General features: G+C 47.8%; 75 protein-coding genes, 2 tRNA genes and 1 pseudogene (1 of these 78 only partly in view). 32 read left to right on the top strand and 46 right to left on the bottom strand.

All coding sequences use genetic code 11. The features are described 5' to 3' along the window. The first annotated feature begins 429 nt into the window (after window positions 1–429). Window positions 430–2,823, top strand: a complete 2,394-nt coding sequence (locus tag HB364_RS31145) for an ABC transporter permease (RefSeq protein ID WP_167292355.1) — start codon at window positions 430–432, stop codon at window positions 2,821–2,823. A 171-nt stretch (window positions 2,824–2,994) separates the two neighbouring features. Here the strand turns inward: HB364_RS31145 and HB364_RS31140 are convergent. The 4 genes from HB364_RS31140 to HB364_RS31125 form a co-directional block, all read right to left on the bottom strand. Further along, window positions 2,995–3,078 (bottom strand) — tRNA-Leu (locus HB364_RS31140). Between the two features lie 804 nt (window positions 3,079–3,882). After that, complete coding sequence (locus HB364_RS31135; protein WP_167292354.1) at window positions 3,883–4,650, bottom strand: LytR/AlgR family response regulator transcription factor; 768 nt, start codon at window positions 4,648–4,650, stop codon at window positions 3,883–3,885. A gap of 30 nt (window positions 4,651–4,680) precedes the next feature. Then, the gene (locus HB364_RS31130) at window positions 4,681–7,683 is read right to left on the bottom strand and encodes a sensor histidine kinase (RefSeq protein ID WP_167292353.1); all 3,003 of its coding nucleotides are present in this window, start codon (window positions 7,681–7,683) and stop codon (window positions 4,681–4,683) included. 63 nt (window positions 7,684–7,746) lie between these two features. After that, a complete protein-coding gene (locus HB364_RS31125) occupies window positions 7,747–8,169 on the bottom strand; it encodes a globin domain-containing protein (protein WP_208420161.1) in 423 nt (140 codons plus the stop codon). Window positions 8,170–8,409: 240 nt separating this feature from the next. On the opposite strand from HB364_RS31125, the gene HB364_RS31120 reads away from it, so the two are divergent. After that, entirely contained in the window at window positions 8,410–9,612 is a 1,203-nt protein-coding gene (locus HB364_RS31120) for an NAD(P)-dependent oxidoreductase (RefSeq protein ID WP_167292352.1), read from the top strand. A gap of 21 nt (window positions 9,613–9,633) precedes the next feature. Here HB364_RS31120 and HB364_RS31115 read toward each other — a convergent pair whose 3' ends face one another. The 3 genes from HB364_RS31115 to HB364_RS31105 form a co-directional block, all read right to left on the bottom strand. Continuing rightward, on the bottom strand, window positions 9,634–10,347 hold the full coding sequence (locus HB364_RS31115) for a tRNA1(Val) (adenine(37)-N6)-methyltransferase (protein WP_167292351.1): 714 nt from the start codon (window positions 10,345–10,347) through the stop codon (window positions 9,634–9,636). Window positions 10,348–10,453: 106 nt separating this feature from the next. After that, entirely contained in the window at window positions 10,454–11,482 is a 1,029-nt protein-coding gene (tsaD, locus tag HB364_RS31110) for a tRNA (adenosine(37)-N6)-threonylcarbamoyltransferase complex transferase subunit TsaD (protein WP_167292350.1), read from the bottom strand. A 28-nt stretch (window positions 11,483–11,510) separates the two neighbouring features. Continuing rightward, a complete protein-coding gene (locus tag HB364_RS31105; protein WP_167292349.1) occupies window positions 11,511–12,761 on the bottom strand; it encodes an ABC transporter permease in 1,251 nt (416 codons plus the stop codon). Between the two features lie 283 nt (window positions 12,762–13,044). Here HB364_RS31105 and HB364_RS31100 point away from each other — a divergent pair, with 283 nt between their 5' ends. Then, window positions 13,045–13,914: an aldose 1-epimerase family protein gene (locus tag HB364_RS31100; protein ID WP_167292348.1), complete on the top strand. Its 870-nt coding sequence runs from the start codon at window positions 13,045–13,047 to the stop codon at window positions 13,912–13,914. Between the two features lie 17 nt (window positions 13,915–13,931). Here the strand turns inward: HB364_RS31100 and HB364_RS31095 are convergent, their stop codons facing one another. Continuing rightward, window positions 13,932–15,836, bottom strand: coding sequence for a hypothetical protein (locus HB364_RS31095; protein ID WP_167292347.1), 1,905 nt, complete (start codon window positions 15,834–15,836; stop codon window positions 13,932–13,934). Window positions 15,837–16,059: 223 nt separating this feature from the next. Here HB364_RS31095 and HB364_RS31090 point away from each other — a divergent pair, with 223 nt between their 5' ends. Next, window positions 16,060–17,655 carry a peptide chain release factor 3 gene (locus tag HB364_RS31090; RefSeq protein ID WP_167292346.1) on the top strand — a complete coding sequence of 532 codons (1,596 nt, stop codon included), beginning with the start codon at window positions 16,060–16,062 and terminating at the stop codon, window positions 17,653–17,655. A gap of 103 nt (window positions 17,656–17,758) precedes the next feature. Beyond that, window positions 17,759–18,292 carry a GNAT family N-acetyltransferase gene (locus HB364_RS31085; protein ID WP_167292345.1) on the top strand — a complete coding sequence of 178 codons (534 nt, stop codon included), beginning with the start codon at window positions 17,759–17,761 and terminating at the stop codon, window positions 18,290–18,292. Here the strand turns inward: HB364_RS31085 and purB are convergent. Further along, the gene (gene purB, locus HB364_RS31080) at window positions 18,268–19,611 is read right to left on the bottom strand and encodes an adenylosuccinate lyase (protein WP_167292344.1); all 1,344 of its coding nucleotides are present in this window, start codon (window positions 19,609–19,611) and stop codon (window positions 18,268–18,270) included. The two genes, HB364_RS31085 and purB, sit on opposite strands and share 25 nt — an antisense overlap. 53 nt (window positions 19,612–19,664) lie before the next feature. Between purB and HB364_RS31075 the strand changes: the two are divergent. From HB364_RS31075 to HB364_RS31065, 3 genes and pseudogenes are all read left to right on the top strand, one after another. After that, window positions 19,665–20,384, top strand: a pseudogene (locus HB364_RS31075) (menaquinone biosynthetic enzyme MqnA/MqnD family protein); the annotation flags it as partial. Between the two features lie 106 nt (window positions 20,385–20,490). Further along, a complete protein-coding gene (locus tag HB364_RS31070) occupies window positions 20,491–23,481 on the top strand; it encodes a sensor histidine kinase (protein WP_167292343.1) in 2,991 nt (996 codons plus the stop codon). Window positions 23,482–23,492: 11 nt separating this feature from the next. Beyond that, entirely contained in the window at window positions 23,493–24,245 is a 753-nt protein-coding gene (locus tag HB364_RS31065; RefSeq protein ID WP_167292342.1) for a LytR/AlgR family response regulator transcription factor, read from the top strand. A 15-nt stretch (window positions 24,246–24,260) separates the two neighbouring features. On the opposite strand, the gene HB364_RS31060 is transcribed toward HB364_RS31065, so the two are convergent. The 15 genes from HB364_RS31060 to HB364_RS30990 form a co-directional block, all read right to left on the bottom strand. Then, window positions 24,261–30,545: a PKD domain-containing protein gene (locus tag HB364_RS31060; RefSeq protein ID WP_167292341.1), complete on the bottom strand. Its 6,285-nt coding sequence runs from the start codon at window positions 30,543–30,545 to the stop codon at window positions 24,261–24,263. Between the two features lie 314 nt (window positions 30,546–30,859). Further along, window positions 30,860–32,356 (bottom strand): lipopolysaccharide biosynthesis protein, encoded by a 1,497-nt coding sequence (locus HB364_RS31055; protein ID WP_167292340.1) that lies wholly within the window; start codon window positions 32,354–32,356, stop codon window positions 30,860–30,862. 4 nt (window positions 32,357–32,360) lie between these two features. Next, window positions 32,361–33,446, bottom strand: a complete 1,086-nt coding sequence (locus HB364_RS31050; RefSeq protein WP_167292339.1) for a DegT/DnrJ/EryC1/StrS family aminotransferase — start codon at window positions 33,444–33,446, stop codon at window positions 32,361–32,363. After that, window positions 33,447–33,815 carry a sugar 3,4-ketoisomerase gene (locus tag HB364_RS31045; RefSeq protein WP_167292338.1) on the bottom strand — a complete coding sequence of 123 codons (369 nt, stop codon included), beginning with the start codon at window positions 33,813–33,815 and terminating at the stop codon, window positions 33,447–33,449. Between the two features lie 10 nt (window positions 33,816–33,825). Beyond that, a complete protein-coding gene (locus HB364_RS31040) occupies window positions 33,826–34,872 on the bottom strand; it encodes a glycosyl transferase (protein ID WP_167292337.1) in 1,047 nt (348 codons plus the stop codon). Next, a complete protein-coding gene (locus HB364_RS31035; RefSeq protein ID WP_167292336.1) occupies window positions 34,865–35,806 on the bottom strand; it encodes an FkbM family methyltransferase in 942 nt (313 codons plus the stop codon). Before HB364_RS31035 ends, HB364_RS31040 begins: the two co-directional genes overlap by 8 nt. Then, window positions 35,803–36,600 (bottom strand): methyltransferase, TIGR04325 family, encoded by a 798-nt coding sequence (locus tag HB364_RS31030; protein ID WP_167292335.1) that lies wholly within the window; start codon window positions 36,598–36,600, stop codon window positions 35,803–35,805. The genes HB364_RS31035 and HB364_RS31030 overlap by 4 nt, the downstream gene beginning before the upstream one ends. A 37-nt stretch (window positions 36,601–36,637) precedes the next feature. Beyond that, window positions 36,638–37,456 (bottom strand): motility associated factor glycosyltransferase family protein, encoded by an 819-nt coding sequence (locus HB364_RS31025; RefSeq protein WP_167292334.1) that lies wholly within the window; start codon window positions 37,454–37,456, stop codon window positions 36,638–36,640. Window position 37,457: 1 nt separating this feature from the next. Continuing rightward, window positions 37,458–37,961, bottom strand: coding sequence for a KdsC family phosphatase (locus HB364_RS31020; RefSeq protein WP_167292333.1), 504 nt, complete (start codon window positions 37,959–37,961; stop codon window positions 37,458–37,460). A 1-nt stretch (window position 37,962) separates the two neighbouring features. Next, entirely contained in the window at window positions 37,963–39,006 is a 1,044-nt protein-coding gene (locus HB364_RS31015) for an N-acetylneuraminate synthase family protein (RefSeq protein WP_167292332.1), read from the bottom strand. Then, window positions 39,003–39,770, bottom strand: coding sequence for a cytidylyltransferase domain-containing protein (locus tag HB364_RS31010; RefSeq protein WP_167292331.1), 768 nt, complete (start codon window positions 39,768–39,770; stop codon window positions 39,003–39,005). Before HB364_RS31010 ends, HB364_RS31015 begins: the two co-directional genes overlap by 4 nt. 17 nt (window positions 39,771–39,787) lie before the next feature. Continuing rightward, window positions 39,788–40,555 carry a methyltransferase domain-containing protein gene (locus tag HB364_RS31005; protein WP_167292330.1) on the bottom strand — a complete coding sequence of 256 codons (768 nt, stop codon included), beginning with the start codon at window positions 40,553–40,555 and terminating at the stop codon, window positions 39,788–39,790. A gap of 85 nt (window positions 40,556–40,640) precedes the next feature. Beyond that, window positions 40,641–43,181: a YfhO family protein gene (locus tag HB364_RS31000; protein ID WP_167292329.1), complete on the bottom strand. Its 2,541-nt coding sequence runs from the start codon at window positions 43,179–43,181 to the stop codon at window positions 40,641–40,643. A gap of 69 nt (window positions 43,182–43,250) precedes the next feature. Continuing rightward, window positions 43,251–44,036, bottom strand: a complete 786-nt coding sequence (locus tag HB364_RS30995; RefSeq protein WP_167292328.1) for a glycosyltransferase — start codon at window positions 44,034–44,036, stop codon at window positions 43,251–43,253. Further along, window positions 44,033–45,154, bottom strand: a complete 1,122-nt coding sequence (locus HB364_RS30990) for a glycosyltransferase (RefSeq protein ID WP_246228671.1) — start codon at window positions 45,152–45,154, stop codon at window positions 44,033–44,035. Before HB364_RS30990 ends, HB364_RS30995 begins: the two co-directional genes overlap by 4 nt. Before the next feature lie 58 nt (window positions 45,155–45,212). Here HB364_RS30990 and HB364_RS30985 point away from each other — a divergent pair, with 58 nt between their 5' ends. Beyond that, the gene (locus tag HB364_RS30985) at window positions 45,213–45,494 is read left to right on the top strand and encodes a hypothetical protein (protein WP_167292326.1); all 282 of its coding nucleotides are present in this window, start codon (window positions 45,213–45,215) and stop codon (window positions 45,492–45,494) included. Further along, a complete protein-coding gene (locus HB364_RS30980) occupies window positions 45,491–46,267 on the top strand; it encodes a queuosine precursor transporter (protein ID WP_167292325.1) in 777 nt (258 codons plus the stop codon). The genes HB364_RS30985 and HB364_RS30980 overlap by 4 nt, the downstream gene beginning before the upstream one ends. A gap of 1 nt (window position 46,268) precedes the next feature. Here the strand turns inward: HB364_RS30980 and HB364_RS30975 are convergent, their stop codons facing one another. After that, window positions 46,269–46,772, bottom strand: coding sequence for a GNAT family N-acetyltransferase (locus HB364_RS30975; protein ID WP_167292324.1), 504 nt, complete (start codon window positions 46,770–46,772; stop codon window positions 46,269–46,271). Between the two features lie 9 nt (window positions 46,773–46,781). Then, window positions 46,782–47,510, bottom strand: a complete 729-nt coding sequence (locus tag HB364_RS30970; protein WP_167292323.1) for a PrsW family intramembrane metalloprotease — start codon at window positions 47,508–47,510, stop codon at window positions 46,782–46,784. A gap of 47 nt (window positions 47,511–47,557) precedes the next feature. Between HB364_RS30970 and HB364_RS30965 the strand changes: the two genes are divergently transcribed. After that, the gene (locus HB364_RS30965) at window positions 47,558–50,449 is read left to right on the top strand and encodes a hypothetical protein (RefSeq protein WP_167292322.1); all 2,892 of its coding nucleotides are present in this window, start codon (window positions 47,558–47,560) and stop codon (window positions 50,447–50,449) included. Between the two features lie 85 nt (window positions 50,450–50,534). On the opposite strand, the gene HB364_RS30960 is transcribed toward HB364_RS30965, so the two are convergent. Next, on the bottom strand, window positions 50,535–53,174 hold the full coding sequence (locus tag HB364_RS30960; RefSeq protein ID WP_167292321.1) for a valine--tRNA ligase: 2,640 nt from the start codon (window positions 53,172–53,174) through the stop codon (window positions 50,535–50,537). 941 nt (window positions 53,175–54,115) lie between these two features. On the opposite strand from HB364_RS30960, the gene HB364_RS30955 reads away from it, so the two are divergent. The 3 genes from HB364_RS30955 to HB364_RS30945 all read left to right on the top strand — a co-directional run bounded on the left by HB364_RS30955 (window position 54,116) and on the right by HB364_RS30945 (window position 61,609). Then, entirely contained in the window at window positions 54,116–55,495 is a 1,380-nt protein-coding gene (locus tag HB364_RS30955; protein WP_167292320.1) for an exonuclease domain-containing protein, read from the top strand. 359 nt (window positions 55,496–55,854) lie between these two features. Beyond that, complete coding sequence (locus HB364_RS30950) at window positions 55,855–58,233, top strand: M1 family metallopeptidase (protein ID WP_167292319.1); 2,379 nt, start codon at window positions 55,855–55,857, stop codon at window positions 58,231–58,233. A gap of 112 nt (window positions 58,234–58,345) precedes the next feature. Next, a complete protein-coding gene (locus tag HB364_RS30945) occupies window positions 58,346–61,609 on the top strand; it encodes a T9SS type B sorting domain-containing protein (protein ID WP_167292318.1) in 3,264 nt (1,087 codons plus the stop codon). Window positions 61,610–61,687: 78 nt separating this feature from the next. On the opposite strand, the gene HB364_RS30940 is transcribed toward HB364_RS30945, so the two are convergent. After that, a tRNA-Val gene (locus HB364_RS30940) sits at window positions 61,688–61,762 on the bottom strand. 271 nt (window positions 61,763–62,033) lie between these two features. On the opposite strand from HB364_RS30940, the gene HB364_RS30935 reads away from it, so the two are divergent. Next, window positions 62,034–65,489 (top strand): transglutaminase family protein, encoded by a 3,456-nt coding sequence (locus HB364_RS30935; RefSeq protein ID WP_167292317.1) that lies wholly within the window; start codon window positions 62,034–62,036, stop codon window positions 65,487–65,489. Here the strand turns inward: HB364_RS30935 and HB364_RS30930 are convergent. The 6 genes from HB364_RS30930 to HB364_RS30905 form a co-directional block, all read right to left on the bottom strand. Further along, a complete protein-coding gene (locus HB364_RS30930) occupies window positions 65,479–66,357 on the bottom strand; it encodes a transglutaminase family protein (protein ID WP_167292316.1) in 879 nt (292 codons plus the stop codon). The genes HB364_RS30935 and HB364_RS30930 overlap by 11 nt on opposite strands. Before the next feature lie 8 nt (window positions 66,358–66,365). Continuing rightward, window positions 66,366–68,945 carry a circularly permuted type 2 ATP-grasp protein gene (locus HB364_RS30925; RefSeq protein ID WP_167292315.1) on the bottom strand — a complete coding sequence of 860 codons (2,580 nt, stop codon included), beginning with the start codon at window positions 68,943–68,945 and terminating at the stop codon, window positions 66,366–66,368. Window positions 68,946–69,008: 63 nt separating this feature from the next. Continuing rightward, the gene (locus HB364_RS30920) at window positions 69,009–69,656 is read right to left on the bottom strand and encodes a hypothetical protein (protein ID WP_167292314.1); all 648 of its coding nucleotides are present in this window, start codon (window positions 69,654–69,656) and stop codon (window positions 69,009–69,011) included. Between the two features lie 10 nt (window positions 69,657–69,666). Further along, window positions 69,667–73,578 (bottom strand): RHS repeat-associated core domain-containing protein, encoded by a 3,912-nt coding sequence (locus tag HB364_RS30915; RefSeq protein WP_167292313.1) that lies wholly within the window; start codon window positions 73,576–73,578, stop codon window positions 69,667–69,669. Then, window positions 73,562–74,719, bottom strand: coding sequence for a hypothetical protein (locus HB364_RS30910; RefSeq protein WP_167292312.1), 1,158 nt, complete (start codon window positions 74,717–74,719; stop codon window positions 73,562–73,564). The genes HB364_RS30915 and HB364_RS30910 overlap by 17 nt, the downstream gene beginning before the upstream one ends. After that, the gene (locus HB364_RS30905; protein WP_167292311.1) at window positions 74,700–75,329 is read right to left on the bottom strand and encodes a DUF6789 family protein; all 630 of its coding nucleotides are present in this window, start codon (window positions 75,327–75,329) and stop codon (window positions 74,700–74,702) included. Before HB364_RS30905 ends, HB364_RS30910 begins: the two co-directional genes overlap by 20 nt. Window positions 75,330–75,549: 220 nt before the next feature. On the opposite strand from HB364_RS30905, the gene HB364_RS30900 reads away from it, so the two are divergent. Continuing rightward, complete coding sequence (locus tag HB364_RS30900; RefSeq protein ID WP_167292310.1) at window positions 75,550–75,849, top strand: ATP-dependent Clp protease adaptor ClpS; 300 nt, start codon at window positions 75,550–75,552, stop codon at window positions 75,847–75,849. Window positions 75,850–75,859: 10 nt separating this feature from the next. After that, entirely contained in the window at window positions 75,860–76,504 is a 645-nt protein-coding gene (gene aat, locus HB364_RS30895; protein ID WP_167292309.1) for a leucyl/phenylalanyl-tRNA--protein transferase, read from the top strand. A gap of 50 nt (window positions 76,505–76,554) precedes the next feature. On the opposite strand, the gene HB364_RS30890 is transcribed toward aat, so the two are convergent. Next, window positions 76,555–77,286 carry an esterase family protein gene (locus HB364_RS30890; protein ID WP_167292308.1) on the bottom strand — a complete coding sequence of 244 codons (732 nt, stop codon included), beginning with the start codon at window positions 77,284–77,286 and terminating at the stop codon, window positions 76,555–76,557. 112 nt (window positions 77,287–77,398) lie between these two features. Beyond that, on the bottom strand, window positions 77,399–77,899 hold the full coding sequence (locus HB364_RS30885; RefSeq protein WP_167292307.1) for a hypothetical protein: 501 nt from the start codon (window positions 77,897–77,899) through the stop codon (window positions 77,399–77,401). 390 nt (window positions 77,900–78,289) lie between these two features. Here HB364_RS30885 and HB364_RS30880 point away from each other — a divergent pair, with 390 nt between their 5' ends. Both HB364_RS30880 and HB364_RS30875 read left to right on the top strand, forming a co-directional pair. After that, complete coding sequence (locus HB364_RS30880) at window positions 78,290–79,822, top strand: sensor histidine kinase (RefSeq protein ID WP_167292306.1); 1,533 nt, start codon at window positions 78,290–78,292, stop codon at window positions 79,820–79,822. A 4-nt stretch (window positions 79,823–79,826) separates the two neighbouring features. Further along, window positions 79,827–80,249, top strand: a complete 423-nt coding sequence (locus HB364_RS30875) for a response regulator (protein ID WP_167292305.1) — start codon at window positions 79,827–79,829, stop codon at window positions 80,247–80,249. Window positions 80,250–80,288: 39 nt separating this feature from the next. Here HB364_RS30875 and HB364_RS30870 read toward each other — a convergent pair whose 3' ends face one another. Beyond that, complete coding sequence (locus tag HB364_RS30870) at window positions 80,289–81,728, bottom strand: PAS domain-containing protein (protein ID WP_167292304.1); 1,440 nt, start codon at window positions 81,726–81,728, stop codon at window positions 80,289–80,291. Window positions 81,729–82,034: 306 nt separating this feature from the next. On the opposite strand from HB364_RS30870, the gene HB364_RS30865 reads away from it, so the two are divergent. Beyond that, on the top strand, window positions 82,035–82,604 hold the full coding sequence (locus tag HB364_RS30865; RefSeq protein ID WP_246228669.1) for a DNA-3-methyladenine glycosylase I: 570 nt from the start codon (window positions 82,035–82,037) through the stop codon (window positions 82,602–82,604). 24 nt (window positions 82,605–82,628) lie between these two features. On the opposite strand, the gene HB364_RS30860 is transcribed toward HB364_RS30865, so the two are convergent. Both HB364_RS30860 and mtaB read right to left on the bottom strand, forming a co-directional pair. Continuing rightward, window positions 82,629–82,919, bottom strand: a complete 291-nt coding sequence (locus HB364_RS30860) for a hypothetical protein (RefSeq protein ID WP_167292303.1) — start codon at window positions 82,917–82,919, stop codon at window positions 82,629–82,631. Between the two features lie 38 nt (window positions 82,920–82,957). Then, entirely contained in the window at window positions 82,958–84,232 is a 1,275-nt protein-coding gene (gene mtaB, locus HB364_RS30855) for a tRNA (N(6)-L-threonylcarbamoyladenosine(37)-C(2))-methylthiotransferase MtaB (RefSeq protein WP_167292302.1), read from the bottom strand. A 41-nt stretch (window positions 84,233–84,273) separates the two neighbouring features. Between mtaB and HB364_RS30850 the strand changes: the two genes are divergently transcribed. From HB364_RS30850 to HB364_RS30815, 8 genes are all read left to right on the top strand, one after another. Further along, window positions 84,274–84,768 (top strand): DUF4258 domain-containing protein, encoded by a 495-nt coding sequence (locus tag HB364_RS30850; protein WP_167292301.1) that lies wholly within the window; start codon window positions 84,274–84,276, stop codon window positions 84,766–84,768. 122 nt (window positions 84,769–84,890) lie between these two features. Continuing rightward, window positions 84,891–85,649 carry a lysophospholipid acyltransferase family protein gene (locus HB364_RS30845; protein WP_167292300.1) on the top strand — a complete coding sequence of 253 codons (759 nt, stop codon included), beginning with the start codon at window positions 84,891–84,893 and terminating at the stop codon, window positions 85,647–85,649. Between the two features lie 36 nt (window positions 85,650–85,685). After that, window positions 85,686–88,136, top strand: coding sequence for a replication restart helicase PriA (priA, locus tag HB364_RS30840; RefSeq protein ID WP_246228668.1), 2,451 nt, complete (start codon window positions 85,686–85,688; stop codon window positions 88,134–88,136). 35 nt (window positions 88,137–88,171) lie between these two features. After that, window positions 88,172–89,185 carry a UDP-N-acetylmuramate dehydrogenase gene (gene murB, locus HB364_RS30835; protein WP_167292299.1) on the top strand — a complete coding sequence of 338 codons (1,014 nt, stop codon included), beginning with the start codon at window positions 88,172–88,174 and terminating at the stop codon, window positions 89,183–89,185. 94 nt (window positions 89,186–89,279) lie between these two features. Further along, on the top strand, window positions 89,280–90,992 hold the full coding sequence (locus tag HB364_RS30830; protein WP_167292298.1) for a sensor histidine kinase: 1,713 nt from the start codon (window positions 89,280–89,282) through the stop codon (window positions 90,990–90,992). Continuing rightward, window positions 90,989–91,741, top strand: coding sequence for a LytR/AlgR family response regulator transcription factor (locus HB364_RS30825; protein WP_167292297.1), 753 nt, complete (start codon window positions 90,989–90,991; stop codon window positions 91,739–91,741). The genes HB364_RS30830 and HB364_RS30825 overlap by 4 nt, the downstream gene beginning before the upstream one ends. Before the next feature lie 117 nt (window positions 91,742–91,858). Further along, entirely contained in the window at window positions 91,859–93,103 is a 1,245-nt protein-coding gene (locus tag HB364_RS30820) for a TIGR03435 family protein (protein ID WP_167292296.1), read from the top strand. 428 nt (window positions 93,104–93,531) lie between these two features. Next, window positions 93,532–95,853 (top strand): T9SS type A sorting domain-containing protein, encoded by a 2,322-nt coding sequence (locus HB364_RS30815; protein WP_167292295.1) that lies wholly within the window; start codon window positions 93,532–93,534, stop codon window positions 95,851–95,853. A gap of 68 nt (window positions 95,854–95,921) precedes the next feature. Here the strand turns inward: HB364_RS30815 and HB364_RS30810 are convergent, their stop codons facing one another. Genes HB364_RS30810 through HB364_RS33590 form a run of 3 tightly spaced genes read right to left on the bottom strand, consistent with a single transcriptional unit; the run spans window position 95,922 to window position 99,025 of the window. Further along, entirely contained in the window at window positions 95,922–97,466 is a 1,545-nt protein-coding gene (locus HB364_RS30810; protein ID WP_167292294.1) for a sigma 54-interacting transcriptional regulator, read from the bottom strand. A gap of 18 nt (window positions 97,467–97,484) precedes the next feature. Next, window positions 97,485–97,913: a biopolymer transporter ExbD gene (locus HB364_RS30805; RefSeq protein WP_167292293.1), complete on the bottom strand. Its 429-nt coding sequence runs from the start codon at window positions 97,911–97,913 to the stop codon at window positions 97,485–97,487. 14 nt (window positions 97,914–97,927) lie between these two features. Beyond that, window positions 97,928–99,025: a vWA domain-containing protein gene (locus HB364_RS33590; RefSeq protein WP_167292292.1), complete on the bottom strand. Its 1,098-nt coding sequence runs from the start codon at window positions 99,023–99,025 to the stop codon at window positions 97,928–97,930. 263 nt (window positions 99,026–99,288) lie between these two features. On the opposite strand from HB364_RS33590, the gene HB364_RS30795 reads away from it, so the two are divergent. The 4 genes from HB364_RS30795 (at window position 99,289) to HB364_RS30780 (ending at window position 108,874) form a co-directional block, all read left to right on the top strand. Continuing rightward, a complete protein-coding gene (locus HB364_RS30795; protein ID WP_167292291.1) occupies window positions 99,289–99,744 on the top strand; it encodes a protein-disulfide reductase DsbD domain-containing protein in 456 nt (151 codons plus the stop codon). 49 nt (window positions 99,745–99,793) lie between these two features. Continuing rightward, window positions 99,794–101,551 carry a tetratricopeptide repeat protein gene (locus HB364_RS30790; protein WP_167292290.1) on the top strand — a complete coding sequence of 586 codons (1,758 nt, stop codon included), beginning with the start codon at window positions 99,794–99,796 and terminating at the stop codon, window positions 101,549–101,551. A gap of 138 nt (window positions 101,552–101,689) precedes the next feature. Beyond that, complete coding sequence (locus HB364_RS30785) at window positions 101,690–107,845, top strand: T9SS type B sorting domain-containing protein (protein WP_167292289.1); 6,156 nt, start codon at window positions 101,690–101,692, stop codon at window positions 107,843–107,845. 9 nt (window positions 107,846–107,854) lie between these two features. Continuing rightward, a complete protein-coding gene (locus HB364_RS30780) occupies window positions 107,855–108,874 on the top strand; it encodes a PorP/SprF family type IX secretion system membrane protein (protein WP_167292288.1) in 1,020 nt (339 codons plus the stop codon). Between the two features lie 165 nt (window positions 108,875–109,039). Here HB364_RS30780 and HB364_RS30775 read toward each other — a convergent pair whose 3' ends face one another. The 4 genes from HB364_RS30775 to HB364_RS30760 all read right to left on the bottom strand — a co-directional run. Next, on the bottom strand, window positions 109,040–110,710 hold the full coding sequence (locus HB364_RS30775) for a RagB/SusD family nutrient uptake outer membrane protein (protein WP_167292287.1): 1,671 nt from the start codon (window positions 110,708–110,710) through the stop codon (window positions 109,040–109,042). 19 nt (window positions 110,711–110,729) lie between these two features. Beyond that, window positions 110,730–113,927 (bottom strand): TonB-dependent receptor, encoded by a 3,198-nt coding sequence (locus tag HB364_RS30770; RefSeq protein ID WP_167292286.1) that lies wholly within the window; start codon window positions 113,925–113,927, stop codon window positions 110,730–110,732. Window positions 113,928–113,965: 38 nt separating this feature from the next. Continuing rightward, window positions 113,966–114,940, bottom strand: coding sequence for a FecR family protein (locus tag HB364_RS30765; protein WP_167292285.1), 975 nt, complete (start codon window positions 114,938–114,940; stop codon window positions 113,966–113,968). Between the two features lie 199 nt (window positions 114,941–115,139). Continuing rightward, window positions 115,140–115,343: the 3' end of an RNA polymerase sigma factor gene (locus tag HB364_RS30760; RefSeq protein ID WP_167292284.1), read on the bottom strand. The gene runs 369 nt beyond the window's last position; only the last 204 of its 573 coding nucleotides appear in the window; the start codon falls outside the window, past its right edge; its stop codon occupies window positions 115,140–115,142.

The following is a 115,343-nucleotide window of genomic DNA, read 5'->3' as shown; positions in this document are numbered from 1 at the left end:
GTTATTGTCTCTTAAATTATAAAAGGGTGAAAATACCTTCCAATATTTTCTTCAACTTTTAGTAATCTCGATGCAAGATTTGAGGATTTTTTAATGATTTAGGGGGAATGGAACAAAGGGCTGGTAATACGATTTGTTTGTATTTGCGCCGTAACAATTTTAAAAGCGAATACTACTCCTTTCATTTTCAATACTTATTTTTTGGGCGAAAGCCGGTTAACGACATATATTAAAGTGTTGGTGGCAATTTTATTTGGACACAACCTGACAACTTCAAATTTATTTCAATCTAGTTGTATTAAAATCAGGCAGTTCCATATCAAAAGCATACACCAACTGTAAATCACTTACTTGATAATTTAGTTAGGTTACCAAGATTATGGATCAATTGCATTAGATTAGTGTCCGGTAATTATCAAATCGTTTTAAATGTTGAAAAATTATTTCAAAACGTCATGGCGCAATTTGAAAGCCAACAAATTTTACAGTATCCTGAACATAGGCGGCTTGGCTGTAGGATTGGCTACAGGATTTATGTTGCTTCTTTGGGTGCAGAATGAACTCAGCTACGATAAATATAACCATCTGTATAAAAATATCTACCAGGTAAATTCGCACATTACTTTAGAAGTAAAATCACTTGTCTGGCAAGGGGCACCCGCACCATTATCTATAATGGCAAAACAAATTCCGGATGTAATTTCTGTTTTAAGATTAGTAAGTGATGATGAAAATCCAACACTATCTGATAAAGTATTGTCCAATATCGATCTTACAAAAGTATTCGACAATAACAATATTCTTTATGCCGACAGTAATTTTATAAGCTTCTTCAACTACAAATTGTTGCATGGTAACCTTAATACCTTTTTGCCGAATGCGCATTCTGTAGCACTTACACAATCAACAGCAAAAAAATTATTTGGTACAGATGACGCCGTTGGCAAAATTGTGCGGTTTGACAAAAACAGTTTCACGGTAACAGCCGTTTTGCAAGACTTTCCTCATAATTCTTCTCTGCAATACGACGCTATTTTTCCGGTAGATTATTATGCTCAGCAATTCACAGCTCATGGCGGCAATCATGGTTGGAAAACAATTGATGAAGATGTAAACGATTATAGTTTCAGAACATTTCTTCTGATAAATCCAAATGCTAATATTCCGGGTATTGAAACAAAACTTACACATTTATTTAATGCAACAGACAATGGTCAGGCTGCGACAACTTTTCAATTGCAGAACTTAGGAGACCTTCATCTTACAGGAATTGATGGCGACAATTCTGCATTAAAAATGGTAAGAATAATGTTGCTTGTTGCAATATTAATATTGATCATAGCAAGTATTAACTATGTAAACCTTTCTACGGCTCGTGCACTTGTAAGAAGTAAAGAAGTAAGTATAAAAAAAATCATTGGAGCAAAAAGAAGGCAATTGTTTTTGCAATTCATTACTGAGACAGTATTGACATTCGGGTTTGCTGTTTTTATTGCAATTGTTTTAATCACTTTATTGAAGCCGCTGTATGATAGAATTACAGGCGAACAATTAGTTCTTTCCCTCTCCAATTTTTCTATGTTAAAAATATTGTTTTTCGCACTTTTAGGAACAATACTAATTTCAGGCATTTATCCCGCACTGTTATTATCATCTTTCAATCCTTTAGGCGCCATACGCGATAAAAGTTTTTTGGGTATTAAAACGTCTTCATTTAGAAAATCATTAGTCGTTCTTCAATTTGTAATCTCGTTCATATTGTTAGTTAGTACAATTGTAATGGGAAAACAAATGGCATATATAATAAATAAAGATTTGGGTTACGATAAGAACTATGTTTTTACGGTTTCATTTCCCAAAGAAGCGGCGAAAAGTGCTGACGCTATAGAAAATGAATTGCAATTGCAAAAGAGCATATTAAATGTTTCGTTTAGCAGCGCGGCAGACGTTACAAATGTAACAGAGATTTCAGGAGATATTATTTGGGATGGAAAAACAGATGATGTTCCATTTATAGTTTGGCGTGTACAGGCTGATAAAAATTTTATACCTACGATGAAGTACCAGCTTATTGCAGGAACAAATTTTACGGGAACGTCTTCTAATGATAATAAATATATTTTGAATGAAACGGCAGTAAAAGCTATGGGTTTAAAACCTCCCTATGTCGGCACAAAAATTGGCTACGGGAAAGCCGATGGAGAAATAGTAGGTGTAATAAAAGATTTTAATTTTAAATCGTTGAAAGATCCTATTGCACCTTTATTAATAAGAACGTCTGGATTAAAGAACACTTTATATGTACGAACAACTGGAGCAGGTGCTCAGGCATCCATCAAAGCCGTAGAACAGCAGTATAAAAAATATGCAAACAACGCACCTTTCTCTTATAATTTTCTTGATAAGACATTTGAATCGCATTACCAATCCCAACAGCGTGCAGGCACTTTGTTTACAACTTTTGCAGCCATCGCCATTTTTATTTCCTGCCTGGGTTTATTTGGATTAGCCACTTATACAGCACAGGTAAAGACCAAGGAAATCGGCATCAGAAAAGTGCTGGGTGCAAGTGTCGGCAGCGTTGTACAATTGATCAGTAAAGATTTTTTGAAATTGGTAATTGTGGCAACTGTAATCGCAACGCCGCTGGCTTACTGGGCAATGAATAAATGGCTGCAGGATTTTGCCTATCGAACCAGCATTAGCTGGTGGATTTTTGCTGCATGTGGATTTGCCATGTTGTTGATTGCAATTGTTACATTAAGCACTCAAACAGTAAAAGCAGCACTTGCAAATCCTGTAAAGAGTTTGAGAACGGAATAATTAGGAGAAAAACTACCACCAACATTTGGTTTTCTGCTATGCCCGGCGTCAGGAATCGAACCACCCAAACTACTCTTTTACAATCACTTAATATTTCTAGTCGATAAAAGAAAAATTACTCTAAACTAAAAAGGCCTCAAGTCCAACGACTTAAAGCCTTTTCTTTTTTCGTGCCCAGAACAGGAATCGAACCTGCACTACCTTTCGATAACAAGATTTTGAGTCTAGCGCGTCTACCAGTTCCGCCATCTGGGCCAATAATCTTGGGGGTGCAATATTACGCATTTGTAACATTCCGTCCAAAATCGGAGTAAAATGGGTTTGGCCATAAAGCTTGGATTTTGTAAATTGTTATAGAGTATGGTTTATATATTAAAAATACGTATGACGTCTTCATTTCCCCGGTTGCGGTCATAAAAACGCCGTCCCTTCCCGCGGCATTATAACAACCTCTCAACGGCCTTCCGGCGACGTTTCAGCGACCTTACAGCGATATGCCTCCGTACATCCTTCATAGTGAAGCCGATGTACAGCCATGCATCCTCCCACTCCCGCCTAAGCAACCTCAATCCTCCCAGCTTTTTATTGATATTCAATGTTTTACAATTTTCCTTGCCTTTATTGGCCATTGCGTCAAGCCATCCTGGATTGTGTAGCGTCTCAGTTGAAATAACCGGAAAGGCGGTAGGTACTGGTAAGACAAGTACCCGTATCCGGTCATTTCTTCGCTTGTTCTTCGCTTCCGCTTCGCTATTGCTTCGGTACATGTTCGCTCCCGAGCGAAGCGGAGCGAAGGAATAGCGAACATGGTACGAAGCATTTAATAAGGAAAAGCGAATAAAAGGACAGCCGGACAGAGTGTGGGCGCCGGGTGGTAGTGAAGTGGTCTAAACCTGGCCATGGAATGCACTGAAAAGCGCACTGGAGTGCTCTAAATAGGTACCCTTCTATAGTGTACCAGTGCAAGGTTCAGGCCATTCCCTGAGCATTACCAGCCCATTAACCGCCCATTTAATCCCCACCTCCATAGGAGTCCTTACGGACCGGCGGCAACTACGCCTACCGGTCGAACCACTTTTTGAAGGCGGGTGCCTTTTCCCGGCTGATGTCAAACTCCATTTTTAAGGGCGCTTTGAGGTAGAGGGACAGCTTTTGGTTTTCGTGCGGCTTCACGCTCTGGATGGCATCTATGTGCACAATACATTGCCGGTTGGCCCGGTAAAAGAGCCGGGGATCTACCAACTCTTCAATTTCTTCGAGGGTGGAGTAGTCGAGGATGTATTTTTCACCACTAAAGGTAAAAAGGTAGTTCAGGTTCTCCCGCATAAAGCAGGCGATGTCTTTTGTGGCCACCGGTATCCAGTTATTGCGCACACTCACGATGAATTTCTCCTTGTATAAAGGGTTGGGACCATTGTTGCGCAATGCCTGCAGCAGGTCTTCCATAGAGCCCGGCTGGGGACTCTGCACTTTCAACCTGTTGCGGCACTTGTCAATAGCCGCTTTCAGCTCCTCTTCATCAACCGGCTTGAGCAGGTAGCCGATGCCATTTACTTTAAAGGCCCTGATGGCATATTCGTCATACGCTGTGGTAAAGATGACCGGACAGTTGAGGTTGAACTGGTCAAACAACTCAAAGCTCACACCATCACTCAACTGTATGTCCATAAACAAAAGGTCGGGCTCCGCATTTTGCATAAACCATTTCCGGGCTGTTTTTAAGCTGGGAAGTATTTCGGCTATCCGGATATCTTCTGCCACCGTGGCTATTTTCTGTTTCAGCTCTCCGGCTATGATACTTTCATCTTCTATAATTACGGCTGTCATGCTACCTATTTTTATATGTTATAGTAAGGGCTATAAAAGCGGAATGGTCACCTGGAAATACGTATTGTCTGTTTTAATGTTCACCGGCCTGTCCGACAGGTAACGGTACAATGATTGAAGGTTGGCGAGGCCTTTCTTGTTGCTGGTTTCCACCGAGTTCTTTTTTTGCAGGTTGTTGCGAACGATCACCGCATCCTGCTCTGTGTAGATGTCAATGACCAGGGGGCATTCTTCATCAATGATGTTGTGCTTGATGGCATTCTCGATCATGTTCTGCAATGTAACAGGTACGATCTTCCGTTGCTGGATGTCGGGTGGTACCTGTATGTTTATTTCCAGTCCCTTTTCAAACCTTGTTTGCTGCAGGCGTATGTAAGCCTGGGCGAATTTTATTTCCTGTTCCAGGGTGACGGTTTCATGGTCGCTGCTTTTGAGAATGTACCGGTAGGTTTTGCTGAGGCTTTCCAGGAAGCTGCCGGCCGCCGGGTTCTTTGTCCTGATGAGACCACTGAGGGAAGTAAGCGAATTAAAGAGGAAGTGGGGGTTGAGTTGTTGCTTAAGGTTCTCATATAGTACCTGCGCCTTTTCTTTTTCCAGTCTTTGTGCTTTGTTTTCGAGGTTCATCCACTTTTCCTGTTGAGCTGTCTTGTAACGGTACAGGGCCCAAAGCAAGACCAGCAACAGGATGATGACGCCGATGATAAAGACGCGTGTTTTGTAAAAAACAGTAGCTATATGGATGGGCAGTTGCTTTTCTTTTTCACTCCAGGCACTGGGATCGGAAGAGGCTTTGTACCGGAAGGTATAGTGGCCGCCGGGCACATTGGTATAGTTGGCGGTCCGGTTGCGGGTATAGGTCCAGTCCTTATCAAATCCTTCCAGCTTATAAGCATACCAGGTTTCTGCGGGATTGGAATAGTTAAAGGCCGTCAGTTCAATGCTAAAAAAGTTCTGGGCAGGCTTCAGTTGCAGGGAATCTTTTTCAGTAAGCATGGACAGGGTAGTGGTGACATCGTCCCTGATCACAAAAGAAGAGATGATGATATTGTCAGAATGATTCTTTTCCTTGTATTGAAGCGGATCAAATGCCACAAAGCCATCATAAGTGGCGTATACAAAGCGGCCATCTTTTAGCCGGAAAGATCCCTGGTCGCTGAACTGCATATCGGGCAGGCCATCCTGGGTGCCAAATTTTTTGAATACTCTTCTGTTCTTATCCAGCATCAGCAATCCTTTTACAGAGGAAAGCCATAGCCTGTCTGCATCATCTACCTGCAGTCCGGAGATCTGCAGCGACTCCATGGCCTGCAGGTCTTTGTAGGAAGTAAAGGCTCCCGTGTGGTAATCATAGGCAGCTATGCCGTGGTAACTGCTGAACCAAATGATGCCCTTCCTGTCTTCTGCCATGGAGGTAATGATGTTGCCAATGGGATTGCCGGTTTCCCCCACCTGTTCCCACCAGGTGGCTTTTTGAGCGGCTACCTCATACAGCAACAATCCCTTTCCATTGAATCCTATCCAGAGGTTTCCCCGGCTGTCTTCCAGTAATGCCCGCACATCATAACGGGCATAAGGATGTAATACCGGGTGCCCCTGCAGGCTGTGAAACTTATTCTCTCCTTTGCGTTTATAACGCAGTCCGGCCCGGCAGCCCAGCCAAATGGTCTCCTGGCTGTCCTGCAGGAGCGACCAGCAAAAGGTATAGGGTACGGAGTCTTTTTTATCCAGGAACTCCATGCGGCCTTGTTGCGTATGGTACCTGTTGAGCCCGGAGGCAGTGCCTATCCAGATATTGTTTTCTTTATCGCATAAGAGGGTCCTGACCGAATTGGAATGTAATGTGCCTTTGCCGGTGGCTTCATTCCGGTTGAATACAACAGCAGGGCCATTATCGGCAGGTTGTTTGATGAGCCCTACGCCGGTGCCCATCCACAGGTTGCCTGTTTTATCTTCCGCAACAGCCCTTGTCCATATATGCGGCCGCAGGTATTTTACCGGTTCGGGAAAAAAGATGCTGAACAGGTTATAATCGGGCCGGAAATAAGCGGCGCCTGTACCTTCGGTACCCAGCCACATAAAGCCCTGCCTGTCCATATAGATCCTGTTGATACGATTATCCGGGATACTATTGGGCAGACGGTAATTATTGGTCAGGGCGAAATAAGAATTGTCCTGTGTGTTGACGGAGATAAGCCCGTTCCAGTTGGTGGCAATCCAAAGCCTGTTGTGCGGATCCACCCACAGGTCCATGATGACATCGAATGTGGTACCGTGCTTATCATACTGATGCGCAGTAATGGTTTCAAAAGCAGTATTCTGCTGTACGCCTTTGTATAGAAAAGCTCCTTTGTCAAAAGCAGATGCCCACAGAGTGCCGCTGCTGTCTATGACTACTCTTTCTACCGGTGTGCGAATACCTGGTTTCATGGACAGTATGCGGGATTGTTTGGTATGGATGTCATATACGCCTATACCTTCGCGGGTGGCAGCATATAGCACCGACTTGTATACCCATCCTTCATAGAGGGGGCGACCTACCCAGGCTTCCTGTGTGCCCGGTCCGGCAAAACTGAGTTGCCCGCGCCGGGTATCAAAGATAGCCACCCCTTTTGTGGTTAACAGGCAAAGGGTATCTTTCCCGGCCTGCCTTATTTCATTGACGGCTGTGTTTTTAGTAGCGGGTATTATTTCAAACCGGCGGTTGGCGTAATCATACCGGCAAAGTCCATCATCATAACCAAACCACAGGTTGCCGGCATCATCACAAAATAGGGTATGCACAAAGTCGCGCGGAACTGAAAAACTGTCTTTGGGGTTATGGATAAAGCTCACCACCCGGTGTCCATCGTACCTGTTAAGGCCACTTTGTGATCCCAGCCAGATGTAGCCGTATTTATCCCTCGTCATATTAAATACGACACCATCGCTGAGGCCATCTTTCAATGTCACCCTATGAAAGTTGTACGAAGCAGATTGTGCTGCCGCTGCCAGGCTTTGAACAATAAAGAGGATGATAAATAAAGTAGCTCTCATTACGGCTTCAAATTAAATATTGCGGCGGGTGCACCCAACTATTTTTATTGACGTGTAGTAGGGCTAAGGCGTTTTGGCTGCTTCCAGCATCACCGTGGCCAGGTGGGTATAGCAGGTGCGCCAGGCCTGTTTTACTTCTTCATTCCAGTCGGCCCCCAGGCCCTGTTCCAATGTCCAGAGCAGGGCTTCTCCTACAGGTTCGTACTGTTCCGGCTTTACGCCATAGGCTGCATGCCTTTTGCCCATGGCCTGTATTTCGGCCGTCATGTCTGCATGGTGGTCCAGCCGTGCCACGATCCTGTTGAGCATATCCATGAGTTTGTTGTATTGCTCCTCCATATCCCGGGGAAACATACGTCGCAGGGAGGGATGCTCATAGAATAATTTCCCATAGAATACCTCGCACACCAGCCTGGGATCCATGGTGCGGAAGACCGTCCAGCTTTTTTTGATCAATGCTACCTGTTCATGAGTAAGCTGCATCATAGTAACAGTGTTGTTACTGCTAAAGATGCATCAGTTATTATACAGGGAAGAAAGAATTTACCTGAAGCGGGGCAAAAATCAAATGAACCGTTAAGGATGGCCGGCTGCGGCTATTTGCAGCAACTTTTTTTGGGCAATAAGAGTTTACGCACGATGTTCCATACTTTTCGCCACATGAGGATGCCTGTTTAGTTTTATTTAGTATCCATTACATTTGTAACTCATGGCAAAGATACAATTATGATCAGGATAGGATTGATACGGGAAGGAAAAATACCTTCAGACAACCGCGTAGCCCTTACCCCGGCTCAATGTAAATGGATCCATAAGAACTCAGGTGATGTACAGATCGTCGTGCAATCGTCCCCGCAGCGTTGCTTTACTGACAAGGAATACCGGCAGGCGGGGGTTGAAGTAAAGGAGGACGTGAATGACTGCGATATTCTTTTTGGCATCAAGGAAGTGCCTGTTAGTATGCTGATCCCCGGCAAAACCTACCTGTTTTTCTCCCATACCCGCAAAAAGCAGCCTTATAACCAGGCTTTGTTCCGCGCCATGATGAATCATCAGATCACGCTGATTGATTATGAGTGCCTGGAGCATGAGGATGGTCAGCGTATTATTGGTTTTGGTTTTTTTGCCGGTGTGGTAGGCGCCCACAATGGTATGATGGCCTGGGGCAAACGTTCCGGCGCTTATGACCTGGTACGGGTGTGTGAACAAAAGAGCTTTCATGAACTGATCCATACTTATTTTGGTTTGCGTATCCCGGCCATTAAGATCGTGGTAACCGGCAGCGGACGGGTGGCGCATGGCATCCTGGAGATCATGAACTTGATGGGTGTGCATGAAGTGGAGCCGGATGAATACCTGCAACGGCAATACACGTATCCTGTATATACCCAACTGAAAGGAGGCGATCTTTACCAACATCGTTCCAGTGGGGCGTATAACCGTGCCCATTTTCATGAGCAGCCGGAGGAATATACGGGCAAATTTCTGCCTTATGCCCGTGAAACCGATGTGCTGATGAATGGTATTTACTGGGATAAAAATATTCCCCGCCTGTTTGAGGCGCAAGACATCCGTGAGTCTTCTTTCCGTATACAAACGATTGCTGATATTACCGATGATGCACATGGTTCCGTGCCCATTAACCTCGGCGACCAGACGATTGCAGATCCCGTATATGGTGTAGACCGCCGGACGCTACAAAAGACAGCGCCCTATCTGCCCGGGAGCATTGATGTAATGGCGGTGGGTAACCTGCCCAATGAACTGCCCCGTGATGCCAGCCGCTATTTTGGCGAACAGCTTATTAAGTATATACTGGAAGACCTGGTCAAGCGTAATGGATCGGGGGTTATACAGCGGGCCACCATGCTGGATAAAGGAAAACTCACACCACACTTTGATTATTTGAGTGACTATGCCGGCGTTTGACGGAGCATACGATCGCTGATCTCACAAATACAAATAATAGTTCTTCAGCAATTCTATAAAATCATCCGTATACCCGCCTTCTTCTTTTTGGATGATGAGCTCGTATTCCGGTGCAAAGTTTTCTTTGTGCCGGCTGTATTGTAAGATGGACCGGAAAGGAGTGTGGCGGGGTGTTTGTTTTACGGTCAGGTGTTCTACGAGGTGGAAGCCCTGGCGGGTGGCCAGTTCATGAAAGTAGCTCCAGCGATGGAAAGGAAGTAATACACCAAAGCTGCCCTGGCTATCCAGGTTGTCATCAATGGCCTGTACCAGTTCCTCCAGCTTCAGCATTTTGCTGTGCTTCGCTACCTGTTCCGCATCCGCATCGGAAGGAAGGTCGTTTTCAAAGAAGGGGGGATTGCTGATGATAAAGTTGTATTTCAGGGGAAAGGAGTAGGTACGGGCATCACCCGGAAATACCCGCAGCCTTTCTTTCCAGCCGTTCTGTCCTACGTTTTCTTTCAGTTGTTTAAAAGCGGCGAGGTCTATTTCAATACCATGTATTTCTGATTCGGTTTGCTGCGCCAGCATCAACATTAATAAGCCTGTTCCGCTGCCAATGTCAAGTATATTGTAGTAATCGGGTAGCTTGGCTGCAAACCAGGCGCCCAGTATGCAGGCATCGGTGCATACTTTCATCGCACATTGGTCCTGGTGAATGGTAAATTGTTTAAACTGAAAGTAGCTATTGGCCATAGTCGCTCATTGGTTGCAGGTGGTAGTTTATGGTATAAAGGTAAAACGACCTACAAGACCGGCCATAAGTAATTATACCTGAAAGCGACGAGTAATCAGCCGCTAACTACTTCCATTCTGCCCGGGCCGTGGGACTAACGCCCAGGTCACTGAAGCTGCCAGCCTGGTACTTGTAATAACCTGTGATGGCAATCATGGCGGCATTGTCGGTGCAGTATTGGAATGCGGGGATAAAGGTATTCCACCTGAACCGCTGTCCCCATTGCTCCAGGGTCTGGCGTAGTCCGCTATTGGCCGATACGCCGCCGGCAATACAAATGTCTTTGACCCCTGTTTGAATAGCGGCTTTTTTGAGTTTATTCAGGAGGATGGTAATGATGCGCTGCTGGATGGAAGCGCAAATGTCCGGCAGGTTTTTGGCTACAAATTGGGGATCAGCGGCCGTGTTTTCCTGCAGGAAATAGAGGATGGCTGTTTTAAGGCCACTGAAGCTGAAATTAAGTCCGGGTATCTGGGGCTCGGGAAACCTGAACCTGTCGGGATTTCCCTGTTGGGCATATTTGTCTATCAGCGGTCCGCCGGGATAGGGTAGTCCCAGTATCTTGGCCGATTTATCAAATGCTTCCCCCGCTGCATCGTCCATGGTTTCACCGATGACGGTCATATTGAGGGGCGACTCGCAGAGCACGATCTGGGTATGGCCACCACTTACCGTGAGGCAAAGGAAGGGGAAGGAGGGTTTGGGATCGGGCTGGCCATTGGTCGTTGTTGGGATCAGGTTGGCCAATACATGTGCCTGCATGTGGTGCACCGCAATGAGGGGAATATTGAGGGCGAGGGAGAGGGATTTGGCAAACTGGGCGCCTACCAGCAAAGCACCGATGAGGCCGGGGGCCTGTGTAAAGGCAATGGCATTGAGGTGCTGCATACTGCACCCTGCATCCCGCATCGCTTTATCCACTACCGGTACAATGTTCTGCATGTGCGCCCGGGAAGCCAGCTCCGGCACCACGCCACCGTATTGCTCATGCACTTTCTGGCTGGCAATGATGTTGGATAAGATAATACCGTCCCGGCAAACAGCCGCCGAGGTTTCATCGCAGGAAGACTCTATCGCCAAAATGGAAATGCTCATAAGGGCTGCAAAGGTAATTCTTTGCCCCTTATTTGGACCTGATGGCTTCCACCGGATTCATGCGGGCGGCAATAGAAGCGGGAATGATACCAGCCAGTACCCCTACAACGATGCAGATGGAGATGGCCAGCAGTAAGATATCGGCCGCAATGAAAACGGGGAATCCTGCTGCCGTGGAGAGCAGGGTGAGCATGAATACGCCCGACAAGCCCAGCAGGCCACCCATGATACATAGGAAGGCCGACTCCAGCAGGAATTCGGTGAGTATGGTAGAGCTTTTGGCGCCAATGGCTTTTTTGAGGCCGATCTGTGAGGTGCGTTCCCGTACAGTCACGAACATGATGTTGGCTACGCCAAACATGCCCACTACCAGCGAGAGCGCAGCAATGGCCCATCCGCCTTTGTTGATATTGCTGAAGATGCCACTGGCAAAGCTGCTGAAAGCGTCAATATCATTGAGGGAGAAATCATTTTCCTGGGTAGGCTTCAGTTTGCGCACAGAACGCATAGCGCCCGTGAGCTCATCTTTTAACTGTTCCATAGGTACGGTTTCCTTGCCCTGTACCATGATGATGGGATTGCTGTATTTTTCGCGTACCATCTCTTTCATAAAGCCAAGCGGCATGAGGATACTGTTGTCATATTCCCAGCCACCTACAATGCTTTTGCCCTGCTTTTTGATGAGCCCTACGATCAATCCTCTTTTACCTGCCTTCATTTTGACGGTTTTGCCTACCGCTTTTTCAGCATTGCCAAAGAGGTTGACGGCTACTTCGTAACCGATAACAAATACATTGGAGCCATAATCAAAGTCGGACTGCTGCAGGTAACGGCCCAGTTGTATGTCTATGGGCTGAATGTTGGAGAACTCTTCTGTAATGCCGTAGTAGTTAACGCCGGAAACCGTGTTGTCGTCCAGCTCCAGGCTGCCGGAAGTGCTGATGTTGAAAGCTACATTGGCGGCCGCCGGCACTCTTTTCTTGAGCATGACCATTTCTTCGTAAGCCGGATCGGGCCGCTTTACGTATTTCCACCAGGGGTAGTCGTTGCCACCATCGGCATATTCCCATTTGTCAATATAAACGGTATTGGAGCCAAGCGCTTTGATGTCTTTCTGTACGGCATATTCCAGGCTGTTCACTGCGGCCAGTACGCCAATGATACAGAAGATGCCGAAGGCGACCCCACTCAGGGAGAGCAGGGTGCGGATCTTGTGGGACTTGAATTCCTGCCAGGTAAGGTTGAGGCTGCTGCCTAATATTTCGAATACGCGCCGCATAGAGTCAAATTTAAGGGTTCCCCGCCAATGGTCATACTTTAATTATTTGATTGGTAGACAAGTCGGGAGAAATATTACAGGTTTCGTGTTCCGGGTTTGAAGTTTCGGGTTCTTCTGGTGTAACTGGTTGATTGATGTTTTAGCTGATGCGTTAGTTGTTGTTTGTGTGCTTGTTCATAATCCTTCCTTCGTATCTTGCGGTGCAACCAATAAAGTGTAAAGCAGGTTGTTACACTGCGGCAGCAACCCGAAACCCGGAACTTGAAACCCGAAATTTTGAAGCATGTTTAGTATTGAGAATAAAGTCATTAAAGCAGTGATCAATCCCAAGGGGGCCGAACTGACCAGCCTGGTACATAAAGAATATGCATTGGAGTATATGTGGGGTGGTGACCCGGCGGTGTGGGGCAAGCATTCACCTGTATTGTTTCCCATTGTGGGCACGCTGAAGAACAATGAATATGTGTACAAAGACCAGGCTTATGCGCTGTCCCGGCATGGCTTTGCCCGCGATCAGCAGTTTGCCGTGGAAAGCGAGGCAGCGGACGCCGTTACCTTTCTTATTAAAAGCAATGAAGAGTCCCTTAAGGTATTTCCTTTTGTTTTTGAATTCCGCCTGCGTTATACCCTGGTGGATAGTTCCCTCGCCGTGACTTACGAAGTGACCAATACCGGCAAAGACGATATGTATTTCTCCGTGGGAGGCCATCCCGCATTTAAAATGCCTTTGGCGGCGGATACCCGTTATGAAGATTATTACCTGTTGTTCGACCAGGTAGAGGAGGCGCCCCGCTGGCCCATTTCTCCGGATGGATTGATTGAGGATACGCCACAGCCTGTATTAACCAATACGAACAGGCTGTCCCTGACCAAAGCCTTGTTCCAAAAGGATGCGCTGGTGCTGAAAGGGCTGAAATCGTCCCGTATATCCCTGGAATCGGATGTTACGCCCCGTGGGCTGACGATGGATTTTCCGGGTTTCCCCTTCTTCGGCATCTGGGCGGCTAAGAATGCCGATTTTGTATGCCTGGAGCCCTGGTGCGGCATTGCCGATGGGGTAGGCGCCAATCAGCAACTGACCGATAAGGAAGGCATCAATAAGCTGATCGCCAAAGAGGTGTTTACGCGTATTTGGACGGTGAGTGTGTTTTAACCCAATCGCCCGCCAGCTTATTTTACCTGGCAATGTTCGCAATAAATTTCTTTTAATGAGCCGTTCTCCAGCGCCTGAAAGCTGGCGCCGCCATCGTTGATGGAGTTAAAGAAACGGCAAAAGCGTGGCCTGTTGAGGTTGATGGCGTTGTTGATCTCTTTTTTCAGCATTGCTTTGAAATTGATCTCCGGATTGAACAGTTTCAGGTTGAGGTAATAGAACAGCAGGTCTTCATTGACGTCAATACTTTGCACGCGCTTGGTGACCAGCTTTTCCGCTTCATCGAACTGCGCATAAAAGCAGAGGTATTTGGCCAGTGACAATACTTCTTCATCCGCTAATTGCAGGGTACCATAGTTTTGAATGATGTATTGCAGATAGCGGTCTTTGGCTGCATAATCTCCCCGGTACATGCTGTGTTCGCAGCTAAGGATGTGGTAATTGATGAGCATGCGTTTAATAAGCTGGTGGTCTATCTTAAACCGGTACAGGGCATTGATGTCCTGCAGGAATGTTTTGGGATTCAGGAAGGTGGTGTCGAACTGCCAGAATTGAAAACTGAGGGCGCAGATGTTGTAACGGATGCGGCCGCTGGCCGAATCGAGTTTGAACAGGGTCCTGAAGTTTTCCAATGCTTCTTCTTCTCCGGTCAGCCCAAGCTGGTATTTATAGGTTTCCCTGTCTGACAATAAGAGACTGTATTGCTTCTCCTGTGGTATTTCCAGTTTATCGGCATAGTCCTCCGGCAGCCGGTTGTCGGCAATGCGTGCATAGACTTCCTCCTGGATGAGAGAGGCTTTGTAAATGTTCTTTTGGGCCAGGGCGTTTTTAAACTGGATGGACAGGTTTTGATCAGTAATCGCTTCCAGTCCGCTTTTCTTATTGAGGTAGATGGTGACGATCGCTTTCCGGTGATTTTTCAGTATGGGTTCCAGTTGGTCTGCTACCGTTTTGTCCTGTAATTTGGTTTTAATAGCTTCCCGTGAAAGGCCGGCAAAGGTGGCAAAAGGCGTACGCTGGATATCCTCCAGGAATTCCACCCAATTCTCTGTGGCTGTCACTTGTTTTTGTATATCGGGCGACTGGTATTGCTGTAAGGCCTGTATCATGGAGTTAGCCCTTGCCTGTTGTAATTGCTGGTTCAGTTTTTCTGCGCCTTCTACAGAGGAATAGGCGCGTATGTCCATTTTCAGGATGCGGTAATCGGCCAGGTGCAGGGAATCGTACAATGGCTTCAGGTCGGCTTTGTTGTAGACCGACTTGCTTTTGGCAAACGGGATAGTGAATTGCAGTTTTTTTGTGTACAGCAGTTCCTGGGCATTGGTCGTATCCAGCAGTTTTTCGGTGCTGATAACGGTATCGGTATGCAGTCCCATAGGCAGGAGCGCCCAGAGGCTGCGGTCAATATCCAGGAAGTTGGTATAGTAGCATACGACCCCGTTTTTCAGGATCACCAGGTTGCCTTCCAGTTCATGGGCCTTCTTTTTCAGGTCGGCGGGCACTGTACCGATCTTTACCGCAAAATTTCCCATGCCCTCATCTTTCATGTTTTGTTTCAGGTAGTTGAGGTATACCGGTTGCATGTATTGTCCTTTGGGCAGTTGCCGGTAGGACGGGCTTGTTTTGTTGCAGCCGTACAGGTCTTTGGTTATGAGATCGGCGGTGACCCCATCCTGTGAGCTGGTGAAGATCTTATCAAACCAGGCGCGGCTGTTCATGGTAAAGTATACATCGCCTTTTTTGTCTATCCGGATACCAAATAATACTTCGCCGGGTTTGCTCTCGATCAGTTGATGGGTTTGCCGGCAGGAAACGTCGAACCGGGCATCTGCAATGACTATTTTCTGAGAATAGGAGTCCAGCGAGAAGGAGGCTATAAAAAGGCATGCCAGTAGTTGCCTGATAGAAAAGGGGTGGGGCATAGAATGTAACGGTTAGGGATTGTCGGGATAACAATATACAGCAAAGCTGGTTTATCAGCAGTCATAAAATCTTTTCGGGTGACGGGGAGTAGCTCTGGAATCTCCTGCCGATTCGATACCTTTGCACCGGTTTTTCAGGCAGTTATGCCTTTTATTTAAGATTAGTTATTGAGTATTAAATTGCTGATTATTAATTAGTAATCAGTTTAACCTGAAATATTGAATGAAATATAGTAACGAGATACAGAAGCGCCGGACCTTTGCCATTATTTCCCACCCCGACGCCGGTAAAACGACCCTGACCGAAAAGTTCCTGTTGTTTGGCGGCGCCATCCAAACGGCTGGTGCAGTAAAAAGCAATAAGATCAAGAAGCACGCCACGAGCGACTTTATGGAGATCGAGCGGCAAAGAGGTATCTCTGTGGCTACCTCGGTAATGAGTTTTGAATACAAGGGCACCCTGATCAACCTGCTGGATACACCGGGCCACAAGGACTTTGCAGAAGATACTTACCGCACCCTGACGGCGGTAGACAGCGTGATCCTGGTGGTGGACAGCGTGAATGGGGTAGAGGAACAAACCCGCCGCCTGATGGAAGTGTGCCGTATGCGCGATACCCCGGTGATTGTGTTCATCAATAAGATGGACCGTGATGGTAAGAACCGCTTTGACCTGCTGGAAGAGATCGAGAAAGAACTGAAGATACACCTGCACCCCATGACCTGGCCCATCAACAGCGGCAAGGATTTTAAAGGGGTGTATAACCTGCATGATAAAGGCCTGCTGTTGTTTACTGCCAATACGAAGGCTACAGAAGAGGATTCCATCCGCATTTCTGACCTGGCCGAGCCCGTACTGGATGAGCGCCTGGGAGAGAAGGATGCGGCCCTGCTGCGGGAAGATGTGGAGCTGGTGGACGGTGTACATGGCGAACTGAGTGGAGAGGATTATATGGCGGGTAAGGTGGCCCCGGTATTCTTTGGCAGCGCCATCAATAATTTCGGGGTCAAGGAGATGCTGGATACTTTTATCCGGATTGCTCCCATACCACGCTGCCGTCCTACCTCTATCCGGGAGGTTTGCCCCGATGAGGACAAGTTCTCCGGCTTTATTTTTAAGATCCATGCCAACCTGGACCCCAAGCACCGCGACCGTATCGCCTTCCTGCGGGTTTGCTCCGGCAAGTTTGAACGCAATAAGTATTTCCACCATGTGCGGCTGGATAAGGATGTGCGCTTCAGCAATCCCTATACGTTCATGGCCCGGGATAAGGACGTGATCGAAGCGGCTTTCCCCGGCGATGTGGTCGGTTTATTCGATACCGGTAATTTCAAGATCGGGGATACCCTGACCGAAGGAGAGAACTTCTATTACACGGGTATACCTTCCTTTTCTCCTGAAATTTTTAAGGAGGTGGTAAATAAAGATCCCATGAAGACCAAGCAATTGGAAAAGGGGTTATTGCAGTTGACGGATGAGGGAGTGGCGCAGTTGTTTACCCAGTTTGGCGGTAATAAGAAGATCATTGGTTGTGTGGGAGAGCTCCAGTTTGAGGTGATCCAATACCGTTTGCTGCAGGAATATGGCGCCTCCTGCGAGTTCAGGGCACAGCCTTATTACAAAGCCTGCTGGATCACCAGCGCCGACCCTAAGAAGCTGGACGATTTTACCCGGTTCAAGAGCAATAATATCGCTACCGATAAAGATGGCCACCTGGTATACCTGGCCCAAAGTGAATGGTTCCTGAATACGGAAAGACAGAATAACCCGGACATTGAGTTTCACTTTACGAGTGAGATCCATAAGGAGGCGGTGTAAGGGAAAGAATCCAGTATCCAGTATCCAGCATTCAGAATAAAACCACGCAAAAGCTGCTGGATTCTGTATACTGAATTCTGCATTCTAATGCTATCTTCAGGCTATGGTAGAGACATCCCGCTTGTTGATATCTCCGCTCAACAGGGAGCAACTGTCCCTGTACCTGCAGGCCAATGATCTGTTTGAAAAATCAATGGGATTGGCGTGCAATAACAGGATCGTGGTGCCGGCCGTGCAGGACATGGTCACCAAATTTACCATCCCCCGAATGGCCCATGCTACGGCCGATAATTACCTTTTTTATACTTTCTGGATCGTGGTGGAAAAATCGAGCAGGCTCATTGTGGCCGAACTGGGATTCAAGGGCGTCCCCACCGGTAATGGTGAAATAGAGATCGGTTATGGCACCATGCCGGCCCACCAGGGTAAAGGCTTTATGACAGAAGCTGTGGGCGGCATGCTGGGCTGGGGCAGGAACAGGCCCGACGTTACCTGCATAGTAGCTGAAACCGATGAAACGAATGCCGCTTCCATAAGAGTATTACTGAAGAATCATTTTATCCAGTATACCCGGAAGGGGAACATGTTGTGGTGGAAATACAAATTTGAGGATTACTCAGGATTGATCCCAACATAGTTATGTGGAGTTATCTTCTTTAATTCTTTCTTGAGAGAAGAGGATATCTTAAGGCTGTCAATAAATTCGTGCATGCTTTGCTTATTGATGCCGTTCTTGCCACGGGTAAGCGCCTTCAGCGCCTCATACGGCTGCGGATAGTTTTCCCGCCGTAAAACGGTCTGTATGGCCTCTGCTACCACAGCCCAGTTATTGTCGAGGTCGTTATAGATCTTCTCATCATTCAGTACCAGTTTGTCCAACCCTTTTTCAATGGATTTAATGGCCAGAATGATATGGGCGAAAGGAACGCCGATATTACGCAGCACCGTAGAATCGGTCAGGTCACGCTGCAGGCGGCTCACTGGTAATTTGCCCGCCAGGTGTTCCAGCAGGGCATTGGCGATGCCCAGGTTGCCTTCTGCATTTTCAAAATCAATCGGATTGACTTTGTGCGGCATGGCAGAAGAGCCTATTTCCCCTTCTTTGGTGCGTTGCTTAAAGTAATCCATGGAGATATAGGTCCAGGTATCGCGACAGAAATCAATGAGGATGGTATTGATGCGTTTCATGGCGTCGAAATGGGCTGCCAGGAAATCATAATGCTCTATCTGGGTGGTGAATTGCTGGCGCTGCAGGCCCAGTACCCCTTCTACAAAGTCATTGCCCAGTTTTACCCAGTCTTTTTTGGGGTAGGCTACCTGGTGCGCATTAAAGTTGCCCGTAGCGCCGCCAAATTTGGCGGTGAAAGGAATATAGATGAATTGCTCTACCTGGTTCTCCAGCCGCTCTACAAATACCCTGAGCTCTTTGCCCAGGCGGGTAGGGCTGGCAGGCTGGCCGTGTGTACGCGCCAGCATGGGAACATCCCTCCAGTCTTCAGACAGTATTTCCAACTGGCGGTTGAGGTTCAGCAATGCCGGCAGGTATTCAAATTCCACCGCATGCTTCCAGGAAAGCGGGATGGCGGTGTTGTTGATATCCTGGGAAGTAAGGCCAAAATGCACCCACTCTGTTATCTTTTCGGCTTTGGCTTGTTTGAGCTTCTCTTTAATGAAGTATTCCACGGCTTTTACGTCGTGGTTGGTGATCTTCTCTGTTTCTTTGATGGTGCGGGCATCTTCGAGGCTGAAGTCTTCCGCTATGGCGCGCAAAGCCTTGCGCTGGGCCGCTGTGAGGGGAAAGAATTTCTTATCGGACAGGAACTGGAAGTATTCCACTTCTACCAGTACCCGGTATTTTATTAAGGCGAATTCAGAAAAGTATTCATCCAGGTGCTGAACCTGGTTACGGTAACGTCCGTCAATAGGAGAGATAGCTGTAAGTGCGTGTAAGTCCATGAACAATTGTTATATCTATATTCTGTTATCTTTGCGCCGTAAAATTAAATCAATTGGAGAAGATTAAGGTTGGAATCGTCAATTATCTGAATACAAAACCGTTGATCTACGGTTTACAGCAGTCCCCGGTTATTAATGATATTGAATTAATTGGAGATTATCCGGCCAATATTGCCCGCCTGTTGCTGGAAGGAAAAATTGATATGGGCCTGGTGCCGGTAGCGGTGATCCCTCATTTGAAAGAATATTATATTAATACGGATTGGTGTATCGGATGTGACGGACCTGTGGCTTCTGTGGGCCTGTTCAGTGAAGTGCCGGTAGAACAGATCGAAACGGTATTGCTCGATTACCAAAGCCGTACTTCTGTGGCGTTGGCCAAAATATTGCTGCGCGATCACTGGAAAATACAGCCTGAACTGGTGGATACCAGTAAAACTGATTTCCGTGCCAATATAAAAGGAACCACCGCAGGCGTGGTGATTGGCGACCGGGCACTGGAACAAAGAAGTAAGTCGGCCTACGTATATGACCTTGGCGAAGCCTGGAAACAGATGACGGGGCTGCCCTTTGTATTTGCCGCCTGGGTAAGCAATAAAAAACTGCCGGCTGATTTCATCACTTCCTTCAATGAGGCCAACCAGGCGGGTGTTAACTGCATTCCCAGCGTAGTGGCCACCACATCTTACCCAACATTTGACCTGCATGCCTATTATACCCGCTATATCAGTTATCAACTGGACCAGCCCAAACGCAAGGCGCTGAAGTTATTCCTGTCAAAACTTACGGAAATTACCAGGGAAACGGCGTTGCCTGTCCGCAAATAAGCGATTATTTTCTGCAGGAAATATTACATTACAGGCAAATTAGCTGGGGATTATGCGCAATTGGCTGGGCCGACTCTTTTGGCTATGGCTTTCGGTAACTATTTTTTGCTGTATACCTGCCCGGGGGCAGGAATACAGCTACGCCCGCTATGATGCAAAAGACGGGCTGGCGGGCTCGGTAGTGTATTGCGGTGTGGAGGACAAAGATGGTTTTTTGTGGTTTGGTACCGAGACCGGCCTGAGTCGCTTTGACGGCACCCATTTCCGGAATTTTACTACTGCCGACGGGTTGCCGGATAACGAAGTATTGAAGTTGTTTGTTGATTCCAAAGGCCGGGTATGGATCATGCCCTTCCGGAATGCCATTTGTTACTATTGGAAAGGAAAGATCTATACCCAGCAGAATGATTCGCTACTGCGTAAGCTGCCGATTACTTCACAAATCGTTGACGTGGCAGAAGACGGCCAGGGCAATATCCTGGTGGCAGAGACTCATGGTATTCATATCATGACTGCTGCCGGGCAGGTGAAAACAGTCCTGGATGCAAAGGACGGGGAATTCGCCATTACGAAAGCCGGTATCCGGCATAACGGTCGTTTTGGACTGATGGTTAGTAATGTGGGAAAGTTCCCGGGTGCTGTCCGGAACGCTGTGCTGACAATCGAGCCGGATATGTATACGATAGTAAAAGAAATTACGTCTTACGATCCACATCTTTTAGCTTTAGCCAGGTTATCGCCTGTGCTGGAAACTTACGCAAAAAAAGACAGTCTTTATTTCCTGTGGGCAGCCGGGGAAAAGCAAAGTGTTTATCCTCTGTTGAATGTTACCAGCCTGTCGCCGCTCAATGACAGTCTTTGTGCTATTAATGCTGCGGATGGAACCACCATTTTTGATTTCAGGAAGGGTCAGGTGATCAGGCGCTGCCTGCGGGGTAAGGAAGTGAACAGCGTGATGCAGGACAGCGAAGGCAATTATTGGTTTATGACAGCAGGGGCCGGCATTTTCCGGGTAGGCTCATTTGAATTCCAAAGTTTCATCTTTAGCGCCAACAACAGGGATGTATTGCCTGTATTCAGTTTGCAAAGGATGGACAGGCTCTTATATGCAGGAACGGCAGGATCGCTGCTTTGGCATATAGATACCGGTACTTTGCAGGTGAAGCATGAATACATATATAATCCGTATAGCCATACGAGAATATCGTCTATGGCAATATTGCCTCGTAACAGGTTGATATTGGGCACCAATTTTGGATTAACAGGGTTTCCTGATCTCCGTAGAAAAGGAGCCTGGAGGGATCGATTTAATACAAGGGGATTTAATGGTGTTAAATCGCTTGCAGGCTATAATGACCAGTTTTTTTTAGCGGCCACCGTAAATGGGGTTTACCTGCTTGATGAGCAAATATCTTTGGAGGGTTTCTCCTTTATATGGCCTCCCCGTTCCGCTATATGGGTTGGCCGTTCCACCACCTGCTTTGCACAAGGGGATACGGTATATGTGGGTACGTTAAACGGGTTATATGTTGCTGATAGTACCCCCAATGGTAAATTCTTAGGCGATCAATTTCCCTTGCTTCAAAGCCGTATTGCTGCTATGGGCGCTTCTGCAGATGGTACTTTGTGGATCGCTACTTACGATAATGGCTTACTTGGTTTCAGGCATAACCGTATTACCCATGTTATCCGGCAACAGGATGGATTAACCAGTGATATCTGCCGTGTCTTGTACGTGTCGGGGAATACCATTTGGGTAGGTACCGACAAAGGGCTAAACCAGGTAGTGATTACACCGGCAGGCGCTGCCATCACTACTTATACAGAGGATGATGGATTAGTGGGCAATATGATCAATGCGGTATATGTGGATGGATCACGGGTATATGCAGGCACTTCTGCCGGACTGACCAGTTTTGATGCAGACAGGATCTCACTTAACTCCTTTTGTAAGTTACGCATTACGGGTGTTGGGGTGCTGAATGGAAAGAAGCAATATGATACCACCGGTTTGGTATTGCCGCATGCAGAGAACGATGTCCGGTTTGATTATGTGGGTATATCTTATCGTTCCGCTGGTGATATTACTTACCGGTACCGGATGGTGGGACTCAACGACAACTGGCAAACTACCCGGGAAACTTTTCTCAGCTATCCTGCCCTTCCCTCGGGGGATTATGAATTGCAATTAATAGCTACCAATAAGTTTGGGGTGGAAAGTGAAATGGTACGCATCCCTTTCCGGGTAGAGAAGTTGTTGTGGGAAAAGACCTGGTTCCGTATCCTGGTCTTGCTCATGATTGGCGCCCTGATATGGATTTTTGTCAATGCCCGCATCAAAAAGATACGCCGGCAGAATGAGGAGAAGATGCAGATCAATAACCGCATGGCGGAACTGGAGCAGATGGCCCTGAAGGCGCAGATGAACCCCCATTTTATCTTTAACAGCCTTAATTCGGTGCAGCAGTATGTGATCGACAAAGATTTGCGGGGCGCTAATAAGTTCATTACGGATTTCTCCCGGCTGATCCGGTTGACGCTGGATATTTCGTCTAAGACAAAGATCAGCCTTTATGAAGAAATCAGCTACCTCACCACTTATCTTGAACTGGAAAAAACGAAATTTGAGGATAAGTTTTCGTATAGGGTAACGGTGGCGGATAATCTTGATCCATCTGACTGGTATATTCCTCCTATGATCCTGCAACCTTATGTGGAGAACAGCATCCGGCATGGCGTACGGTACCGCACTGACAAGCTGGGGCAAATTACCGTGTCTTTCGGGCTCAATGAGCAGTATGTTATTTGCCGGGTGGAGGATAATGGAGTAGGGCGTAAGGTGGCTGCTCAATTCAAAAGCCAAATGCCAATAGAATACCAGTCGAAGGGCATGACCCTCACTGCCAGGCGTATTGAGATGCTGAACAGGCATCAGCAGGTCCCTGCTCTGATTGATGTAGAAGATATCCTGATCAATAACCAGACTGCCGGTACCCGTGTGGTATTGCAATTTCCTGTAGCGGAAGCCGGCAAATCCCATTAAATGTAATGCTTATGATTCGTGCCGTATTGATTGACGATGAACCTAAGAATAACCGCATCCTGAAGCTGATGCTGGAAGAATTTTGTCCGGATGTAACCATTGAAGGGCAGGCTGATAATGCCGCAGCCGGTGTACAACTGGTGCAGGAAGTAAAGCCCGACCTGGTATTCCTGGATATAGAAATGCCCTATGGCAGCGGTTTTGACCTGCTGGACCAGTTAAAGCCGATCCATTTTGAGGTGATCTTTATTACGGCCTTCAATGATTACTCCCTGAAGGCGATCAAATACAGTGCGCTGGATTATCTGCTGAAGCCGGTCAATATTGATGAATTGACAGCGGCAGTGGTCAAAGCAACCCAAAAAGTAGCCATCCGGAATGTCAACGAGCGTATAGAAGCCCTGCTGTATAACCTGCAGAAACCACAACAGGCAGTGCAAAAACTGGCACTGCCTTCCAAAGAAGGTTATGTATTTGTATTGTTGTCGGATATTATGCGCTGTGAATCGAAAGGCGGCTATACCACCTTTTATATTAAGGGTATGGAAAAGGTGCTGGCTTCAAAAAACATCAAGGAATATGAGCCTTTGCTGCCCGATGATCTTTTCTTCAGGATCCATAATTCTCATATTGTAAACCTCAATTGCGTAAAAAAATACCATCGTGGCAGGGGAGGATATCTCGAGATGGAGGACGGCACCATGATTGAAGTGGCCACCCGCCGTAAGGATGAACTGATGGCCCGGTTCGGCCTGCGTTCATAAGCGTTATTCCCCTCTTTATCTGATCAGCATGACCATGCCTTTGCGGCTTACTTCGCCACATAATGTTTTTGCTTTGATCACATAGATGTATCCGCCGGCATCCTGCGGCTTTCCATTGAAGGTGCCATCCCAGCACCGGGAAGGATCGGCAGTCTTAAAGACCAATTGTCCCCACCGGTTATACACGGCAAATTCCTCCACTTTTGCATTGCCCCATCTTTGAATGCCAAAGCAATCGTTGTTGCGGTCGCCATTGGGGGTAAAGGCATTGGGTACCACAAAGCGGGGTAATCCCTCCTTGCTGGCAATGACTTTCAGGAAGGCAGTGGAGCTGCAGCCATATTGGTTGATACCGGTTACTGTGTATTGTGTAGTGGTATCTGTATGAGTAATCGGGTTGGCTTTATAAGGATCATTCAGTCCCGCTACCGGACTCCAGGTATATTGCCGGGCGCCTGCCGCGTTTAATTGTGCAGTGGGTGTATTACAGTTGATGTCATTGGCTTTCTCCACCGTGAGCTCCGGCACAGGATTGACAATGATCCTCCTGTTGATGGTGGTGTCAAAACCGCAGGTAGTTTCCCGGATATAGACACTGAATTGGGTGGTGGTATCCGGCGTAGCTACCGGTTCCGGTGAACCGGCGTCGCTCAGCAAGTGGGCCGGGGTCCATTGGTACTGGTCGCCTCCACCTGCCCGCAGGGTTGCGCTGCTGCCATAGCAAATGGCCTGATTACCCGAAGCGGTAAAGACCGGGTAAGGACGTATAGAAACCTGCACAGAATCCTGGCTGATGCAGGAGTGGCTATCGGTAATGGTTACGTAGTAAGTAATATCTGCCGTTCCCGGGCTGGCTATGGGGGTATTGCTGGCTGGGTTATTTAATTGATTGGCCGGCGACCAGGCATAAGATGTCCCTCCCGCTATATAAAGCGGGAAAGCCGAATTACGGCATACCGCGGTGTCCTGGGTTTTGGTGATGACAGGTTTGGAGAATATATTAACAGCCACTGTGTCTTTAGCCACACAGCCATTCATGGTAATACCGGTAACAATGTATTCAGTATTGGCCGAGGGAGTGGCCACGGGATTAGCGATAGCCGGATTGGATAAAGTCGTAGCCGGCGACCAGGTATAGGTGGCTGCACCGGTAGTGTACAGGGTAACCGGCTTTTCCTTACATACTGTTGTATCCAGGATCGTTTTCACCACCGGTGTATCTACTTTAATGATTACACTGTCCCGTTTAATGAATACTTGCGCAAAGGAGATATCGTCCAGCGCAAAATCATTGCCATCTCGTATGGTGTTTTTATTAACGATGGAAATCTGGGCGGTTGTATTGTTGCCGGAGTTCCAGGTAGTATAGAATTGCAGCCAGTTACAACCAGGCATGGAGGCTGTAATGGCATTGGCCATGTCCTTTCCGTTGATGGAGAATTGTAGTTGGGCAGGGTTGGCTTCTGATATGGATTGGATCCAGGTTGAAAAAGCATAACTGGTATTGGGTATTACATTTACCGTTTGGGTCCATACTTTTTCATCGGCTATAGGATTCCCATTTACCAATAACATATTTCCGTTGCCACTGGTATGGTCACGACAGTTGCTGGCAGCACCATTCCATGTTTGAGGATTGGGGCCAACCGCATATTCGCCTTCCGTAGTATTGGTGGCTGCATAGATATATTGGGAAGTAAAGCCGGTATTGCCGGCTGAAAAGTCGCCGTTGACGATCAGGTTATTGCCTGTTACTTCTGCATTAAAGTAATAGGTAATGTTGTGTGGGGTGCTGGTAACCGGGTTGGGTGAGTTGGGATTGTCGAGGTAAGTGGTGGGGTACCAGCAAAAGCTCAGGGAAGGTTTGGTACGTAACTGTTTGGTGGTGCCATCGCAGATAACAGTATCAGGCGTAATAATGATGTCATCTTTCACCACATTGATGCTGATAATTTTGTCCACCGTGTCCCTGCAGTTGCCATCCTGCACGCTGAACCGGATGGTATAATCTCCAAAGTTGGCATAGGTGTGCACCGGGTTAAGGTTGCCGGTAATCATAGTGCCATCTCCTAGGTCCCAGTATGGGCTGGTGGTAGCGGTGCTTGCATTGGCAAATGTTACGGTATAGGGGTTGCATACATCCTGCTTAAAGCTGAAGTCTGATATTAGTATACGCTCCACTTTAAAGGTATCTGTAACACTGCAGCCAAAACTGTTGATGGTGACCCAATAGGTGCCGGCATTGGTAACATCAATGGAGTCGGTGGTAGCGCCGGTATTCCATAGGTAAGTGGCGTATTTGGCGCCTGTTCCTATCCTGGTGGTTGCTCCGGTGCAAAGGGTAGAAGTTTTGGTGGGTGATTGCACGGGGGCCGGCAATACCACTACCTGTTTACAAAAAGCAGTTTGCGTAGGCAGGCCATCGTCTACCGTGAGGTTAATATTATACGTGCCGGGTGTATTGTAAGTAATTGGTGGCGGATTGGTGGCTGTAGAGCTGGCTATGCTGGCATTGGTACAGCCGGGAAAACGGAAGCGGGTGATGGTATTGTTGGTGACATTGGTAACAAAACCAAAGATGTCCTCATTAACCCTGAATAACCTCGAAATGGAATGTGCAAAGTTCAGGTTGCCTATATTGCCTAAGGAAGCAGGCGTAGGAACAGCCGTAAAGTCATTGTTAAAATCAAGGCTGGAAATGTTACCATACCCTGGCTGACCATTGGCAATAAAAGCTACGGCCTGCCCGCAGGAACGCATTACAGTAAGATCTCTGGGTGTTACCATTACATTGCCAGGATTGCCCAGGTTAACAGCCGTGGGTGTATTCAACAGCGATGATCCAAAATCGAGCCTGGTTAAAGAGGCCCCGCTGCCTGCATTGCTGATAAAGATTCTGTAATTACCGTTGTCATTAATAATATAGATACCTGTAGGGTAGCTTAGTCCTCCCAGGTTCCCCATATTAATGGCCGTTGGGGTGTTATCAAAACTATTGGTGAAGTTGAACCGTGTGATCGTATTGTTGATTGCGTTGACAGTAAAGCCATACCAGTTATTGTTTTCCTGGAAAAGATCAAAGTCGATAGGCTGGTCCATATTGCCGAGGTTGCCCCAATCGGTGGCTGTGGGCGAAGGGTTCGTAATGTTGGCGCCAAAGTCGATTTTCAAAATCCGGGGCGGGTAGGTGGTTTGTGAACTCCCGCCTACAATGATGGCATACCATTTTCCATTGTTCTTTACTACACGAATGCCTTCAGCACCACTTCCGGCAGGTATGACGCCATTAAAGTTGCCCAGGTTGACTGAAGTGGGCGTATTCAACAGGCTGTTCCCAAAGTTGAGCCTGACCAGGCCGCCCGGTATATGGTTCACCACAAAGCCATAATAGTTGCCGTTGTCGAAGACATAATCCATGAATACAGGCTGCGACAAATTGTTGTCTATGTTGCCCAGGTTAGTGCCTACAGGCGGCTGTGTTATATCGGCCACACAAAAGTTCCAAAAGCTGGTAGTGGCCCCTGTGGAGGTATTGTTGATGGTTACCGGATTGTTGATACACACCGTATCCGGCGCTGTAAAAGCCGCCGTAACGATGCAACTGCTGGCATTGATAATAAAGGTGTCTGTTGCAGTACAGCCAAACCGGTTAATGTCCACCCAGTAAGTACCCGGCGCCGTTACATCTATGGAATCGGTAGTGGCGCCGGTATTCCACAGGTAGGTAGCTGAGCCAGAGCCTGTACCGATCCGTATATTGGACGTGCCGGCGCAAAGCGTTAGCCGTTGTGTAGGTGCTGATACCGGTTCGGGCAGTACGACTACCTGTTTACAAAAAGCAGACTGTGTAGGCAACCCATCATCTACCGTAAGGTTAATGTTGTAGGTGCCCGGGGTATTGTAGGTAACCGGTGGCGGATTGGTAGCTGTTGAACTGGCTATACTGGCATTGGTACAGCCGGGAAAACGCAGGCGGGTGATGGTATTGTTGTCTACATTGGTGATAAAGCCATATATATCTTCATTAACGCGGAATAGTTTGGAAATGGAATGCGGGAAACTAAGGTTGCCAATGTTTCCAAGCGAAGTGGCAATGGGCGTAGCCGACAGGTTATTATTGAAATCCAGCTTTACCAATGACCGGTCATTCAGATGACCGTTGACTACAAAGCCGATTATTTGTTCGCAAGAGCGTAAAATGGTAAGGTCTCTCGGGTGTTGCAATACGTTGCCGAGGCTGCCCAGGTTTACGCCCACCGGTGTGTTCAGTAGTGAAGAACCAAAGTCGAGCCTGGATAAGGAAAAAGTACCGCTGGACCTTGTATTATCCCCTGCATTCGTAATGAATACGCTCCAGTTGCCATTGTTGTTGATAGCATAGATGCCGGTAGGATAAGCGAGATTGCCGATATTGCCCAGGTTGGTGCCGGTAGGGATATTATTAAAGCTGTTGGTAAAGTCAAAGCGCGTGATGCTGTTGTCTTCAGCATTTACCGTGAATCCATACCAATTATTGTTTTCTTTGAAAACATGCAGGTCAACCGGCTGGTCCATACCGCCGATATTTCCCCAACTGGTAGCTACCGGCGTCGGGTTGGTGATGTTGGGGCCGAAATCTACTTTCAGCACCCGTGGAGTAGGGCCGCCGGTATAACCGCCTACAATAATGGCATACCAGCGTCCTTCATTTTGCACAACCTGGATACCTTCAGCGCTGTTTACCGCCGGAATAACACCTCCAAAGTTACCCAGGTTTACCGTTGTCGGTGTATTGAGCAGACTATTACCAAAATCATGTCGGATAAGCCCGCCTCCATTAAAGTTGACCGAGAACCCATAGTAATTATTATTGGCGAAAACGTAATCCATGAAAACCGGCATAGCCAGGTTGCCGCCTACATTACCCATGTTATTACCAATGGGAATCTGCTGGTTAATATCTGCCACACAAAAATTCCAGAAGCTGGTAGTGGCTCCTGTGGAGGTATTATTGATGGTAACCGGGTTATTGATACAAACAGTATCGGGAGCCGTAAAGCCGGCAATAACGGTACTTTGGTTGCAATTGGTAATGGTTATGGCTTTATTGATCGTATCATTAACGTTGCACGACCGGTAAATGACAACCCGGGTATTATAGACCGCTGGGGTAGCATAGGTATGTACCGGGTTTAGTAGCATGGAACTATCGCTGGCATCTCCAAAACTCCATTTTACAGAATCGGCATTGTTGGTATTGGTTAAGCTGAATGTAATGCCGATACCTGCGCAGCTACCTGATAGCTGTACAGATGCGGTATCTTTTTGTAAATAGGTAGCATTAAAAGTAGGCAGGCCAATGAGCGTGGCTTTGCCATTCAGGTTGATGGCATCCTGTATATATCCACAGCCGGCGCCACTTGCTTCAGGGTTATTAATGACGCCGAGGTATCCGTAGCCGATATTATATCCGTTTTCGGCAGATACATAAATCTTATTATCAGGGCCTAATTGCAGGGCGCCGAACAGCAGGTTGGCGGAATTGGTTATAGTGTATTGGGAGGCGTTTATATTGGGAGCCGTGAGATCATATTGTAAAAGCCTCTTTCCCAGCAACTCTGAGATATACAGGTATTTGTTGCTTTGAGAAAATTCAGCCCCGTAGGGACTGTTCAGGTTGTCAAGGACTGTCACAGGGCCTGATACGATGCCTGTTTTATTGTTGAACGACAGTATCTCTGCGCGCGACAGTGCCCCGGTATTAGCAGGTCCGATAACATGGACCAGTTTACTCCCGTCTGGTGAAAATTTCAGGTATCCGGCACCTTCCCAGTAGACTGCGTTGCCAATACTATAGCCGATATTATAGGTAACCGGCGCCTGTACACCGGTTGCGTTGACGAGGTAAACATAAAACGTGTTACTGTTGAGGGTATGTGTAATTACCCAGAAATCTGTTTTATTGCAATGTTGTACTGCAATGAGCTTTTCACTGCTGGCAGCAGGCGTAATGAGTGAAGTGTTTTTGGTAGCGGCTATCACATCTCCCAAACCTCCCGCCAGCGTCATATCAATGACTGAATAGCGTACGCCCTGTGATAAGGCAGTGGTAAAAAGATAGTATTGATTGGGATTGCCGGGATTGGGTACAATTATGGAGGATTGGGTGCTTGAGTAATCGCCTTGCAGTCCGGTCCCATTGGGCATTATGGCATGGTTCCGGTTCCATACTGTTGTTCCTTCTGAGTAAAATAGTAGTTGGCCGGTAGCTTTATCTGAAATAGAAGATACGCCTTCCCGGGTATTGATCTGGCCATTCATTAAAGGAGTGGGCGGACTGGTGTTAAAATCAAGCCCTGCATTTTTGCCAAAATACCAGATATTGGCTTCTTTCTGGGCTAAACAAGGGAGGCAAAAAAGGCATAAAAAACCTATAAGCGTAATAGCAGATAGGGATAAGCCGGGAACATATGTGCGAAAATTGGCATAAGAATATCTGGTCAGTATTGGCATTCAGGGTGTCGGGGATGGTTGCTGCAAGATAAATAAATATCAATTACCTGTCTCAGAGAACCCGTAACTGCGTCATTTTCGCCAATAAGTGTGCAGTTTTGAGCAATAACTGTGCAGCTCCATCAACCTTTTTTACCGAGTTTTTTCTTAACTACCTCAATAAATTGGGGAAGATCAGGTGTTAATCGCAAGTACAAAATACCGCCCAGCAAAAGGGAAGAGAACATTACTGACCGGAATGCAATACCCACAAAGCCATGGATATTATGCAGCAAAAGCCAGGTCAGTAAGTAGCAGGCACCTACCAGCAACAGCGCATAGACAGTTTTGATAGTAAAAGGCGACATATTGAACCGGTAGTGCATAAAAATCAAACGGATGGTATTGTAAAGAGTTATGGTAGTCAGACTGGCCAGGGCCACGCCTTCCATCCCTCTCCACCGGGCCATATAAATATTCAGGGGGATGGAAAACAGGAGCAGGGTAAGGCCCGAATAGAACTCAAAACGCCAGCCGGGTGATGTAGAGAGCATAGCACCATTGATGCCAGCGCCAAGCTCGAGGATATTACACAATCCCAGGATCAGGAAAACCATTTTACCTGCCGCAAATTTCTGGTCGATATGCAAAAACTGTAAACCATCATCATAATTGAGCCAGATATTGAAAAACAGGAAACAGGCAATCAGCAACAGGTTGATGGAAGACCGCTCATATATGCGTCTCAATTCAGGGTAGTTCTTGTTCTTCCAGTGCTCGGCAATGAGGGGGCCTGCGATGGCCTGAAGCCCCCGGAGAGGGACCTGTAAAATGGCCGCCAAATATTGGTTGAGGGAATATATGCCTGTATCATGCAGGCTTTTGGCTCCTGCCAGTGACAGGGTATCGATCTGCCGGGCTATGCCATTAATGGTAAGACCGGTATACACAAATGCCACATATTGCCATACGCTTTTCCTGATCCGCCTGGTCACTTTACTGAAGGTCGTGGGCACATACAAGCGGCGGATCCAGATAAGATAAGAGACAAGGATCAATACGACCAACAAGTAGATACAACAGAAGAGTTTTACAAACAAGCTGAAATCGATGACCCCAAAAGCATATAATCCGATCAGGACCAGTACACACAACCGGTAACCGGTTTCCCGCATAAAGCCTGGCAATACGGTTTTCTTTAAAGTGCCCAGGTAGCTTTCGAAGACCAAAAACCAGAGGTAGAAGAAGGAAAAAAAGAGCATCCAGTAATAATAAGTTACCACCAGCGGAGACCGGCCGCTAAACTGCCTGACCACAAAAGGTTCAAAAACAATACACCCGGAAAATATCACCAGGGCGCCCAGGGAACAGAACAGGATGACAACGGTCAGCATATCGTTTTTACGATGATCCAGGTGATCGGCATAATAAGGGAAAAACCGGTTCATGAAGGCTGTCATGCCTAGGCTCGCAAAGGGGGCAATGATCTGCGACAGGCTGATGATGACCTGGGTAAGACCATACTGTTCGGGCGTAAACATCCCTTCCCGGGTAAAGAAATAGGTATTGATGGCGCCCACCAGGAACCCTATATAGGAAAGGAAAGAGGATTGCAGCGTTTGTTTACGTATTTCCCCCATATTGTCAGAATTGGTTGATCACCTCAATGACCCGTTCAATGTCCTGTTGTGTATGGTAGTAAGAAATAGGTAAGCTCAGGGTAGTTTGGTGGATCTCTTCGGCAATGGGCGTTTCTTCATCAGAAAGGATCCCCTGCATGGCCTGCTGTTTATTGGGCGCCACCGGGTAATGGATATCGGTTTTAATGTCGTGCTTCAGGAGGTACTCTTTCACGGCATCCCTTTTTGGGTGACGGATATTGAAGATATGGTACACATCGAAGTAATCGGGATGCACTTGCGGGAGGACAAAGTCCTGTTTTAATCCCTGCAGATAAAGGGAAGCCAATGCTCTTTTATGTTCATTGATGGCATCCAGTTGCTGCAGCTTTACTTTCAACAGGGCTGCTTGCAATTCATCGAGCCGGGAATTGAAGCCCACTACCTCATTGTAATATTTGATGCGCGAGCCATAGTTGCGGAGGGTGGCGATAGCCTGGTACAGCTTTTCATCATTACAGGTAAGAGCGCCTGCATCGCCCAGGGCGCCGAGGTTTTTGGTAGGGTAGAAACTGAAAGCACCATAGTCGCCAAAATTGCCGGCACGGGTACCTTTGAACGAAGCGCCATGCGCCTGCGCACAATCTTCCACCACTTTCAACCCATGTTTTTGGGCAATGGCCATTACCTGGTCCATGGCGCATACCTTTCCATAGAGATGCACCACCAGGATGGCCCTGGTCCGCGGGGTGATCTTTTCTTCCAGGCGGGCCGGATCGATATTGTAGGTTTGGATATCCGGCTCTACCAATACCGGCTTCAGGTTATTGTGTACGATGGCCAGGATGGTGGCGATATAGGTATTGGAAGGCACCAATACTTCATCCCCTGGCTCCAGTTGAAATGAACGCAGTGCCAGGATCAATGCATCCAGTCCATTGGCCAGGCCGCAGCAATACTGCGTCTGGCAATATGCGGCAAACTGTTGTTCAAACTCCTTTACCTGGGTGCCCAATATATACCAGCCGCTCTGTAACACTTTTTCAATCGCCGCGCGGTAATCGTCGAAAAAGGGCTGGTTGGCCTTTCCCAGGCTTTCGTATTCTATCATCTATTTACTATAAGGTTCGAAAATATAATCTTCCTTCGCAAAGTATTCAGAGGCCAGTACCATCAGGATGGCATCGTTGGTGAACTGGTCCATGGTATGCCAGTCCTCGGGCTCAAGGATCAGGCATTTATGGGGAGCATCCAGGTAAAAATATTCCTCCTTTTTGCTATTGTTGTTGTAAATGCGGCAGGAACCCTGCAGGCATACAGCCGCCTGGATGGTCTTATGGTGGCGGTGCCCGCCCCTGGCCGAATTATCGACCCCATAGATATAAAAAATGCGTTTAATATCGAAAGGGATCACTTTCTCAATAACCGTAAGATTGCCTCTGCTATCGGTAAACGTTGTTAGATCGATCAATCTTGCCATGCTGTAAAATTTATACAAAAGCCTTTAGATCAAATACATGATCATGCCGGGCAAAGGTAATTTTTTTTGGTGTAAGAAGCAGGGAAGGGTCTTTCAGCAACATCACCGGCAGCTTTTGCAGGTATTGGTAGATGGTTTTGCTGCGGGGCTCACTGGCCTGGCGGGCCCCCTGTACATTAAGCGGAAACCCATCCTGGTGCACCTGTTGCGCCAGGCTCAGCAATCGCCGGATATAAGGAAAGTAAAACGCTTTTTTGGCCGGCTCCTCCAGTTCATACATCGGACCGCAAAAGGCCACCTTGTTGTCGGTAAAAAACTTTACCCCATGAAAATGGAAATAGATAGCGGGCGTGGGACTTTGTTGATTTGCCCTAAGCTGTACAACCGGGATCTCTCCATCGGGCAGCACCCTGTATTGCTGGATATTCCAGGGCGCCAATCCTTCTCCCGGGTGCCGGATCACGTGCACCCCTTCAAACCGGGTAGTCCAGTCGTCCAGGTATTTCTGATCACCAAATTTCCCCGCTTCAAAGCGGGCATAACACCATTCAATGCAGCGGTCACGCCACCAGGTGAGCGCTTTCAGTCCACGCTCATCATTCTTAAAGCACATAAACTGCACACAATAGATGCCGCTCATGGCCGATTGGTCATACACCCTGGTATAGCGGTGGCGGCTGATCATCACGGACTGGTTACCCATTTGGTCAAACAACACCTGCGGATCCTGGTAGAAAAACAGGTCTGCATCGAGATAAGTGCAGGAAGGCAACCTGAACTCCCGCAGGCAATACAGGATGGTGGAGGAGGTACAGGTCCAGCAATACTCGGCAATACTCCGCGTGGGTTTTATTTCGAGTAATGCGGGATCTTCAAACTCCCGGAGCGATACAACGGTAAGGTGAGGATATTGCTTTTGCTTTAAATACCGGTAGCAATCATTATCGAAAGCAAATACATATAAATGAAAGGAAGGGCAGTGCTGTACCAAAGAATGATACAAGGCCAGCCCACGCGTAAGGTAATTGGTATCAAATAAGGTACAGAAATTATGCATTGATATGGGCCAGTAGTTTATTGAATTGTTTTTTCAGGATCACCAGGGGCACTTTGATCTTTTCCTTTGACAATTGTCCTTCTACGGCTTTACGGTAGGGCTGAAAATCCATGTGACCGAATTGCCCCTGCGCCTTGTCGATAATTTCGAGCGCAAATCCATATTGCCTTTCCAGCAGGGCAAATACGAGTAATAACAGGGCCTGCCGTTCATGGGTAAAGGAAGGCTCATGCAAATAGGTCAGTTCGGCCCAGCAGGGCGATTTGCGCACCATCCGCTGGGCGGTAAAGACGCCGTACTGCCGGAGGTATTTTTCATGCAGGCGCTGGGTGCCTTTTACATCCATGGAAGATAACCAGAACTGCATTACAGGCAGTTCCTGCAATATGCTGTACAGTTTGTCTTCCCCTACATAGGCATCGATGATGCCCGGCTCAAACTCAGCGGCCAGCACGGTATCCCTGATCGCTGCCGGCAGGCTTTTGAAAAGCCGCAGGTCGGTACCCTGTGTATCGGTCTTGAACCAATCGATATAGGAAATACCGGCCTGTCCCAGCGCGCTGGCCAGGGTAATGGCAGGTAGTTGAAGCGTTCGGTCGGTCCTGAACAAACTACTGAAGCTCCAGGGTTCCAGTAAAGCGGTTTGCGGCGGCAGCAGGCTGGAACAGAAAGGAGAGGAGGCCAGGTAAAAGCTGGTGGCCGCCTGATCGGTAGCCGTTACAATACGATTGAACAGGATCAGTTTTTTATACACTTTGCTTTCCTGTTCGGTAACGGTAAATTCCCTGTCGTCCGCATCGAAGGCCAGGCAAATAGCATAAGGGGCAATCTTTTTCCATTTCTCATGAATACTGCCCGAAGCGCCAATATCCACCAGTACCGGTGGTTGCTCCTGGAATAACCTGGATTGTAGTATCGTATCAATGATTTTCATTGAAGCTGTTTTTTTAACACTGCAATAAATCCACGGTAAGGTATTGGGCGACCATCCAGATAAATGGTGGTATCATTGGTATGTTCGCTGATAATAGTGTATTTCTCCCGGACCGCTTCTTTTACTTTTTGATAATCCAGGAACCAGGCGGGATAAGAAGCCTCATAAATGGCAGGCGGTACTTTTTGAACAGTAAGCCGGTCGCCGGGCCTATCATTAAACGGGGTATTATCGATGATCAGCCATGGAATATCTAGGTGAATCAATTGTGCCAATAATTCATACGGTTTTTCCAGGTAGGGGAGGGTGCAGGCAGTAACAAGGATATCAGGTAAGCCGTTCTGTTGAATGCAATCCTGTGGAGTGAGAAAAAATTGTAATTTTTCATCCTGTATAAACTGACGGCCACAGGCAACAAAATTCTCCTGTTCCACTACATTCCAACGGACTTGCGATAAGGATTGCAGGAATTTCCTGTTTTGAAAGTAGCTGCTGCCCAGGCTTCCCCCGAAATCCAATACATTTAAATGTCCGTTGTTTTGTGCGGCTGCCCACATTAATGCTGATAAGAAAGGCCAGGAGTATTGGATCTCATTGAATAGAATAGAATCCCGTTCATATACAGCTTCGCCGTTTTTTACCTGCAGCGTAGCGGTCTTTACCTTTTCCAGGATATTGTCCGCGGAATATCCCCCGCATTCCTTTTGTGCAGCCTGCCAGGAGGCATAGCGGCCATGCCATCCAAAGGAGCCATTTTTAATTCTTCTGTATTGACCTTTAAGCCAGGACAACAATTTTTTTAATTTAAATTATAAAAGTCTTTTAGTGCTACTATTTTTTAGAAAGTGCCTGGGAAAACGCTTTTTTGGGAAACAGATCCAACAGGCTTTCGGGTGATAAATTATAAATGGCTATACCGGAGTTTTTATAGTTACGGATTATTTCTTCATATTGCTCCCACAGAATTACATATTTCTTGAACTCATCGCCCAGGTGATCATCTATCCATTCCGAATAGCCGTTTTGTGTGAATTTATGTTCTTTTTCTTCGTAAAAATGGCGGCTTTCTCCATAGTGCAATATCCAGCTGTGGTCAACTCCCAGCAAATTAATTTCTGTGAACCCCATGTAAATGGCGGCATAAATGGCCAGTTGCACCACTGTTTGATAGGAGGGGAGATTATGGGCCAGATTCACAGGAAAGTTTCCAAATTTGGAAAGGTAGTAATAGTGATCTTTTGTTTGGAAGATACGATGACGGTCGCAATATTGCTTATCATGCAGTGCCAGGAGAACAGTCGAAGTGCCTGGTATCTTTTCGTCGGCCTCTTTGAACCAGCTTACAATCTGTTGCTCCGTCAGGGGGGCATGTGTGGATGCGAACACATGGAGGAAAGGAGCAATTGTTTTATAATCTTCATGCACAAAAAAGTTGCTGACAGCGATGCATTTTTCATGCTGCAACAATCGAAGATCCTGCTGTTTGATGGAAGGTCCGGTTGCTAAAATAAAAACCCGTTGGTCCTTATACTTGTCTTTAAGCGCAGTATTATGGAGAATATGTCTCCTTTGCGAAAGATAAGATAAATAACCATTTACTTTTCGGGAAAGGTCAATCACGAAAGGTGGAAGAATATATTTCCAGTTCATTTTATAAACCGTAAGTATTTAATATTTCTTCCAAGAGGTTATTCTCCTGAAGAATGGTTTCTATAAATTCCCGGAATGCCCCCTGCCCCCCGGATTTGCTGGTTACAAAAGTGGTTATGTCTTTAATATAGTCGGGAGCATTGGCTGGTGATGCGCTTAACGGAACTTTTTTCAATACTTCTACATCGTTGATGTCATCACCAATATACGCTACATCATCAAACGTGATACCTAATTCCTTTATCAGTTGTTCAGCAACGCTGAGTTTATCTTTGATCCCTACGAAAACTTTTTTTATTCCCAGTTTGGCAGCCCGGTTTAGGGTTGCCTGGGAGTTTTCTCCGCTGATGATCGCTACTTCAATGCCGGCTTTTTCACAAAATACAACACCTGCACTGTCGTAGGTATTGAATCGTTTAAATTCATTCCCGGTATTGTCGTAGTACATACTCCCGTCTGTCCATACACCATCTATATCTGTAATAACTAATTTAGGTAACCTCATTTCAGCCTATCATTGAAGAATAAATAATTTCATTAGCCGGTATGTTCTGCAATGCTTTTTTGCCAACCACCTGTTGATTTTGCGCCCATTTGAACCCATCTCCGGGCGAAAGCAGATGTATATCATCTACGTTAATGATTTCTCCTGCTTTAATATCCCTGCGGGTTGCTATAGAGCGCTCCAGCTTTTTTTGTGTATCCGATACTGCTTCATCGATAAAGAACTCTTCTTTACCCATTGATTGCTCCAGGAGCCTGATATCACGGACCATTCTCTTAACACCATCCGGGCCTAGTGAACCTTGTTGATCGGTACCTTTCATATTGCGATCGATGGTGATATGCTTTTCAATGATCCTGGCGCCCATTGCTACCGCTGCAACCGGTATCATAATACCAATGGAGTGATCGGAATAACCAATGGTGTATTGAGGGTAATGCTTTTGGAGATAGGTGATCGTCCGCAGATTGATCCGGGTATATTCCGAAGGATATTGAGACAGGCAATGCAGGATGGAAATATTACTATGATATTTTGTTATCAACTGCAGCGCATCTTCCAATTCCTTTATGCCGCCCATTCCGGTAGACAGGATCATCGGGATCCTGGTTTCTGCCATAGCAGACAACAGGGGCAAGTTGGTAAGGTCCCGGCTCGCCACCTTTAGTCGATCCGGCTTAAAAAGTTTTAGCAGATCCAGGCATCCGACAGCACAAAGGGTTTCCACAAATTCGAGTCCTTTTGACTTTGCGTATTGATAGATCTCGAAATGCTGCTCATTGCTCAGTTCCAGTGCCTTTCTGTGTTCCCCGTAGGTTCTCCCAAATGAATGCGGAGAATCATAAATCCGGTTCATGGATGAATCGGTCAGCTCTTCATTCAAATCACGTTTAGTGAGTTTGATAGCATCGATGGCTGGCAGGGTTGTATGAAACAATTCATCTGCCGGCTGCCGGCAAACCAGGTCTACAATTAACTTTGCGATATCTACCGAGCCATTGTGGTTTTGCCCAATTTCGCCTATTATATATATGTGGTCACTCATTTTGAATTTTTTACTATTTCAATCTGCATTTTATGTTTTATATCGGGATGCTCGTTGATGATTGCCAACAACCGGCTGAGATCATATCCAGGCCCTTCCTGTACCTGGCTGAATAAGAACTGCTGTATTTGAAAATCCTCCGGTGTGTCTACTGTAAACCGTACATCCTCATAACCTTGTAATTCGGCAGGCAAATTTAGAAAATGGCAGTTAAATATGCCGGCATGCGTATATAAATAATTGGTAACGTGCTCCTGATACAACAATTCGTTGGTCAACATAGCCGCTTTTTGTAAAGCCTGACGGGTGGTTATTTCAGCAAACAGCCCCAAATGGCTCTTTATGGTGGGCAATCCCGGATGTACCTGATAGCTCAGGTAATCAATACCTGAACCTGTGTGCTGGTCCCAATGATCGGTCATCCTTTTCAGGAAATCAGCATTTAAAAAGGGATTATCTGCACATATCCTGGCAAATTCATGGTGCCCGAAATGCAGGGAAGCTTCAATGAACCGGTTCAGTACATTTTCTTCGCTGCCTGCGAAGTACCCGATTCCCAGGTGTTTGGCAAGGCCTATTAAAGTGTTGTCATTTTCTTTTGTTGTGGTAGCCAGTATGATAGGATGTGATGGAAAGAAAAATTGCAACCGCTCAATCAGTAGTTGAAGGATGCTTTTCTCATTATAAAAAGGTAAAACCATTTTCCCCGGAAGACGGGTAGATCCGGTTCGCGCCTGGATGATAAATGCAAGGGGATTTTTCATAGGGTAGTTATCCGGGATCAATTATTCTTTGCCAGGAGCAGAATGGAATTGTCACCGGTATATTGCTTTAGCGTAATGGTAAAATACTTTTCCAATACCGTATCGATAGCCAATAAACTATTGATGGGTTCATGGATAGGTGTTCCCAACAGATGAAAGGTCCAGACATGATCATTGTGGTCCCGGTTTGTATGATTGCCTACTCTCCAGGAAACACAGGAATAAGAAGGCACCAGGATAACAATATCTCCTCCCGGTTTCACCACCCGTTTCATTTGAATGGCAAGATTATCCAGATCTTTAATATGCTCGAGGGTATGGGAGGCATACAGGAAATCAGCTTTGAAATCAATGTCATCCAGGTACTTATATTGTACGGGCCGGCCAAAGATATCCTGCTTTGAAAAATCTACAATAACACCATACCTGCTCACGGGACCGTAGGCGCCCCCCAAGTCAATCCCCTTCGCGTTTTCCTTAAAAATAATTGGTGCTATCTGCTCCCTGAATTGATACATACCTTTCCATCGCCAGCTACCCAGTTGTTTTTGAATACTTTCACTGTGGCGGAATTGGTAATTGGGCGTGCTTTCCTGCGCATCATCAATAAAACGATCAAATAAAGATGGGGCGCCCGCATTTTTGAGCATCAATTTTTTATATTCATCAGAAAGAATAAAATCCCGGGTCAGGTACCTGTTCCGTTTAGGCCCATAGTACAGCGATTCTGCTAATCCTGATTTTGCAAGCCTGCCGGATGTTTTCCTGATAAGTCTTTGAATCATTATTTAATACCTTTCCGTAAAAGTACCTAAATTCAGTTACTTTTCAGGCTTTCCGCCAGGTGGCAACTGATAACCAATCCCGTAGCTATGCTTTTTTGGCCCGGCGGAATTCAATGACCAATCCTGCTATCAAGCCAATATAAAAGAGGATGGAGAACCACTGGGTAAGCTTATCTCCCAGGATTACGGACCTGGGCTCAAAGCGGAATTCAATGGTATGCTTGCCCGCAGGCACCGGCATACCTCTCAATGCATAGTTCACGCGGCAGTAATCGGTCTTCTTTCCATCGATATAGGCATCCCATCCGTATGGATAATATACCTCGCTGAAAACTGCAAACTGGGGTTGGGCCGATTCAGATTGATAAGTGACTTTATCATTGAGGTTTTCAACTAATCTTATCGAAGCCGTACTATCCGGCAGCGGTTGTGTGCCTGCTGTTTTTTCAAACCGGGCATCTATTACAGCACTGTCACGGGTATTCAGCGTATTCAAAATAGCCATTTCATCATTCGCATTTTTGGCTATGCGGAATCCCTTTACAAACCAGCAATTGCCCAGTGCATTCGGGTTCAGTTGGGCATCAGGCTGGCCGGTAGCAGGGTCTCTCACAATAAAGTATTTGGTATTCAGCATATTATACACACTCGTATTACCCTTAACCAACTGACTGTCAATGATATCCTGGTATAAGGCCAGTTTAGCAGGGCTATACCCACCAATTGAATTGTGGTGATAGGATGCGCGGGAATCGCTGAAAGGCCCATTTGCAGCCGCCTGATCGAAAACACGGAATTGTCTGGTAGTATCTGCTTTTATTTTTATATCTGCCGGGGTGGAAGCAAAGGCGTTCTCAAAATCTACCGGTTCTACGAAATCTTTATGATTCACGTATCGCCAGGCAACACCAAGTATATCGATAGAAGAAAGCAGGACAATACCAGCCAGGGCGGCATACGGTGTTTTTATTTTATCCTTTACATAAAGCGCCAGTAAAGCAATTGTGCAGGCAATAAAAATGAATGCCCGCAGCAGATCGCCGCCGAACAGGCTTTTCCGGTCCTCGTGCAGGCCATTTACAACAGCTCTTCCAAATGATTCAGCCCGCTGCTGCAATTCCGGGCCCGGCTGCTGCTGCCCCTGTGCCATCTGTTGCATCATACCGTTCGCAAAATTCTGCCGGAGATCTTTATCACTGGGAGCAGCATAATCAAACGAAAAATATAAGGCAATCAATATAACAAATACTCCCCCGGTTATAAAGGTGGCCAGCCTGAGTTTTTTCCATAACTCTTTCTTGTCTTCAGTACCGAACAGGAATTGTTGTAAGGCAAGGCAGGCCAGCATTACAAAGCCAAGTTGCGGAATGACCATTGCCATGGAAGGCGCACGGAACTTATTATATACCGGCAGGTAATCGAAAAGAAAATAATTAATGCCCGGCAGGTTTTTACCCCAGGACAATAGAATGCCAAAGGCTGCGGCAGCCAGTATCCACCATTTATGCCAGCTTTTTACGTATACCAGTCCCAGAATAAAAAGGAAACAAATAATGGCGCCCAAATAGGTGGGGCCTGAATGGCTGGGTTGTTTGCCCCAATAAGCGGGAAATGATCTGGCGTATTCATCGGCTTGTTCTTCGGGCATGCCTGTTTGTTCACTCAGTGCTTCTCCTGCTTTCGTTTGTTCACCGAATTCTTTGGCGCCATTAAGCCCTCCACCATAGATACGTGGCACAATCAATGTAAATGTTTCAGTTATACCATAGCTTCCATAGTAAAACGCATAATCTCTATCAAGCCCTCCTTTACTTTTATTGGCCTGGTTTCCGGATACCAGTTCGGAACGTCCGCCACGCATCGTTTCTTTGACAAATTCGTTAATAGGCCATAGATTAATGGCATTGATCCCGATAGCAAAAGCGCCTGCCAGCAGCGCAAGGGCTCCTGAAACTATAATGTGCTTATATTCCTTGTTGCGTGCCGCCCTGATGGCAAAGGCAACGCTTAAGGCCAATGCCATTATCATCGTATAATAGGCGATCTGGACATGGTTCTGCCATATGATCATAGCGACAAACAAGGTAGTAAGTACAGTTCCGATGACGTACTTTTTTTGGTAGAGCAGCAGTACGCTCGCCAGTACTGCAGGCATATACGCGATACAGATCATTTTTGTATTATGACCTACTATTGTAACGATTGGATTATACGTTGCATAGGCAAAAGCCAGTGCTCCCATGATACCGACCCAAGGTCGCACCCCCATCACTATAAAAAGAAAATAAGCCATAACGCTTGCCAGAAAAAAATAACTGACAGGTTCGGGAAGACCCAGTGTGAAAACATATTTATGAAGAAAGCCAATAGAAACAGCATACGGTTTTCCAAAAACGATCTGGTAAGTTGGCATACCGCTGAACATGCTATTGGTCCATAACGGATAGTGCCCATGTTTTTCCCTGAACTCAAAGGATTGTTGCGCCATTCCCCTCCAACCGGCAGTATCTTCCTGATTCAATACCATTCCGTTGAATGCAGGTAAAAAGAATATGGAAGAAACGGCTAAAAAAATCCCAATAGCAATAAGATGTGGGAATACTTTATTCCAGACAGCTTTGTTCATATGATTACAGAAAAATGATAAGAGGGCAAAATAAGGCAAATTATGGCAAGTGCTTCCTAATTTTTTAATTTATGCGTTTTCCAGTTTCAGCCACACTTTTACTTTGTACAGCCATTTGCCGATAGGACTATTAAGCAGGTAATACAACAATTTCAACCTTCCCTGCCAGCCTGCCAGCTTCCAGGAAAAACCGAAATGACGCTCATATACCCGGCGGGCTTCAGCCAGTGAGGGCAGGTAATTGCGGTAGGTAGTACCCCCTGGCGCAAAAACCACCATGGTTTGGGGAAGGAAGACAAAAGGCTCCCGGCTGATGCGGCAAACAAGATCGTAGTCCATGGCATTCTTCAGCGTCGTATCGTACTTGCCATATTTATCATGCAGCTCCCGGCGGATAAACATGCTCTGGTGGGAGAGGCTGCGCATACCCCGGTACAATTTACCCGGATCAAAAGGCTTACCAATTGTGACCCATAGGCCACCACGCTCCAACTGGTATTTTCCGTGAAGCCATTGAACGGAAGGATTGCCGGTAAATTCGGTCGTAACCAGCGACAATGTATGCTCATCGTAATAATGATCGGCCGAGTTTAACATATTAATAATATCACCTGAGGCCCTTTCCACGCCTTTATTGAAAGCATCGGCGATCCCTTTGTCCCTTTCGCAGAGCCATTTCCGGTAAGGTGGCTGTGGCGTATGCGTGAGCCATTGCTGTATATCGGGCGTGGTAGAGCCATCGATGATCCAGTGCTCATAGGGTAGTTGCGTTTGTTTATCGACCGATGCACAGGTGGTCTGCAATTCAGCCAGGTTGTTGAAACAGATGGTTATCGTGGATATCCGGGGACTCATGGGGTGGTGTTGCCTGTTTTAATGAAACCGGCTGCTTTGGCGGCAATGCTGCCCCAGTAAAACCGGCGGAAATAGGCTTCCGGGATGGTAGCCGCTACCTGGGCCGCTTTTTTGGTGGCGGCTGCAAAGCCGGTAAGTTCGTTATCGGTAATAAGCAGTTTACCATTGCACACAGCGGGATCAACGCCAATAGCGCCATTGCTGGTAGAAACAACGTTCATGTCCGAACCCAGCGCCTCTACCAGTTTGGTCTTAATACCTCCGCCTTCCACTACCGGGTTCAGGAACACATCGCAGCCTTTAAAGTACAGGTCAATATCCGGTACAAAACCGGGGAACAGCATATTGGGGATCGGCTGACTGGTATACGCAGCCGGGATATCCTTTCCGCATACCAGGATGGTATATTGGAAGTCATCCATCGCCTGCAGGGCGGGGTTGACCTGGTCAACGATACTGCGCAGGCCATTGAGGTTGGGCAGGTAATTGAAGGTGCCGTTGTACAGGAGCAGCCGGTGATGGGAGGGGATGCCATGTTGCTGCAGCAACTGCTCCCGGGCTGCCTTCCGCTCCGCCGCCGCGGGTGGCGTATCCCATTCAATGCCATAAGTAATGGTAGTGCATCGCTGGGGGGAAAGACCAAAATGACGGATGGCATAGTCCCGGTCTTCCTCAGTTTTGAAAAAATTGAAGTCGGCATTCCGGTGGGTCCATTGCTCGTACCGGGCCATGAGCTTCCACCATCGTTTGCCCAGGGTTTGAAAGCGCGCACTTTCTATATTATGGGAATGAACAATGAGTTGTACGCCCGTAAATCGTTTGAGGAGTACCCCCAGCCATCCGTAATAGGGATGCTCCAGCTCCAGGTGGCTGATGCCATACCGGCGGATGACCTTGCGCAGGGTGAAAAAATAAAAAGGATTGATATACCTGGAAGGCCTATCCGACAACAGGTTCAAAAGCTCATAGCCTTCTGCAAGCGCCGGCTGGTTCTTACGGATGGATACACAAACAAAAGGAACTTCTCTGCAGAGATATTTATAGAACAAAGCAATGCCTTTTTGTCCGCCCATCTTAGCAGGTAATATGGGATACGACACCAAACCCAGTACTTTCATCAAAAGTTCCCGTTTTAATAGATGGGCAAAATAACGCAACTTTACAGCAACTCGACCTATGCAGCGACTATTATTTTTCTCCCGGGTAGCCTTTATTTGCAATATCTGCTTTCTGCTTACCTGGCTTATGCGTTACCTGCCGCCTATGCAGCAGGGGCATATTGCCTCCACCGTCGTGATACTGGGCATTGGCCTCTCCCTCATATTGAATGTGATCATTAATTTTTTTATTATTGTGCTGCTGTTGCAAAGAAAGCCGGTAAAGGAATATGTTCCTTTGTGGCTCGTGGTGGCCAATGTATTATTCCTCATTGCTCAATTAATCCTTTTGCTTAAATGATCCATAATATTATTAAAGACAAGCCCACCCGCCTGTTTATCATCCTGGGGGGCTTTTTTATTGCCAATGCCATTATCGCTGAGGTGACGGGGGTGAAGGTTTTCTCCCTGGAAGAAACCCTGGGCCTGCCCAAAGCCAGCATTGATATGCTGGGCGAAAAGGGGCTTTCTTTCAGCCTTACCGTGGGTGTTATTCCCTGGCCGGTGATCTTTGTGATGACAGATATTATCAATGAGTATTATGGCGTGCGGGGCGTAAGGTTCCTGTCGGTGCTCACGGTGGTGCTGATCGCTTTTGCCTTCCTGGTCTTTTACCTGGGCATCCATACAACGCCCGATAGCGGCTGGCGGTCCCGGGAACTGGAACCCGGCGTTACTGACGGACAGGCCGCCTACGTGCAGGTACTGGGGCAGGGCATGAATATTATCATCGGTTCCATCACTGCTTTTATCATTGGTCAGTTGCTGGACGCCTTTATTTTCCGGAAGATCAAAAAGGTGACCGGTGAAAAAGCCATCTGGATGCGGGCTACCATCAGCACCCTGGCTTCCCAGTTCATAGACAGCATCGTGGTAACTTTTGTCGCCTTCTATTTATTCAAAGATTTCAGCCTTGCTACTGTAACAGCCTGGGCGCTGACGGCCTATATGTACAAATTCCTGGTAGCTGTACTCATGACGCCGGTCATTTACGGGGTGCATGGTATGATAGAACGCTACCTGGGGCGTGAACTGGCAGCGAATATGAAAGAAGCAGCGATGAGAGACAGATAGGTTATAACTTTTTCTCCATCACATAGTCATTCATATAATAATCGTGGCCAATATCTATATCTTCTTCTTTGGTAACGACGAAGCCTAATCTTTCATAGAACTGCCGGGCCTTGTTGTGGCGGTTTACATTCAGGCGCAGGACCTTTGCGCCGGAGGTGGAAACATGATCAGTAATAAAGTCGATCAGGTTTTTCCCAATGCCTTTCCCCTGTGTTTTGGGATGTACATACAATTTGTGCAGCTTGTACACGCCGGCCTCTTTGAGCGGGGAATAAGAAGCAAAGCCTACGGGCTCTTCATCCAGCTCGGCCAGCAGGAATAGATGTTTATGCCGTACCATCTGTTGTTGCAGGGAGTCGGGGCTATAGATCAGGTCCATCATGTACTGAAGCTGTTCCGGCGACAGGATGGAGCTATAGGTGCCGGGCCATATTTGTTGGGCAAGGTATCCAATCGTAGCAAGGTCATCAATACCGGCTGTCCGGATTACTAATTCATCATTCATATATCAAAACTAAAGTATATCCCTGGGGTTATCAAATGCCTGTTTGGAAAGTGCCTCGTGTTGTTTGATGGCACGCAGGGAAAGCCGGATGGCGATCCAATAGGAAACCAGGGCGCTGGTGACCAGTAAGGCTTCCGAAACATAGTAGGTGACTTTGGGGTTGTTCTGCAGGAACAGGAAAAAGTCGAAGCTGCCGTGAAAGAAGACTGCCAGCAATACGCCTTTCCATAAATGAAAAGAGGCTCTGGCGGGGTCGAATTTGGCAAGCCCGGTATGGTAGCCCATCAGCACACCAAAGCAGGCATGGGCCGGTACGGACAGGAACATGCGCAATACGCCGGTAGCAAAGCCATGCTGGAATACATACAACACATTCTCCAGGGTGGCAAATCCCATACTCACCATCACGGAATACACAATACCATCAAACGGTTCATTAAATGCCTTGCGGCGATAGGAATACAGGCGCAGGGCCAGGTATTTGCACCCCTCTTCACTAAAAGCTACCAGTATAAACGCCCAGAGAAAGTAATAGGTAAGGGAAAAGACGGGCACAAACCGGTCCAGCTCCGGTTGCAGGTTTCTTTGTATGATCGAAGCAGGTACCGTTCCGACTACCCCCAGGAGAAAAGAGATAAAGAGGTTCTCAAAAGGCTCCCTGTCATATTTATCTTTTGAATAAATATAAAAGATGATGGCTATTCCGGGGGCAAGGGATAAAGCTAATAAAGACAGCATGCCCAAAAATACGTAACCACCGGTTTACTTTAATATAAGATTAGGATATGAAAAAAGACTTAATTTCCCGAATCAATACTGCTAATAACCTGCTCATGTTAAAATGTTCTTTACTGGCCTTAGCCCTGCTTGTTTATGGATTATCGCCGGCCCAGCAATTTGGCGGTCATCCTACGCGTACACAATGGAAGCAGATCAATACAGATACCGTGCGTGTTATTTTCCCCGCCGGCTACCAGCGGCAGGCTGCTGAAATTGCAGGTATCGTGCACCGGTTGGGGCAGCAAACCACCACCACCCTCGGAAAGGACTTCCGTAAGGTCAGCATTGTACTGCAGCCCCGAACGACTATTTCCAATGGTTATGTAGGCCTGGGGCCCTGGCGCAGCGAGTTTGACTTAATGCCTCCGCAAAACAGCTTTGGCCTGGGCAGCCTGTCCTGGCACCGCACCCTGGCCCTGCATGAATACCGGCACGTACAGCAATACAATAATTTCCGGAAAGGTATTTCCAAAGCATTCTACTACCTCTTTGGCGAGCAGGGACTGGAACTGGTGAACAGTGCCGCGGTGCCCAACTGGTTCTGGGAAGGGGATGCCGTATACCAGGAGACCTCCCTGAGCGAACAGGGCAGGGGAAGGTTACCCTCCTTTTTCAATGGCTACCGTTCCCTGTGGAGCGCCCATAAACACTATTCCTGGATGAAGCTGCGTAATGGTTCCCTGCGCGATTTTGTGCCCGATCATTATAAGCTGGGCTATATGATGGTGGCGTATGGCCGCGAAAAGTATGGTGCTGATGTATGGGGCAAGATCACGGATGAGGCAGTACGCTATAAAGGGTTATTCTATCCTTTCCAGCAGGCCGTGAAGAAATATACCGGCCGGGATTATAAAACCTTCCGCCGGGAAGCATTGGATTATTTCAGGGCTTCTCTGGCTACCGGTGCAAAAGATTCTACAGTGGACCACTGGGCACAGCAACACCGCCATTTTGTGGCCGATGAAGAATTCCCCCAGTGGATGGATGACCAGACCCTCATTTTTGTCAGCAGCAGTTACAAGAAGGTGCCGGCTTTTTATATGCGCAATGTGCTGGGAGGCATGGATGATAAACTGCGGATGAAAGATATTTCCCTGGATAATTATTTCTCCTATCGCAATGGCCGGGTAGTGTATGCCGCTTATGAACCCGATATCCGCTGGCGCTGGAAAGATTACAGTGTGATCAAATTACTGGATGTGACCACGGCGCAGCAACGTACCCTGACCCATAAGTCCTGGTATTTCTCTCCCGATATTAATGAAGCCGGTACGCAGATTGTAGCGGTACAGGTAATCCCCGGCGCACCGGCAGCGCTGCATATCCTGAACAGCACCGACGGAGCAGTGATGAAGAAGCTGCCCAACCCGGACCAACTGCTGTATACGTACCCAAAGTTTTATAGCGACCAACAGGTAGTAGCGGCCGTGCGTAATGCCAAAGGCGCCATGTCGCTTGGTGTGATCAACACCGTTGATGGAAGCACTGAATACCTGCTGCCTTTTTCCATGAATGTGATTGGTTTCCCCACGGTACATAAGGACACGATCAGCTTTTCGGCTTCCTATAAAGGGCAGGACAGGCTGTTCATCTTCACCAATAAAAAGCTCTTCCTGTTTACGCCCCCTGCAGCCACGGCTGCTACCGGTCATTACCAATTGCAGGTAGCGCATGGCCGTTTTGCCTGGACAGGCTTTACGGCCGTGGGGGATCGACTGGAGCAGGGTGTATTGGCCGCCAGCCAACTGACGCCGGTTGCTGCTGATGATTTGGCAGCAGCGCCCTCCATCTTCCGCGTGCAGGAACTGGCGCCTGGTGCAACTGTATTGCAGGATGCGTTGCCTTCCGATACTACTTTATATCCTGTTACCACTTACCACAAAGCATTCAGGTTATTCAATTTCCATAGCTGGCGGCCCATTGTGGAAGACCCTGATTATACGTTCTCTATTATCGGGGAGAATGTGCTGAATACCCTGCAGTCGGAACTGTACTTTAATTATAACCGTGACTTTGAATACAAGCAATTCGGCGGGCGGTTTACGTATGCCGCTTTGTATCCATGGATCAGACTGGGCTCTGTGTATACGATTGACCGCACTGAGACCCGTAGCAACCAGCGGGTATTTTATAATACCTGGGAAAACAGTGTAGGATTACAGGTGCCACTCAATCTTACCAGTGGACGTTTTAACCGGGCGCTGACAATTGGCAGTGACCTGGTCCATAACCAGCGGTTTTACCGGGGCTCCTGGAAGGATTCGGTAGACAATAAGGCCTTTAATTATGTAAGCTCATATATCTCTTTCAGCAACCAGTTACAGCAGGCCCGCCAGCAGATCTATCCGCACCTGGCGCAAACCATTTACCTGAATTATACCCGTGCTGTAACAAAAGTGGAAGGCGATCAGTTTGTGGCCAATGCCAACTGGTATTTCCCCGGCTTTAGCAGGGACCACAATATTATCATCAACACCGCTTTCCATGGCCGGGATACTTTGTATAATGTAAGCTTCTCTACCGCTTTTCCTTTTGCCCGGGGGTATGTTGGTTTAAATGTGCACCGCATGTTTAAACTGGGCGCCAATTATCACCTCGCATTGGCCTATCCCGACTGGGGCTTGGGCAATATTGTGTATTTCATGCGTATCAGGTCCAACCTGTTCTATGATTTCGTACGGGTACAGGATTATGACTATCGCCGGTCACCGCGTCCCAAAGTAGAGGCCGATTTCCGCTCTTATGGTACAGAGATCTTTTTTGATACCAAATGGTGGAACCAGCATAATGTAACTTTTGGTTTCCGTTATAGCCGCCTGCAGGACCTTTCCCAGCTCAATCCTTCTGCCAACGTGTGGGAGTTTATTGTGCCGATCAATTTATTGGGGAGGAATTAAAAGAGGCAAGTGGTAAATAGCGAGTGGCGAGTAGTGATGGATTTCCCACTCGCTACTCGCCACTTCCTACTCGCTGTTTTCCTTATTACAGATGAGAAAGGCTCTCTTCTATGATCTTTATCTTCGCTTCTGCATCGGCCTTCTTCTTTTGTTCAATGTTTACTACTTCCGGTTTGGCGTTTTGCACAAAACGTTCGTTGCTCAGTTTCTTATTCACTGATTCGAGGAACCCTTTGAGGTATTCCAGTTCTTTGCTCAGGGTTGCTTTCTGGTGCGTAGTATCTACCTCTTGTTCGGAAGTGATGTAGAATTTGTCTTTGCCAATAACGGCTGCAATGCTGTTGGGCACCGGCTCCTGTACATAAGTGATGGAATCTGCATTCACTTGTTTGGCAAGGATGGATTCAATGGCTTTGTACAAGGTATTATCAGCCGTATGGATGCATAACTTGATGGCCTCTTTGGGCTTCAACTGGTTCTTGTTGCGGGTGTCGCGCAAACCGGTGATCACATTTTGCAGTAATTGGCCTTCCAGCAACATCGTTTTATCGGCAGGTTGTACAAGAGTAAACTGTTTTATACACAGCACATCGGTACGCTCGGCCAACAACTGGTAGATCTCTTCTGTGATGAAAGGCATGAACGGATGCAACAACTGCATCAGCTCGGAGAAGAAATCAACCGTTTTCTCATATACTGCTTTCGCGATCGGCTGCTCTGGTGCAGGCTTTATCCATTCGAGGTACCAGCTACAGAAATCAGTCCAAATCAGCGAATACAAGGTCTTCAGCGCTTCGCTCAGCTTAAATTCGGCGAACGACTTTTCAATATCCGCCTTCGCTTCGTTGAGGCGATGTTGGAACCAGTTCACCGCAAAAGGCACGGTCTCGTTGCCCGCTTCCGTTGCCTGGCGCGCTTCGAATATTTTTACCAGCTTAAGCGCATTCCACATTTTATTATTGAATTCGCGGCCCTGAGCTGGCGATGAGTCATCAAACAGCAGGTCATTACCGGCCGGAGAAGAGATCATGATGCCAAAGCGTACCGCATCGGCGCCTGACTTATCAATCATTTCCAGCAGGTCGGGTGAGTTGCCCAAGCTCTTGCTCATCTTACGGCCCTGCTTATCGCGCACCATGCCGGTAAAGTATACATCACTGAAGGGTTTCTCATTCATGTATTCCATACCCGCCATGATCATACGTGCTACCCAGAAGAAGATGATATCCTGACCGGTTACCAGTACAGAAGTAGGGTAGTAGTAGTTAATCTCCGGGTTGCCGGGTTGGGTGACGCCTTTGAATACTTCAATGGGCCATAACCAGGAAGAGAACCAGGTGTCCAGACAGTCTTCGTCCTGTGTAAGATCTTTAATAGTAAACTGTGCTCCTTGTTGCTTAAACTGCTCCAGCGCAGCTTCCTTGCTCTCTGCTACCACAAAACTACCATCAGGTGCATAGTAAGCCGGTATTTGCTGTCCCCACCACAACTGGCGGCTGATACACCAATCCTTTACATTCTCCAGCCAGTATTTATAGGTCGCCAGGAATTTATCGCCGGGGTGTATACGTACTTCACCACTGGTAACGGCCAGCAGGGCCTTATCGGCCAGTGTACGCATCGCTACAAACCACTGGGTAGAGATACGGGGCTCTACCACCGCGCTGGTACGCTGGGAAAAACCAAGACGGGTGGTATACTCTTCCTCTTTCACCAGCAGGCCCTGTTCTTTCAACAGCTTTACCACTTCTTTACGGGCCTCAAAACGGTCCATGCCTACGCATACCTGCGCGGCTTCGCTCAGCCTGCCATCTTCTGTTAAGGTATCAATGATCTCCAGGTTATGTTTCAGGCCAAGGTTATAGTCGTTGATATCATGTGCCGGCGTAACTTTTAAAGCGCCGGTACCAAATTCCTTATCTACATACTCATCAAAGATCACGGGTACTGCCCGGTTCACCAGCGGCACAATCACTTTCTTTCCTTTCAGGTGGGCATAGCGTTCGTCAGTAGGATTAACGCATACGCCTGTATCGCCCATAATGGTTTCCGGGCGCTGGGTAGCAATGATAATACCTTTATCGCCGGAAGGAGTGCCATCTGCATTCGCTACTTTGTATTCCACGTAATACAGCTTGCCCTGTATTTCCTTATACTCTACTTCTTCATCGCTGAGGGCTGTTTTGGCGGCAGGGTCCCAGTTGATCATGCGGGCGCCGCGATAGATCAGTTTCTTATTATAAAGGTCTACAAATACTTTGATCACCGCTTTATAATAATCCGGGTCCATGGTAAAAGATACCCTGTCCCAGTCTACACTGCAGCCCAGTTTTTCGATCTGGTGATAAATGATGCCGCCATATTTATCTTTCCATTCATAGGCATGTTCAAGAAACTTTTCACGGGTAAGGTCACGCTTCTTAATGCCTTTCTCTTTTTCCAGCATCTGCACCACCTTGGCCTCTGTGGCAATGGAAGCATGGTCGCTGCCGGGTACCCAGCAGGCGTTGAAGCCGCTCATACGCGCCTTGCGCACCAGGATATCCTGTACGGTTTCATTGAGCGTATGCCCCATGTGCAGCACACCGGTTACATTGGGAGGGGGGATCACCACCGTGAAGGCCTTGCGCCCGTCGGGTTTGCTGTTGAAATAGCGTTTTTCTTTCCAGATCGCGGTCCATTTTTCCTCTATTGCCGAGGGAGTATAGTTTTTACTTAATTCCATCTGTATGATCATCTTAAAGGACGGCAAAGGTACGGAAAACAGGCGAGTGGCTAGTGGGAAATGGCAAGTGGGGTGGAGACTGACGGCGGCTAGTGGCCGATTAGTTAACAAGCTACACTTAAAGCCCTACTCGCCACTTGCCATTTACTACTCGCCTAAAAAACAAAAAGCGCCCCACTTTAAACGTGGAGCGCCTGAGAAAAAGAGGTTACTGCGGGCAAACTCGTTGCCTGCGGCTTTCTGTGGTTAGGTACAGTGGTACTTTTATATTAAGCGTACCAGTACAGGTAAGACAAAAGCATGATCAGGGTCAGGAAACCGATTGCTACTAAAACAACCTTGGTAGTTTCACTTACATGTAAATGAGTCTTCTTCATACGACTACGTGTTTTTTTTGTGTGTTAAGAAATTGTACGTGTACGATCTGTACAATCGGTCTTCAGAGGGATGGGAATCTCAGGGGCGGTCTGTCAATAAGATACGTAGTACGATTCAGGGGATAAATCAACAATCGTTTGAAGCGCTGCTTGAGTTTTAATGGCCGGTGCTGAGACAAAAGTAATACAGGATTTTTGATCCTGCAAGCTAAATTTTCCCTAATACAAAATACCCACAGGGAAGTCGGCTCCTGCGGGTAAGAAAACCTATCCTCATTGATTATCAGCGAAATAATCAACTTTGGGTGAACCAATAAGAAAACAGAATCAACGCTGAAAAATAAAGTACTGTGGCAATGGCAAGCACGCTGGTTTCGCCTGCACCTTGTAGGTCGATTTTTTGCATAGATATGGATTTTGAGGTTTAAGACTGCTCAAAGTCCTCACAGGGGGCGGATGTGGATAAGAAGCTGCTGGCAGCTTCCTGTTGGGCGGTACGGTGGATAAAAACCGGCGTGTGTTTCCTACTTTTTTGCTGGCACTTCTTCCTAACTTTATCATCCCATGTATGCCATTGTAGATATAGAAACCACCGGCGGTTATGCTGCTAATAACGACATAACGGAGGTGGCTATTGTGTTACACGACGGGGAAAAGATCGTGGAGCGCTTTGAAAGCCTGATAAAACCTGTGCGGGCGATCCCTTATTACATCCAGGTGCTGACGGGCATTACGCCTGATATGGTAGAAGAAGCGCCTTCTTTTTCAGCAATAGCCCCTGCTATACATGGCTTACTGGAAGGGGCTGTATTCGTTGCCCATAATGTGAATTTTGACTATTCTTTCCTGAAGCATCACCTGTCGCAGGCCGGCTACGAGCTTACGGCCAGCAAGCTTTGTACAGTACGCCTTTCCAAAAAGGTATTCCCCGGCTTCAAATCCTACAGCCTGGGCAACTTATGCCAGAGCCTGGGTATTTTCATAGAGAACAGGCACCGGGCGGGCGGCGATGCCGATGCCACTGTACGCCTGCTGGAGCACCTGCTGCGCCATGATGCCATCACCCATATCCAGCAGTTTATTAAAAAAGGGGCCAAAGAGCAATCCCTTCCACCACACCTGCCCAAGGAAGAGGTAGACAAGCTGCCGTATACACCCGGCGTGTATTATTTCCATGACCAGAAAGGCAAGGTGTTGTATGTAGGCAAGGCCAAGAACCTGAAATACCGGGTACGCAGTCATTTTACCCACAATGGCGCCGGCCGCCAACGGCAGGAGTTCCTGCGCAATATTTACAGCATCACTTACCAGCCTTGCGCTACCGAGCTGATGGCCTTTATCCTCGAAAGTGTAGAGATCAGGCGCCTATGGCCTCCCTATAACAGCAGCCAGAAACGTTTTACCCCGGCTTACGGATTGTACCTGTATGAAGACAGGAGTGGGTACCAGCGCCTGGCCATTGATAAAATGAAGAAGAACCTGACCCCCATTTATACGTTCAACCTGCTCCTGGAGGGGCACCGCCTGTTACGGCGGCTGATGGAGAACTTTGAGCTGTGCCCCAAGTTGTGCCACATGCAAACGGATACCGGCCTCTGCGCCGGCCTGCTGGACAATACCTGCCGGGGCGCCTGTGCACACCGCGAAACTGCTCAGGAATACAATGAACGGGTACAACAGGCAGTAGATTACCTGGACCAAAACCTGCCTACGTTTGCCGTGGTCGACGAAGGCCAGCAGACCATTGAACAAAGCTGCATCCTCATAGAAAAAGGCCGTTTTTATGGCATGGGCTACCTGCCATCCGACTGTTCAGTACATGATATAGATTCCCTGAAAGGCTACCTGACCCGCTATCCTGAAAATGATTATATCAGGGGCCTTGTATACCAGCACGTTGAGAAATATCCCCACAAAAAAGTGACCTGGAAGGCCGAAGCCTGACAGCAATTTCCTCTTTTTACTGATGTCTACAGGACCGTCACACCGGCGCCGCTTTCCCGTTGGGGCATCTTCCTGTATGCCATACCTGAGGCCTATGTAATCCATCCTTAGTCGTATCTAATCCATTATTTATACTAGATATATTAAACAGATATTATGCAAATATTCCAGAGATATTCCAGATGTATTAGAAGCGGTATATCTCTGGAATATATCTGCTTTATATGTGGAGTATCTCTGGATTATCCTTTTTCTTAGTGACGAACTAATATAAGATTATCAGGGGTTTAGGATAGCTGTCTTGTACTGAAGGGATATTGCTTATTTTTGAACCCCTTTTCGCAAGCCAAACCCATACTATGTCCCTGACCCGTTTGCTCCTTATCTCTTGCTTCATCGTGCTGATGGGCGTTTCCTGTAAGGAGGCTCCTGAACCAGCGCCTGCGCCCGGTGTGCCGCTTACCCTGGCCGGGCAGCGGAAAGCATTGTTGTCGGGCATCCGGTACCAGCTAGATTTTACCCTGCCAGCGCAAAAAGACCAGCCGGTTACGGGCCTTGAAACGGTGTTTTTCACCCTTAGCAGTGATACCGTCGACGTCGTCCTCGATTTTAAACAGGCCCCGGGAAGTGTACGGTCATTGAAGGTAAATGGCCATCAGAAAGATGTACGCCATGAGAATGAGCATATTATCATCCCGGCTGGCAGCCTGAAGAAAGGGGAGAACAAAGCAGAACTGTTATTTGAAGCTGGCAACAGCGCACTGAACAGGAACCCTGATTATATGTATGCTTTGTTTGTGCCCGAGCGGGCAAGAACGGCTTTTCCCTGTTTTGACCAGCCTGATCTGAAAGCCATCTTTGAGCTTTCCATCACCATACCACAGGCATGGAAAGCCATGTCCAACGGACCACTGGTAAAAACCACGCCGCAAGACAGTAGTACCGCCTGGCAGTTCGGCCCATCAGATACCATCCCCACCTATCTTTTTTCTTTTACGGCGGGCCGGTTCAACACAGCAACGAAAATGGCCGGCGGCCGTGAGATGGAGTTCTTGTACCGGGAAACCGACAGTGTCAAACTGGCTTCCAGCATCCCGGCCATCTTTGATATGCATGCGCAGTCCCTGCAGTTCCTCGAAGGGTATACCGGTATACCCTATCCCTTCCGCAAATTCAGCTTTGCCGCCATTCCCGATTTCCAGTTTGGCGGCATGGAACATCCGGGCGCCATCTGGTACAATGCCAATTCCCTGTTCCTCGACAGCAGCGCTACCCGTACGCAACTGATCCGGCGGGCCACCCTGATAGCGCATGAAACTTCCCATATGTGGTTTGGCGACCTGGTGACGATGAAATGGTTCAATGACGTATGGATGAAAGAAGTGTTTGCCAATTTTATGGCCGATAAAATTGCGGGCGTCATGCTGCCCGATAATAATGCCGGCCTGAAGTTTATGATCGATCATTATCCCGCTGCGTATAGCGTAGACCGTACCCGGGGCGCCAACCCCATCCGCCAGCCGCTGGACAACCTCGATGAGGCGGGCTCGTTATACGGCAATATCATTTATCACAAGGCGCCCATCATGATGCTGCAACTGGAGCGGCTGATTGGCTCGCCCGCACTGCAGAAAGGCTTGCAGGAATACCTGCGTAAGTATGCTTTTAATAATGCCACCTGGCCCGACCTGATCACCATCCTTGATAGCCATACTACAGAAGACCTGCAATCATGGAACGACAGTTGGGTCAATAGGCCGGGAAGGCCAGCGATCAACCAGTTCCTCACGGATGTAAAGGGCAATACGTATGGATTGTTCAATATAGATACGACAACAACAGGAACTATCTGGCAGATCAAAGACCCTGTATTGCGGGCATTCAATTATGTCAACCTGTATGAGAATGTGATCGAAGGCAGAGACGTGACGCCGGAAAACTGGATGTTGGTTATCCTGAAAGATCTGTCGATTGAAAAAGAGGAACTGATCAGCCAGTTATTACTGAATGAGCTGAATAATATTTATTGGGTTTATCTATCACCGGCAAAGCGTAGTGAGTTGCAGGTGATCGTAGAAGCGCAACTGCTGAAGATGATGAATAATGCCGGTAAACCCAATATGAAGAAGCAGTTTTTCAAAGCCTGGACAGGCATAGCAGCGAGTGAAGCAGCCCGGAACAGTATGTACAATACCTGGAATCATAAACAACCACCGGCAGGCGTAAAGCTGACGGAGGATGATTATACCGACCTCGCTGCCGGGCTGGCGCTGAGGAACCATCCCGCAGCAGGGGAGATATTGAAAGAACAACTGGCGCGGACAGAGAACCCCGATAAAAAGGCAAGGCTGGAGTTCCTGATGCCATCGCTGGCTGCTGATGAGAAGGTCAGGGGCAGCTTTTTTGAATCACTGAAGGATGTAAAGAACAGGCGCAAGGAAGCATGGGTGAATACCGCCGTAGCCTACCTGCATCATCCCTTGCGGGGAAATGGCGCTGAGCAATACATTATGCCTTCATTGGACTTACTGGAAGACATACAGCGTACCGGCGATATTTTCTTCCCCTACAACTGGCTGCAGGCCACCCTGGGCATGTACCAAAGTGAGCGGGCAGCCGCTACCGTTTCAGCATTCATCAGCACCCATCCGGGTTATAACAGCCGGCTGCTGAATAAATTGCTGCAGACGGCGGACCATTTATTCAGGGCAAGGAAGATATTGGACAATAAAAAATGAGTGACCGGCACAGGGTAAAAGGTAACCGTCTGGTCATTTGAAACTTCCCTGTTTTCGCATATATTTGAACAGTTTGCATAGGCCGTTTTACGGATATGGACACGCCCAAAACATGAACCCGCGAAAACCAAACCTGCTTATTGTCCTGTTGCTCCTGGTACATGGCTGTAGCCTGGCGCAGGACCTGCTGCCCGGAAGGGGTAATGCACGGACAATAGATTCCCTGCACCGTTTGCGCACCTTGAACAGGAGAAGCATTCAGAACACATCACCACTCTTTCCCCAACAGGCGGGCGTATCGCATTCACCTCACCGCGATACAAAACGACTTCAGCAACCGGTAGCCAATATATCCTTGCCTGCGGCACTTGCCCGCACCATGGCCGTATGTTTTGATACGGCCGGCCGTTATTTTCTGCAGGAAGATACGATGACGTATTATGTAACCAATTCACTCTTACTTTCCGATGGCAATGTATTGATCAGCGGAGAATGGGCAAGCCGGAATCCGCCTTACCGGAGTGGTGGTTTCTTAATGAAATGCACAGATAGCGGCACGCTTCACTGGAACCGCTTATACGACACTGTGAATCACGTCAACTACGGTTTTATTAATTATTATAAGCTGGTTGAACTGCAGGATGGTTCTTTTCTGCTGGGAGGCGCTACCCATAATCCGGTTACCCAAAATAACGATGTGATATTTACCCGTACAGATAATACCGGTAATATAATCTGGAGCAAAACGTACCGGTCGCGGCTGTGGCAGGTGGGCGGTAGCGGTAGTGCCGACTATTTTTATATACAGGACCTGCAACAGGACCCTTATACCGGCGATATTTTTCTTTCCAGTCCGCACTGGGCCGATGGTTACAATATTACGCGGCTCAGCGCTGCCGATGGTACGATTGCCTGGAGCAGGTACTACACCTTATGGTCAGCCAATTTTGACAGACCTATCGGCTTCGATATAAAACAAAATGAGCTGGTTTCTTTTGCGCGATACCTGCCTTATAATGGCACCAGCTTCAGTATGTACCGGATCAATAAGAATACCGGCGATACGATCTCAACGAAGTTTTTCAAACCCATAGACGCCTCGAATTTTAACCTGGGCTTCCTAAGCGGAGAACAGGTGGTAAAGCTGGATAATGGCAATTATGCGCTTGTTGGCAAGTTGTACAAGTATTACCGTGCGACCTGGACGATTGATACGGCCGATCTGTACCATGCAGGGGTGGTGGAGCTTGATCCTTTGGGCAATTTTGTACGGGCTTATTGTTTCAGGAATCCCTATGAAAGTAATTATTACAATACCCGCATAACGGTCTTTAAAGACGGATCGGGCGTATTCAGTATGCTGCATGTTTTAAGTGGCTATACGGCCGATGCCTATTATGTACAGTTTAAGAATGGACAGATACTGAAGCAGCGGCGTAAGCATTACCTCGGAGAGGGGATGCCCGTTGAAAATACTGCGCTCCGCCTGGCGGATGGCAGCGACCTGGTGGTGAAACTGCTGGGCGATAGTATTTCGAATATCAACAAGATTGAATTCCTCAACCTGCATATTTCCGACACGGCTTCCAATTGCCTGGGGTGGGATGATTTTGGTACTTATATAGAGCCCTACAAGCTGGAGCCAGACATTTATGGAATACAGTCTATTGGCTCCAATGACCTTTCTGAAAGCACCAACAAGACCCTTATTTCATGGAATACGGTGCCTTATGCGCTGCCTGCCTGCCGGCAGGTCTCACATTGTGATACGTTATCCTTGCTGGCTTCGGCCGATACGATCTGCGTATCCGGTTCACTGACGCTCAAAGCCCGGAAGAATCCCGGCTGCGGTACCTTTCCCTTCCTGGAATATGACACGACGTATGTTCAGTCATTCCGGGCGGTGAATGATTCTGTATTCCAGTTCAATTTCAAAAATCCGGGCGAGTTTAAACTGTATGGAAGCGTGCAAGGCTGCTCACTGCTTACAGATTCTATTAAGGTAATCGTACGCCGTTCAAATGGCCCGGTGCGACTGGGCAATGATACCATCATCTGTCCCGGCAATACCATACAACTGAATGCGCGCAAAGGCTATGCTTCTTACCAATGGCAGGATGGTTCGGTTGATTCTGTATTGAAGGTAACACTGCCCGGCATCTACCATGTGCTGGTCACAGATTCCTGTGGCAATCCTTTCCGGGATACACTGGAGGTGAAGCCGCATCCACCCATCCCTTTTGATATTGGCACGGATGTAATAACCATCTGTGAAAAAGATACCATCACAATTACGGCGCCGGCTTCTTTCTTTAATTATAGCTGGTATCCCAATTACCGTATCAGTGCTCTCAATACACAATCCATCAAAGTAGCGCCACTCATGGATACGATGTATTATGTGAGTGCAGAAAAAACAGCCGGCTGTTTTGTGTATGATTCTATCCGGGTGAAGGTGAACCAGGCGCCACCCATCGCACTGGGTGCCGATGCGTCCTTTTGTGCAGGCGACAGTTTGGTGCTGGATGCAGGCCCCGGTTTTAACCATTATCAATGGAGCAATGGCAGCACGGCCCAACAACTCACGGTATTTACTGCCGGCACTTACTGGGTGAAAGGGGAGGCGGTCAATGGCTGTAAGTCGGCAGATACCTTCAGGGTATTGCAGGTATTCACCAACCCTGCGCCCAGCCTGGGAGCAGATGCTCCTTTGTGTGAAGGTGCCACACGCCTGCTGGATCCGGGCGGTTACAGTCTGTATGCCTGGAATACCGGTCATACCGGCCGTACAGTAACGGCGGCACAGCCAGGCCAGTATGCGGTGGAGGTTACAGATCAGCATGGTTGTACCGGCGCCGATACGGTTGTGGTAGACAGGATGGTGCCGCTGCCGGCTGGTTTCCTGCCTGCTGATACCACCATTTGCAGTTATAGCAAACACACCCTTACACCTGCCGGCGCTTTTGCTGCTTATTTATGGAGTTCGGGCAGTACCAGTAATTCGATCCTCGTTACCAAAGCGGGCGTTTACTGGCTGGAGGTGAGCGACCAGTACCATTGTAAAGGAAAAGATACCGTGGAGATTGTAATGAAGGATTGTATGAAAGGGCTATATATTCCCAATGCTTTTTCTCCCAATAACAACAGGCAGAACGACCTCTTCAAACCATTGATCTTTGGCAACCTGGCCAAGTATGAATTTGCTATTTACAACCGCTGGGGGCAGCCCATTTTCAGAACGACAGATATCCGCAAAGGGTGGGATGGGACCTGCGGCGGGCAATTACAGGCCGGCACTTTTGTATGGACCTGCACGTACCAACTGGAAGAGGAACCGGTGAAAAAGGAAAAGGGGATTGTGATGGTGGTGAAGTAGGGGCGTGTGCGCGTATTAATAGAGAATGAAATAAAAAACAAAAAAGGATCACTACTGTAAGTAATGATCCTTTTTTTGTGGGAGTTGACGGGCTCGAACCGCCGACCCTCTGCTTGTAAGGCAGATGCTCTGAACCAACTGAGCTAAACTCCCTTCTCCAAAACTTCCCTCATTTTTCCTTTTCGCTGTACCGTATTATTGTTTTGGGAGTGCAAAGATAAGGGTTGAATAATTACTACAAAACTTTTTCCTGTTTTTTCTGCTATTTTTTTAAAAAAGCATGCCCATAACCTATTAATTGATAGCAGTTCATGAAACATGGCGCAGGTTGTCCTCCAAAATCACAAATCAGTTTTTAAATCACAGTTTTCCCTTAAATTTAAGAGAAGATTGTATTGCCATTCACTTAACCAAACTAAGCTTTATGGCAATACGTGTGGCAGTACGGCACAAAACTACCTACAGTTATGACAGGCCGGTGTCTTTGTCTCCCCATCTATTCCGTTTGCGGCCTGCTGTGCATTCCCGTACTGCCATCGAAGCCTACTCCTTTAAACTGAAACCCGCAGATCATTTTATAAACTGGCAGCAGGACCCTTTTGGTAATTACCAGGCAAGGGTGGTTTTTCCCGAAAAAACAAAGTCGATGGAAATAGAGGTGGAAGTGATTGCCAATTTGCAGGTCATTAACCCTTTTGATTTTTTTGTGGAAGAATATGCTGAAGAGTACCCCTTTGCCTATTCCCCCCTACTCGCAAAAGAGTTGGCGCCCTACCTCGAACACAGGGAGGATGGTTTTTTATTAAAAAAATGGGTTGACCGGTATGTTGATAGCAGCAGGAAAACACGTATTGTTGATTTCCTCGTTGCCCTTAACCAGCAACTGAATAAAGACATTGCTTATACTACCCGGATGGAGCCCGGCGTGCAAACCCCGGATGAAACACTTACCAGGGCATTGGGATCCTGCAGGGACTCGGCCTGGCTGCTGGTGCATGTATTGCGCCATGCAGGGTTGGCTGCCCGTTTTGTATCTGGCTACCTGGTGCAGTTAAAAACAGATGAAAAGTCATTAGACGGTCCTTCGGGCCCTGAAGCAGATTTTACCGACCTGCATGCCTGGGCTGAAGTGTATGTGCCCGGGGCCGGCTGGATTGGCCTGGACCCCACATCGGGTTTGTTTGCGGGGGAGGGCCACATACCACTGGCCTGCACAGCCGACTATGCAAGTGCGGCACCGGTTGTAGGCGCCACCGATAAATGTGAGGTAAGCTTTTCCTTTGAAAATACGGTTACGCGTATTTATGAAGATCCCCGTGTGACCAAACCATTTTCTGAAGAACAGTGGGTGGCCATTAATGCGATCGGTTGCCAGGTAGATAAAGACCTTGAGGTGAACGATGTGCGGCTTACGATGGGTGGCGAGCCTACTTTTGTTGCTATTGACGATATGGAATCGGGGCAATGGAATACAGCAGCGGACGGCTATGAGAAAAGGATTTTGTCGCACGACCTGATATTTCGTTTACGGGACAAATTTGGCCCTGGCGGGTTGATCCATTACGGACAGGGGAAATGGTATCCGGGAGAACCTTTGCCCCGCTGGCAATATGGTTTATACTGGAGAAAGGATGGCTACCCGGTATGGAAAAACATTAACCTGATTGCCCATGAAAAGACATCCCAAAACCTGACTGGCAAAGATGCGGAGATATTTATAAAAGAATTGGCCAGGCACCTGGCTGTGAGCCCGGAAAATGCAAGTCCGGCCTATGAAGATGTGTTTTATTTTTTGTGGACAGAAGGAAAGAACCCCGTGAATGTTGATCCGCTCAAGGCCAATCTGAAGGATCCCCTGGAAAGAAGGACATTGACGCAATTACTTAACCAGGGTCTGGGCGATCCGGTGGGTTATGTATTACCCCTGCAATGGAATTACTGGAATAATAAATGGCTTAGCTGCAAATGGGTGTTCAACCGGGAGCATCTTTATTTGATACCCGGCAATTCCCCCATTGGCCTCCGCCTGCCGCTGGACTCATTGCCGGTAGTGGCCAAAGCAAAAATGCCTCAGCAGGTAGAACGCAGTTTGTTTGAAGAGATGCCCGCATTGGATTTTTTTCACGATACCATCACCGCACGTTACGGGACCATTACAGTACACGAGGAACCACCCCAGCGGGTAATACACCAGGTAACTGAGGCGCCTGTTACAGAACCAGCAAAGAAAGGCAAAACACCTGCTAAAAAAGAAGATCCGCCGGAACCAGAACCGGACATTACGTTTGAAGTAACCACTATTAAAACAGCATTGAGCGCGGAAATAAGGAACGGAATTTTATACCTTTTTATTCCGCCCATGCATTACCTGGAGCATTATCTCGATGTGATGGCTTCCATAGAAGCCACTGCCGCCAAACTGCAAATGCCGGTGCGTATAGAAGGGTATGAACCACCCCGCGATAACCGCCTGGAGCGGCTGGTGGTTTCGCCCGATCCGGGTGTGATAGAGGTAAACATTCATCCTGCCAAAAGCTGGAAGGAGCTTTGTTATAATACCGATGTATTATATGAGCAGGCCCGCCTTTCAAGATTAGGCACTGAAAAGTTCATGCTCGATGGAAGGCATACCGGAACAGGCGGTGGCAACCATATTACTATTGGCGGTTCATCGCCTGCCAACAGCCCTTTGCTGAGAAGGCCCGATCTGCTGCGCAGTTTGATCACTTTCTGGCAACACCATCCTGCATTGTCCTATTTATTTTCCGGGGCCTTTGTTGGCCCTACCAGCCAGGCGCCGCGGATAGATGAGGGGCTGGAGGATAACTTATATGAAATGGAGATCGCTTTCAGCCAGGTGCCCGAGAAAGGCTTCATTCCTTTCTGGATAACAGACAGGATATTCCGTCATTTACTCACCGATATTACCGGCAACACACACCGGTCGGAATTTTGTATTGACAAGTTATATTCACCTGATTCATCTTCCGGCAGGCTGGGCATCCTGGAATTCCGTGGTTTTGATATGCCGCCCCACAAACACATGAGTCTCTTACAGTCACTGCTTATCCGGGCCCTCATTGCTGCATTCTGGAAAAAGCCCTATAAGCATAAACTGGTGAGGTGGGGAACTGCTTTGTATGACAAATACCTGTTGCCGCATTTTGTAAAGGAGGATATGGTGGATGTGGTGGAATATTTAAATAAGGAAGGGTACTCATTTGATATTAACTGGTTCAATGCATTCTTTGAATTCCGGTTCCCGCATTATGGTTCTGTAACGATCCGGGATATTGAAATGGAGCTACGCATGGGCATAGAACCCTGGCATGTGCTGGGCGAAGAGATGTCCAATACCGGTACTGCCCGGTTTGTTGATTCTTCTCTTGAAAGGGTACAGGTAAAACTGAAAGGTATGGTGGACAGCCGGCATATTTTGTTATGCAACGGGAGCAGGGTGCCATTAACGGCTACAGGCGTAAAAGGAGAATTTGTATGCGGCATCCGGTACCGGGCCTGGCAGCCGCCCAGCGCCCTGCATCCAACTATTGGGGTGGATACGCCGTTGACTTTTGATATGGTAGATACCTGGAATGGCCGCTCCATCGGGGGTTGTACGTATTATGTTTCTCACCCCGGCGGCAGAAGTTATGATACATTCCCGGTAAACAGTTTTGAAGCAGAATCCCGCCGTATCAGCCGGTTTGGCAATACCAGTCATACACAGGGACAGCAGTTTGTGCGGTCTTATCTTTCCATCATGCAGCATTATGTGGAGAATAACCGGCAGCCTTTCTTATACGATGCGCCGGTACCGGAGATCAACAGCGAGTTTCCCTGCACGCTCGACCTGCGGAAAAAGAAAAGTTTTATGTGGTAATGCGCTTCACATCAACCGAAACAAAGAGCTGGTGCTGATCGCTGCTCATAATAACACCGCGCAGAGGAACAATATCAAAATAATTTCTTCCCCAGCCAATGACGATATATTGTTCATCAGGTATTTTGTTATTGGTGGGGTCAAAATCTACCCAGCCCATTTCGGGAATATATACAGAAAACCAGGCATGGGAGGCATCGGCGCCTGCCAGTTTTTCCTTTCCTGGCGGAGGAATAGTTTCCAAATAACCGCTGATATATTTGGCTGCCAGTCCCATGGATTGTAAACAGGCAATGCCCAGGTGGGCAAAATCCTGGCACACTCCCTTTCTTTCTTTCATTACCACCGATAGCGGAGTGGATACGGTAGTAAAACCGGAAGTGTAGGTGAAGTCGGTATAGATACGCCGCATCAGGTCTGAAACAGCTTCAAACAAAGGGCGTCGTGGCGTAAACGATGGTGAAGCATATTGCTTAATGGCTGCCGACGGGACGGTCATATCTGCAGGAATGGCGTACTGCTTTTCGCGAATAAAATCTCCTGTTGACGACCGGAGCATGTCTTTTACACTTTCCCAGCTTTGCAGGCTAACTGCCTGTTGTTCCAATCCGGACGATCTCCTTTCTATAATGGACGTAGTGATTACAGATAGTTTTTCATGTTCCTGTTCTACCACGAAGTAGAAAACCTTATTGCCAAAAAAATCCTGGTATTCTTCAATGATCTCGGCTACAGGCGATATATCAAGCTGAAAGGAACGGCAGGTTTGGCTGGCTGTATCCCTGGGCGCCAGCACGGCCAGATTATGGCACAGTGGAACTGTTTCATGATAAAGATAAGTGGTCGTATGTTTAACGCTGTATAACATGAAAGGGTTTATAGGAGCCTTTTAACAAACAACTGCTGTTGTGAAAGAGTATGCTTGAAATAGGTTTTTGAGATAACGGTGTTGGCTTCCAGCAGTAATTCGTTGAGCCTGCCAAGCAGTTCTTTTAAATTAAGGTATTCCTGCCCGTTGTTTTCAAACTTGCATAATGCAAGCCCGTTCGAAAGATGCAAAAGTGTATGGGCTTCCAGCATAAGCCGCTCCGGCTCGCTCAGTGTTTGAGCCTTTCCCTGTTTGGGCAGTGCTGCTACATGTTGCCTGATCTTGTCTATCAGGTAAGCCAGCGATTTGGAATAGTTCATATCCAGCATCATCAGTTCCAGCACCAGGGGAAGTTGCAAATGGTCCCTGAAAGTATAACGGTAGGTCGTCATACTTTGTGTGGCTGTCAGCATGGCTTCCAGTAACTCATACTCTGTTTGTGCTTCCTGTTTTTTATCGAGGACCTGTTGCAGCAGCCGGATAATAAACAGGGATTGTTCAAACTTTCTACCCAGGTCAAGTATTGTCCATTCCTGTTCACGCCGGGCGCTCTCCCGGTTCATGCCAAGGAAGGCAAACATAGAGGTGTTCAGGTTGTCTAAATCATTCACCATGGACATAGGGTCATGCTGCGACCTGTTTTTTGCTTTTTGCCATGTTTCTGCTATCTGTTCTACCACACGCCAGGTATCCGTTGATAAGAAACTGCGTACATTATACACTGATTTTTTAAACAATAGCAGGTTTTGAGAAAGCCCGCCGTTTTTATTTTCATCATATAGATTTTTTGAGAATTCTTCCCAGGGGTGGTTGATAAGATCTTCGTACTGTTCGATACTATCGCCTGCTAAAAAGCCCGGATAGGAATAGGTACAGTGGGTAAGTGCTTCCAGCAATAACTTTTTAGTGATTCCGGTGGCGGGAAGTTGAGACGATTGGTGTTGCATTAAGAATTGCATAACGGTGCGCACCAGCCTGGCATTATTGATCAGCCTTTCGGTGTGGCGCCCGGCCCAGAACAGGTTTTCGGCAGTATGGCTTGGCAACGACTCTTTTTGCAACAGATTGTAGGTGCTGCTCGTTTGCAGTTGCAATTTTATAGGTTGTACATGGTCTTCGCCCGCTGAGAGCACCCAAGTGTCCTTACTGACGCCACCGGTTTGATTGGAAATAATGAAGCTGTTTTCTGCATTACTGGTACGGGTAAGCCCGCCTGGCATGGCCATAAAACCATCCTCTTTTTTTACCAGGAAACTCCTGATGAGGGAATGTCCGGGCTCAATTTTTCCTCCCCCCCAGGAAGGGGTGGATGAAAAATTGATTTTCTCCTGCCCGGTATATAAATAGGGATTCGCTTTAATTTCCCTGATCAGCCCGGCTGCATCTTCTTTAGAAAGAGAAGCCCCGTCAATAGCAGAGCGGGTGCCTGCCGTTCTGCGGAAGATCCTGCGGATGACGAGGTGCTGCAGATTGTCTATCACATACTGCATTTCTTTTGGTTGCCCGCACCACCAGGTAGCGATAGATGGGATGATTAACTCTTCACCGACCAGGTGGCGTGCAGCCTGGTGAAGGAAAGGCACCAACCCGGCATTTTCAATAATACTGCTGCCCAACGGGTTGGCAATAGCTACATTTCCTTTTCGTACCACCTGCAGCAACCCAGGCACACCCAGTAGCGAGTCGCTTTTTAACTCCAGGGGATCGCAGTACGCATCATCCATCCTGCGTAGTATAACGTCCACCTTTTCGAGGCCTTCAATGGTTTTCAGCCATAAGAAGTTGTCTTTTACCATCAGGTCATTCCCCTGTACCAGGGTAATGCCAAGGTATCCCGAGAGGTAAGAGTGCTCAAAATAAGTTTCATTTTCCGGGCCAGGCGTGAGAATGACGATCCTGGGGGATTCGTTTTTTGAGGGAGCAATGCTGTTAAGCGCCTGTTGCAGGGTATCGAAAAAAGGCGACAGCCTTCTTACCTGGAGATTGGAAAACAGCTCCGGTAAAACGCCCGACATAGCGAAGCGGTTTTCCAGGGCATATCCATAACCCGAGGGCGCCTGTGTTCTGTCACTAATGATCCATAACCGGCCATCAGCCCCCCTTCCCATATCTGCAGCATATAACACCAGGTATTGTTGTGCCGGTAGATTTATATTCATGCAGGATCGCAGAAATCCCGGGTGCATATAAATTAATTCCTGTGGTATAATCCCTTCTTTGATCAGTGTTTGAGGCCCATAGATATCCTTCAGCAATAAATTAAAAAGAGTAGCCCGTTGCACCAGCCCTTTGTTGATAACAGCCCATTCTGATGCCGGTATTAATTGAGGAATGGGGTCCAGTTCCCAGGGGCGGGTTTCACCCGATGGATCGTTATAGATATTATAAGCTACCCCGTTTTCCTTCAGCAACCGTACAATATCATTGGTACGGTTTTGTATCTCTTGATGCCCAAGACCCTGCAGCGACAAAAAAAAGCGCTCCCAGTCTGCTCTTACTTTTCCCTGTTCTGTATAAAGCTCATTGTATGAATTGGAGGCAGGAATATATTGCTGTAGGAATTCATGTACAGAAGTTTGACCGGGCATATTGATTTTCTCAGCTTTTGGTACTTAAAATTAAGGAATAATAGGCAATACGGGGTTTGCTCCTTATTTCGATTTCCACCAAACCACTTCGCCAACCATGATCCTGGACAGGTCTGCATGCTCATATACAAAATCATATTCAGTTTGACCATTCCATCCCAACGCATACCTGGTTGCTTTTATAATCCTGTCTGTACCGGGATCATAAGTGTAATAGGTAACCGACCAATTACCATCGCTTCCCACCACCATATCAATTTTGGTAGCTTCGTCCAGTTTTTTGAACCGGCCTGTAGAAATGAGTTTATCGGGAAAATCCTTTCCCGGGTAATGCCTGGCCACGTAATACGTTGTTTCATCTGAAGGGCCGTACTCATACAGTTTTGTATTTACTCCCAGCCGTACTTCTTTCCCTATCATGTTTTGCATCAGTCGCAACTGATCTGACCGGTCAAAGCCGAAAGAAAACAGGTTTTGTTTACTGAAACGGTCGGATTCATTGATATTTTTCAGCAACCTGCCTTTCTTTAATTTGTTCAATTCATTATGATAGGGTACCGGACAATAAAATTCATCTGTTGCAAATTTCCAGTGATCTGCTTCAGATAATACCTGTTCAATTTTATGGCTGATGTTTTTTTCATTTTCCCGGAGTACCAACGACAAATCCGACCTGAGCTGTCCGGTTGCTGCATGATTAACGATGTCCATTTTTCTATATTTAATGACAACTTATACTGTTTTTCCATTGGCCCGATTCCATTCTTTTACCGATATCCTCAAGAATTCTTTCCGGGTTAATGCCTCTTTTTTCGGCATTACTAAGGATCCGGTGGATCAACTTATCATTGGCCGGGTTATGAATATGCCTGCCGGCATGGTAGTTACCAGTCGCCCGGGCCGTAGCCCGGCCCGGGTGATTGGGCATGCTGATCTGGCCCGGATGAGTGCCCCAAAGCCGGGCGCCATTGGCGGCAATATCCGGATGCAGGCCATGCCTGCTCAACAGGTCCCGGGAGAGTTGGGCATAATAATTAGTATTAGTCAACTGCACAATATGATGTGCTGTTTGCCCCGGTTGCATTATACGGCCTGCCGCGATCAGCGCTTTTTCAAGCCAATAGGTCTGTGAAAGACCAAAAACATCTATCCAGGCATTGGGATCATGCACATAAGCATACAAAGCAGTGCCGCCACTACTCCTGATCGGATCCTGGCTGATATAACTGCCCGCTTCAGGGTCATAATACCTGAACCTGTTATAATACAATCCTGTTTCTTCATCTTCATATTGCCCCTGGTAGCGGAATGGACAATCAATCAAAGAGCCTTCCAAATGTCGTTTAAAACCATAAATATCCAATTCATTATTCCAGGCTTTTTCTCCATTCCCGTCATACATTTCCAGGGGAGTGCCCAGGTGATCGGTGAGAATAGAATAATGCTGGTCTTTTGTTAACCTGGCAGTGGGAGAGTGCTTGCTTTCCTCGAAAATCCAGGTCAGCCATTCATCTATATTGTTTTCCGCCAGTTTTTTTTGCTGCAGCTCATGCAAGGGTACATCACCATCCCATATCCACTGCACTTCTTTTTGTGGGGTATGCTTTACTATTCTTCTGCCCAGCGCATCATAGGTAAAGCGGATAATCGCTTCATCAGGCCGCTGCACTTCTTTAAGGAAACCACTTACATGCCACCGGTAATGCCATTTTTGACCATCCTTTCCCGTCTTTTCAGTAAGATTGCCCAATTCATCATATTGATAGTTGAAAACATCGCTTTTCAGCAACTGGCCTGCTTTGCCATAAATGCGGTCATCTGCCTCCGGCTTTTTGTAATAGTTACCTGCCAGGTCGGCTATGCGGTATTGTTTCTTTTCATGGTTGTATTGAGCCCCTGCCAGGTTGCCTGTAATATCATAATCAAACCCTGAAAAGCCGGAATAGGTATCTGTGATTCCCTTCAACCTGTCATGCCCCTGCCATTGATACACCCGTTTTCTTTTTTCCTGGTTGCCTGCCCTTACGATCTGTGCCAGTGGCCGCCCCGTTTTATCCCGTTGCCACTCCTGCGTTACATTACCGGGCAATGAGCGCATTACTTCAAGTCCCAATGCATCGTATTGTATGTGTGCCTGCCAACTGTCTGATTCAATTTCCTGCAAATCCCCCCTGTTATTATACCGGAACTGTATATCGGCGCCAATATCAGAGCGCAGGCGGGTCCGGTTGTTTAAAACATCGTATGCCGTGGTGATGATATGCGCCCCCTGGGTCTCTTTTATTTTCCTGCCTAATACATCATATTCCATCGTCACCTTACTATGGTTGTTGATGGCTTCAGTCAAAAAGCCCGCCTTATCATAATTAAAGGTGGAAGTTTCGCCATCTGAGTAGTGAATACGTACTACCCTGTTCATGACGTCATAATCATAGCGTATATTTTGGTTGCCCGGCTGGTTGATTTCAACGATCTTTCCCGAAAGGTCACGGGTGAACCGGCGGGTCAATCCGTCAAATCCTGTTTCGGCAATTACCGATCCCTCTCCATCGAGTATAAATGTATAGTCATCGCCCTTTTGATTGGTAATACCTGTTAAAACACCCTCCTGGTTGTAATAATATTTAACAGTGCCGCCTCCTTCGTGCTTTGCCGACAGGCTATTGAGCTGGGTATATTCAAAACGGATATCTTGCTCCCGGTCCCTGACCGAAAGTAAATTATCCACCCCATCATAGGTAAAATGACGTTCATTGCCGTCCGGCTCATTTACCTGTACCACCCGGTTTTTCAGGTCATAGCCCACCCATTGTTCATTTCCCTTTAGATCGGTGTATTTGATATAGCGGCCGTTATTATCGTACAGCCACGACTGGATGTTATTGTCAGGCCCAACCAGGTGCCTGAGGTTATATTGATCATCGTAAGCCAACTTCGATTGGTTATTGGCCGCATCGGTAAATTCAACAAGTAATCCCGCCTCATATTTATATTTCAAAATGCTGCCTGTTGGCAATATTCTTTCAGTTAAATTGCCATTATCATCATATTGCCATTTCCATTCGTGGCCATTAGGGTCCTTTCCATATACAGCCAGATCGTTCTTATAGGCTGTATGCAGGGATGAACCGTCGGGGTATTGAACGGATGTCCTGTTCCCACGCTCATCGTATTCATACAAGGTCGTGTTGCTGAGCGGATCTTGTTCTGCGATCAGTTCATTGTGTTCATTATAGGAAAATAATTTTACAGCGCCGAGGCTGTTGGTCTCAATGGTAACCAGGCCATTATTATGGCTGTATTCAAAAACAGCTCCCTGAAAATTGGTGACCATTGTTTTTCCCGGAAAATATTGAAACGCATACGTAAGGAAATCATTATCGCCCCAGGTCCTGATGCACTTCGCATCGGGGTGCTTCCCTTCATACCGGAAGTAAAAACAGATACCATTGCGCAGTATGCGTTTGGTGAGTAAATGATCAGTATATTCATACACATTCTTCTCACCCAACGGGTCGGTAACCTGGACCAGGTTACTATCGTTATCAAACATATAGGTGACAGCTACAAAGGTCTGGCGGTTTTTTTGAGGATCGGGGAGGAGAACGGATGTAATATGGCCATCATCTGTAAGCAGGATGGTTATTTTCCTGCCGGCACTATCCGTCATCTTGTTCAGCCAGCCTTTTTCATTATACTCCAGCGTTATAGCGTGATGATGGGTGTTGGCAATCTTTACCAGTTTCAATGCACTTATACCCGGGACCGGTTTGAAATAATAATAAAGCCTGTTTTCAATACTCCACAAAACATAGCCTTCGTCTGCACGCGACAATTCCAATCGTTCTTTCCGGTACAATATCTTTTCATCTGCACCAGGTTTCCGGAAATAAATATCCCTTCCATCCCAGTTCCGAAGCAGGAGGAAATCCTTTTCATTTTCCTGTATGGCCATGTCATACCGGTGGTGCCATCCATGCCCCAGCGGACCATTGTACAACGAATCAGCATACCATATCCTTCCCCATACAAGCGGAACAGGGCCTGGCAACTCAAAATCCACCGACTCTGTGAACACCCTGCCGGTAGCCACATCCACCGGTTCGCCGTGCGTGGTACATTTACTATTGGGCACTTTTTCCTTTCCCAAACCTGCAACGTCATCTGCACCCCTTGACAGGTTTCTGCCTGCATCACCTGTTTTATCAATAGCCCTTCCTGTATCTGCCGCTTTATCGGCAGTTCTCACTGCATCGCCTGTTTTGTCCATCGCACGAACAGTATCGGCAGCTTTATCAAGGGCCCTGGCGGCAGTTGCCGCACCTGCCAATCCGGCTGCAAAAGGAAGAATGCCCAATGCCCTTTCCCAGGCTGACAACTGCTGACCGGTAATAAGATCACGTCCCGTAATAGCTTCGATGCCACCTTTGATGGTCCCGACAATGGGTATAAAATCCAGCCCCATACTGACCAATGCACCGAAAAGCGCAAGCCCCATGGCGGCGGCAGTGGCTGCCCGCATATTGCCAAAGCAATCCAATAATCCGCTGCAATTGTCGGCCAATACAGCCACCGGCATTAGCAGCAGGAAAATAACCGGGATAACTTTCAGTTGTTTATTCCTTGGTTTCATAAGTAGTGGTATTAACTGGTTTACCGGGATTTAAAAGGAACAGGATCAGGAAGGCTATGCAGGTGGGAATGATCAGTGGTAAAAAAACAAGGTCGTTCTGCCACAGTTTACCAATAATATATTTTGTGATCAGGAAGATGAGCAGGAAAGCAGCGAGTACACGGAAAAGGGAAGGGACTTTATATACTTGTTCCGACCATTTGTTGATCCATAGTGGTCTTGGGATAAGGCCTGCCGTAAGCGCCTGGAAGAAAAATACCAAGGCCCCAACTACCAGCATGGATTGCCAGTTCAGCAACATACCCGAAAGTGTGAATACTGTGATGCCGGCATAGATGGATGTCCTTACCCATGGGTTTATATAAGAAGTAAGTGTTTTTCCGGAAGAAATAGTAAAAAAATGGGCTTCTATAGCTGTATAAAATGGTTGGTTAGCCGGTTGTAATGCCATCCTGCTTTGCAGCAGGAAGCGGATTATAACCATAACAACTCCCGGCCACACCAGCCAGTTTGTTTTGTTTTGCATCACAGTGATCGCTTCAACAGTCGGCTGGGAATCATGCCAGGTAAAAACAGGGCGGATAAGCACCGGCGCCATTTTTGACCAGAAATAAATATAGAAATAGGTAATGGCCGCATAGAGTATGCCGGCTATGACCAGCCGGGTGGTCAGGTCAAAGGTGACAGGCATTTTTATTTCAGCCACCAGGTACTTGGTGATAATGGCCGGCACTACAGTTACCAGTATCAAAACAACATAGCTGACAAAAAGGGCAAGCACTTTAGTTATACCCTGGTAGCGTATATAATGTGAATCAGCAAGAAAAAAATCGCCCAGGATAAAGCCTATGGTGAAAGCCAAACCAAGGTGACTGCTGATACTGCCCAGTATTATGGCCAGTACCAGGAACCAAAGGCTTTCAGTGTAAACATAGGTGTAGCCAAAATGCCACCACCCCCACACAAAACCAGCCATAAATAACAGTGGCGTGAGGAGCCCCCCGGCTTTGGTGGCTGCTATAAAATAACCATCCGTTGAGGACACCAGCAATTTGCGTGACAGCTTTCCCAATTGCGAGGGCAATATCAGCCAGTTAAACCGGTGCATCGGCGACCGGAATTCATATTCTGTTGATGGCATAGACCTGTTTCTTGGTGAGTAAATATTTTGCAGTGAAGCCCAATGATATTCCGTAAACAATATGTCCGAAAACGGAGACCTGGAGAAATTCGTCCAGTGCTTTTAAATGCAGCCAGCCTGGGTATACCGATACCATTAACAGTTCAAGGGCAAAAGCAAATGCCAGACCGGCCCCTATCCCCTTTTTTCCCCATAATAAAGTATAGGCAATGGCAAAACCTATCCCGTTTGCAAAGTGGTAAAGCACCCCGGTGATCACTATGCCAATACCCCTGCTGTCGGATTGCAGAACGGATTGGCCAAAAACAGTAAAAATGTCGAACGGCCAGAATTGAATGCCGGTAAGCTTGATCAATAAAAAGCGGCACCCATCATACAAACCTGTGGCAATGAGTCCGCTGATCAAACCGCAGAAGAGGTGTTTTTTGATATAATCCTGCTTACCGGTTTGTTTCGATTTGCGCCAGACAAGTGCAAAGACGGTACCTGCCACTGCAAGAACAGTGCATAAGGTGGCAGGAAAGGATATGCCTGACAGGATATAGACCAATAATGCAAATCCTGTAGAGAGAAACAGTGAGCCTAATAAAATAACAGTTTGCTGCGACATAAATCAATTTTAGTGGCAGCCTTAACCAGAACACGATCGAAAAAGGTGAAGTTTAATGTACCGCTACGTAGGATACTTCATAACAGGCAGGTACATAAATATAAATATTTTTATTAAACCCCCGGCAATCAGCAAAAAATTGCCTGTACACAAGAACTTTCCCAAGGCTTGCTAGCCTCCGCCCGATTTTATACATTTGTGTCAACAATACACCGAGATTATGGCATTTGACGGACCTACACGACCATATGAAGCAGAAGACGTTGATGTGCTCACCGAAAGTGAGGAGCCCTGTAGTCTTATCGTGTGGAATGATGAGGTGAATACCTTTGAATGGGTAATAGAGACCCTGGTAGAAGTGTGCGGCCACAGCGCCGAACAGGCCGAACAATGCGCCTACATCATTCACTTCCAGGGGAAATATGCGGTTAAGCAAGGTACCTATGAAGAGCTCAAACCCCAGTGTGATGCCATTACCGACAGAGGTATCGGCGCTACTATTGAAGTAGTGGCAGCATAATATACCCCGCATGCCATTGTTTGCATTAGAAAAAGACCTGTTTTTCCCACCTGTTCACCTGGCTGAACCTGATGGCCTGCTGGCCATTGGCGGCGATCTCTCGCAGGAACGGCTATTGCTGGCTTACCGCAGTGGCATCTTTCCCTGGTATGAAGGTCAGCATATCCTGTGGTGGTGCCCGGATCCCCGATTTGTATTATTCCCCGGTGAGTTGAAAGTAAGCAAAAGCATGCAGCAGCTCCTGAAGCGGCAGGCTTTCACCTTTACGGTCAACAAAGCGTTTACGGCGGTTATTGACAACTGTAAAACGATCGAGCGGCCCGGACAATCAGGCACCTGGATAACGCCTGCCGTGAAGGATGCCTATACCAAACTGCACTACGCAGGCTATGCCCATAGCGCCGAAGTGTGGCAGGGCGATGAACTCGTAGGCGGTCTGTATGGCATCCGGATGGGGAAAGTATTCTTTGGTGAAAGTATGTTCAGCAAAATGAGCAATGCCAGCAAATATGCCTTCATCAGTTATGTGCAATTACTAAAGGCCGAGGGCGTACAATTGATAGACTGCCAGGTATACACTGATCACCTGCAATCACTGGGCGCCCGGATGATTGACCGCGATGACTTCATTCAACTCCTTGGTAAATTAGTATAAGATGAATGGGGCTTTCTCGTTGCCTCAGTGCCTCTATACCTCGTTGCCTTTTAAAACCGCGTGCCCAGGTAATGCGGCAGCATGGCCTTCCAGGTGGGCCAGTCATGCTTCCATTCCTGCCCCCAGATGTCCAGCTCATAATGAATGCCTTTGCCATACAGGATGCCGGCAAAGCGACGGGCCGATTCGGGGTCTTCATAATCCCCGCTGCCCGAAAGCAGGTGTACATGTTGGCTGCGCCTGATCTGTTCCAGGATCGAATGGTCGGTCAGGTTGGGCATATAATGCATGGGGCTGTTGAAATACACATCATCGTCAAAATAGCCTTTGGTATATTCCGTAAGCTCATATACGCCGCTCATGGAAATGCAGCCCTGAAGGATATCGGGCCGTTGAAAGAACAGGTTAGCACTGTGCAGGGCGCCAAAGGAAGCGCCGGAAACAATAATGGGTGTTTCGTGGCTGGTATGGGTATGTATATACGGCACTACCTCCTGGTATACATAATCATTCCACTGGCGGTGGCGGATGGCTTTATAACGGGGCTCCATCTCGTTATTCATCCAGCTTTCCGTATTAATGCTGTTGATGGAAAATACTTTCACCTTACCGGCATCAATAAAAGGGCGCAGGGATTCCATTAATCCAAAGCGTTCATACTCCAGGTAATCGGCCGCAGCGGTAGGGATCAGCAGCAGGGCAAAGCCATAATGACCATATACAGCTACGGGCATTTCTTTATTCAGCGCCGGACTGTACCAGGATGTGATCTGTCGTTCCATGAAGAATAGTATATTAATAACAAGATACTGTATCCAATGCAGAAGGCAAGTAGCGAGTGGTTAGTGGCGAGTGGTAAATACACCTGCGACGCAATAGCCCACTAGCCACTAGCTATTTACCACTAGCCTCTTCCTGGTAGGTAGCTACCGCATAATGTTTCAGTGCAGTGATCTTCAGCCGGTCGCCTGGCGCCACATATACCTTCTTATATTCCCGGAACTGGTTGTCCTTATCCATAAAACCTATAATGCAGGAATACTTCTCCGGCCCCTTGCGGATTTCCGGCCTGGGCATGGTGCCGAAGTTGGGTAGCTTGAGGGTGTCCTGCCCCTGGATCTCTTCATACTGCAGCTTGATGAGGTAATAAAAGGTCTTACGGGTTTCATACAGGCGTACGGAAAAATACCAGTCATTCAGCGGGTTCTCAGTTTTTACCCGGAATTCTGCTACCGGCGCTTTTTGTACTGTATCCCGGAAGGGGGGTACCTGGGCGGCGGCATTCACGATGGCAGGTCCCTGCGTGCTATCGGTATCGGTTGTCTTGGGTTGGGTACCGGTTGAACCGCAGCTTCCCAACAAACAGCAGGATAAGGCAAATAAGATGGTTCTCATAGTTGTATGTCGAACATTTTCCACAAATATGCCAAAAACCGTGCAGGAATAAAAACGCTTCTTCCAGGGAATGATTACCCCGTTCAACAAAAAAGAGAAATTACGCAAAATCACTTCCTTAGAAAGTTTAATTATTATTATATTGCAGAGCAGTTTGTCCCTGAACGGTCTCTTTCTTCCTGTCTGCTTGCATGTACTCCGATAGTAGCCCTTTGACCAGGTACGGTCAACCGAATGTATGGTGAATGGTTGTGTCATTTGCTTTCAGTTTATTCTGTAGCTTAGTGTTTGCTCAATTTTGTTTCTTGACCCTCATCCTTACGAAATAAAGACTGGTTGGCGCTTTGCTTTACCCGGCGCCGATTAGCCAGGATGATCCAATATTATTTCATGAACCAGCTCGTAGAATTTTTTTCCAGGTTACTGGATACTTCAGATTGGCCTCCCCGTTGGCACTGTGGAAAATGGTCATCGTTCCACGGCTGGTTGTATATCATTAGTGATCTGCTGGTATGGTCGGCTTACTTTGCTATCCCTCTTATCATCATCCGTTTTATTACCAAAAAGCATGACGCCCGTTTTATCCGGCTGTACTTCTTATTTGCAGCGTTCATACTGGCCTGTGGCGCTACCCATTTTTTTGACGCGGTAACCTTTTGGTTCCCGGTATATAGGGTAAACGCCCTGGTTCGGGCTATTACAGGCATCATTAGCTGGATCACTGTATTCTATCTCATTAAGGTGCTGCCCCTGGCGTTTAGCCTGCGGTCATCCCGTGAGTTGGAAGAGGAAGTAGAACAGCGGAAGAAAGCGGAAGATAAATTCCGGAACTTCCTGGAAAGGGCGCCCGACAGCATTATTGTGGTCAGTGAAGATGGGATCATACAACTGGTCAATGCGCAAACAGTGAAAATGTTTGGCTATAACCGCGAGGAAATGGTAGGCAACCGGATAGAATTGCTCATGCCGCAGCGGTACGGTAAAATGCATCCCTTCAGGCGCTTCCGTTTATTCGATACCGGCCAATCGGTGCAGGTGGCAGAAAACTATGAATTGTTTGCGGTGCGTAAAGATGGCCGGGAATTCCCCGTGGAGATGAGTCTCAGTCCGATGGAAACAGATGAAGGGCTCATGCTAACGGCCTCTATCCGCGACGTATCAGAAAAAAAACAACTGGAGAAAGTAATCCGGGATACCAATATAACGTTGGAACGTAAGGTCAGGCAACGTACAGAAGAACTGGAACGTAAAAATAAGGAGCTGGAGCAGTTTGCCTATGTGGCTTCACACGATATGCAGGAGCCTCTACGTACTACTTCCAGCTTTGTAGACCTGCTGCGCAAGCAATACAAAGGCAAGCTGGACGAAAATGCTGATAAGTACCTGGATTATATTGTTCAGTCGTCCGACCGGATGAAGATCCTCATCAGGGATCTGCTGGAGTATTCACGGCTGGGGCGGGAAAAAGAGAAGCGGCGCGTGGATTGTAACAGCATTGTAGAGCAGGTAAGGGCCGATCTCAATAAGGTAATCAAGGAAAGCCAGGCCGAAGTGAGGGCCGGAGAGTTGCCCCTGCTGGATGCCTTTCCTACAGAACTAAAACTATTGTTCCAGAACCTGGTGAGCAATTCCATCAAATTCCGCAGACCCGGAGTGCCACCGGTAGTAGAAATTAATGCGATCAGGGATAATGGATGCTGGGAGTTTTCCTTCAGTGACAATGGCATAGGCATAGAGCCGCAATACCTGGACCGGATATTTGTGATCTTTCAACGCCTGCACAACCGTACCGATTATGAAGGCTCTGGCATCGGGCTGGCGCATTGTAAAAAGATTGTGGAATTGCATGAAGGTAGAATATGGGTAAAATCAGAGCCCGGCGTTGGCAGCACTTTTTTCTTTACCATTTCTGAAATGCAGTGATAAAATGAAAAGAAAATTAAATTGTGTACTGCTCATTGATGATGATGAGCCTACTAATTTCCTCAATAAAATGATCATTGAGGATACGGGTTGCGTGCGGGAAGTGAAAGTAACACAAAGCGCCCGCGAAGCATTGGACTACCTGTCGGGCAGGCAACAATTGACCGATGGCGATAAGCCACCTACACCGGAAATCATCTTCCTGGATATTAACATGCCGGCCATGGATGGCTGGGAATTCCTGGAAAGGTATGATAAGCTATCGCCGGAGCAAAAGGCTTCTATGATTGTTGTTATGCTTACTACTTCCTTTAACCCCGAAGATGAATTAAAAGCCAGCAAGATCAGTTACATTTCCAGCTATCAGAACAAGCCGCTTACACAGGAGATCCTGATGGATATCTTTGAAGAACACTTTGGTTCGTGAATCAATATCGTTTGTCACCCTGAGCCTGACAAAGTATTTCTACAACGGAATATCCACTTTCAATACGCAACCATGTCCATTACTGCTGATGATCTCCATATTGCCGTTCTGCATTTCCACCCGGCTCACAATATTATTTAAGCCGATGCCTTTGGCTTTTTGTTTGGGATCAAAACCAATACCATTGTCTTTAATAATGAGATGCGCTTTCTTGCGGGAGGTCTTTAACTCTATATCGGCCTGCGTGGCGCGGGCATGCTTTACAATATTATTCATCTGCTCCTGTACAATACGGTAAAGGATCAGCTTTTTATTATTGGAGAGGGTTTCTATATGCTGGTCATTGGCCTTGATGCGGATATTCAGGTCGGGCGACACCGTCATATTCTCGATCATTTCCAGCAGGGCCTCCTTGAGGCCGATATCGCCCAGGGAAGGGGGAACGAGGTTCTTGGATAAATACCTGATCTCATTGATCGCTTTCGAAATATTATCATAGCTCTTATACAGCAGCTCTTTGCGCACATCTTCATCATTCATGGCCATATCCACGCATAGCTTGGCCGTAGCCAGTATCTGGTTAATATTATCATGCAGCTCGCGGCCTATTTCCCTTCGTTCCTGTTCCTGCGTCTGGATCGTGATCTGCGTGATCAGTTTTTGGGTCTCTATCTGGCTCCGCAGGAGTTCCTCCTGCATCTTCTTGCGCTCTGTAATATCCATCATGGCGCCGATAACACGGTAAGGCTTATGCTGGTCTGTGCGCAGGATATATCCCCGGTCAAACACAAAACGATAGGTGCCGGTGGCCGACAGGTAACGGTATTCTTCCTGCCACTGGTCCTTGCCCTCGTGAATGCACTGGTCTATCTTCTGCATCACCCGTTCGCGGTCGTCCGGGTGGATCTTTTGGTTGTGCCATTCAATCGTATTCTGCACATCAATTGGCTTAAAGCCAAAAATATTGGTAATGCCTTCATTCCACAATATCTCATTGGTGCGCAGGTCCCAGTCCCAGATCGTATCATTGGTGGCCTTGATCAGCGTATTATAACGTTCATAGTTCTCCACCACCTTTTGGAGTATCTTCTTGCGCTCAATACTGTATTGGATGGATTTGGCCAGCAGCTTTTCATCAAATTCCCCCTTTACCAGGTAATCCTGGGCGCCCGTGACAATGGTATTGAGCGCTATTTGGGTGTCGGACAGGCCCGACAGGACAATAATGGAAATATGGGGCGCCTGGTCATTAAGGCGGGTAAAGGATTGAATGCCTTCGCTGTCGGGTAAAGTCAGGTCGAGAAAAATAAGGTCGGGTGTATGATCTTGTATGATCTCCAATGCTTCCTGCAGCTTTTCAGCATGATGCAATTCGCGGATGGGCAAATTGGTCAGACGGAGGTATTCGGTAAACAGGAAATAGTCGCCGGGATTATCTTCTACTACTAAAATGTTCAATGGATGTGTTGACGTGATCATACTCTTTTTTTGTGGTGCAGGACAGTACTACTTTATGCCTGCAAAAGCTTGTCAGGTAATCAGAGCCAGCGGTTAAGGATCTCATCATTACGGGTTGGCCCACTACCGTAATTTACGGCAGGCAGGGAAAACGATATAATCTGAAAATAATAACAGTGTGGAACGTTATAATCTTGAACCAAAGGTGTAAAAGACGAAGAAAAGGTACTAAATACTTTTATCAGAAAAAAATTACGGGGATTTCTTTTTTTAGCCTGGTGCGGCTGTTAATTTTGGGACGTAAACATTTTAATCTTATTTAGTTAGATGGCCATACAGGCGCCTAAAAAAAGTTATTGCGAAGCGGTTTGGGAAATGGAGCCCGGAAATGTGCATATCCGCTACCATGATCACGAATATGGGTTCCCGATCCGGGACGACAATGAGCTGTTTGGACGCCTGGTGCTGGAAATTAACCAGGCAGGGCTGAGCTGGCTCACCATCCTCAAAAAGAAAGACAACTTCTTTCAGGCATTCGACCATTTCAATATTGAAAAAGTAGCCCGCTATACCGATAAAAAGATAGCCAGTCTGCTGCAGGATGAAGGCATCATCCGCAACCGGTTAAAAATTAATGCCGCCATTGAAAATGCCAAACGCATCAGGCAACTGCAAAAAGAGAACGGCTCCTTTCAGCAATGGTTACAGGCCCACCATCCGCTTACAAAAGAAGAATGGGTGAAACTATTCAAAAAAACATTCGTTTTTACCGGCGGCGAGATCGTGCATTCCTTTCTCATGAGCATTGGCTACCTGCCTGGGGCGCATATAGAGCGTTGCCCCATTTACAAAAAAATACTAAAGACAAAACCTGCCTGGCTTACCCATGCTAAATAAGTACTGGCTGGTGTATTGAACGTATTAATTGAGTTGTACAGCGGGAAGGCGGTAATGCTGGCCATCGTAGATGAACAGTTCATCAATTTCGTAGGTCCAGTATTTATGGATAGGAGAGTTAAGGAGGTATTCTTCAATCTCCGTTTTGTCTTTGGCAGTAAATGTAATCCATACACGTTGGGTTTCCATAGACACCACATACTGGTCTATGATCCCCTTTTCAATCAGTGTGTCAATGTACACTCGATGGGAGGGAACCAGGGACATGAATTCATCATCCATCTCAAAATGTATCGTAACCTGGAATTTCTTCATACTATCCATCTTCTAACACCTGGCAAATCATAAATGTTTTACAAAGCACAATCTACTATCTGGTTGGCGTGGTCGGCACGGTAAGGCATCGTGATCTTGATATAATTGTCGGTATACCCTTCCATCATACCATTCTTCTCATGCCTCTCAAATAATACTTTACGGGTTTGACCAGCATGCAGTTGGGTAAAATACTGCATTTTCATATAGGACAGGTTGCGCAACGTTTTGTTTCTTTCATGACGGATATTGACCGGCACGATAGGCTCAATTTCCAATGCTTTGGTATTGTCCCTCTCTGAATACGTGAAAACGTGGAGATAAGTTACGTCAAGTGCGTGCAAAAAATCAAAAGTTTCTTTGAAATGGTCATTTGACTCGCCGGGAAAGCCTACAATGACGTCCACGCCGATCGCACAGTGGGGCATCAGAGTTTTGATCAGATTAACCCGGTCGGCATACAATTCCCGTTTATACCGCCTTCTCATCTGTCCCAGAATATGGTTACTGCCACTTTGCAGGGGCATGTGGAAATGAGGCATGAACTTGTCGCTATTGGCCACAAATTCAATGATCTCATTCGTCAGCAGATTGGGTTCGATGGAGGAAATACGGTAACGTTCAATGCCTTCTACCTTGTCCAGCGCTTTGATCAGGTCAAAAAAGCTTTCTTCGTGTTGACGGCTTCCGTCGGGGCCTTTACCAAAATCGCCCAGGTTAATACCTGTTAAAACGATCTCCTTCACGTCGGTTGTGGCCAGTTCCTCTACATTGCGCAACACATTGGCGATGCTGTCACTACGGCTTTTCCCCCTGGCCATGGGAATGGTACAGAAAGCGCAATTATAATCGCAGCCATCCTGCACTTTCAGGAACGTACGGGTCCGGTCGTTCAGGGAATACGAGGCATTGAACCCGCTCACGGTCTCAATATCGCAACTGCATATCTTAGCAGAGTCGCCTTTGGCCAGCTCCCGGATATGGTGGGCGATATTGAACTTTTCGGCGGCGCCCAGCACCAGGTCAACCCCTGGTATTTCAGCTATTTCTTTCGGCTTTAACTGCGCATAACAGCCGGTGATCACCACCAGGCTTTCGGGCGATTTGCGCTGGATGCGGCGTACCAGGTGCCGGCATTCCTTATCGGCATTGTCGGTTACAGAACAAGTGTTAATAACATACACATCTGCCTGATTCTCAAAATCAGTCTTCTCAAATCCTTCATTTTCCAGTAAACGGGTGAGGGTGGAAGTCTCTGAAAAGTTGAGTTTACAGCCAAGTGTATGAAATGCTACTGTCTTTTTTTCTGCCATGACGCGGCAAAGATACTTGAATTCTGCTGTAATTTGCCCCCATGAAAAAGGCCCGCCCTGTTATTGTAGTCTTACCGCTTATTGTAGTCGTCCTCTTCATCTTGTTGAAAAACAACCATTCACGCAACAAGGGAAAAGAGCTTCCCAGGCAGGAGCAAACAGAAACCGGTCCCCAAAGAACAGCCGACACCCCCAACCGTTTCCCCAGGCGCCAGGTGACAACTCCTCCCAGTGACGGGCCAGTCAGGGACGGGGGATTTGACCGCCGCACCAGCAACATGATCTATACCAAACATGCGCGCTGCCGCATGGCCTGCCGCCATATTGATGAAAGTGAAGTACAGGAGATACTGGAAAAGGGTATCGTGAATGAGCGTAAAAGTGAACCCGCCGGCCGGCCCGATCCCAAATATGCCCTTGAAGGCCGCACCCACGATGGCCAGCAGGTACGCATTGTTTTTGCGCCTACCAGCCGGGGGATGGTGGTCATCACCGTAATAGACCTCGATACCAATTGGAGTTGCGATTGTAAATAAGCGGCGAGCTGCGAGCTACGAGCAGTTAATTGATCAAATCCGCGCTAAAAGGCTCGAAGCTCATAGCTGGCTTTCTCAAACTAAATGCTTACTTTTCCCGCTTCAAATACGGATACTACCCGATGAAATCCCTCTTCACCCCTTTACGTTGGTTGTATTGCCTTTATGCCTCCCTTACATTCATTGTAGTGATGCTATTGGTAATTCCATTCGTGATCATCGGGTCTTTCTTTGGGAAGATCAAGGGCGGCAACTTCATCTACAGGTTATGCACCCTTTGGGGCGATGGCTGGTTCTTCCTCATCGGCATCCGGCACCGGAACCTCTACGAAGCGCCGCATGACAAAAGGGAACAATACATCTTTGTGGCCAACCATATTTCCTACCTCGATGCCCCCATCATTGTGAAAACACTCCGCCAGCAGGTGCGGGTACTGGGCAAAGTGGAAATGGCCAAAGTGCCCATCTTCGGTTTCATTTACAAGAATGCAGTGGTGACGGTTGACAGAAGCAGTGCCGAAAACCGGGCCCGTAGTGTGCGCGTGCTGAAATCGGTCATTAAAAAAAGGATCTCCATCTTTATATTCCCGGAAGGCACTTTCAATGAAACCCACCGGCCGGTGAAGGATTTCTTCGATGGCGCTTTCCGTATTGCTATCGAAACACAAACCCCTATCAAGCCGGTCCTGTTCCTCGATGCTTATGCAAGGCAACATTACCGCAGTCTCCTTTCCATCAATCCCGGCCGGTCAAGATCTGTATTCCTGGCGCCGGTTCCCGTAGCAGGACTAACCAACAAAGACCTCCCTGCGCTGAAACAAAAGGTATTTGACATCATGGAACAGAAGCTCCGTGAATACAAAGCCACATGGATTGAGTGATAGCTAAAGCGTATCTTGCGCCTTAATTTTTTCAATTTGTTTGCAGAAGTAATCATACCGCTGGCATTACCCAAGAACTATACCTGGGCTGTACCCGACCACCTGGCAGAGCAGGTAAAAGAAGGCGTGCGGGTGGAAGTAGGGCTCCGGCAAACAAAAAGATATGCAGGGGTTGTCAAGCGGCTGCACAACGAAAAGCCTGAATTCTTTGAGCCCAAAGACATCCTCAACGTGCTGGATGCAGAGCCCATCGTGTACAAGGAACAATTGCAATTGTGGGAGTGGATTGCCCGTTATTATATGTGCAGTGAAGGAGAGGTGATGGCGGCGGCATTGCCTTCGCATTTTAAATTAAGCAGTGAAACCCAACTGGTCTTTAATGAAGAGTATGGAGAGAACTTCGATCAGTTGGATCATGATGAATACCTCGTGGCGGAAGCACTGCTCTTAAAGAAAGAACTTAAACTGGCCGAGGTGCAACAGGTACTGGATTCCTCGCATGTATACCCGGTCATCAAAAGGCTCATTGATAAAAAGGTATGCTTTGTATGGGAAGCGCTCAAAGAAACCTATACGCCCAAAAAAGAGACCTTCGTATTGCTGAACCCGCTATATGATAATGAAGACGAACTGGCCAAACTGCTCAATGAAGATAAAAAGCTGCAGCGCGCCGAAAAGCAACTGGAATTATTGCTGAGCTACCTGCACCTGGTCAAAACAGAAGGAGAGGTATCCAAATCCCAACTGCTCAAAAAGAGCGGCGCTTCCGATGCACAACTGAAGGGGCTGGTAGATAAGAGCATCCTGTTCCTGGAAAAGCGGCATGTAGACCGGCTGATGTACCTGCCGCGCAACATCAACATAGACTTTACCTTAACGCCTGCCCAGCAAATAGCGCTGGAAGAGGTCAACACCTCCATGGCGGAAAAACCGGTCTGCCTCCTGCACGGCATTACTTCCAGTGGTAAAACACAGGTGTACATTAAACTCATAGAGCAATATGTGCGCAAGGGCAAACAGGTATTGTACCTCTTGCCGGAGATTGCCCTTACCTCGCAGATCATACGCCGCCTGCAAAGGCATTTCGGCGGCTACATTGGCATCTACCACAGTAAATTCAACCAGAATGAACGGCTGGAAATATGGAACAAGGTAAAGACCGGTGAGCTGAAGATCGTGCTGGGCGCCCGCTCGTCGTTATTCCTTCCCTTCAGCGACCTGGGACTGATCGTGGCCGATGAAGAGCATGATGCTTCCTATAAGCAGCAGGACCCTGCACCGCGCTACCATGCACGGGATGGAGCCGTATACTATGCCTCGCTGTTCAATGCACGGGTGTTGCTGGGCAGCGCCACGCCTTCCATAGAAAGCTATTTCAATGCCCAGACGCAGAAGTATGGACTGGTAGAACTGAATGAACGTTTTGGCGGCGTGCAACTGCCGGTGATCAACATCATTGATACCAAAAAGATCCTGCGTCCCGATAAAGATAAAGTGATCATTTCCCCTGAATTACAGGTGGCGATTGAACATTCGCTGCAAAGGAATAAGCAGGTGATCCTTTTCCAGAACCGCCGGGGATATTCACCCTATCAGATCTGCCAGGCCTGCGGATGGATACCACAATGCAAGTATTGCGATGTATCGCTCACCTTTCACAAGAATACCAATAAACTGCATTGCCACTATTGTGGTACGGTATACCCACCCGTTCACACCTGTATGGCCTGCGGCAGCGATCGCTTCCTGCAACGTAACTTTGGTACAGAGAAAATAGAAGAGCAACTGGAAGAAATATTTCCCAAATACCGGATCGCCCGCATGGATGTAGACAGTGTACGGGGGAAGACGGCCCATGATAACCTCATCCAGTTGTTTGAACAGCAAAGGCTGGATATGCTGGTAGGTACGCAGATGGTGGTGAAAGGACTCGATTTTGAGCATGTGGAGCTGGTAGGCATCCTCGACGCCGATAGTCTGCTGAGCTTTGCCGATTTCCGGGTCAATGAACGCGCCTTCCAGTTGATGGAGCAGGTGAGTGGCCGGGCAGGCCGTAAAGACGAGCAGGGGCATGTAATGATACAGGTGTCCAATACACGGCACCCCGTGCTGCAATACGTGCAGCAACATGATTACCGTTCTTTTTATCATTATGAGATTGAAGGACGCCGCCAGTTCTCCTACCCGCCCTTCTCCCGGTGTATCCTGCTTACCTTTAAGCACCACCTCAAAGATGTGGCGGATGCTGCGGCCAATAGCATTGCTGCCTCCCTGAAAACGGAATTTGGCAACTACCTGGTGGGGCCTGCAGAGCCCATCGTAAACCGGGTACGCAATCAATACCTGATGGAGCTCATGATCAAGCTTCCCCGCGAAGCGCAGATCATACAGCGTTGCAAGCAACAGCTCCAGGAGCAGATTGCTATCATGCACCAGCACCAACGCTTCAGAAAAGTGGTTGTCATTGTTGATGTTGATACCATATAGTATTTTAGTTGAATATTGAGCATTTAAGTACTTCTATGCAGATCCAGCAAAACATATCGCTCCTTCCATACAATACCATGGGCATTGATGTGAAAGCCCGGCACTTTGCCCCTTTTACAGATACAGATGAGCTATCGCAGCTATTGGAGGTGCAACCGGCTACAAAGCCTGCCCTCATCCTGGGAGGCGGTAGTAATATCCTGTTTACAAAGGACTACGATGGACTGGTAGCAAAGAATGAGGTGAAGGGTGTAAACGTTGTAAAGGAAGACAAGAGCCATGTATATGTAAAAGCAGGGGCAGGAGAGAACTGGCACTCCTTTGTAGAGCACTGCCTGCAAAGGAACCTGGCCGGCGTGGAGAACCTTTCCCTCATTCCCGGCAATGTAGGCGCCAGTCCTATGCAGAACATCGGGGCCTATGGAGTGGAGATCAAAGATGTGTTTGAAGAACTGGAAGCCTTTCACATCCACGACAAAAAAATACACCTGTTCAGCCTCAATGATTGTGATTTCGGCTACCGGGAAAGTGTATTCAAACGCCGCTACCGCGATCAGTTCGTGATCCTGAACGTTACCTACCGGCTTAATAAAACACCCCGCTTCAATACCAGCTATGGCGCAATTGAGCAGGAACTGGAGCACATGGGTGTACAGCAACTGAGCATCCGGGCTATTGCCAATGCGGTCATTAACATACGCCGTTCCAAATTACCCGATCCACAGGAGATTGGCAATGCCGGCAGCTTCTTCAAAAACCCTTCCATACCTGCTCCTTACTACCAGCAACTCCAACAGTCATTTCCTGGAATCGTTGGTTATGCCAATACCGATGGTACCGTAAAACTGGCGGCCGGCTGGCTCATTGAACAATGCGGCTGGAAGGGCGTACGCCGCGGTGATGCAGGCTGCCATGCCAAACAGGCATTGGTGCTGGTCAATTACGGTCAGGCAACCGGGAAAGCCATCTATGACCTCAGTGAGGAGATCCTCCAAAGCGTGAAGACTAAATTTGGCGTAACGTTGGAAAGGGAAGTGAATATCGTGTAGCTACAGATTCAAACTTTCTACCGCCGGATTCAAAAAAGCCAGGCGCCGGCAGTAAAATTTATTTTCCTTTACATAGCCATAATAAGTTGTCCATATGTCCATACGGCCGGGATGTTTATTTTTCCTGTTTGCTTATATCATACTGCACCCGGTACCCCTGGACGCACAAGACCCTTTTTTCGCCAATGCCGAACAAAGGATGTACACACGCACCATGGGCATACAGGTAAGCAATGAAGACCTCCTGGACTACAACTATGGGATGGATGGATACTGGTCGGCTGGAAATTGGAATCCTGTTTTAGCGGCTGTGGGCGGCAATAATGTGTACCTGTACTTTTTCCTCAACCACAGCGCGAACTGGCAAAGTACAGGGCACCACCTGCAGCGGGAGGTTGATCCCATAACCGGGGCGCTTGATTTTAAACGCATGTATGGCGAAAACAGGCAGCAATATCACTACAATTCAGACTTCAGGATATTGATCGATACGGTACCGGTAGTGGGTTGGACCAACCTGCGGCAATTGATAGAAACCAACATACCGCACAACCTGGCCACAGGCAACCTACTGGTAGAGCCCACTCGTTTTGCCCGCTACCATTTCCTCCTGTTACCCGGCAAAAAGCTCAGGATTGAAGTAAGGAACGCTACTACCAAAAAAATGGAGGCTGAATCTTATATCATAGCCCGGCTACCGTCGCTACCGGCTATTGCTGCTGTGGGCGATCTGGCCGATGGGAAAACGCAGATGGCCCTGCTGCACGACAGAGATAGCCTGCAGTTGAATGCCAACAACCTGCCTTTTGAAAAAGACCACACCATTACATTGGGCGCGGGTGTAAGAAACATCGTTGTATTACCTAAAAGATATCCCGGGCTCGATAAGATATTTATTGAATACAAACTGGAAAGCGGCACCTCCGCTGGTAGTAAATGGGCTGCAAGTTCCGACAGGGTAATACCGCTTTTCAATCTCAACAACCTGGAAGCCGGTAAAACCTACGACCTGTACCTGCGTTACAACAACACACCCGATATCTTCTCGCATTACAAGATCATTGTACAACAACACTGGTGGCAAACCGGCTGGTTTAAAATAACAACGGTTCTGTTGGCTATCCTCCTGTTTTTATCCATTGCTTTCCTATGGTACCGCCGGCGCCAGCAACGGCAACTGCAATCGGCCCTGCTGCGGCAACAACTGCTGGCCGCCGAAATGAGGTCCATACGGTCACAGCTAAATCCTCACTTTGTTTTCAATGCCATGAGCTCCATACAAAGCCTCATCAACAAAAGGGATATATACCGTGCTAACCAGTACCTATCCCTGTTTAGCCAGTTAATGCGGGAGGTATTGACCAACAGTGAAAAAGCAATGATCACGCTGGAAGAGGAATTGCAAACCCTGCACAATTACCTGGAACTGGAAAAACTTCGTTTCGGATTCAGCTATTTCCTGCACACCGGCGAAATAGGCAACACCGGTAATATTGAATTTCCTGCCATGCTGCTGCAACCGCTGGTAGAGAACAGCATCAAACATGGCATCAGTGCCATGAATGCCGGAGGGATAATAGACCTCCGCATCAGGGCAAGCAGTAAAGACATGATCATTGAACTGCATGATAACGGGAAAGGCTTCGACGCGAAAGAGGAACAAAATGGTTTTGGACTAAAATCAGTACATGACCGTATTCAACTGATCAATCAGTCAGTGAATGACAGGCGCATAGCCATGGTCATTGCCCCGGAAGCAGGAAATGGAACAAGTATATTGTTAACTTTTTTCAACTGGCTGCCATGAAATGGAAGGCTGTTATCATCGACGATGAGCGCAACAACATCGAGAACCTTTCTTTACTATTACAGGAGTATTGTCCCGCCATCCAGGTTGCCGGCAGCGCGATCAATGCCATGGAGGGAAGGAAAGTAATCACGGATTTGCTGCCGGACATCGTTTTCCTGGACATTCAAATGCCGGAAGAATCAGGGTTTGACCTGCTGCGATCGCTGGACAATATTGATTTTGAGGTGATCTTTGTTACAGCCTTTGACACCTATGGCATACAGGCGGTGAAATTTTCGGCGGTGGATTACCTGCTCAAACCCGTTAACATAGAAGAACTAAAGAAGGCGGTCAACAAAACGGCCGCCAGGCTCCAGGTAAAACGCGAAAATGAAAACGTTCGCAACTTGCTGCAATACATCAAACAACCGGCTCCGGCAGGTGACCACAAACTGGCGCTGCCCGGCGCCCGGGAAACCCGTTTCGTATTTGTAAAGGATATCCTCTATTGCAAAAGCGACAATACCTATACTACTTTTTTCCTGTTGAATAAAGAGAAAATAATCGTCAGTAAGTCTATCCGGGAATATGAAGAGCTTTTATATCCCTATGGCATCATCCGCACCCATCAATCTTACCTCGTTAACAAGCACTTCATAGAAAGCTTTAAAAAGGAAGAGGAAGGCTATCTGCTGCTGTGCGATAAAACAGTTATTCCCATTTCCCGCCTCAAAAAAGAGTTTGTAAAAAAAGAGCTTCAGTTATAGCAGGCGGCCCGGCAGATTCAAGCCAGGATGTACCGTATTCAAACCTGCGCAGAGCATGTAACTACTGGTGTTCCATCTTTGGTTGGTCAATAAAAACAACCAATCAAACGTCATGCTATGCAACTAAAAAACATCTCACCTGGCCGGATAATCTCTTTGCTTTTTTTATTCTTTTCCTCGCCGGTATGGGCGCAACAGGCAACCATCCAGGCCCCGGCTGTTGGGGAAAAAGCACCCGGACTGCAACTCAGTGAGGTAGTGCAGGGACCTGCACTCAACACCATTTCGCTGGAAAAACTAAAAGGGAAAATAGTGGTGCTGGAATTCTGGACTACCTGGTGTGGTCCTTGTGTGGCCGCCTTCCCACACATCAATGAGTTGGTAGAAAAATACAAGGACAAGCCAGTCGTATTCATTGCTGTTACTACCGATGATAATAAAGTGCTGATGAGCAGCCTCAAAGAAAAAGCAACCCGTGTATTGCACAACAGGCCATTGAATACCTGGGTAGTAGTGGATGCCGAAGGCGCACTTACCAGGAACAGGTACAAAATAGCTGCATATCCTACCACCGTATTGATCAATCAGGAGGGTAATCTCGATGCTGTTACCCGTCCTTTTAGTCTCAAAGAAGCTGCGCTCAACAACCTATTGGCCGGTAAACCCTCCGGACTGGCCAAACCACCTGGTTCCGCTATGCCCTCATCACCTGCTGTAGTTGAAAAAGATAAGACGGTGCCTGTATTCTCCGTTTCCTTAAAAAAGCAATCGAAAAGAGGCGGCTTATCAACCAGTTCAAACCGCAACTATTTTGTGGAAAGCGCTTCTGCTACCGATGTGCTTAAATGGGCCTTTAACATCAATCCTCTTCGCATCGTATTTAAAGACTCCCTTCCCGACGACCGCTGGACCATTGAAGCCAATTATCCCCCGGGCCAGGAGAGCCTCGCAAAGGAATATTTCCGGAAAATGATCCCGTTAGGTTGGGGAATTACCATTACTGCCGGCAAACAGGAAATAGAAGTATATGTAATGAAATACAACAAAGTGCCGCAAAAAAAGAACAAGTCATGCCTAACCCCGGCAGATACACTCCTGCGGGGAGGCCACCTGAGTACCAGCGACGGTACAGCCCTCGCCACCCACTGGGAATTTTCGGGTATAGTGGCACATTGCCAGGGCCTGCTTAACCGCCTGATCATTGATGAAACGAACCTGCAGGGGTATTATGATCTTTCGCTGTTCTACCAGGAAGGTGATGCTGTATCTGTCGTAGAAGCACTAAAGGATTGCGGATTAATGCTCACCAAAGAAAAAAGAATGATGGACGTATTATGGGTAAGCCGGACACCTGTCCATTAACTTGTCAGGTTTTAAATATTCAGCATTAAAGGTGACACCTTTCATTTGCAATACAGGTGAAAGGTGTCACCTTGATACAATATTGTCAATTTGACAACAATTGATAAGATTTCGCTATAACAGGTTAATTTTTGGTATCCTTTCTTTTTAGCAGCTTAGTATATTTATAACCGGTATTATTACTGCTCTGATTGCCGCAGGCCTGCCTGCGGGTCCACGTGTCGGCATAGCCATGCCTGTACAAAATCATTCTGTACCATACGGTTTTCTGTAACCTGCCTGCACCCCTCTTTGCAGGTGGTATACATCTCTATTCCCAACCCCATAGAAGATCTTGTTCCATTGAGCAGGACAGCGCTGTCATTTGCTTTTGACGTACTCTATGTCAACACAAGCCTTTTTATTATTCAATATTAAACACTTATTGTATGAACAAACTACAAACCTATTGCTTTGTCTTTTTGTTACTCAGTTGTTCTATCCTGGCAAGAGCGCAAACCAATGTGGCGCCGCAGGCAACTGCTTCTACTTCCTATGTATCACCCTGGGAAACCATTGCCGCTTTAAATGATAATTTTACCCCGGCCAACTCAAACGACAAATCCCACGGCGCTTATGGCAACTGGAATAATCCCAATTCCTTGCAATGGGTGCAGTACGATTGGGCGCAAACTTATGCCGTCACTTCCATCCAGGTTTATTGGTTCAATGACGGCGGCGGTGTATTAACACCGACTACTGCTTACGCAGAATACTGGAATGGTTCTGCCTGGATCAACCTGGGCAATGTGCCTTTGCAAACCAATGCTTTTAACACCTTGTCATTTGCATCGGTCAACCTCAGCAGGATACGGGTAACCATGCGCAACACCACCCAATCCACCGGTATGCTGGAGTGGCGCGTCATGGGTACGGTAGTAGGAGGGGGCGGCAACGGCAATCCTTACACCTGGCCTTCTTATTCTCCCAACATCAGTTACAACTTCCGGGATGAATTCCCCAGTCTGCCTACACCGGGCAACGTATTGAATGATTGTCCGCAGGTAGTAGGCACACAGTCTTCTAATTGGTGGTGTTTCCGCTGGGGACCTAATAAGAATTCGCTGGTTACCACAGCAGCCATTACGCCCATGCTCGCGCGGTTAAATACCGACTTTGCCTATTTCCGGGATCAGATGGGCTGGCCTCCCGACCTGCGCGCCAAGAATGGCTATCGCAGTGCGGTATACCTGTATGGCTCCGGGCTTTGTACCGACAATGCGCCCAATACCGCACTCGGTGGCTGGCAGAGCGCCATCAATTACAATGGTACCAGTTGGCCAATGGTACTCGCGTCCTATTATCCTGTTTATAGCTTTGATCCGGCTTGTCCGTATTCAGACAGGGAATCTCAGCGGGGCGCTATGGTGCATGAAGGCATCCACTCCTTGCTGGCCGACCTGCCCGGCGTAAAACAATCAGCCTGGTTCCATGAAGGCGGCAACGTATGGTTACAGCAAACCGCCGACGCCAGAAGAACCAACAACTTCAACTCCATGGGCGATCTGAACGGCACCGATTTCATCGCTCCCTTCATGCCGATTGAATGTTATTCCGGCTGGTTGCAGGATGGTAGCTTTGGCGGTCCTTCAGCAGAAGGCGTCAACCGCTACAACAGCAGTGGTCAGCAATTGTGTACCTGGCGCACCTACCTGGGCGGACACCAGTACAGCAGTTCCTTCCCCACCTTCCTGGGCAATGTATTGGGAGATGGCGCTGTACCCTGGATATGGAGAAACGCCCCCAGCCGCGTATTGCAGGGCATAGCCTCTGGCATCGGTACTGCACAAACGCGCCGGTTGATCACTGAATACCGTGCTAAACAGGCACTGGTAGATTTCGGTCCCTGGAAAAATGCCATCCTCGCTTTATTGAATGCACACTTCGGACAAACCATACAGGCCGAATGGCAACCCTCTTGGCTGAACCCGGCTCCCTGGACGGCCACCCCGTATGTACAAACTACCAATAATGCCGGATTGCTAACACCCGAAGCCCGCACCTTACCAGGATGGTCAGGCGCCAACCAGATACCGTTGACTGTAACAGGCAACATGGTAACCGTCAACTTTGAACCCATCGGGGCCAACATGACCTGCCAGCTCGTATACCGCTCTACCAATGGTACACCGGTATACAGTCAGTTCGTATCCAGCGGTCAGTGCAGCCTGCGGCTCGACCTGCCGCCAGCCAATAACGTAGTGATCGCCGTAATCACCAATACGGATCATATCTATAATGGTGAAAGCACCCGCACGGCCCACTATGATTATCGCTTGCGGCTGGTAACCGGGGTTACCGGCGCTGCCAACATCAACACCAAATGGTATAACTCAGCCACCCTGGCTTCGGCCAGAACAGCCGGCGAAGAAACCACCGGTGAAGTAGGTATAGACATGGGTAAATATTGCACACATGCCTATCACCACACACGTGAAGTGGCAGCCGTACAAAAGATCATTAATCCCGGTAAATTCCTGATATATCCCAATCCCGTGGCAGTAAATAAATCCGTTATGCTGGAGTTTGCGAATGCAGCGAAGGAAGAAACAGTCATCACCATTGTTACCCTGCAGGGAGCGAAAGTGTTTGAAGCATCCACCACTGGCAACAATTATATCCTTGATCCGAAAAAACTGGCCAGCGGTACCTACATCGTACGGGTACAGAATGCCAGCAGCAGTACGACGCAAAAGCTCATTGTGCGGTAAGCCTGCATAAATTAAAATGCCCTGGCTTAAGTGAAGCCAGGGCATCTTTATTGAATGAAGTGGAACTGTTAATTGAAATCCTCGTTCTCCAGGTCTTCATCTGAAAATGAACCCGTATTACCCAGGTTCAGCATAGAACCCATCAGGTCCTTGAACTCTACCTTATTCTCCACGATCTTTTTACTGATGAGGGAGAAGGAGGCCAGCCCGTGCAATACAAACTCCATCAGCAAAGCCGCTTCCTTTTCATTGGCCTGTTTGAAATACCGCTTTACTAAGGCGTGCAGTCCGTCTACCTTATACAGTTGCTGTATTTTTTCTGCATCTGTAGTATTGAAAAGGATATTCAGTGAATTGCCTTTATCAAACCAGGACTGTATAGAACGGTAAGGATTCTCTTCCGCCTGCTCTGAAGCGCTCCTTGCCGACTGGCTGCGTTTCTTCTTGACTGATTCCGGGTTGGGGAAGAAATGTACAAACTGGGTGCGGATAGCCTTATCCAGCAGGTTCATGGCCACCTGGTAAGGGCCTTCCTGTTCGCCTTCATACACCAGCTCTATTTTACCGGTGATGGAGGGAATAACGCCGATCATATCACTGATCCAAACCTGGGTATCTTTTTCCTGGTTAATGATCGTACGTCTTTCTGCCGCGCTGATAGCATTCTCAAAAGCAGAGATACTTAAACGAGCCGATACACCACTCTTCTTGTCTACCAGCTCACTGCTGCGTGCTTCAAAGGGTATCTGTTCAATCAGCCGCTTGATCAGGTCACTGATACGTACCTTATCCTTTTGTTCGGCCGGTACATCTGCTTCCTGTTCCGTGATCGTCAGGGCCGTTTCAAGATTCCTGGGGTAGTGCGTTAATATCTGGCTTTCTATCCGGTCTTTCAGGGGCGTCACAATAGAGCCCCGGTTGGTATAATCTTCCGGGTTGGCGGTAAATACAAACAGGATATCCAGCGGCATGCGCAGCTTAAAACCACGTATCTGTACATCGCCTTCTTCCAGGATATTGAACAGCGCTACCTGTATGCGGGCTTGTAAGTCGGGGATCTCATTGATCACAAAAATGCCGCGGTTACTGCGGGGGATAATGCCATAGTGGATTACGCGTTCATCGGCAAAATGCAGTTTGAGGTTGGCGGCTTTAATAGGGTCAATATCCCCAATCAGATCGGCCACGCTTACATCGGGCGTGGCCAGCTTTTCGCCATAGCGTTCGCTGCGGTGCAGCCAGGTAATGGGCGTCTCATCGCCTTTTTCCTCAATCAGGTCTTTGGCATAGCGGGAAACAGGATGGAGGGGATCATCATTGATCTCACTGCCGTATACAACGGGAACATATTCGTCCAGCAGGTCTACCATTTGCCGGGCCATCCGGGTCTTGGCTTGTCCGCGTAAGCCCAGGAAAAGAATATTGTGTTTGGACAGCAGTGCCCTTTCCACATCCGGGATCACCGTTTCCTCATAGCCTATAATGCCCTTGAAAGTATTCTCCTTCTTCTGCAGGGAGCAGATCAGGTTCTTGCGTATCTCTTCTTTTACCGATAAAGGTTTATAACCACTTTTCTTTAGTTCTCCTAAGGTTGCTGCTAATCTTTTGCTCATTAGTATTTGTTCAGTTAATTATTTTGAATCCAACAAGGTTCTTTTTTCTTCATCAGACAGATCAACCAACGCATACTTCTTAATTTCATTGATCGTCATTTCGTCCAATATATCAACAGTGTTCTTATAGGTGGCACTGGCATGTGGCTTAATAAGAACCACCATCTTGCCGTCTGTCTTCTTCTTAAAATTCACTAAAACTTCCCGGATGCCTTTGTAATCAACCTTATTCACCTGCGGCTGATCCTTGAACGCACCGGTATAATATAAAATATTATCGCCGGGCGCTAATATGAGTGTTAAGGCGCTATCTGTATAGGCAATTGAATCAACTGGTTTTTCGGAATCTTTGGGCAGGAACAATTTCTCGGCTTCAGGGGAAGGCTGTGTGTTCAGGCATCCTGCTGCCAGGACTACTACCAATATAATACCAATGATACTTTTCATTAGCGGGTTTTAGGTTAATATACGGTTTTCCGCCTGCCGCTTTCAAAATCCTTGAAGATAAAAGCCCCCAGTTTATCCAGTGAAGCGAAGAAGGCTTTCCCATTATTCGTTTCTGTAAACTCCTGCACAAATCGCTGTAAATAGGGGTCGGTGGCGATCATAAAGGTAGTAATAGGTATCTTGATCTTCTTGCATTGGGCGGCCAGGTTCAGACAACGGTTCGTGATCTTCCTGTCCAGTCCAAAACTGTTCTTATAATAACGTTTGCCCACTTTCAGACAGGTAGGCTTACCATCCGTGATCATAAAGATCTGCTTATTCGGATTCTTCCGCCGGCGCAGCAGGTCCATCGCCATTTCCAGTCCGGCTACCGTATTGGTATGATAAGGACCCACCTGCAAATAAGGAAGGTCTTTGATCTCTACCGGCCAGGCATCATTCCCAAATACCACAATGTCCAGGGTATCCTTCGGGTATTTGGTAGTAATAAGTTCGCTCAGCGCCATGGCTACCTTCTTGGCGGGCGTAATGCGGTCCTCCCCATACAGGATCATTGAGTGGGAAATATCAATCATCAGTACGGTAGATGTCTGCGCCCTGAAATCCGTTTCCCGGATCGACAGGTCGTCTTCTTGCATGCTGAAACTGTCAATACCATGATTGATCTGTGCATTGAGGATGGAAGTAGTGAAATCTATCTGCTCCAGGGTGTCCCCAAACTGATAGGGGCGGCTGTCCGGACTGATCTCATCACCCTGTCCCGGCTTAAATGTATGGTGCTGACCCTGCCGCGTTTTCTTGAGTTTGCCGAATATCTCTTCCAGCGACTTCTTCCGGATGCCCTGTTCGGTCTTGGAAGTGATGGATATCTGCCCGTTTACCGGGTTTTCCTGGATATATCCTTTCTCCCGCAGTTCCTCAATAAAATCGCCCATACCGTACTCACTATCTGTGAGTTCGTATTCCTTGTCCAACTGATTCATCCAGTTCAGCGCTTCCGTAATATCGCCATTGGTATAGGCCAGTAACTGCATCAGCACATCGAGCAACTGGTCGAACCGGCTCTTTCCCTGATTATTGGGATCAAACTTTGTAAAATGGTGACCTATCACAAATTATGTTTTTAGCTATATAAGGCGTTTATCTCAATTTAAGCATTATTGCCGACTTCAGCCGGTCATGCTCCTATCAATTTCAATAACAAATTGTTAAGCGGAATTGTTGAGGGGCTTTTGCTCCCATATCCATGTAGAATTATACCTTTATCCGGTGAGGCGTTGGTAGTAATGTTATTGCTTTTAGAATTAAATTAACAGTAGCAGCCTTACATTTCAGAGAACTACTTCAGTCCAACCAAGATAAAAACAACCATACAATGAAAAAAGTTATCCCCTTATGCGCTGCCCTGCTTGTATTGACCCTTGCTGTGACAGCACAGATAAATGACCCTGTTAAATGGACCTTCAGCGCCAAAAAGAAAACAGCAAACACCTATGAAGTGGTGATTACTGCAACTTTTCCCAAGCCCTGGCACCTGTATTCACAAACAACGCCCGACGGAGGCCCAATTCCTACCAAATTTACTTTTAAGAAAAATCCTTTGGTAACTGCAGACGGCAAGGTTAAAGAAGTGGGGAGCCTAAAAACGATTTACGAAAAGTACTTTGGAGTAGATGTAAAATACTACAGTGATAAAGTCGACTTTGTACAAGTAGTAAAAGTAAAAGGAAACGCCAAGACCAATATTACAGGAGAAGTAGAGTATATGGTCTGCGATGATAAGGAGTGCTTGCCACCTACCAGTAAAGCATTTAATATTAAGCTACAGTAATAAAGGCAACAGGAAAAACCTGTATATTTATCGCTCACTCCGGTTGTTCATGAAGATTATATTTTTTTCTCTTCTGCTGCTGGTGGCAGCAGGATGCGGGGTTAGTGCACAGCAATCCCTTATTCAACCCTTTATCAAAGCATGGAAAGTAACCGATACTTCTCAAAGTGCCCGGGCGCAGGTACTGTACGACACCTTACACCTGAAAAAAGACACGGCCCGTTATGAGCAGGTCATTGAGCAGCTTTATCAATACTTACAGGAGCATCCGGACAAAAGACTGGAAGCCCGCACCATTCTTTATCAAACCCTGGGAGCGCTTGAGTTCAACTATACAATAGACAACTACATTGGCCGCATGCAAAAGGCCATCAGGCTGGCAGGAGAGATCGGAGATGATCAACTGGCCGCTGAGATCTATAGCGTGTATGCCGGGATAGGAGGGCCTGAAAACTACCTGCTGTACAACCTCAAGGCTGTAGAATTGCAGCGACGGGTAGGTCTGCATCATTTTTTCTTTGTATATACCCGTTTCTTTGATCTCAGTAGGGCCTTATACCTGAACCATGATTACCGGCAAAGCATCGCCTATGGGTTGGAATGCCTGCATACCCCGGTTACTGACCGGGATCATTATGATCCCCTCGTCTACGTGTTTCAACTGGATATATTGGGCGCCTGTTATAAAAAACTGGGGCAGTATGACAGTGCGGTTTATTATTACGAAAACCTGCTCAGGCATGTTCCCGGCGCTATTCCTCATGATGTACGCAAGCAGCAACTATGGATGGGGATCGGTAAAGGCAATCTCGGTCATCTGCTCATCTTACAGGGAAAATATGATGAGGCCCTGCCCCTGGTAGAAACCTATTTTAAAAGCAGTGTTGACTATGACGATCAGTTGAACATGGCCATGGCCCTAAACTACCTCGGCAGCATCTATGCTCACAAAAAACAATATACGCAGGCCCTTACCGCCTGGCGGCAGGCGTATTACTGGAGCCGGCAATCCGGTTCAGTTGATAACGCCGTACAGGCTGCCCAGGGAATAGCCGGCATCTTCAGGCTTACCGGACCGACAGACAGCGCCTACCATTATTACGAACTGTATCACCAGCATAAGGACAGCCTGGCGGCCACACTGAGCCAGTTGCAGCTTTCCGGCATGAAAGCAAGGATCGCCTTTGATGAACTGCAGGCATCGCTTGGTAGATCGCAGGCTGCCCTGCAGAAAGAACGATCCACCCGCAATATCATCATCGCAGCCATTGCGTTCATCGCCCTCATCGCTTTATGGCTGTATAACAGGTACCGGTTAAAACAAAAATATGCGCTGCAATCGATCAGGCAGCAGCAGGAGGTTGCCGGGCAGGAAATAAAAAGCGCCAGGGAGCAGATAGCCAGCTTTACAAGCCATCTGATAGAAAAGAATAACCTGATTGAAACGCTGGAAGCGCAGATCAGTAGCCTGGACCAGCAGCAGGACCCGCAGGCGATCGCCATCAGCTTACAGCAATACACCCTGCTCACAGATACGGAGTGGGAAAAATTCAAGGTCGAACTGGCCAAAGCCTACCCGGATTTTCTGACCACGCTCCGGCAACAGATCCCGCAAATAACCCCTGCCGAAGAACGGCTGGCTACTTTATTATTCCTCCGGCTCAATACCTACCAGATTGCCAGTGCCCTGGGCATTGGCAAGGAAAGTGTGCTGCGCAGCAAACGCCGGCTTAAACAACGCCTTCAACTGCCCGAGCCTGTTACTGTAGAGGAATATTTATTTAACCTATTGTCTACCAATATGTAAGAGCGCTACTGAACAATACCCCCTGCAGTTTGTCCGCTTTTGTCCGCTCCCTGAATCCGCCTTTGTCCGCCCGTATTGCTTGCAGGCACCCCAGGGTCCTTATAGGTTTGCAGCTACCTATAAAACCCAATAACCTGTATGAAACGATCGCTACCCTTTGCCCTGACAATAGGCGGTTTGTTGCTCACTGCATCCTATGTTGTTGCTCAGAACCCCGTACTATCCGGTAGTTGCACCGGCAGTCCGCTCACTGTTACCGGCAGCAATACGGCAGCCCGTAAGATCGAGTGGGTAAGAAACAGCGCTTCCGTGGAGAAGATCAATTTTTTCAAATTGGGCAACCCGGCAGTAATAGCGGGTGTGGAAGGCCAGTGGGGGAGTGCAGCAAACCAATTTTTCCACCCCAAAAGACTATTCGTAGCATCATCGGGCGATATTTATGTGGGGGATTGGGGCAATAGCCGCGTCCAGAAATGGTCGCCTCCGTACACTACAGGTGTCACGGTAGCCAGCGGGTTGAATTGGGTGGAAGATATACAGGTGGAAAATGGCAATACCATCCTCGTGTCTGAGCATTGGGGAAAACGTATCAGTCGCTGGCCAGGCAATACTACAGTGGCCGATATCGGTGGAGGGGCAGATGGTATGTGCACTGATGCCAGCGGCAGGGTATATGTGGTCGATTTTTGGGGTGGGCGGATATTACGCCTGCCAGCCAACAGTCCGTCACCAGCCCCATGGTCTGTTGTTGCTGGAAGTGGTGGTGCATTGAGCTTTCCATCGGATGTTGCCGTAGATGGCAATGGACAGATTTATGTGCTGGATACCGACAATGATCGTGTGATCCGTTTCCCGTCCAACAGTACGGGTGGTACTAATGGCACTGTTATGGCAACCAGCCTGGGTAGTTATTATAACCATTCCATTTCCATAGACCCGTCGGGGTTGATTTTCGTGACTACTACCGGCAGCATTAAAGTGATAGAGCCGGGATCGGGTATAGCTCATGTGGTAGCTGACATGGAGGCCAGTGGCATACAGCCGGTCAATAACGAGGTTTACGTAACAAACAATCAGTGCGTAAAAAAGCTTTCCCGGCTGCCGCCATCCAATACTTTTACACCTACTGTACCTGGTACTTATACGGCGAGGATCTATTATAATGATGGCACGGTGAAAACATCCAATGCCATCAATGTACTGTTAAGCCCCGCCGCACCAACACTTACTGCCAATACACCGCTTTGCCCGGGCAATACACTTACGCTGAATGGCGCCAGCACTACACCGGGCGCTACCTGGCAATGGAGCGGGCCCCTCGGCTTCAGCGCTTCTACGGCATCGCCTTCCATCAATAGCGTTACTGTTGCGCACAGCGGCAATTATATAGCTACCATAACAGATCCCAGCGGCTGTGTGTCGCCCCCCGATACAGTGGCAGTTATAATAGAACAACCGGTGCCATCGGTAGGCATTGCCGCCAACACGCTCCGGTATTTCTGTCCTGGCCAACCGGTAACCTTTACGGCTACCCCCGTTAATGGCGGGCCAACGCCCACGTATCAATGGAAAAGAAATGGAACTACGGTAGGTACGGGCAATATCTTCACCACTGCCGCCATCAATAATGGCGATGTTATTACCTGTGTAATGACGAGTACAGCTCCCTGCGCCTCTCCGCTGACTGTGACCAGTAATGCCATTACCATGTCGGGTAGCCCGGAACCGCTGCTGCAGGCGCCGGCCAATTGTGTGGGCACAACCATTACGATGAACAGTCCGCTGCCCCTCAGACAAATGTCCTGGTACAGGGATGGCGCTTTTGTACAGTATGCACAGTTATTGTTGAACGGTGTCACCATTGCAGGAGGCAATGGCTGGGGCAATGCCGCCAATCAATTGATGGCTTCGTACAGTATGGCAAAAGATGCTGCCGGCAACCTGTATGTATTGGACCTTTCGGGTGTCCGTGTGATAAAATTTCCGCCCAACTCCACTTCATTGACCAATGGAGTGGTGGCGGCTGGTGGAAATGGCTATGGAACGGCGCTGAACCAGTTTGATAGCCCCTCAGCCCTGTTCGTGGACGGAGCCGGTAATCTATACGTGACAGACAAGTCAAGGATACTCAAATTCCCGCCGGGGTCAACCAGTGCTACCAACGGCACTATTGTAGCAGGCGGATCAGAAGGGACCGCCCTGAACCAGCTTAAATATGCTTTCGATGTATGGGTGGATGCGGCAGGCTATATTTATGTATATGATGAATACAATTACCGGGTAATGAAATTTCCGCCCAATTCCACTGCCGGTACCAATGGTGTTGTGGTAGCCGGGGGAAATGGAGCGGGCACTAACCCGGATCAATTCCTTTCTGCCACATCACTGTGTGTGGATAATTACGGGAATGTATATGTGGCAGATGCAACTTATCCCACGCGCCGGGTTGTAAAATGGGCGCCGGGTGCTACCAGTGGCGTTATTGTAGGGAATAGCGACTTCAACCAGTTTTCTTACGGCTCCACTCTTTTTGTAGATGCTGCCGGCAATTTATACCTGAATGATCCTAATGGTCACCGGGTACTAAAATGGGACCCCGTGGCTGCCACTACTACGATTGTTGCAGGGGGTAACGGCAACGGAGGTGGCGCCGACCAGCTCCGTTATCCGAGGGATGTGTATGTTGATGCAGATGGGTACGTTTATGTGCTGGACAATAATAACTTTCGGGTGCAAAAGATCGTACCGGAAGTAGTATCCACATTTACCCCCACTGTGGCGGGAACTTATAAAGCCATGACCACCAGCCAGGGTGGTTGTACGGCCACTTCCAATGAACTGGTCATTAATGCGCTGAATACGCCTGCTATTACCATCAGCACGGTTGCTACTGTCATCTGCTCCGGCACACCGGTTACTTTTACAGCTACGTCCACCAATGCCGGTACCACTCCCGTATATCAATGGAAACTAAATGGCGCCAATGTGGATACAGGAGCTACTTATACGCCCTTTGCGCCGCTGGGAAATGGGGATGTGATCAGTTGTGAACTGACGGTAGCTGCCGATGCAGGCTGCGTGACCAGCAATACGGTAATGAGCAATACGATCACCATGACGGTGAACGCTACCATGCAGATAACGATTGCGGCTGATCATCCCGGACCGGTATGTCCGGGCGCTTCCCCTTCCTTTACAGCCACTGCCACGGGTTTGGCTACGCCTGCTTACCAATGGCAGGTGAATGGGGTTAATGCAGGCAGCAACACGGCCAGTTTTGCACCGGCTGCGCTTAGCAATGGCGATGTGATCACCTGTGTACTTACCGGTACTACCGGCTGCCCTGCTTCCAACAGCGTTACCAGCAATGCCATCATCCCCGTTGTATATACTGTCAATGATACGATCCTGCATGTCAATAAACATGTGAGCGGCGGCGGGCAAACGGGCCTGGGCTGGAACAATGCTATTTCCGAATTATCAGATGCACTGCTGATAGCAGCCTCCTGCAATACCATCAAAGAAATATGGATAACTGGCGGTGTGTATCTTCCTCAATATGATGCTGCCGGTAATCCCCCGGCAGATCCGCGGGAAGCCAGCTTTCACATTCCGTCCGGCTTGCGCATCTATGGCGGTCTGCATACCGGGTACAATGCAGCTTCACCTACTGATGTAAATAGCATACATAACGGCAACTATATCATTGCTGCTGCTGATTCCAGCTACCTCGATGGCGGATTACCTGCAGGGAATGCTTACCATGTAGTAAGCCTGAACAATACAACGGCCGGTACATTACTCAACGGTCTTGTTATAAGAAATGGCCAGGCCAATGGTACCGGTGTCAATGGGCAGGGTGGTGGCCTCTTCATCAACGGAAGCAACGCCACCATCGCCTGGTGCTCCCTCACCAACAACCAGGCTGTTCAGGGTGGCGGTGTATACCATGCCGGCGTAAACGAACTCCGCTATAACTATTGCACTTTCAGCGGCAACAGCGCTACAGATGGCGGCGCTCTCTATATGGCAGACAATACCAGCATCGGCATGGTAAACAGCCTGCTGTATAACAACAGCGCAGTCACCAACGGCGGCGCATTATACATCGCCAGCAATGCCACCAGCCATATTACCAATGTTACTTTCTATAAAAATACTGCGGGCAACGGATCAGCCATTTATCATACAACCGGTAGTACATTCCTGAATAATAGCATTGTAATGGGGATTGGCACCTCCATCGTTAATGGAGCAGGTTTCAGCCAGCTACATACTGCCGTACCGGCGCTCACACCAGCCAATGAAGCCTGGTGGTTTTTGTCGACCACACCCGGTCACCCGGATTTCCTGCGGCTTACCAACTGCTCACCGGCGGTGAATGCAGGCGACAATACCAGTTACAACAGTAATGGTGGCGCCAATACCGACCTGGCCGGCAACGGGCGGATACAGCAGGGAGTGATAGACCAGGGAGCTTACGAATCGTCAGGCATGCCGCTCATCATCACCCAACAACCCGTACCGGCGGTGGTATGTACACAGATAGATACTTCCTTTTCTGCGCAGGCTACCAGCAATGCCACCATTAGCTACCAATGGCAGATTGATAAAAATGATGGCAATGGCTTTACAGACTCTGTTGGCGCTACTGGTTCCACCCTTCAAATTATCCATCCCGGTACCGGCCAGAACGGATGGCGATACAGGGCCTATGTCAAACATTGTCCCTTTGCAGCCGACACAACAGCCATTGTACCACTTACGGTCAACGCCCTGCCTGCTATGCAACCTATTACCGGTAACCAACAATTGTGCACCGGCAAAACCACCCAACTGAGCAATGCAACGATAAGTGCAACATTCGCCTGGAAAAGCCTCGATGCCTCCACGGCAACAATCAGCACCGCAGGCCTGGTACAGGGCATCAAAGCAGGTAATGCCACCATGAGGTATATAGCCACTACTGTTGCAGGATGTACCGACAGTGTGGCGGCCAATATCACCGTGCATCCGCTGCCGGCCATGCAACCCATTACCGGTGTGCAATTGCTGTGCGCCAACAGCAGTCTGCAACTGGCCAATACCACCACAGGTGCGGCCGGCTATTGGAAAAGCACCAACCCGGCGGTGGCCACTGTTGACATAGCAACAGGCAAAGTGACCGGTGTGGGAGGCGGCAATACCACCATCCGGTATATAGCTACCAATGCGGCGGGCTGTACAGACAGTGTGGAAGCAGTGATCACTGTACATAACCTGCCTTCGCTGCAACCCATCATTTCCGCCACCAATGATTTCTCCTTGTGTGAGCAGGCTGTGCTGGTATTGAGTAACGCTACCAATACAATGAACAGTTCCTGGAAAGTGCTCAACAACGCAGTGGCCACGATCAATACAGCAGGAAAAGTGACCGGTATAGCAGCCGGTAATACCACGGCCCGGTTTATAGCGGTGGGTATCAATGGTACAGGTTGTACCGACAGCAGTGATGTTGCGATCACCGTACTGCCCACACTGCCAACAGCCATCAATATCTCCGTATCTGACCAGGAGATCTGTGATGGTGAAACCGTCACCTTTACAGCAAAGACCATGAATGGTGGTACATCGCCCGGTTACCAATGGATGTTGAACAATCAGCCTGCCAACTCGCATACCAGTACCTACACAAGCAGCACGTTGAAAGACGGAGATGTCGTGAGTTGCGTACTGCAAAGCACGGCGGTCTGTGCTTCGCCCGCCATCCTGCCTTCCGGCACCATCACCATGACCGTGCATCCGCTGCCGGTAGTGCAGCCTGTTGCCAGTCGTATGGCTATTTTCAAAGGCGACCAGCTACAGCTCAATGCAGGCATTGCGGGCATCGTACAAAATATCAAATGGCAGCCCGGCATTGGCCTCAGCAGTGATACGGTGATGGCCCCGCTGGCACGGCCGCTTGTAACTACCGTGTATCAGGTGCAAGCCACTACACAATATGGCTGTACGGCTTCCGGACAGCTTACGGTGATCGTTATGGAAAAACAGGACATTCCCAATGCCTTTTCACCCAATGGCGATGGTATCAATGACCGTTGGGAGATCAAATACCTCGACAAATTTCCCGGGGCTTCCGTGCAGGTGTTTAACCGGTATGGACAACTGGTGTACAGTGCTACCAGCTACCAGCCCGGTAATGGATGGGATGGAAGACTCAAAGGGCAGCCACTTCCAATGGGTGTCTACTATTACATCATTGACCTGAAAAATGGTCTCGAAAAACTATCCGGTTCTATCTCTATCATTAAGTAAATCCTCTGTATGAAAATCATTAAACTCTTTTTGTTATGCTGCTGCACATTGCCCTTGCAGGCGCAACAAAGACCTTATTATACACAGTACGTCCTCAACAATTACATCATCAACCCGGCCATTGCCGGTATTGAGAACTATACGGATGTTAAACTAAGTCACCGCCATCAATGGGTGGGATTGGAGGATGCGCCCGTAACTACTTACCTTACCATCCATGCTCCCTTGAAAAAGGATGATTATGGCCGTGAGACCGCTACCGGTTTTCAGCCCGTAGGGGAGAACCCAAGAGGAAGGGCTTACTGGCGCGAGTACCAGGCGCCTGAGGCGCACAGTGGGGTAGGGCTTACCATACTTAATGACCGTACCGGCCCCCTGAACCGTTTTGCCGCTTATGGTACCTACGCCTACCACCTGCCGCTCTCTACTGTGACTACTTTATCCATGGGTGTGAGTGCAGGGATCGCCAGCATGAGCCTGCAGACAGACAAGCTCAACTTTGGCAATCCTGCCCAGGTAGACCCGGCTGTGAGTACAAAACAGGCGGGCCGTATAAAGCCGGATATCAGCGCAGGCCTGTGGTTGTACAGCAGGGATTATTTTGCCGGTATCGCCATTCAACAGGTGGTTCCCGCCCCACTGACCTTTTCTGATAACATCGTACAGTCTTCTCCTGGCAAGCTGTTACCCCATACATTTATAACGGCCGGTTACCGCTTTTTTCTCAACGATGACATCAGTTGCCTACCTTCCGTCATGCTCCGGTACATACAGCCTTTACCCCTGGGTGCGGAAATGAATATCAAGCTGCAATACCTGGACCTTGTATGGATCGGCAGCAGCTACCGGTACAAGGATGGCTTCGCAGGCATGCTGGGCGTTAACATCAGCAACAAGGTAAATATGGGTTATTCGTATGATGTTTCCACTTCCGGCTTAAAAACGGTGAGCAAGGGTACGCACGAATTGCAGATAGGATTTTTATTGGGCAACAGGTACAACGACCGCTGCCCGGAAAGATTATGGTAAAGAAAACAAATCCCGGCCTGTACGGAAGGCCGGGATTGGAAATAGAATACGGAACACAGAAAAGGCAATGGCTGACGTAAGGATTAATTATTGATTTCCCCGCAGTGTCTCTCCTGGTAAAGCTTTGTGCGTGGCAGAGGACGCTGCGGCTTCAGTAACAAGCGCTCAATTATATCCCAAATTTTGAGACAACGCCGGCTGCTTCTCCCTTTCAGTTTGCGGAATGGGAAACAGGTCAAAAGCCGGCTTATAAACACGTTTCTCCAGCAGGAACTTTTCATACTTAAACGTACTTCCCGTTTTGGTGATCTTCATGCCATAGGCATCGGTAGAAGTAGCCTGTCCGCCAATGCGCCACCTCCGCACATCCCAGAAACGGTGTGCTTCAAAGGCCAGCTCTATCCTGCGTTCATGGCGTATACGTTCCCTCATCTCATCTTTGGAGAGACCTACAGGTAAAGGAGGCATTTTTACGTTGGTCCGGTCGCGGATCAGGTTGATCGCATCATACACCGATTGATCAGGTCCCACTGCTTCATTCTGTGCTTCGGCATAATCCAGGAATGCTTCTGTATAGCGCATAAAGATCCAGTAATGACTGCCCGGTTTATAGGAAGAGATCAGCGTGGCATTCTCATCGAGGTTCTTGGCCACATAATAACCCGTTTGCGTAGCGGCCGTACTGTTATTGAGGCCATCGGCCCCGGCGCCTACATACGTGTTGATGGAAACGCCCAGCCAGGTACGGCCATTATAAATAATGGACTGGTGGAAGCGAGGGTCCCGGCCCACATAAGGATTATTGGGGTCATAGCCCGAAGTAGGGTCTGTGATATACTTACCATTCGCCATCTCATAATCATCCACTATATTCTGCAAAGGCTGCAGGTTGCCCCAGCCACCGCCACGGCCGGGAGGCTCTGTATGCCGCACCCAGTCATTGGATACCACCTGCCATACCTGGTTGATGCTTGATTGGAAAATGATCTCTTTGGAAGTACGGGTATGAAAAAGGGTCTTATAATTATCATCCAGCTTATACACATCCTTCATGTCCATCACCACCTTGGCGGCAGCAGCGGCGGCGACCCACTTGGCTGTTTTATTCTCCGGGTTGTGCAGTAAGCTGGCAGCATACAACAACGTCCTTGCTTTCAGCAGCAGGGCGGCTCCTTTGGTGGCGCGGCCCAGGTCAACAGCCGGCCAGGAAGTAGCGAGGTAATTGGCGGCGCTATCGCAATCCTTTACAATAAAAGCCACCACTTCATCGGCCGAATTCCTCGGCAGGTTCAGTTTGTCATCAATCGTCAATACCCGGTCAATGATTGGAACACCACCATAACGCTGGAACAACTGGAAATAGAAAAAGGCCCGGAGAAAATAACCTTCCCCTTTCATCCTTGATCTACCTGAAATTTGTGCAGGATCATCAGACACAGGCACCTGGTCTATTTTAGCGATCAGCCTGTTCACTTGCCGTATATGCTGGTACTTACCGCCCCAGATATCAATAGGATTGTACGTGGGGGATATAGATCCGTTATTAAACCCAACCGGACTATTAACCGTGGTATAAGGACACTTGGCCTCGTCGCTGGCTGCAGCATAAGTAAAAGAATAAGCAGGCATCCAATCACCGGCGTTAATGCCATTGTAATAAATAGAGGCCAGGTAAGCCTGTGTTTGTACATAATCGCCAAACACCTGGTCTTCCGTTAATCCGCCGGATTCGGCTTTATCCAGGTACTCATTGATCTTGGTACAGCCGGTCAGTAACAGGCTGAGCATACAACCTGCCACAGCCACCAGCACATTCATTTTTTTATTCAGTATCATCGGGAATGAATTTGTTAGCTTAAAAATCAGTTGATACACCAATGTTGAACACCTTCAATTGCGGGTACGAGAAACCCTTTCCGCTGGGCGCCTCAGGATCAAAATAATTATTGCCCATCTTATCCCAGGTAATCAGGTTCATGCCATTGGCATAAATGCGTACCGAGGCCAGCGTAGCTTTTTTAGTAATGGCTACCTTCCGGAAGGAGTAACCAATCTCAATATTCTTCAACCGTATATAACTGGCATCTTTCAGGAAGAAAGAAGAGGTACGCCAGTTATTCACGTTGGAATTATAATGCAGGGCAGGGTAGGTAGCCGTGGCGGCCGTTTGTGGTGTCCACCTGCCCAGGTGCTGCTCCAGCGCCGAAGCCTGGTTATAAAACTCCCAGGCACCTTCATGGCTAAACAGGATATTGTAATTCCCTGCCCCCTGGAACAATACACTCAAGTCAAAGTTCTTCCAATTCACGCCCGCTGAAATGCCATACAGGAGCTCCGGCACATTCGTCTTTCCGATAGGACCTTCATCGAATGCATCAATCACGTTATCGCCGTTGAGGTCTTTATACTTCAGGTCGCCGGGAATAACGGTGCCAAACTGTTGGGGACTTTTATTGATCTCTTCCTGGCTTTGAAAGAAGCCGATGGAAGTCAGGCCAAAGAACTGGTTAATAGACGTACCGGTCCTTTTTAAATAATCATACCGCCTGTCTACCTCATCCATAAACAGGATCTTGTTTTTGGAAAAAGAAGCATTGCCATTCACAAAATAGGTCACCTTGCCTATCCGTTGCCGGTGGCTCACCTCCACTTCAAAACCTTCATTGATGATCTCACCCATATTCGTAGGAGGCAGGTTGGCAGGCGCTACACCGATGATAGCCGGCACCGATCCACGGGTAATAAGGATGTCTTTGCGTTTCTCCCGGAAAAAGTCGGCAGTAATGCCCAACAGGCCATTCCAGAACTTGGCTTCAATACCAATATTTGTTTTATACGCTTTTTCCCAGGTCACATTTTCATTGGCCATCGCGCCTTCCGACCGGCCACCGATGGTTTGCAGGTTTTCACCATAGCCATAACCTGTGGAAGTGCCGTACTGCGATACGTACAACCACCTTCTGCCATTGAGCTGGTCATTACCAGTCAACCCATAGGAACCTCTTATCTTCAGAAAATCAAGCACCGGGTTGTCGCGCAGGAACTTTTCCTGCGTAAGCACCCAGCCGGCTGAGAAGGCGGGGAAGAAACCATAGCGGTTGTCTTTCTTGAAATTGTCGGTACCATTAAAACCGGCATTGAACTCCACAAAATACTTGTTGCGGAAATTGTACGTGATGCGGGATACCAACCCTTGCGATACAAAAGGGATCAGTCTTTCTGCACTGGCTGTTTGTCCGCCCGCCAGGAGCTGGGTCCTGTTGGCCAGCAGCAAACCCGTGAAGTGGTGGTCCTTAAAAGAGCGTTCATAATTCAGGGATACATCCATCCAGATCGTACGGCTTTGATCATAGAGGGGTATAGGCGCGCTCAACGGCAGGTCACTGCTGATATACGTATAGCTGGCCGTATCGTTAATATCTCCTATGCCTTTGTACTTGGCGGTTCTTACCTGCCGCGTACGCTTCAATTCATTCTTAAAAGCCCCGTCAAAAGAATAGTTGCCTTTAACATACAGTCCTTTGGTGATGAAGTCCAGCTTGCGGGTGGCGGTAAGCATGCCCGACAGGAAAGAATTAAAGTTCTGTATATAGCCGGTCGTATTCAGCAGGGCAAAAGGATTGCCACGTACCTCCCCGCCATAAAACCCGGTAGGGTATTTGATGGGCGAATAGGTAGGCGGCATCTTAAACAGATAGTTGAAGATGTCATAAGTAGAAGAAGCAGACGTATTCCTGTCTTCAATAGCGCCGGCCAGGTTTAGGGCAATAGAGAAATTCTCGTCGAAGTCAATATCAATATTGGAGCGGAAATTATAACGTTTGTAAATCGTGTTGGGGTCGTATTGTGGTTGCTTCTCCGATTTGTACAAGCCATCCTGCTGGGTATAGCCTGCATTCACGAAATACTTCACCAGCTTGCTGCCACCGCTGATATTGAAGTCAGCACGGGTCATCTGTGATGGCTTCAACATCTCATCAATCCAGTCTACATTCGGGTACTTATAAGGATCAGAACCGGTTTTATAAGCCTCAATGGCTTCCGCTGTATAAGGTGGCAAGGTGCCCGTAGGGTTATCATTATAATACGCTTCATTGGCCAGCAGCGCCAGGTTATACGAGTCGAGGAACTGGGGCATACGCGTAGGCGATTGCACCGACCTTTGTATACTGGCATTGATGGCCGGCCTGCCCTCCTTACCACGGCGTGTTTTAACGATGATCACGCCATTGGCGCCTTTCACACCATACAAGGCAGTGGCAGATGCATCTTTCAGGATCGTGATGCTTTCTATTTCATTGGGGTCCAGCACCGCTAGGGTGGTGGCATCTTTTTGTACACCATCAATCGTGATCAGGGGATCAGTGCTATTGAAAGTAGCCCGGCCCCGGATATACATTTCAGGCATATCCCTGCCCGGGTCGCCGGAGCGCTGCACGGTGATCAGGCCCGGCAGCCTGCCTGCCAGGGCATTGGCAATATTGGCTACCGGACTCTGCTTGATCTCCTTGGCAGTAATGGAAGCAACAGCGCCGGTCTGGGCTATCTTCTTTTGTGTTTGTCCAAAGCCCAGCACCACCACTTCATTCAAATCCTTATCCACTTTGATTGTATCACCCGTTGCCTCCATGGATTTGCCGGTATCTATACCCGGAGGAATAATTTGTTTTCCTGGCTGTGCTGGTTTTTTGTTGGCACGCACAATAACATACCCATTGGATTCTTCAAATACCAGGTTACTGTTGCCCAGCATCGTTTTCAGGATATCCCGCACAGCCGTTTCCTTGAAATCGCGGGCAGGCGTTTTATGCTTACCGGCTTCTTCAGGGTTATAAACAAAAGGGATACCTGTTTCGGTCTGTAGTTTTTCCAATACCGCTTTCACGGTCTCTTCCTTAAAGGAAATGCTTACTTGTTTCTTAAGCAGTTCGGGCGATTGGGCGGTCAGCCGCATGCTGCCCAGCATCAGGAGAAAAAAGAAGCCTGTAACATACCATAACCGGGAGGGGAATGGCATAGAAGGCCCGGAAAAAGAGCCTGCGCAATTTTTCATACGTTGTTTAGTTTGTAATAATTGAATGAAACCAGCTATTAATAAATCAGATAACTTCCGTCGGGCATCATACGATATTGGTTGTGGTACAGGCGGCAGATCACTTCCAGTACTTTCACCGCTTCCACATCGCGTTTCAGGATAAGGGTATATTGATGTTGCTGTATGCTATGGGTCTGTGTTTGAATACGCACCTGGTAAAAAGTTTCAAAAGCCTGGCACAGGGCGGCAAAATCAACACCGGTCAATACCAGTTCATCCTTTGTCCAGGCATTCACCAGGGTGGCAGGATGATCAGTCACGGCATAATCGCCGGTAGCCGTATTCACCTGTAATTGCTTGCCCGGCGGCAATACGGAAAGAGTTTTCCCGCCAAGGCTTACTGCTACCTTTCCGGTAGCTACAGCTACCAATGGCTGGTCCTGCTTTTCCATATCCACCGTAAAAGAAGTACCCAATACCTTAGTGGCGATAGGGCCTGCCTGCACAATAAAAGGATGCGCCGGGTCTTTCTGCACCTCAAAAAAAGCCTTCCCTTTTTGCAGGGCTACCGTGCGCGTATGCCGGCCATAATCTTTTAAATATTGCAATTGGGTACCGCCTGAGAGCCATACGGTACTGCTATCGGGCAACGTGATCTTGTAAGTCTTGCCCGCGGGTACCAGGATGCTTTGGGCAATAGCAGCCGGCTGGTTTTGCGCGGATTGGTACCACCACCAGGCGCCTGCCGGGAAAATAAGCAGCAGGGCTGCCGCCACCCACCGGTACCATAACTTTCTTACCCGTGCTGGTGCTGGGGCCGGTACTGCAGGTGTGGCGGGTTCTGCCATGCCTGTATGAATATGTTGTAGTAAATGTTGCAGGTGGGCTTCCTTATCTGCTCCCGGACGGAAAAAAGGTTCCTGCGTTTTGTGCAGTTCCACGTACCATTGCTCCAGTTCTTTCAGTTCTTCGGCTGAAATAGTACCCTGCTGATAACGCTCCAATAATTGCTGTATGTACTGTTCGTCCATAATGGAGGATAACCCCTTTTATATACATAGCAATTGAACAAAGAGAAAGTACCATGAAGATTGTCAAATTAATATTGTGGTAACATACGGAGTTTGTTCCGGAAACTGAATATTGTATAGTTAATGGCTAGTGGTAAATAGCGAGTGGCTAGTGGGGTACACTACTCGCCACTCGCCACTTACCACTAGCTTCTTAAAATCAAAACAGCCAGGATTGTAACCTATCCACAGAGGAACGTAATCTTTTGACCGCAATGCCCAACTGGTTCTTGACCGTTTGTTTGGAAAGGGCAAGCGTGCCGGCAATTTCAGGAATGCTTTTGTCTTCATTCCGGCTAAGCTGGAATATCTTTTTCATGGCCGTGGGCAGGGCCTCTATTTCATGGTGTACCGCTGCAATCAC

Source organism: Paraflavitalea devenefica, from assembly GCF_011759375.1.
Classification (GTDB): domain Bacteria; phylum Bacteroidota; class Bacteroidia; order Chitinophagales; family Chitinophagaceae; genus Paraflavitalea; species Paraflavitalea devenefica.
The sequence above is the reverse complement of the archived record's forward strand: the minus strand, read 5'-3'. Positions and strand labels throughout refer to the sequence as shown.

Bases quoted from the DNA above. Each gene is read 5' to 3' on its own strand.
- HB364_RS31145 (WP_167292355.1), top strand. From the start codon at position 430: ATGTTGAAAAATTATTTCAAAACGTCATGGCGCAATTTGAAAGCCAAC.
- HB364_RS31135 (WP_167292354.1), bottom strand. From the start codon at position 4,650: ATGACAGCCGTAATTATAGAAGATGAAAGTATCATAGCCGGAGAGCTG.
- HB364_RS31130 (WP_167292353.1), bottom strand. From the start codon at position 7,683: ATGAGAGCTACTTTATTTATCATCCTCTTTATTGTTCAAAGCCTGGCA.
- HB364_RS31125 (WP_208420161.1), bottom strand. From the start codon at position 8,169: ATGATGCAGCTTACTCATGAACAGGTAGCATTGATCAAAAAAAGCTGG.
- HB364_RS31120 (WP_167292352.1), top strand. From the start codon at position 8,410: ATGATCAGGATAGGATTGATACGGGAAGGAAAAATACCTTCAGACAAC.
- HB364_RS31115 (WP_167292351.1), bottom strand. From the start codon at position 10,347: ATGGCCAATAGCTACTTTCAGTTTAAACAATTTACCATTCACCAGGAC.
- tsaD (WP_167292350.1), bottom strand. From the start codon at position 11,482: ATGAGCATTTCCATTTTGGCGATAGAGTCTTCCTGCGATGAAACCTCG.
- HB364_RS31105 (WP_167292349.1), bottom strand. From the start codon at position 12,761: ATGCGGCGCGTATTCGAAATATTAGGCAGCAGCCTCAACCTTACCTGG.
- HB364_RS31100 (WP_167292348.1), top strand. From the start codon at position 13,045: ATGTTTAGTATTGAGAATAAAGTCATTAAAGCAGTGATCAATCCCAAG.
- HB364_RS31095 (WP_167292347.1), bottom strand. From the start codon at position 15,836: ATGCCCCACCCCTTTTCTATCAGGCAACTACTGGCATGCCTTTTTATA.
- HB364_RS31090 (WP_167292346.1), top strand. From the start codon at position 16,060: ATGAAATATAGTAACGAGATACAGAAGCGCCGGACCTTTGCCATTATT.
- HB364_RS31085 (WP_167292345.1), top strand. From the start codon at position 17,759: ATGGTAGAGACATCCCGCTTGTTGATATCTCCGCTCAACAGGGAGCAA.
- purB (WP_167292344.1), bottom strand. From the start codon at position 19,611: ATGGACTTACACGCACTTACAGCTATCTCTCCTATTGACGGACGTTAC.
- HB364_RS31070 (WP_167292343.1), top strand. From the start codon at position 20,491: ATGCGCAATTGGCTGGGCCGACTCTTTTGGCTATGGCTTTCGGTAACT.
- HB364_RS31065 (WP_167292342.1), top strand. From the start codon at position 23,493: ATGATTCGTGCCGTATTGATTGACGATGAACCTAAGAATAACCGCATC.
- HB364_RS31060 (WP_167292341.1), bottom strand. From the start codon at position 30,545: ATGAATGGCCAGATCAATACCCGGGAAGGCGTATCTTCTATTTCAGAT.
- HB364_RS31055 (WP_167292340.1), bottom strand. From the start codon at position 32,356: ATGGGGGAAATACGTAAACAAACGCTGCAATCCTCTTTCCTTTCCTAT.
- HB364_RS31050 (WP_167292339.1), bottom strand. From the start codon at position 33,446: ATGATAGAATACGAAAGCCTGGGAAAGGCCAACCAGCCCTTTTTCGAC.
- HB364_RS31045 (WP_167292338.1), bottom strand. From the start codon at position 33,815: ATGGCAAGATTGATCGATCTAACAACGTTTACCGATAGCAGAGGCAAT.
- HB364_RS31040 (WP_167292337.1), bottom strand. From the start codon at position 34,872: ATGCATAATTTCTGTACCTTATTTGATACCAATTACCTTACGCGTGGG.
- HB364_RS31035 (WP_167292336.1), bottom strand. From the start codon at position 35,806: ATGAAAATCATTGATACGATACTACAATCCAGGTTATTCCAGGAGCAA.
- HB364_RS31025 (WP_167292334.1), bottom strand. From the start codon at position 37,456: ATGAACTGGAAATATATTCTTCCACCTTTCGTGATTGACCTTTCCCGA.
- HB364_RS31020 (WP_167292333.1), bottom strand. From the start codon at position 37,961: ATGAGGTTACCTAAATTAGTTATTACAGATATAGATGGTGTATGGACA.
- HB364_RS31015 (WP_167292332.1), bottom strand. From the start codon at position 39,006: ATGAGTGACCACATATATATAATAGGCGAAATTGGGCAAAACCACAAT.
- HB364_RS31010 (WP_167292331.1), bottom strand. From the start codon at position 39,770: ATGAAAAATCCCCTTGCATTTATCATCCAGGCGCGAACCGGATCTACC.
- HB364_RS31005 (WP_167292330.1), bottom strand. From the start codon at position 40,555: ATGATTCAAAGACTTATCAGGAAAACATCCGGCAGGCTTGCAAAATCA.
- HB364_RS31000 (WP_167292329.1), bottom strand. From the start codon at position 43,181: ATGAACAAAGCTGTCTGGAATAAAGTATTCCCACATCTTATTGCTATT.
- HB364_RS30995 (WP_167292328.1), bottom strand. From the start codon at position 44,036: ATGAGTCCCCGGATATCCACGATAACCATCTGTTTCAACAACCTGGCT.
- HB364_RS30990 (WP_246228671.1), bottom strand. From the start codon at position 45,154: ATGAAAGTACTGGGTTTGGTGTCGTATCCCATATTACCTGCTAAGATG.
- HB364_RS30985 (WP_167292326.1), top strand. From the start codon at position 45,213: ATGCAGCGACTATTATTTTTCTCCCGGGTAGCCTTTATTTGCAATATC.
- HB364_RS30980 (WP_167292325.1), top strand. From the start codon at position 45,491: ATGATCCATAATATTATTAAAGACAAGCCCACCCGCCTGTTTATCATC.
- HB364_RS30975 (WP_167292324.1), bottom strand. From the start codon at position 46,772: ATGAATGATGAATTAGTAATCCGGACAGCCGGTATTGATGACCTTGCT.
- HB364_RS30970 (WP_167292323.1), bottom strand. From the start codon at position 47,510: ATGCTGTCTTTATTAGCTTTATCCCTTGCCCCCGGAATAGCCATCATC.
- HB364_RS30965 (WP_167292322.1), top strand. From the start codon at position 47,558: ATGAAAAAAGACTTAATTTCCCGAATCAATACTGCTAATAACCTGCTC.
- HB364_RS30960 (WP_167292321.1), bottom strand. From the start codon at position 53,174: ATGGAATTAAGTAAAAACTATACTCCCTCGGCAATAGAGGAAAAATGG.
- HB364_RS30955 (WP_167292320.1), top strand. From the start codon at position 54,116: ATGTATGCCATTGTAGATATAGAAACCACCGGCGGTTATGCTGCTAAT.
- HB364_RS30950 (WP_167292319.1), top strand. From the start codon at position 55,855: ATGTCCCTGACCCGTTTGCTCCTTATCTCTTGCTTCATCGTGCTGATG.
- HB364_RS30945 (WP_167292318.1), top strand. From the start codon at position 58,346: ATGAACCCGCGAAAACCAAACCTGCTTATTGTCCTGTTGCTCCTGGTA.
- HB364_RS30935 (WP_167292317.1), top strand. From the start codon at position 62,034: ATGGCAATACGTGTGGCAGTACGGCACAAAACTACCTACAGTTATGAC.
- HB364_RS30930 (WP_167292316.1), bottom strand. From the start codon at position 66,357: ATGTTATACAGCGTTAAACATACGACCACTTATCTTTATCATGAAACA.
- HB364_RS30925 (WP_167292315.1), bottom strand. From the start codon at position 68,945: ATGCCCGGTCAAACTTCTGTACATGAATTCCTACAGCAATATATTCCT.
- HB364_RS30920 (WP_167292314.1), bottom strand. From the start codon at position 69,656: ATGGACATCGTTAATCATGCAGCAACCGGACAGCTCAGGTCGGATTTG.
- HB364_RS30915 (WP_167292313.1), bottom strand. From the start codon at position 73,578: ATGAAACCAAGGAATAAACAACTGAAAGTTATCCCGGTTATTTTCCTG.
- HB364_RS30910 (WP_167292312.1), bottom strand. From the start codon at position 74,719: ATGCCATCAACAGAATATGAATTCCGGTCGCCGATGCACCGGTTTAAC.
- HB364_RS30905 (WP_167292311.1), bottom strand. From the start codon at position 75,329: ATGTCGCAGCAAACTGTTATTTTATTAGGCTCACTGTTTCTCTCTACA.
- HB364_RS30900 (WP_167292310.1), top strand. From the start codon at position 75,550: ATGGCATTTGACGGACCTACACGACCATATGAAGCAGAAGACGTTGAT.
- aat (WP_167292309.1), top strand. From the start codon at position 75,860: ATGCCATTGTTTGCATTAGAAAAAGACCTGTTTTTCCCACCTGTTCAC.
- HB364_RS30890 (WP_167292308.1), bottom strand. From the start codon at position 77,286: ATGGAACGACAGATCACATCCTGGTACAGTCCGGCGCTGAATAAAGAA.
- HB364_RS30885 (WP_167292307.1), bottom strand. From the start codon at position 77,899: ATGAGAACCATCTTATTTGCCTTATCCTGCTGTTTGTTGGGAAGCTGC.
- HB364_RS30880 (WP_167292306.1), top strand. From the start codon at position 78,290: ATGAACCAGCTCGTAGAATTTTTTTCCAGGTTACTGGATACTTCAGAT.
- HB364_RS30875 (WP_167292305.1), top strand. From the start codon at position 79,827: ATGAAAAGAAAATTAAATTGTGTACTGCTCATTGATGATGATGAGCCT.
- HB364_RS30870 (WP_167292304.1), bottom strand. From the start codon at position 81,728: ATGATCACGTCAACACATCCATTGAACATTTTAGTAGTAGAAGATAAT.
- HB364_RS30865 (WP_246228669.1), top strand. From the start codon at position 82,035: ATGGCCATACAGGCGCCTAAAAAAAGTTATTGCGAAGCGGTTTGGGAA.
- HB364_RS30860 (WP_167292303.1), bottom strand. From the start codon at position 82,919: ATGAAGAAATTCCAGGTTACGATACATTTTGAGATGGATGATGAATTC.
- mtaB (WP_167292302.1), bottom strand. From the start codon at position 84,232: ATGGCAGAAAAAAAGACAGTAGCATTTCATACACTTGGCTGTAAACTC.
- HB364_RS30850 (WP_167292301.1), top strand. From the start codon at position 84,274: ATGAAAAAGGCCCGCCCTGTTATTGTAGTCTTACCGCTTATTGTAGTC.
- HB364_RS30845 (WP_167292300.1), top strand. From the start codon at position 84,891: ATGAAATCCCTCTTCACCCCTTTACGTTGGTTGTATTGCCTTTATGCC.
- murB (WP_167292299.1), top strand. From the start codon at position 88,172: ATGCAGATCCAGCAAAACATATCGCTCCTTCCATACAATACCATGGGC.
- HB364_RS30830 (WP_167292298.1), top strand. From the start codon at position 89,280: ATGTCCATACGGCCGGGATGTTTATTTTTCCTGTTTGCTTATATCATA.
- HB364_RS30825 (WP_167292297.1), top strand. From the start codon at position 90,989: ATGAAATGGAAGGCTGTTATCATCGACGATGAGCGCAACAACATCGAG.
- HB364_RS30820 (WP_167292296.1), top strand. From the start codon at position 91,859: ATGCAACTAAAAAACATCTCACCTGGCCGGATAATCTCTTTGCTTTTT.
- HB364_RS30815 (WP_167292295.1), top strand. From the start codon at position 93,532: ATGAACAAACTACAAACCTATTGCTTTGTCTTTTTGTTACTCAGTTGT.
- HB364_RS30810 (WP_167292294.1), bottom strand. From the start codon at position 97,466: ATGAGCAAAAGATTAGCAGCAACCTTAGGAGAACTAAAGAAAAGTGGT.
- HB364_RS30805 (WP_167292293.1), bottom strand. From the start codon at position 97,913: ATGAAAAGTATCATTGGTATTATATTGGTAGTAGTCCTGGCAGCAGGA.
- HB364_RS30795 (WP_167292291.1), top strand. From the start codon at position 99,289: ATGAAAAAAGTTATCCCCTTATGCGCTGCCCTGCTTGTATTGACCCTT.
- HB364_RS30790 (WP_167292290.1), top strand. From the start codon at position 99,794: ATGAAGATTATATTTTTTTCTCTTCTGCTGCTGGTGGCAGCAGGATGC.
- HB364_RS30785 (WP_167292289.1), top strand. From the start codon at position 101,690: ATGAAACGATCGCTACCCTTTGCCCTGACAATAGGCGGTTTGTTGCTC.
- HB364_RS30780 (WP_167292288.1), top strand. From the start codon at position 107,855: ATGAAAATCATTAAACTCTTTTTGTTATGCTGCTGCACATTGCCCTTG.
- HB364_RS30775 (WP_167292287.1), bottom strand. From the start codon at position 110,710: ATGATACTGAATAAAAAAATGAATGTGCTGGTGGCTGTGGCAGGTTGT.
- HB364_RS30770 (WP_167292286.1), bottom strand. From the start codon at position 113,927: ATGAAAAATTGCGCAGGCTCTTTTTCCGGGCCTTCTATGCCATTCCCC.
- HB364_RS30765 (WP_167292285.1), bottom strand. From the start codon at position 114,940: ATGGACGAACAGTACATACAGCAATTATTGGAGCGTTATCAGCAGGGT.